General features: G+C 31.7%; 84 protein-coding genes and 1 tRNA gene (1 of these 85 running past the window's edge). 44 read left to right on the top strand and 41 right to left on the bottom strand.

Annotated features, from left to right (window positions below; genetic code table 11):
• Together ACFQ0S_RS10010 and ACFQ0S_RS10005 are read right to left on the bottom strand one after the other, a co-directional pair.
• On the bottom strand, positions 1–236 hold the beginning of the coding sequence (locus tag ACFQ0S_RS10010) for an NAD(P)H-dependent oxidoreductase (RefSeq protein ID WP_379756943.1). It extends 397 nt beyond the left edge of the window; only the first 236 of its 633 coding nucleotides appear in the window; the start codon lies at positions 234–236; its stop codon lies beyond the left edge, outside the window.
• Positions 237–256: 20 nt separating this feature from the next.
• On the bottom strand, positions 257–715 hold the full coding sequence (locus tag ACFQ0S_RS10005; RefSeq protein ID WP_379756946.1) for a MarR family winged helix-turn-helix transcriptional regulator: 459 nt from the start codon (positions 713–715) through the stop codon (positions 257–259).
• Positions 716–868: 153 nt separating this feature from the next.
• Between ACFQ0S_RS10005 and ACFQ0S_RS10000 the strand changes: the two genes are divergently transcribed.
• Positions 869–1183: a rhodanese-like domain-containing protein gene (locus ACFQ0S_RS10000; RefSeq protein WP_379756949.1), complete on the top strand. Its 315-nt coding sequence runs from the start codon at positions 869–871 to the stop codon at positions 1181–1183.
• A gap of 7 nt (positions 1184–1190) precedes the next feature.
• Here the strand turns inward: ACFQ0S_RS10000 and mnmE are convergent, their stop codons facing one another.
• From mnmE to ACFQ0S_RS09970, 6 genes are all read right to left on the bottom strand, one after another.
• Complete coding sequence (gene mnmE / locus ACFQ0S_RS09995) at positions 1191–2597, bottom strand: tRNA uridine-5-carboxymethylaminomethyl(34) synthesis GTPase MnmE (RefSeq protein ID WP_379756952.1); 1407 nt, start codon at positions 2595–2597, stop codon at positions 1191–1193.
• Between the two features lie 157 nt (positions 2598–2754).
• Positions 2755–3873: a DNA polymerase III subunit beta gene (dnaN, locus tag ACFQ0S_RS09990; RefSeq protein WP_379756955.1), complete on the bottom strand. Its 1119-nt coding sequence runs from the start codon at positions 3871–3873 to the stop codon at positions 2755–2757.
• 105 nt (positions 3874–3978) lie between these two features.
• Entirely contained in the window at positions 3979–5664 is a 1686-nt protein-coding gene (gene gldG, locus ACFQ0S_RS09985; protein ID WP_379756958.1) for a gliding motility-associated ABC transporter substrate-binding protein GldG, read from the bottom strand.
• The gene (gene gldF, locus ACFQ0S_RS09980) at positions 5664–6389 is read right to left on the bottom strand and encodes a gliding motility-associated ABC transporter permease subunit GldF (protein WP_379756961.1); all 726 of its coding nucleotides are present in this window, start codon (positions 6387–6389) and stop codon (positions 5664–5666) included. Before gldF ends, gldG begins: the two co-directional genes overlap by 1 nt.
• A gap of 49 nt (positions 6390–6438) precedes the next feature.
• Entirely contained in the window at positions 6439–6735 is a 297-nt protein-coding gene (locus ACFQ0S_RS09975; protein ID WP_379756964.1) for a putative quinol monooxygenase, read from the bottom strand.
• A gap of 21 nt (positions 6736–6756) precedes the next feature.
• Positions 6757–7605 (bottom strand): SAM hydrolase/SAM-dependent halogenase family protein, encoded by an 849-nt coding sequence (locus ACFQ0S_RS09970; RefSeq protein ID WP_379756967.1) that lies wholly within the window; start codon positions 7603–7605, stop codon positions 6757–6759.
• Between the two features lie 108 nt (positions 7606–7713).
• On the opposite strand from ACFQ0S_RS09970, the gene ACFQ0S_RS09965 reads away from it, so the two are divergent.
• Positions 7714–8664, top strand: coding sequence for a PhoH family protein (locus ACFQ0S_RS09965; protein WP_379756970.1), 951 nt, complete (start codon positions 7714–7716; stop codon positions 8662–8664).
• 112 nt (positions 8665–8776) lie between these two features.
• On the opposite strand, the gene ACFQ0S_RS09960 is transcribed toward ACFQ0S_RS09965, so the two are convergent.
• Positions 8777–9772: a glucosamine inositolphosphorylceramide transferase family protein gene (locus ACFQ0S_RS09960; protein ID WP_379756973.1), complete on the bottom strand. Its 996-nt coding sequence runs from the start codon at positions 9770–9772 to the stop codon at positions 8777–8779.
• Between the two features lie 224 nt (positions 9773–9996).
• Between ACFQ0S_RS09960 and ACFQ0S_RS09955 the strand changes: the two genes are divergently transcribed.
• The gene (locus tag ACFQ0S_RS09955; RefSeq protein WP_379756976.1) at positions 9997–10950 is read left to right on the top strand and encodes a phosphoribosylaminoimidazolesuccinocarboxamide synthase; all 954 of its coding nucleotides are present in this window, start codon (positions 9997–9999) and stop codon (positions 10948–10950) included.
• Between the two features lie 94 nt (positions 10951–11044).
• Here the strand turns inward: ACFQ0S_RS09955 and nhaA are convergent, their stop codons facing one another.
• The 6 genes from nhaA to ACFQ0S_RS09925 form a co-directional block, all read right to left on the bottom strand.
• Entirely contained in the window at positions 11045–12196 is a 1152-nt protein-coding gene (gene nhaA / locus ACFQ0S_RS09950; protein ID WP_379756979.1) for a Na+/H+ antiporter NhaA, read from the bottom strand.
• A 48-nt stretch (positions 12197–12244) separates the two neighbouring features.
• Positions 12245–13516: an adenylosuccinate synthase gene (locus tag ACFQ0S_RS09945; protein WP_379756982.1), complete on the bottom strand. Its 1272-nt coding sequence runs from the start codon at positions 13514–13516 to the stop codon at positions 12245–12247.
• Between the two features lie 87 nt (positions 13517–13603).
• Positions 13604–14056, bottom strand: a complete 453-nt coding sequence (locus tag ACFQ0S_RS09940) for a Fur family transcriptional regulator (RefSeq protein ID WP_151107852.1) — start codon at positions 14054–14056, stop codon at positions 13604–13606.
• Between the two features lie 54 nt (positions 14057–14110).
• Positions 14111–16330 carry a RelA/SpoT family protein gene (locus ACFQ0S_RS09935; protein ID WP_379756987.1) on the bottom strand — a complete coding sequence of 740 codons (2220 nt, stop codon included), beginning with the start codon at positions 16328–16330 and terminating at the stop codon, positions 14111–14113.
• Between the two features lie 70 nt (positions 16331–16400).
• Positions 16401–17189, bottom strand: coding sequence for a TrmH family RNA methyltransferase (locus ACFQ0S_RS09930; RefSeq protein WP_379756990.1), 789 nt, complete (start codon positions 17187–17189; stop codon positions 16401–16403).
• Between the two features lie 83 nt (positions 17190–17272).
• A complete protein-coding gene (locus ACFQ0S_RS09925; RefSeq protein ID WP_379756993.1) occupies positions 17273–19081 on the bottom strand; it encodes a gliding motility-associated C-terminal domain-containing protein in 1809 nt (602 codons plus the stop codon).
• A gap of 205 nt (positions 19082–19286) precedes the next feature.
• Between ACFQ0S_RS09925 and ACFQ0S_RS09920 the strand changes: the two genes are divergently transcribed.
• Positions 19287–20567 carry an O-antigen translocase gene (locus tag ACFQ0S_RS09920; RefSeq protein ID WP_379756996.1) on the top strand — a complete coding sequence of 427 codons (1281 nt, stop codon included), beginning with the start codon at positions 19287–19289 and terminating at the stop codon, positions 20565–20567.
• Between the two features lie 17 nt (positions 20568–20584).
• On the opposite strand, the gene ACFQ0S_RS09915 is transcribed toward ACFQ0S_RS09920, so the two are convergent.
• A complete protein-coding gene (locus ACFQ0S_RS09915; RefSeq protein ID WP_379756998.1) occupies positions 20585–21388 on the bottom strand; it encodes an NYN domain-containing protein in 804 nt (267 codons plus the stop codon).
• A 263-nt stretch (positions 21389–21651) separates the two neighbouring features.
• Here ACFQ0S_RS09915 and ACFQ0S_RS09910 point away from each other — a divergent pair, with 263 nt between their 5' ends.
• Positions 21652–22914 carry an aminotransferase class I/II-fold pyridoxal phosphate-dependent enzyme gene (locus tag ACFQ0S_RS09910; protein ID WP_379757001.1) on the top strand — a complete coding sequence of 421 codons (1263 nt, stop codon included), beginning with the start codon at positions 21652–21654 and terminating at the stop codon, positions 22912–22914.
• A 131-nt stretch (positions 22915–23045) separates the two neighbouring features.
• On the opposite strand, the gene ACFQ0S_RS09905 is transcribed toward ACFQ0S_RS09910, so the two are convergent.
• Both ACFQ0S_RS09905 and ACFQ0S_RS09900 read right to left on the bottom strand, forming a co-directional pair.
• Entirely contained in the window at positions 23046–24164 is a 1119-nt protein-coding gene (locus tag ACFQ0S_RS09905; RefSeq protein WP_379757004.1) for a GTP cyclohydrolase, read from the bottom strand.
• Positions 24164–25153 (bottom strand): transporter, encoded by a 990-nt coding sequence (locus tag ACFQ0S_RS09900; protein ID WP_379757007.1) that lies wholly within the window; start codon positions 25151–25153, stop codon positions 24164–24166. Before ACFQ0S_RS09900 ends, ACFQ0S_RS09905 begins: the two co-directional genes overlap by 1 nt.
• Positions 25154–25273: 120 nt before the next feature.
• Between ACFQ0S_RS09900 and ACFQ0S_RS09895 the strand changes: the two genes are divergently transcribed.
• The 4 genes from ACFQ0S_RS09895 to ACFQ0S_RS09880 all read left to right on the top strand — a co-directional run bounded on the left by ACFQ0S_RS09895 (position 25274) and on the right by ACFQ0S_RS09880 (position 31022).
• Positions 25274–25552, top strand: coding sequence for a DUF4834 family protein (locus ACFQ0S_RS09895; protein ID WP_379757010.1), 279 nt, complete (start codon positions 25274–25276; stop codon positions 25550–25552).
• 93 nt (positions 25553–25645) lie between these two features.
• Positions 25646–28087 (top strand): YfhO family protein, encoded by a 2442-nt coding sequence (locus ACFQ0S_RS09890; protein ID WP_379757013.1) that lies wholly within the window; start codon positions 25646–25648, stop codon positions 28085–28087.
• A gap of 136 nt (positions 28088–28223) precedes the next feature.
• Positions 28224–29507, top strand: a complete 1284-nt coding sequence (locus tag ACFQ0S_RS09885; RefSeq protein WP_379757017.1) for a glycosyltransferase family 4 protein — start codon at positions 28224–28226, stop codon at positions 29505–29507.
• 48 nt (positions 29508–29555) lie between these two features.
• Entirely contained in the window at positions 29556–31022 is a 1467-nt protein-coding gene (locus ACFQ0S_RS09880) for an oligosaccharide flippase family protein (RefSeq protein ID WP_379757020.1), read from the top strand.
• A gap of 51 nt (positions 31023–31073) precedes the next feature.
• Here the strand turns inward: ACFQ0S_RS09880 and ACFQ0S_RS09875 are convergent, their stop codons facing one another.
• Positions 31074–31691 (bottom strand): hypothetical protein, encoded by a 618-nt coding sequence (locus ACFQ0S_RS09875; RefSeq protein ID WP_379757023.1) that lies wholly within the window; start codon positions 31689–31691, stop codon positions 31074–31076.
• Positions 31692–31997: 306 nt separating this feature from the next.
• Between ACFQ0S_RS09875 and ACFQ0S_RS09870 the strand changes: the two genes are divergently transcribed.
• Positions 31998–32462: a hypothetical protein gene (locus tag ACFQ0S_RS09870; RefSeq protein WP_379757026.1), complete on the top strand. Its 465-nt coding sequence runs from the start codon at positions 31998–32000 to the stop codon at positions 32460–32462.
• 3 nt (positions 32463–32465) lie between these two features.
• On the opposite strand, the gene uvrA (ACFQ0S_RS09865) is transcribed toward ACFQ0S_RS09870, so the two are convergent.
• Positions 32466–35267, bottom strand: coding sequence for an excinuclease ABC subunit UvrA (gene uvrA / locus ACFQ0S_RS09865; RefSeq protein WP_379757030.1), 2802 nt, complete (start codon positions 35265–35267; stop codon positions 32466–32468).
• 425 nt (positions 35268–35692) lie between these two features.
• Between uvrA (ACFQ0S_RS09865) and ACFQ0S_RS09860 the strand changes: the two genes are divergently transcribed.
• From ACFQ0S_RS09860 to ACFQ0S_RS09760, 21 genes are all read left to right on the top strand, one after another.
• Positions 35693–37030: a T9SS type A sorting domain-containing protein gene (locus ACFQ0S_RS09860; RefSeq protein WP_379757033.1), complete on the top strand. Its 1338-nt coding sequence runs from the start codon at positions 35693–35695 to the stop codon at positions 37028–37030.
• Between the two features lie 108 nt (positions 37031–37138).
• Positions 37139–39958, top strand: a complete 2820-nt coding sequence (locus ACFQ0S_RS09855; protein ID WP_379757036.1) for a helix-turn-helix and ligand-binding sensor domain-containing protein — start codon at positions 37139–37141, stop codon at positions 39956–39958.
• A 397-nt stretch (positions 39959–40355) separates the two neighbouring features.
• Positions 40356–43478, top strand: coding sequence for a glycosidase (locus tag ACFQ0S_RS09850; RefSeq protein WP_379757039.1), 3123 nt, complete (start codon positions 40356–40358; stop codon positions 43476–43478).
• An 18-nt stretch (positions 43479–43496) separates the two neighbouring features.
• Positions 43497–44945 (top strand): Ig-like domain-containing protein, encoded by a 1449-nt coding sequence (locus tag ACFQ0S_RS09845; protein ID WP_379757042.1) that lies wholly within the window; start codon positions 43497–43499, stop codon positions 44943–44945.
• Between the two features lie 127 nt (positions 44946–45072).
• A complete protein-coding gene (locus ACFQ0S_RS09840; protein ID WP_379757045.1) occupies positions 45073–46551 on the top strand; it encodes a glycosyl hydrolase family 16 in 1479 nt (492 codons plus the stop codon).
• A gap of 33 nt (positions 46552–46584) precedes the next feature.
• Positions 46585–47478: a glycoside hydrolase family 16 protein gene (locus ACFQ0S_RS09835; protein ID WP_379757048.1), complete on the top strand. Its 894-nt coding sequence runs from the start codon at positions 46585–46587 to the stop codon at positions 47476–47478.
• Positions 47479–47639: 161 nt separating this feature from the next.
• Entirely contained in the window at positions 47640–51038 is a 3399-nt protein-coding gene (locus tag ACFQ0S_RS09830) for a hypothetical protein (protein WP_379757051.1), read from the top strand.
• A gap of 3 nt (positions 51039–51041) precedes the next feature.
• Positions 51042–52301, top strand: a complete 1260-nt coding sequence (locus tag ACFQ0S_RS09825; RefSeq protein ID WP_379757054.1) for a glycosyl hydrolase family 17 — start codon at positions 51042–51044, stop codon at positions 52299–52301.
• Between the two features lie 57 nt (positions 52302–52358).
• Complete coding sequence (locus tag ACFQ0S_RS09820; RefSeq protein WP_379757193.1) at positions 52359–53813, top strand: glycoside hydrolase family 30 protein; 1455 nt, start codon at positions 52359–52361, stop codon at positions 53811–53813.
• Positions 53814–53862: 49 nt separating this feature from the next.
• Positions 53863–56241 carry an MFS transporter gene (locus ACFQ0S_RS09815; RefSeq protein ID WP_379757057.1) on the top strand — a complete coding sequence of 793 codons (2379 nt, stop codon included), beginning with the start codon at positions 53863–53865 and terminating at the stop codon, positions 56239–56241.
• The gene (locus ACFQ0S_RS09810; protein WP_379757059.1) at positions 56231–57157 is read left to right on the top strand and encodes a glycoside hydrolase family 17 protein; all 927 of its coding nucleotides are present in this window, start codon (positions 56231–56233) and stop codon (positions 57155–57157) included. Before ACFQ0S_RS09815 ends, ACFQ0S_RS09810 begins: the two co-directional genes overlap by 11 nt.
• A 63-nt stretch (positions 57158–57220) precedes the next feature.
• Positions 57221–58927 (top strand): family 16 glycosylhydrolase, encoded by a 1707-nt coding sequence (locus ACFQ0S_RS09805; RefSeq protein ID WP_379757062.1) that lies wholly within the window; start codon positions 57221–57223, stop codon positions 58925–58927.
• Positions 58928–59072: 145 nt separating this feature from the next.
• The gene (locus tag ACFQ0S_RS09800; protein ID WP_379757065.1) at positions 59073–62123 is read left to right on the top strand and encodes a SusC/RagA family TonB-linked outer membrane protein; all 3051 of its coding nucleotides are present in this window, start codon (positions 59073–59075) and stop codon (positions 62121–62123) included.
• Positions 62124–62134: 11 nt separating this feature from the next.
• Positions 62135–63655 (top strand): RagB/SusD family nutrient uptake outer membrane protein, encoded by a 1521-nt coding sequence (locus ACFQ0S_RS09795; protein ID WP_379757068.1) that lies wholly within the window; start codon positions 62135–62137, stop codon positions 63653–63655.
• A gap of 12 nt (positions 63656–63667) precedes the next feature.
• The gene (locus ACFQ0S_RS09790; RefSeq protein ID WP_379757071.1) at positions 63668–65278 is read left to right on the top strand and encodes a hypothetical protein; all 1611 of its coding nucleotides are present in this window, start codon (positions 63668–63670) and stop codon (positions 65276–65278) included.
• Between the two features lie 16 nt (positions 65279–65294).
• Positions 65295–66194 carry a glucan endo-1,3-beta-D-glucosidase gene (locus tag ACFQ0S_RS09785; RefSeq protein WP_379757074.1) on the top strand — a complete coding sequence of 300 codons (900 nt, stop codon included), beginning with the start codon at positions 65295–65297 and terminating at the stop codon, positions 66192–66194.
• An 81-nt stretch (positions 66195–66275) separates the two neighbouring features.
• Positions 66276–67355, top strand: a complete 1080-nt coding sequence (locus tag ACFQ0S_RS09780; protein WP_379757077.1) for a family 16 glycosylhydrolase — start codon at positions 66276–66278, stop codon at positions 67353–67355.
• Between the two features lie 154 nt (positions 67356–67509).
• Positions 67510–68970 carry a glycoside hydrolase family 30 protein gene (locus ACFQ0S_RS09775; RefSeq protein ID WP_379757080.1) on the top strand — a complete coding sequence of 487 codons (1461 nt, stop codon included), beginning with the start codon at positions 67510–67512 and terminating at the stop codon, positions 68968–68970.
• 46 nt (positions 68971–69016) lie between these two features.
• Positions 69017–71275, top strand: coding sequence for a beta-glucosidase BglX (bglX, locus tag ACFQ0S_RS09770; protein WP_379757083.1), 2259 nt, complete (start codon positions 69017–69019; stop codon positions 71273–71275).
• Positions 71276–71483: 208 nt separating this feature from the next.
• Positions 71484–72068: an RNA polymerase sigma factor gene (locus ACFQ0S_RS09765; RefSeq protein ID WP_379757086.1), complete on the top strand. Its 585-nt coding sequence runs from the start codon at positions 71484–71486 to the stop codon at positions 72066–72068.
• Between the two features lie 49 nt (positions 72069–72117).
• The gene (locus tag ACFQ0S_RS09760; protein ID WP_379757089.1) at positions 72118–72261 is read left to right on the top strand and encodes a hypothetical protein; all 144 of its coding nucleotides are present in this window, start codon (positions 72118–72120) and stop codon (positions 72259–72261) included.
• A 16-nt stretch (positions 72262–72277) separates the two neighbouring features.
• Here the strand turns inward: ACFQ0S_RS09760 and ACFQ0S_RS09755 are convergent, their stop codons facing one another.
• Positions 72278–72937, bottom strand: a complete 660-nt coding sequence (locus ACFQ0S_RS09755; RefSeq protein WP_379757092.1) for an endonuclease III domain-containing protein — start codon at positions 72935–72937, stop codon at positions 72278–72280.
• 99 nt (positions 72938–73036) lie between these two features.
• Between ACFQ0S_RS09755 and bcp the strand changes: the two genes are divergently transcribed.
• Complete coding sequence (gene bcp / locus ACFQ0S_RS09750; RefSeq protein WP_379757095.1) at positions 73037–73489, top strand: thioredoxin-dependent thiol peroxidase; 453 nt, start codon at positions 73037–73039, stop codon at positions 73487–73489.
• Between the two features lie 56 nt (positions 73490–73545).
• Here bcp and ACFQ0S_RS09745 read toward each other — a convergent pair whose 3' ends face one another.
• Positions 73546–75006 carry a TonB-dependent receptor gene (locus tag ACFQ0S_RS09745; protein ID WP_379757098.1) on the bottom strand — a complete coding sequence of 487 codons (1461 nt, stop codon included), beginning with the start codon at positions 75004–75006 and terminating at the stop codon, positions 73546–73548.
• A gap of 90 nt (positions 75007–75096) precedes the next feature.
• On the opposite strand from ACFQ0S_RS09745, the gene ACFQ0S_RS09740 reads away from it, so the two are divergent.
• A complete protein-coding gene (locus tag ACFQ0S_RS09740) occupies positions 75097–75861 on the top strand; it encodes an MBL fold metallo-hydrolase (RefSeq protein ID WP_379757101.1) in 765 nt (254 codons plus the stop codon).
• Between the two features lie 12 nt (positions 75862–75873).
• Positions 75874–76374, top strand: a complete 501-nt coding sequence (locus tag ACFQ0S_RS09735; RefSeq protein WP_379757104.1) for a hypothetical protein — start codon at positions 75874–75876, stop codon at positions 76372–76374.
• A gap of 25 nt (positions 76375–76399) precedes the next feature.
• On the opposite strand, the gene ACFQ0S_RS09730 is transcribed toward ACFQ0S_RS09735, so the two are convergent.
• From ACFQ0S_RS09730 to ACFQ0S_RS09715, 4 genes are all read right to left on the bottom strand, one after another.
• Entirely contained in the window at positions 76400–77047 is a 648-nt protein-coding gene (locus ACFQ0S_RS09730) for an alpha/beta hydrolase (RefSeq protein ID WP_379757107.1), read from the bottom strand.
• Between the two features lie 2 nt (positions 77048–77049).
• Complete coding sequence (locus tag ACFQ0S_RS09725; protein WP_379757110.1) at positions 77050–77376, bottom strand: hypothetical protein; 327 nt, start codon at positions 77374–77376, stop codon at positions 77050–77052.
• A gap of 375 nt (positions 77377–77751) precedes the next feature.
• Positions 77752–79005: a dihydroorotase gene (locus ACFQ0S_RS09720; RefSeq protein ID WP_379757113.1), complete on the bottom strand. Its 1254-nt coding sequence runs from the start codon at positions 79003–79005 to the stop codon at positions 77752–77754.
• Positions 79002–80945: a BatA domain-containing protein gene (locus ACFQ0S_RS09715; protein ID WP_379757116.1), complete on the bottom strand. Its 1944-nt coding sequence runs from the start codon at positions 80943–80945 to the stop codon at positions 79002–79004. The genes ACFQ0S_RS09720 and ACFQ0S_RS09715 overlap by 4 nt, the downstream gene beginning before the upstream one ends.
• A gap of 227 nt (positions 80946–81172) precedes the next feature.
• Here ACFQ0S_RS09715 and ACFQ0S_RS09710 point away from each other — a divergent pair, with 227 nt between their 5' ends.
• From ACFQ0S_RS09710 to ACFQ0S_RS09690, 5 genes are all read left to right on the top strand, one after another.
• Entirely contained in the window at positions 81173–82234 is a 1062-nt protein-coding gene (locus ACFQ0S_RS09710; protein WP_379757119.1) for a lactonase family protein, read from the top strand.
• A 95-nt stretch (positions 82235–82329) separates the two neighbouring features.
• Positions 82330–83259: a 1,4-dihydroxy-2-naphthoate octaprenyltransferase gene (menA, locus tag ACFQ0S_RS09705; protein ID WP_379757122.1), complete on the top strand. Its 930-nt coding sequence runs from the start codon at positions 82330–82332 to the stop codon at positions 83257–83259.
• A 13-nt stretch (positions 83260–83272) separates the two neighbouring features.
• Entirely contained in the window at positions 83273–83953 is a 681-nt protein-coding gene (locus ACFQ0S_RS09700; RefSeq protein ID WP_379757125.1) for a metal-dependent hydrolase, read from the top strand.
• 9 nt (positions 83954–83962) lie between these two features.
• Entirely contained in the window at positions 83963–85159 is a 1197-nt protein-coding gene (locus tag ACFQ0S_RS09695; RefSeq protein WP_379757128.1) for a tetratricopeptide repeat protein, read from the top strand.
• Positions 85160–85181: 22 nt separating this feature from the next.
• Positions 85182–86216: an o-succinylbenzoate synthase gene (locus tag ACFQ0S_RS09690; protein ID WP_379757131.1), complete on the top strand. Its 1035-nt coding sequence runs from the start codon at positions 85182–85184 to the stop codon at positions 86214–86216.
• Positions 86217–86322: 106 nt separating this feature from the next.
• On the opposite strand, the gene ACFQ0S_RS09685 is transcribed toward ACFQ0S_RS09690, so the two are convergent.
• The 8 genes from ACFQ0S_RS09685 to ACFQ0S_RS09650 form a co-directional block, all read right to left on the bottom strand.
• On the bottom strand, positions 86323–88725 hold the full coding sequence (locus ACFQ0S_RS09685; protein ID WP_379757134.1) for an alpha-ketoacid dehydrogenase subunit alpha/beta: 2403 nt from the start codon (positions 88723–88725) through the stop codon (positions 86323–86325).
• Positions 88726–88909: 184 nt separating this feature from the next.
• Positions 88910–91732, bottom strand: a complete 2823-nt coding sequence (locus tag ACFQ0S_RS09680) for an aminopeptidase (protein ID WP_379757137.1) — start codon at positions 91730–91732, stop codon at positions 88910–88912.
• 131 nt (positions 91733–91863) lie between these two features.
• On the bottom strand, positions 91864–92592 hold the full coding sequence (locus tag ACFQ0S_RS09675) for an LOG family protein (RefSeq protein ID WP_379757140.1): 729 nt from the start codon (positions 92590–92592) through the stop codon (positions 91864–91866).
• Between the two features lie 60 nt (positions 92593–92652).
• Positions 92653–95484 carry an excinuclease ABC subunit UvrA gene (gene uvrA, locus ACFQ0S_RS09670; RefSeq protein ID WP_379757143.1) on the bottom strand — a complete coding sequence of 944 codons (2832 nt, stop codon included), beginning with the start codon at positions 95482–95484 and terminating at the stop codon, positions 92653–92655.
• Between the two features lie 102 nt (positions 95485–95586).
• Positions 95587–96540, bottom strand: coding sequence for a Fic family protein (locus ACFQ0S_RS09665; protein ID WP_379757146.1), 954 nt, complete (start codon positions 96538–96540; stop codon positions 95587–95589).
• 62 nt (positions 96541–96602) lie between these two features.
• Positions 96603–98387, bottom strand: coding sequence for a chloride channel protein (locus ACFQ0S_RS09660; RefSeq protein WP_379757149.1), 1785 nt, complete (start codon positions 98385–98387; stop codon positions 96603–96605).
• A gap of 39 nt (positions 98388–98426) precedes the next feature.
• The gene (locus ACFQ0S_RS09655) at positions 98427–99095 is read right to left on the bottom strand and encodes a DNA alkylation repair protein (protein WP_379757152.1); all 669 of its coding nucleotides are present in this window, start codon (positions 99093–99095) and stop codon (positions 98427–98429) included.
• Positions 99092–99676 (bottom strand): acyl carrier protein phosphodiesterase, encoded by a 585-nt coding sequence (locus ACFQ0S_RS09650; protein ID WP_379757154.1) that lies wholly within the window; start codon positions 99674–99676, stop codon positions 99092–99094. Before ACFQ0S_RS09650 ends, ACFQ0S_RS09655 begins: the two co-directional genes overlap by 4 nt.
• A 105-nt stretch (positions 99677–99781) precedes the next feature.
• On the opposite strand from ACFQ0S_RS09650, the gene glmM reads away from it, so the two are divergent.
• Positions 99782–101170, top strand: a complete 1389-nt coding sequence (glmM, locus tag ACFQ0S_RS09645) for a phosphoglucosamine mutase (protein ID WP_379757157.1) — start codon at positions 99782–99784, stop codon at positions 101168–101170.
• A 62-nt stretch (positions 101171–101232) separates the two neighbouring features.
• On the opposite strand, the gene ACFQ0S_RS09640 is transcribed toward glmM, so the two are convergent.
• Complete coding sequence (locus ACFQ0S_RS09640) at positions 101233–102102, bottom strand: lysophospholipid acyltransferase family protein (protein ID WP_379757160.1); 870 nt, start codon at positions 102100–102102, stop codon at positions 101233–101235.
• Positions 102103–102209: 107 nt separating this feature from the next.
• Here ACFQ0S_RS09640 and ACFQ0S_RS09635 point away from each other — a divergent pair, with 107 nt between their 5' ends.
• Positions 102210–102851 carry a rhomboid family intramembrane serine protease gene (locus ACFQ0S_RS09635; RefSeq protein WP_379757163.1) on the top strand — a complete coding sequence of 214 codons (642 nt, stop codon included), beginning with the start codon at positions 102210–102212 and terminating at the stop codon, positions 102849–102851.
• A 50-nt stretch (positions 102852–102901) separates the two neighbouring features.
• A complete protein-coding gene (locus tag ACFQ0S_RS09630; RefSeq protein WP_379757166.1) occupies positions 102902–103594 on the top strand; it encodes an SIMPL domain-containing protein in 693 nt (230 codons plus the stop codon).
• A 272-nt stretch (positions 103595–103866) separates the two neighbouring features.
• Here the strand turns inward: ACFQ0S_RS09630 and ACFQ0S_RS09625 are convergent.
• Positions 103867–103947: transfer RNA gene (locus ACFQ0S_RS09625), tRNA-Tyr, on the bottom strand.
• A 170-nt stretch (positions 103948–104117) separates the two neighbouring features.
• On the bottom strand, positions 104118–105302 hold the full coding sequence (locus tag ACFQ0S_RS09620; RefSeq protein WP_379757169.1) for a DUF4369 domain-containing protein: 1185 nt from the start codon (positions 105300–105302) through the stop codon (positions 104118–104120).
• Positions 105303–105551: 249 nt separating this feature from the next.
• Here ACFQ0S_RS09620 and ACFQ0S_RS09615 point away from each other — a divergent pair, with 249 nt between their 5' ends.
• Both ACFQ0S_RS09615 and ACFQ0S_RS09610 read left to right on the top strand, forming a co-directional pair.
• Positions 105552–106670, top strand: coding sequence for a vWA domain-containing protein (locus ACFQ0S_RS09615; protein ID WP_379757172.1), 1119 nt, complete (start codon positions 105552–105554; stop codon positions 106668–106670).
• Positions 106671–106715: 45 nt separating this feature from the next.
• On the top strand, positions 106716–108173 hold the full coding sequence (locus ACFQ0S_RS09610) for a magnesium chelatase (protein WP_379757175.1): 1458 nt from the start codon (positions 106716–106718) through the stop codon (positions 108171–108173).
• A 20-nt stretch (positions 108174–108193) separates the two neighbouring features.
• On the opposite strand, the gene ACFQ0S_RS09605 is transcribed toward ACFQ0S_RS09610, so the two are convergent.
• From ACFQ0S_RS09605 to ACFQ0S_RS09590, 4 genes are all read right to left on the bottom strand, one after another.
• Positions 108194–111733: a PAS domain-containing hybrid sensor histidine kinase/response regulator gene (locus ACFQ0S_RS09605; protein ID WP_379757178.1), complete on the bottom strand. Its 3540-nt coding sequence runs from the start codon at positions 111731–111733 to the stop codon at positions 108194–108196.
• A gap of 95 nt (positions 111734–111828) precedes the next feature.
• Positions 111829–113178, bottom strand: coding sequence for a DEAD/DEAH box helicase (locus ACFQ0S_RS09600; RefSeq protein ID WP_379757181.1), 1350 nt, complete (start codon positions 113176–113178; stop codon positions 111829–111831).
• A gap of 75 nt (positions 113179–113253) precedes the next feature.
• On the bottom strand, positions 113254–114480 hold the full coding sequence (gene glgA, locus ACFQ0S_RS09595; protein ID WP_379757184.1) for a glycogen synthase: 1227 nt from the start codon (positions 114478–114480) through the stop codon (positions 113254–113256).
• Between the two features lie 134 nt (positions 114481–114614).
• On the bottom strand, positions 114615–115214 hold the full coding sequence (locus tag ACFQ0S_RS09590; protein ID WP_379757187.1) for an NUMOD4 domain-containing protein: 600 nt from the start codon (positions 115212–115214) through the stop codon (positions 114615–114617).
• Positions 115215–115343 lie beyond the last annotated feature (129 nt).

Below are 115343 nucleotides of genomic sequence, written 5' to 3'. Positions count from 1 at the left end.
ACTAGGAGATGGGAAGCATCTACAATTTGACTCTGACCCCAAGCAGCTGGTTGTAATTGAGCTCTTACTTCGGGATTTTCTACCATAATAATTTTATAGGGTTGCATTCCATAGGAAGAGGAGGAAAGCCTGATTGCTTCTTTTAATGTATTAAAATCTTCAGTTGAAATCTTTTTTGTTGAATCAAATTTTTTTGTTGCATAACGCCAATTTTGATTTTCGAGAAATGTATTCATAGTGTATTTTTATTTTAAAATTAATTTTTGGTTCTAAATTTTTCTAGCAATTCGTTCAGTTGTTCAAGTTCTGTATTTGATAAGTTATTAGAGAATTTATTTTCATTTTCAGTTATTTTAGGATCTAATTCAGATAAAACATTTAACCCTTTTTGGGTTATCAGAACTTCAATTTTTCTTCTATTTTCTGGACATACTTCTCTTGTAACTAATTCTTTCAAAAGCAATTTATCTACAAGTCGAGTAGTGTTACTGGTTTTGGCAAGCATTCTCTCTTGAATCAAACACATATTTGCAGGACACCCTTTTTGACCTCTTAAAATACGCAAAACATTATATTGTTCTCCAGACAAATCATAAGGTTTCAAAATTTCATTGAAGTGTTCATTAATTACATTTTGAGTATAAATAATATTTAACACTGCTTTTTTTGAAATCTCCATTTCGATATTTGTTTTTATGACATCTTCAATTTTCATTATGAAAGTATTAAATTTGTATATACAAATGTAGTAGTTATTATATTTGTATATACAAATGTTAAGTTATTTTTTTGTTAAAAATGATAATAAATAAATTTCACAAAATTCAGTAAGTAAAAAAAATACTATTTTTGATTAAAAATAAAAATTATGAATTTGACACAACAAGATTGGACTGAGCAATTAGAAAATGATGAAAATGCAGTTGTATTAGACGTAAGAACTGAAGACGAATGCAGTGATGGAATCATTACTAATGCTTTTATGATAGATATTAATAAAGGTCAGTTTTTTATAAATGAAATAGAAACTTTAGATAAATCAAAAAATTATTATGTTTACTGCAGATCAGGAGTAAGAAGCGCTAAAGCCTGTGACATTATGAATGAATTGGGTTTCGAAAACACCTACAATTTATTAGGTGGTTTTATGCAGTGGGATGGTGAAGTAGTGTATCCTGAATAAAAGGTAATTACTTTCCGATACAGAAATTTGCAAAAATATTTCCTAATAGTTCGTCATTAGTAACTTCTCCCGTAATTTCGCCAAAATAGTACAAGGCTTGTTTGATATCTATTGCCATTAAATCAGAAGACAAATTTGATTGGAGTCCAAATTTTACTTTTTGTATTTCGTCCAATGCCCTCAAAAGTGAATCATAATGGCGTGTGTTGGTTACAATAGTTTCATTATTGCGAAGCGCTCCTGTATTTACAAAAGATAGCAATTGATTTTTAAGGTCATCTATTCCTTTTTTTTCTTTTGCTGAAATTTCAATTAATATAGGATAATTGATTATTGATAATTGGGTATCGAATAGGATTCGTTGTTCTAAATTTAATTTATCAATCTTATTTATAACAACAATTAAAGGCTTTTGTGGAAATTGATTTTTTATCTTTTCAATTTCAATTTTAACAGTATTCTTATTGTCAATAATCAATTGTAAGCTATCTATTAAAAACAAAACTACTTGAGCTTGTTCAATTTTTTCAAAAGTTTTCTTGATTCCAATACTTTCTATAATATCTGTGGTTTCTCGAATTCCTGCGGTGTCAATAAATCGGAACCCAATTCCTTCAATAACCAATTCGTCTTCAATAGTATCTCGTGTAGTACCAGCAATTTCAGATACAATGGCTCTTTCTTCATTTAATAAAGCGTTGAGTAAGGTTGATTTGCCTACATTAGGTTCACCTACTATGGCAACTGGAATTCCATTTTTAATCACGTTACCTAAAGCAAAGGAATCGATTAGTCGTTTTAAAATAAATTCAATTCTGTTCAATAATGCTTCAAATTGTGTGCGATCAGCAAATTCTACATCTTCTTCGGCAAAATCTAATTCCAGTTCAATAAGCGAAGCAAAATTGAGCAGTTCCTCACGCAATTTTGAAATTTCATTACTAAAACCGCCACGCATTTGCTGCATAGCAATTTGGTGGGACGCTTCGTTATCGGATGAAATTAAATCGGCTACCGCTTCAGCTTGCGACAAGTCCATTTTCCCATTTAAGAAAGAGCGCAAGGTAAATTCTCCAGCTTGTGCCATTCTACATCCTTTTCTAAGCAATAATTGAATAATTTGCTGTTGGATGTAAGTTGACCCGTGACAAGAAATTTCAATTGTATTTTCACCTGTATAGGATTGCGTACCTTTAAAAATAGAAACTAAAACTTGGTCGATAACTTTGTTTCCATCAACTATATGTCCTAGATGCAGAGTATGTGTTTTTTGTTTGTTTAAGTCTTTACCAGAAATAGACTGAAATATTAAAGAACCAATAGTTATAGCCTGAACTCCCGAAACTCTAATTACGGCAATTGCTCCAGCACCAGAGGGAGAGGCTAAGGCAACAATAGTATCTTGTGGAATCATAAATTGTATATAAAACGGTAAAGTTACAAAGATTTACTTTTTAAAATTTATACAATTTAATTGTAATATTTGAAGTATTGTAAAGTATTTTCAAATATAAAAAATGCCTTGATTTTTATTCTAGGCATTTTTTATGATTTATGGTTTATAATGCATTTTAGTTATTAAGCATTACAGGCATCACTAACATAGTTACTGTTTCGCCATCTTCTAATCCATCTACTGGAGTAAGAATACCAGCACGGTTTGGTAATGACATTTCTAGCATTATCATGTCTGATTGTAAGTTGGTTAACATTTCTGTTAAGAAACGAGAGTTAAAACCAATTTGCATATCATCTCCTTGGTAATCACAAGTCAATCGCTCTTCAGCTTTATTAGAGTAATCAATATCTTCAGCAGAAATGTTTAACTCAGCTCCTGCAATTTTTAATCGAATTTGGTGTGTGGTTTTATTAGAAAAAATTGCAACTCGACGAACAGAACTTAAAAACTGAGTTCTATCTATCATTAATTTATTTGGATTTTCTTTAGGAATTACCGCTTCGTAATTAGGATATTTACCATCTATTAAACGACACATTAATATGTAATTGTCAAAAGAGAAAGTAGCATTCGAATCGTTATATTCTATTTTTATTTCTGCATTTGAAGTTCCAAGAATACTTTTTAAAATATTTAATGGTTTTTTAGGCATAATAAAATCGGCTACTTGCGATGCTTTTACATCAGTTCGAGCATATTTTACCAATTTATGGGCATCAGTTGCAACAAAAGTCAAACCTTCTGGTGAAAATTGAAAAAATACTCCGGACATTACTGGGCGTAAATCGTCATTTCCAGCAGCAAAAATGGTTTTGCTTACAGCTGTAGCTAATACATCTGCAGGAACAAGTGTTGTAGAAGGATCTTCTAGATTTACTGATTTCGGAAATTCTTCACCTGGAGCATACGCCAAAGCATATTTCCCAGAATTTGAACTTATTTCAATAGTGCTGTTCTCCTCAACAGTAAAAGTTAATGGTTGTTCAGGAAATGTTTTTAATATTTCTAAAACTAACTTAGCAGGAACTGCTACACTACCTTTACTCGAAGAATCTATATCTAAAGTGGCAGACATGGTTGTCTCTAAATCAGAAGCAGAAACGGTTAATGTGTTATTGTCTAATTCAAACAAAAAATTATCTAAAATAGGTAGGGTATTGCTGCTATTAATAACACTTCCTAATACTTGTAGTTGTTTTAATAAGTACGAACTTGATACTATAAATTTCATTTTATTTTTTTTAATTTTAGTGTAAACTTACTTAAAATTTAAAATTAGCCTACGTTTTACAAATATATCTTAAACTCCCATAAATCAAAAAGAAATTTATTAACATTACTTGCTGTATTTTCTTTTGCGAATATAAGTAAATGTCAAACCAAAAAACACCAATATAATTATTGGAAGTCCGACAGTTATGAGTTGCGACTTGGTGTAACTGCTGTATACTTTTTCTTTATCGAGCAAAGGTAAGCTTACTTCTTTACTTCTAATGTTAATAAGTCCGTTATCATCCAACAAATAATTCACGCAATTCATCATAAATTCTTTGTTTCCGTATAATTTATTGGTCCATTTATCATAACCTAATTCTAGAGGTTGAAAGTTTTTATCCAATTGATTTTTTACAATATCTCCATCAGAAACGACTATCATTTTATTAATTTTTCCTTGCGACTCAAATGTATTATCTGGAAAAGGTAATACTCTATTTTCATATACTGAATGAAATTTTCCTTCCATCAAGACTGCAACAGGTATATTGCCAGTATTTTTAAATTCAGATTGTTCAGGTCGTTCGGTTACCATATTTAAATTGACTTCTACAGGAGTACCAATCAGTTTTGAGTAGGGAGACGATTGTAATAAAACCGTTTTTTTAATATCATTTTTCAGAATGTCAATACCATTTACAAATTCGAATTTCAATGCATCTAGATTACTAACAATTGGATTTTTTGCATACGGATAAATCAAAGGTGAATAAAACCAGGGGTATTGTGTGTATTGTGTTGCACTTCCTTTTTCACCAGTGGCTAAGGCAATTGGAGTAGCCATAATATCTTTTACTATTGTGGGAGTTATACGAATTCCATATTTAAAAAATAGATCATTTAAATTCAAATCAAGAGGATAGGCGAGTGATGCTCCAGAATCGTTATATAAACTATCCATTTCCATATTTACTTGATCGACTAACCACATTGTTTTTCCTCCATTGATAATGAATTGGTCTAAAACTTGTTTTTCTTCGTCCGAAAATTTCTCGGTAGGTTTTGCAATAATTACTAAATCATATTTTTTTAAGTAGGCTAGACTTTCGTTTGGTTTTTTGGTAACTGAATCTAGTGTAAATGTTCCTATGTAATAATTTTCGCGAACTTGCTTAATAAAATCGGCCATAAAAATATCTCGAAGCTCCCCATTTCCTTTAATAATAGCTACTTTCTTTCCCTTATTTTTAGAAATAGTATTAAAAGCATTAGCAAAAGCATATTCTAAATGCTGGACCGAGCTTACTACTTTTTCAGCTGTTGATGCTCCCATTATATTTTTTAATAAAGGTACTTTTACACTTCTACCATTATAAGTCGCAATTGCCCACGGAAAAATGACTTCCTGAGTTTGTTTTCCTTTATCCTCAATAGTAACATTTATAGGGGTTAAGCCTCTTTCTATAAACGATTGCATAATAGTATCTCTTTCCTCATCGTTCTCTATTGGGTTTATGAACTGAAAAGTGATATTTTTATTATAGGCTTTGTATTCCTCGAGTATTTGTTGGGTTTCGGTTTGTAATTTCTTGAATTCGCTAGGAAATTGCCCTTTTAAAAAAACATCAATGATTAGAGGTTCTTTTACTTCTTTAAGAATGTTTAAAGAAGTTTGAGAAAGCGTATATCTTTTGTCCTGTGTTAAGTCGAAACGATGAAAAAACTGACTGCCTATAATGTTTACAATTAGTAAAATACATAAAGTAAACAATAGATTTTTTAGATTATTTTTATTAATTGCTGTCATTACGATTTCAAAGATTTTAATTTAAAAACAGTAAACAAAAGAAACAAAATCGTTAAACTAACAAAATACAAAATATCTCTAGTATCAATAACACCGCGGCTCATACTTTTGAAATGATTGTTCATGCCTAAAGCTGCAATAAAATTTTCCATACTTGGTAAATAAACCGCTAAACTATCAAAAGCAAAGTAAAAAATAAAACATAAAAAAACAGATAATATGAATGCAACGATTTGATTTTCAGAAAGTGTAGAGGTAAAAATTCCAATTGCGGAGTAAGCACTAATTAAAAAAAGTAACCCAAAATAAGAACCCATTGTACTTCCTAAATCGATGTTGCCTTCTGGCATTCCTAAACTAGAAATAACGTAAACGTATAAAAATGTTGGAATGATTGCGATAATAATTAGTAATAATGCTCCAAGAAATTTTCCGTTTACAATTTCCCAAATGCTTAAGGGTTTAGTTAACAATAATTCTAATGTTCCTTGTTTTTTTTCATCCGAAAAACTACGCATCGTCACGGCAGGAATCAAGAAAATCAGAATCCATGGGGCAAGGGTAAAAAACGGACTCAAATCAGCAAAACCGCTGTTTAATATGTTATAATCTCCCTCAAAAACCCAAAGAAACAATCCGTTGAGCAATAGGAAAATAGCAATCACCAAGTAGCCTATCGGTGAGCCAAAAAAAGATTTTAATTCTCGAAATATGATGGCGTTCATTATATTTTAATTCGTTTAATTTATTTATTGGTGTATTTGAGTTCTAAATTTATTTCAAACTTACTAATTTATCTACACTCCAAGCTTCAGGCTTAGCATTAAATAATTTCTTTGTAAAAGTCCAAACGTCATAAAAAAGTTCTGATTTTCTATAATTTTCTAAATCATCTTCGGTTTCCCAATAGCTATAAGTAAAGAAAATGCATTTGTCATTTTTGTCCTGATACAGTTCAAGAAAACGGTTTCCTGGGGCATTTCGTATCTTACTTTTCATAATATCGAAGTTTTCCAAAAAAGCTGGAATATTTTCTTCATGAAAGGACATTTTTACTATTCGTATGAACATTTTGATTTCAGATTTTTGATTTTACAAAAAATTAATAACAATAGTATCTCTATAGCCCAATCCTAGTAGGCTAGAAGCACTTCCAACAGTCATAGGATTACTTCTAAAAATGGCAATCTCAAGAAAACCTGCTTCGTTAAAAATGGCTAATTTATCACCTTCATAATTCTTAACCTCATAGTTTCTAGTATTTGCAATATCCGAATATTTGGCCCAAATATTTTTTATAGGACTTGATACTTTTTGATTCCGTCTTTGTATCATCGGAATTTCATAAGGTCTCCCTTTCGCAATTTCTAAGAATAATTTTTTAGAAATATTGGTTACTACATTTCCAAAATGGTCAATATATATTACATAACCTTTTATAGAGTTTCGGTCATCGGCAACAATAGCCTGCAATTCGGTAGCTTGTTTTATGGCTGTGATTTCTTTTCCAATTACGTTTAATAAACCACCCCGAGCAATATGAGCCGCAACTGTAACAAATACGTCCAAATCAGTTGCATCAACAGGCAATCTATCGTGAATATTAATAGCAACCATTTTTTTAGGAATACTATTTTGAGTGAGCATGCCAAGAATTCCGTTATCGGCACAAATAAAAAAATGATCGTTCCATTCGATAGCTATATGCTGATTTTCTTTGTTTAACTCAGCGTCAACGCCAATGAGATGAACGGTTCCCTTAGGAAAGCTTTTATATGCTGCACCAATAATGTAACTGGCTTCTGCTGCGTTAAATGGGTCTATGTTGTTTGAAATATCTATAATTGTTGCCTCCGGAAATTCTGATAAAATTTTCCCTTTCAATGCACCAACAAAGTGGTCCTTTAATCCATAATCGGTCGTAAGGGTAATTATTGACATCATTTTGTTTATAACTATTGGTGCAACGTAAACTTAAATTTTACTAAATTTGAGAAATGCAAAGCTAATAATTATCAGTGATTATTTTTTAATTAAATACTATTCCATTTGAACGAAAGAACCATCGAGCTCATAGACATCGCCCCAAATGATTTTTGGGGTGCTCAAGACACTCATCTTGAAACCATTAAAAAATACTATCCAAAGTTAAAGATTGTTGCTCGTGGTACAACTATAAAGGCTTTTGGAGAAAAAGAAGTCTTAGATGAATTCGAAAACCGTTTTAACAGACTGATGCTTCATTTTACACGATATAATAATATAGATGATAACGTAATTGAACGTGTTATACAAAGTGATTTACAAGAAGATCGTAAAGCTTTTGATCATGATAAAATTTTAGTTCACGGTGTTGGCGGAAAAATCATTAAAGCCATGACGCCTAACCAACAATTGTTGGTAGACATGATGAACAAAAACGATATGCTTTTTGCAGTAGGCCCAGCAGGAACAGGAAAAACCTATACTGGAGTGGCTATGGCAGTAAAAGCCCTAAAAGAGAAACAAGTTAAAAGAATCATCTTAACTCGTCCGGCTGTTGAAGCTGGAGAAAATCTTGGTTTTCTTCCTGGTGATATGAAAGAAAAACTGGATCCCTACATGCAGCCTTTATATGATGCCTTGCGAGATATGTTACCTAATGAGAAATTAGAGGATTATATTTTAAAGGGAATTATTCAAATTGCACCTTTAGCCTTTATGCGAGGTCGAACTTTGGATCATGCTTTTGTGATCTTAGATGAAGCTCAAAACACAACCCACTCGCAAATGAAAATGTTTTTGACTCGTATGGGAAAAAGCGCTAAGTTTATGATTACAGGCGACCCTGGTCAAGTCGATTTGCCTAGAAGAACCATCTCGGGACTTAAAGAAGCGATTTTGGTTTTAAAAGATGTTGAAGGTATAGGTGTTGTCTATCTCGACGACAAAGATATAGTGCGCCACCGGTTGGTTAAAAAAGTAATTGATGCCTACAAACAGATTGAAAATCATGATTAGTGAGTACTCTAAATCAATGAAAAATGAATTGTTAAATGAATTCAAAAAGTAGATTTAAAGTTATTATCATTGATTTAGACGGAACTCCTATAAGTAATTTAGTTTATTTGCATTAATTTAAATTTTGATAAAACCAATTTTTTGCATCATAATAATTCATTTTTAAAGAACCTTTAATATTCCAAAGGTTTTTTTTATCTCCTAATCTATTTCCGTCATAGACATAATAATAGCATTTGTTTATTTTTTGAATATCAAAGTGATGCATTCCAGCATTATATTCTTTTATGTATTCATGCCTTTTCAGAAAGAAAGGTTTTACTCTTTTTATAGTGTAATCACCGTTTTTAAATGTCAAATTATATAAAGACACTCCAAATCCATAACCATTGGTGGCATTTTGAATCGGTACTATTAATCCGTTTTTATCTACAAATATTCTTCCTCCACATCTTGATTCACTTCCCATAATGACTTTTGGTTTCTTATGTAATTTCCATTTTCCAAAAAGAGAATCTGATTGATACATATACATTGTTAACTTGTTATCTGTTGCTAATAAAATATTTAAAGTATCTGATAAATATATAGTTGGGTCTTTTAACTTAATGTTTTTTAGTAAAGTATCGCAAACTTTCCATCCAAAAGGGAAGCAACTGGCTTTATACAATAAAACATGATTAGAACCCTGACTTTCAGGAATCATATAATAACTCTCTTTGTATTTAAAAACTTGTGGATATGATAAATGAAACTTTTCTTTCAAAACGGTACCTCTGTACATATAATTTCTTCCATCTGTTGAAGTTAATAAACCAATTTCGGCGTTAGGTTCTATTTTTTTATGTTCAAAAAAAAGATAGAATGTGTCCTTCACTTTAAGGAAAAAAGGGTCAGCTAAAAAATGAGTACTATCATTAATACTTTTAAGTTGCTCTAATGGATATTTTGTATTTTTTTGGACAAAAATATCCTCAGGAATAGAATTGGAATTGGCAAAACCTATTGACCAAGGTCCTCCTTTCTGTTTTAAAAAAGGGATTCTGTAGTTGAAGACAACTAAAACAAGAAATATTAAAAAAAAGATAGTTATAAGGATTTTTTTCATTTGTTTGTGAATGGCGGTAATGCAAAACAACAAATATATTTTAAAATAGTAATAATTCATCCAGTTTTTATTGAATTCATTTTTTGGTTTAAAATAGATTACTAATAATAAAATGAATGACTTCTAAAATTTGATGTCTTCATAGTTTCATTTTTTTTGTCTAAAAAAACTCGTGGATTTTTAATTATATTTGCGGACTTAAACTACAACACACAACTACAATAATGAGTAACACAATTACTACTACAAATTTTAATTTTCCAGGTCAAAAAGCTGTTTATCGAGGCAAAGTAAGAGAAGTTTATACAATCAATGATGATTTATTAGTTATGATTGCAACTGATAGACTCTCTGCATTTGATGTTGTTTTGCCAAAAGGAATTCCTTACAAAGGACAAATATTGAATCAAATTGCCACAAAATTCATGGAACTTACTAAAGATGTTGTTCCAAATTGGCTAATAGCTACTCCTGATCCAAATGTGGCTGTTGGCTATTTATGTCAACCATTTAAAGTTGAAATGGTAATTCGCGGCTATCTTTCTGGTCATGCGGCTCGAGAATATGCACTCGGGAAAAGACAGATTTGTGGAGTAATTATGCCTGAAGGATTAAAAGAAAACGACAAATTTCCAGAGCCAATTATTACTCCAACTACAAAAGCGGATAATGGCGAACACGATGCCGATATTTCACGAGAGGCTATTTTATCTAAAGGAATTGTTGCCGATGAAGATTATTTGGTATTAGAACAATATACAAGAGTTTTGTTTCAAAGAGGAACTGAAATTGCGGCTAGTCGAGGATTGATTTTAGTGGATACAAAATACGAGTTTGGAAAAACTAAAGAAGGTAAAATAGTATTAATTGACGAAATTCACACACCAGATTCATCACGTTATTTTTATGCTGAGGGCTATCAAGAAAAGCAAGATAAAGGAGAAGAGCAAAAACAATTGTCTAAAGAATTCGTTAGACGCTGGTTAATTGAAAACGGTTTTCAAGGAAAAGAAGGACAACATATACCGAATATGACTGGTGATTATATAGAAACGGTTTCAGATAGATATATTGAATTGTATGAAAATATTCTAGGAGAAAAATTTGTCAAAGCAGATATTTCTAATATCAATGAACGAATTGAAAAAAATGTATTGGATTATTTGAAAAATAAATGAAATGAAGATAACAATTTTTAAATTTAAATTGATTTTATAATTTTACAAAAACCAATCTTTATTATGATATGCCTTCTTTGGTATAAGCAAAATTTTAAAGATTTTTTTTAATATTTATATTAAAGCTCAATTTCAATATCATAAAACCAATAAGTCCTGCAATTAAAGAAGCTACTAAAATTGCAATTTTAGAATTGTCAATAACTTCGGTACTATCAAAAGCTAATAGTGTGATAAAAATAGACATTGTAAAACCAATGCCTCCTAAAAATCCAGCACCAATAATATTTTTCCATTTTAGGTCATTAGGTAAGGTACAAAGACCTAATCCTACGCCAATAAAGGAGAAAAGCCATATCCCTAAAGGTTTACCTATTACTAATCCGGTTATAATTCCTAAACTATTTACTTGTGTTAACCCGTTTTGCCAGTTTGTTGCTATAGGAATACAAGTGTTAGCCAATGCAAATAAAGGCAAAATGAAAAAAGCCACTGGAATATGTAAAAAATCTTGTATCAGATAAGAAGTCGATTTTTTTGACCCATTTCCAAAAGGAATTGCGAAAGCAACCAGAACACCAGTAATTGTAGCATGTATTCCAGAATTTAGCATAAAGTACCACATTACTATTCCACCTAAAATATATGGAATTAGATTTCGTACTTTAATGCGGTTAAGAACAAGTAAAATAACCCAAATTCCCAAAGCAATACCTAAATTAGTAAATGCAATGGTTTTAGTATAAAAAATGGCAATAACGAAAATAGCTCCCAAATCATCTATTACCGCTAAAGCGGTCAAGAATATTTTTAACGAAGTGGGAACACGCTTTCCTAAAAGTGATAATATACCAATAGCAAAAGCAATATCGGTTGCCATTGGAATTCCTGATCCTGACTGAGTAGCTGTACCAAAATTAAATAACATATAAATTCCAGCAGGAACTAGCATTCCGCCGAGTGCGGCTATTGCAGGTAAAGTAGCGTTTTTTATACTTGAAAGTTCGCCTATATATATTTCACGTTCTAATTCTAACCCTATGAGTAAAAAAAAGATTGCCATTAACCCATCATTAATCCAATCAACAATACTATGCGAACCAACTGATTGATGCCAAAACTCGATATATTCCTTTTGCCAAACAGAATTAGCTAACAAAATAGAAATAATAGTTACAGCAACTAAAATTAAGCCACCTGCTTTTTCACTCTCGAAAAATTTAGTAAATAGTTTGGTACTTTTCATTTTATTGAGGTTAAAAAAAACGCTTTGATTTCTCAAAGCGTTCTCTATTTATTTGGTTATAGTTTGCTTTCTATCTGGACCCACAGAAACTATTTTTATTGGAACTTCAACTGCGGATTCAATATATTCTATGTATTGTTTCAATTCAATTGGCAATTCGTCATAAGTTGTCATTTCTGTCAAATCGGCTTTCCATCCTTTGAATTCTTTATAAATTGGTGTAACATTTTCCGGTTCTATATTGTAAGGCAAATGAGAGATGATTTCACCTTTGTAATTGTATGCAGTACATACTTTTAAGGTTTCAAATCCTGACAAAACATCCCCTTTCATCATCATTAATTGGGTAACACCATTTATTTGAACCGCATATTTTAAAGCCACTAAATCTAGCCAGCCACAACGTCTTTTTCTTCCAGTAACCGAACCGAATTCGTTACCAACACTTGCCATACTATCTCCAGCCTCTTCAAAATCTTCAGTAGGAAATGGTCCGCTTCCTACACGAGTAGTATAAGCTTTAAAAATACCATAAACTTCTTTAATTTTGTTTGGTGCAATTCCTAAACCAGTACAAGCTCCGGCAGCTGTTGTATTTGAAGAAGTTACAAAAGGATAGGTTCCGAAATCAACATCTAGTAAAGAGCCTTGGGCACCCTCGCATAAAATAGACTTTCCTGCTTTTTGTGCCTTAGCTAAATATTCTTCACTATCAATAAAGGTCAACTTTTTTAAGTCTTCAATAGCTTCAAAAAACTCTTTTTCTAATTCAATTAAATTGTATTGAATGTCTACATTATAAAAGGCTATCATCGCTTCGTGTTTATCGGCAAGGGCTCTATAACGGTCTTTAAAATCTTCTAGTTCAATATCGCCAACACGCAAACCGTTTCTACCCGTTTTGTCCATATAAGTTGGTCCAATTCCTTTTAGCGTAGAACCAATTTTGGCTTTTCCTTTAGCGATTTCTGATGCTGCATCTAATAAACGATGCGTTGGTAAGATCAAATGAGCTTTTCTAGATATAATTAATTTGTTTTTAATATCTAAATTAAATTTGGCAAGACCATCTATTTCTCCTTTAAAAACTACAGGATCGATAACAACTCCGTTTCCAATAATATTAATTGAATTTTGATGAAAGATTCCAGAAGGAATGGTTCTTAATACGTGTTTTATTCCGTCAAATTCTAGAGTGTGTCCGGCATTTGGACCTCCTTGAAAACGAGCAATAATATCATATTTTGAGGTTAAAACGTCAACAATTTTTCCTTTGCCTTCGTCTCCCCATTGCAATCCTAATAATAAATCTACGGTCATTCTGTTTGTTGTTTGTAGTTAGTTGTTAAATTGGTTATTTGTTAACTTGGTATTTTGATTAATCGCTTGGACGAAAAAAAATGCAAATTAAACTTTTTTATTTCCATAAAAATAGAGGGAATGATTGTGAATTTCTATATCAAAAATTTCTTCTATTGTTTTTTTGATCATTTGAATTCTGGGGTCACAAAACTCAATTACTTCTCCAGTATCCGTCATGATAATGTGATCGTGTTGTTTGTCGAAATAGGACTTTTCGTAATGAGCCTGATTTTGCCCAAACTGATGTTTTCGAACCAGAGCGCAGTCTAATAACAATTCAATAGTATTGTATAAAGTTGCTCTACTAACACGATAGTTTTTGTTTTTCATTTTGATATAAAGATTTTCTATATCAAAGTGTTCTTCATTATCGTAAATTTCTTGAAGAATAGCGTAACGTTCAGGAGTTTTTCGATGTCCTTTATTTTCAAGATACAGTGTAAAAACATTTTTTACAATTTCTTGGTTTTTGCTGTTATCAACAGATAGTAGTGTCATGTTGCAAAGATAAATTTTTATTTTAAAAGATTAAACCTTTAAAGTCAGAAACGTTTAATTTTTATACACTCGGGTTACTTTATCTACCCCATCAATTTTCTTAATGTTGTCAATCATCTTATTCAAAATAGTATTGTTTTGAACAATTACGGCTACTCTTCCTTTAAAAAGACCGGCTTCTCCGCTTAAAGAAATACTTTGAATATTTACATTCATATTGTTGGAAATTACTTTTGTCAATTTGTTTGTTAAGCCAATGGTGTCCATGCCAGTTATATTTAAAATGGCTTTAAATTCCTGCTGGGTTGAGTCTATCCATTTTGCAGAAATGACTCGATATGCATAATTAGATTGCATACTTATGGAGTTTGGACAATCTTTTTTATGTACTTTTATACCTTCATTTATAGTTACAAATCCAAAAACTTCATCTCCAGGAATAGGATTACAACAGGATGAAAGTTTATAATCTAATTTGTCTTGGTCCACACCAAATACAAGTAAGTCATAATTTTTACTTAATATTTGTTTGTGAATGTCTTTATCAGCAGTATTGGGTGTTCGCTTGATTTTATTTTTAAAGAAATTCATCAAGGTGTTGCTTTTTTGCGAAGCATAATCTTTTAGCTGTTGATTCTCGATAGATCCAATTCCAACTCTATAAAATAAATCTAAACTCGTTTTTAAGTTAAAAAAGTTTACCAGTTCATTAATTACTTGTTCGTTAATGGTAACTTTTAGGTGTCTTAATTTTCTAGTTAATAATTCTTTTCCTTCTTCGGCTGTTTTTTTAATATTTTCATTAAGAACGTTTCTAATTTTATTTTTGGCTCTTGCAGTTGTAACATAATCTAGCCAATGAGTTGTAGGCTTTTGGCTTTGAGAAGTTATTACTTCTATTTGATCACCACTTTTGAGTTCAGTGTTCAAAGGAACTAATTTTCCGTTTACTCGTGTTCCTCTGGTACGAATTCCTATTTCAGAGTGAATGCTAAATGCAAAATCTAGAGAAGTTGCTCCTTTAGGTAAGGATTTGATTTCTCCTTTTGGCGTAAATACAAAAATTTCTTTGGAGTAAAGATTCATTTTAAAATCTTCTACAAAATCTACTGCATTGGTTTCAGCATTTTCTAAAGCTTCTTTTAATAAATTAAGCCAAATATCTAAACCACTTTCTTCAGTGGCCCCGTTTTTATATTTGTAATGTGCAGCATAGCCTTTTTCTGCAATTTCATCCATTCGTTCGCTTCTTACTTGTATTTCGACCCATCTTCCTTTAGGTCCCATTACGGTAATATGCAGTGCTTCATATCCTGTAGATTTTGGCGAAGAAATCCAATCGCGTAATCGGCTTGGGCTAGGTCTGTAATGATCGGTTACTATTGAATAAATTTTCCAGGCAAGAAATTTTTCTTCGTGAGCATTTGATTTGTATATAATTCGCAAAGCAAATTTATCATAGACTTCATCAAAGCTTACGTTTTGTGCCAACATTTTTCTGCGTATAGAGTAGATAGATTTTGGGCGACCTTTTATGATGTAATCTATTTTTTCTTCATCGAGTGATTTTTTTAGTACTTCAGAAATGGTCTTTATATATTCGTCTTGTTCTTCTTTAGTTTCTTTTATTTTACTTACAATATCATTATAGACTTTAGGTTCAGTATACTTTAATCCTAAATCTTCTAATTTTGTTTTGATATTGTATAAACCCAATCTGTGTGCCAATGGTGCATAAATATACAAGGTCTCAGATGCAATTTTAGTTTGTTTGTTTTCTTGCATTGAATCCATGGTTTGCATATTGTGCAAGCGATCGGCCAATTTGATAAGAATTACACGTACATCATCGTTTAGTGTTAGAATCATTTTTCGGAAGTTCTCAGCCTGTACTGAAGCATTCAAATCCTTTTGAACCATTGATATTTTTGTTAATCCTTCTACAAGTTGTGCAACTTTAGGATTAAATAGTTTTTCAATGTCTTGAATAGTAATAGGAGTGTCTTCTACAACATCATGAAGTAAAGCAGCAGCAATAGATGTGGCTCCTAAACCTATTTCGGATGCTACAATTTTTGCTACAGCAATAGGGTGGAAGATATAGGCTTCCCCAGATTTGCGGCGTTGATCTTGATGTGCATCTACAGCTACATCAAATGCTTTTCGAATTAGTTTTTTATCTTCTGGAGTTAAAGTTTGATAACTGATTCGAAGTAATTCTTTGTATTCTTTAGCAATTGCTTTATTTTCTTTTTCTAAATCAATTTCAAGCATAATAAATTATTCTAATTTTTAAAAATAGAAATAAGAATCCATATATGCAAGAATAAGTTTTATTACCATTCTAAAAACCTCTTTGCCTTTTAGCTTCAAAAATTAATATGGCTGCGGCTACTGAAACATTCATACTATCAATTTCACCTTGCATAGGTATTATAATGTTTTGTGTAGCTTCATCTCGCCATTCTTCTGTTAATCCAGTTGCTTCTGTTCCCACGACCAATGCTGTTGGGGTTGTATAATCTTGAGTATGATAGGAAGTCGAATTTTGCAAGGTAGCGCAGTAGAAATTAATTTTTCGTTCTTTTAGAAAAGTAATGATTTCAGAAGTTGTTCCTGTTGCTATTTGATTGGTAAATATGCACCCAACGCTAGAGCGAACTATATTTGGGTTGTATAAATCACTTTTTGGGTTGGCAATAATCACAGCATCTAGATGAGCGGCATCGGCAGTGCGAAGTAAAGCACCAATATTTCCTGGCTTTTCAGGTGCTTCTGCAATTAGAATTAGTGGGTTTTTAGATAATTTTAAATCTGACAATTGTAACGATTTTGTTTTTGCAATTGCTAAGATACCTTCGGTAGTATCTCGATAAGCTAATTTTTGATAGACTTCTTTTGAGATTTCAATTAACTCAATTTGGTTGTTCGTTAATTTGACAATTTGAGTTTGAGAAATTAATTCGGGCAGGAATAGGATAGTTTCAATCGTATATCCTACTTTAATAGCTAATGTAATTTCGCGTTGACCTTCAATTAAAAATGTTCCAGTTTGTTTTCTAGACTTAGCTTTTTCTTGCAATAAGACTAGTGATTTTATAAATGGATTTTGTAAAGATGTGATTTGTTTCATTTTTAACTAGTAAAAGAACTAAGCTTCAAAGTTACAAAGGTTTTATAAATCAACACTAAATAAATCAAACTTAAACGTTAAGATTATCTGGTTAAAAATAAATAGCCAACAATTGGTTTTGAGTAATCTGGATCATTCAATTCGAGTATATAGTAATAAGTTCCTGCTGCAATTTGTAAAGAGTTAATTAAAAAACCTTGATTTGCGAATCCGTCCCAATCGGGAGTATTATTGTTCCCATTCCAAACTAAAGTTCCCCAACGATTGTATATTGATAATTTAAAATTCAGAAAAATATTTCGCAATCCGTCAATAAAAAAGGTATCATTTTTAGTATCATTATTTGCAGATATAAAGTTATAAACTATTGGTGGACAATTTCTTGAGTTTAATAAAAAGGAAGTAGTGTTAAAACAAGTTCCGTTATCTACCTTAACAAAAATAGTTTTAGGAGTACTCGCAGCACTGTAATTTGAAATTCCCGATATTGGATTGATTTCATTCTCTAAATCGGTAGTTGATTCATAAAACTGGACTATATCTGTAGCATTAACTTTTATTAAATCTTCATATTTTGAAAAATTAAAGATAGCTCTTCCTAACCCTAAATTACAAGAAATCTGATCCTCTAAAGTTTCTAAAATATCCGAAACCAACAAGGTAACTTCTTCAGAAAAAGTATTGTTTATTTCATTTATCTCATTTACTATTCCTTGTCCTGTGCCGTTATCATCTATAACAAATTTTAGTTCAAAATTGTTAGGAATATTTTCAGGAATATTAATTGAGATTGTAGCGGTTTCGCTTTCGTCAATAGGGAGAGTTGTATTCGTTTTAGTTTGTTGTATCAGTTTTTCGTTTGCATAAATTGCAATTGGAGTTCCCGCAGAAAGGGGATTGGTACTATTAGAGTTGAATACAGTATAATCGACGACTATTTTTTTAGAATTACAGGTTTTATTTATCTTATTTATTCTAATTGTTGCATCCGGCAATTGACTATTTAGTTTAGTAACTATTGCATTTATCATTACAAAATCCTGATTTGATGTCAATCGTATAGAAGCATTGGTATCACCAATTTTAATATTGTTTTGTATGTTGTACACATCAAGATCCATGTTGTACAAATTACTGGTTCCAAAAAAACTATTGGTTCCGTTAAATGCATTATTACCCGGATTAAGTGGCGGATTAGCAATTAAATTTCCATTAATAAGCAGGGATTCGTTATTAGCAATGTTTTTATCTCCTTCCCAAGCAACAAATCCTATTTTAGCATCATTATTGTCAATTACATTTAAACTGTTTAGTGTAATGTTAATTTCATTTGGAACAGATTGTAAACCATCATAAACGGTGAGTTGATTTAGCGGAAGATCTTTGTTTTTATAGATTATGACAATCGCCCAACCAGCAAAATTGCCCCCAAATGGACAATAATCTGCAATAATGTCTGTTAAATCTAAGTCAGAAAAATTATAAACTCCATTTCCTGTGGATTGAATTAGTGAAGTTACATCTGCGAAAGCACTAAAAAACGGAAAGCCTCTTGAATTTTCATTGCTGAAAGTGCGAACGGCCGATATAGTTTGATTGTTTAATTTAACCTCAAAATCTCCAGTTCCTGAACCCGCCCAATACAAATAGGCGTTTTCTATGCTGTTGTCTTGATTTAGATTTAATTGTGCGGAAGAATTTGTAAGAATAGTGCAGGGCGGACTTGGTAGACCATCAATATTATTATTTTCAATGGTATTTAAAGTATTTCCAATAAAAACAAAATCATATCTTCCGTTGTACTGTTTAAATAATGATATATCTTGTCCGTAAAATGAAAAAGAAATAAAGCTAATTATTATAAAGATGTATGAATTTTGTTTTATTTTCACGAAAACAAGTTTTTAATTGCCTAAAAATACAATTTTAGTTTATACAATTCTAGATATTTAAAGAACAAATTTTAAGGAATTACTAAATAATAAACTAAATTTCGGGACTTTTATATAATACAATAAAGTACATTTTGAAAATTAATGATTTCTAAGCATGGTTAACCTAATTAAGGAACAATAAAATTAGAAACAATGAATTACTATGAAAGTTAAGTTTATTAAATCCATTTCACGAACCCCATTATTTAAAGTGTCCTCTTTAAATAGCATTAGTGTTTTATTAAAAATTGGAATAGGATTAATTACGTCTAAAGTGATTGCAATTTTTATTGGGCCTAGTGGTATGGCTCTGGCAGGAAATTTAAGAAATTTTATGACTTCAATAGAAAGTGTTGCAACTTTAGGATTTCAGAACGGAATTGTAAAGTATATAGTAAACAATAAAGATAATGAAATAGAGCTGAAAAAAATTATCTCAACTGTGTTTTTAAGTCTACTAACAGTTTCTTTAGTATTGAGTTTAGGTTTGGCTACTTTTTCAGTGTATTGGAGTGATGTCGTTTTTGGGATTAATTTTGAGTATTCCGATATCTTTTTAATTCTTGCTTTAGCTTTACCATGGTACATAGTAACGATTTTATTATTAGCAATAATAAACGGATTGGGTAAATTTCGAAATGTTATTTTTAGCAATATTATTGGAAACTTAATTGGATTACTATTTTCTGTTATAGTGGTTTGGCACTATAAAACCTTCGGAGCATTACTTGCTATAATTATACCTCCAGCATTATTGTTTTTTGTGGCTTTTTATTATATCAATAAAGACTTACATTTTATAAGTACCATTTCTTTTCGACTTTTCGATTTTCAGATTTTGAAAAACTTATCATCCTATTCATTGATGGCATTTGTTTCGTCGGTTTTAGGCCCCTTAGTTTTTTTATCAATTAGGCATTCAATTATTCGAAATTTGGGAATAGAATCAGCGGGTTATTGGGAAGCTATGAATAGGATTTCAAGTTATTACCTTATGTTTATTTCGTCAATTCTTACCTTATACTTTTTTCCTCGGTTGGCTTTCGCTGAAACAAAAAAAGCGACAAGAAGTATATTTTGGAGTTATTACAAAACGATTCTACCAATTTTTACTTTTGGTTTGCTTCTTATATATTTTTTTAGGTACATCATTGTAAAATTGCTTTTTACAGATGCATTTCTTCCTGTTACAGCTTTGTTTTTTTGGCAACTTATGGGTGACACTTTAAAGGCAGCCTCACTTATATTAGGATATCAGTTTTTCGCGAAAAAACTAACTGTCGCTTTTATCATTGCGGAGTTAATCTCATTGTCAGTAATGTTTGTATCTAGTAATTATTTAATTGGACTATTTCAAATAGAAGGTATAGTTATGGCTCATACAATTACTTACTTTATTTATTTAACTGTTTTAGTTTTATATTTCAGGAAAACTTTGTTTTAGTTTATATTATAAACTTACTAACTAAATCGCAAGCGTACATACACGTGTTTGATTCCTTTTTTGTCAGAATCGCGTTCGTCAATTTCAAGGATGTCAGTTAATGATTTTAACATTGGAGTAAGTTTTGTAAAGCCATAATTTCGAGGGTCGAATTCTGGTTTTTTCTTTACAATGAGGTTGCCTACATCTCCTAAAAAAGCCCAGCCATCATCATCACCAATGGCTTCAATTGTAGCTTCGATGAGTTCTATGGTTTGTAAATCGACTTTAGAAGTGGTTTCTTTTTCGGTTGGTTTTTTAGTATCGGTTGAGTTAGCAGATGATTTTGGATTTTTAGCTCCGCTCTGTTCAGCTCTTTGTAGTGTCTTTTTGATAGCACCTTCTAAAACCTCGATATAAATAAACCGATCACAAGCTACAATAAAAGAATTGGGTGTTTTCTTTTCTCCTATTCCAATAACTTTCATGCCAGATTCTCGAAGTCGGATGGCAAGACGCGTAAAATCGGAATCGCTAGACACAATACAAAAACCGTCAACTTTGTCAGAATAGAGTAAATCCATAGCATCGATAATCATAGCAGAATCGGAAGAGTTTTTTCCGACAGTATAACTGTATTGCTGTATAGGAGTAATAGCATGTTCTAAGAGTACCGATTTCCAACCGTTAGCATTGGGTTTGGTCCAATCGGCATAAATTCGTTTGGTTGTTGGCGTGCCATATTTGGCAATTTCTTCCATCATTCCTTTTACATTGCTGTAAGGAACGTTATCGGCATCTATGAGTACGGCTAGTTTTAATTCTTTGGTATTTTGTGACATTGTTGTATTGTGGTTGTTATAGTTGCTATGCTGTCAAAGATACAACGTTTATTGTAAAAATGTATTTTTAGCCCTGATCGAAACGGCATTCCATGGTATTGCAAGGTACGAAGCACTATCTTGGTTATCCTGTAGAGCAGGAAATAGCTCCTGAAGAATGGAATGACTGCTCTAAAAAATATTTGTAAATTAGATACTTTATTACCGTATAAATAATTATTTTTGCAACTTGAAAAAAAGACAATTTAGTACGATACACTATCATGGTAAAAGATTTATTTGAAAGAATTCAGAACAATAAAGGACCCCTAGGAAAATGGGCCTCGCAGGCTGAAGGTTATTTTGTTTTTCCTAAATTAGAAGGTGAATTGGGACCAAGAATGCAATTTGCAGGGAAAGATGTTTTGAACTGGAGCTTGAATGATTATTTAGGTTTAGCCAATCATCCCGAAGTTCGAAAAGCAGATGCAGATGCGGCTTTGCAATACGGTGCGGCTTACCCTATGGGAGCTCGAATGTTGAGTGGACATACCAAATACCATGAGCAATTGGAGCAGGAATTGGCAGCTTTTGTAATGAAAGAGTCGGCCTATTTATTGAATTTTGGGTACCAAGGAATCATGTCGACCATTGATGCATTAGTTACTAAAAATGACGTAATTGTATATGATGTAGATGCACATGCTTGTATTATTGACGGGGTTCGTTTGCATATGGGAAAACGATTTACCTACCGACATAACGATATTGAAAGCATGGAGAAAAACCTGCAACGTGCTACTAAAATGGCGGAAGAGAATGGTGGTGGCATTCTTTTTATTACTGAGGGTGTTTTTGGTATGAGAGGACAACAAGGTAAGTTGAAAGAGATTGTTGCTATGAAAGAGCGCTATAATTTCCGTTTGTTAGTAGATGATGCACATGGTTTTGGAACATTGGGAAAAACGGGAGCAGGAGCAGGAGAGGAGCAAGGTTGCCAAGATGGTATTGATATTTATTTTTCGACTTTTGCAAAATCGATGGCTAATATTGGTGCTTTTGTAGCTGCTGACAAAGAGATTATAGATTACTTAAAATACAATTTGCGTTCACAAATGTTTGCTAAAGCTTTACCAATGATTCAAACTATTGGGTCATTAAAGCGTTTAGAGTTGTTGCGAAATTCGCCAGCATTAAAAGACAAACTATGGGTGATAGTAAATGCTTTACAAAGCGGATTGCGCGCTAGAAATTTCAATATTGGGGATACCAATACCTGTGTGACACCTGTTTATCTTGAAGGTAGCGTGCCAGAAGCTATGGTTATGGTAAATGACTTGAGAGAGAATTACGGCATTTTCCTTTCTATTGTAATCTATCCTGTAATTCCAAAAGGAATTATTTTGTTGCGAATGACTCCTACCGCATCCCACACCTTAGCGGATATTGAGGAAACACTTAGTGCTTTTGAAGCGATTCGTGAGAAATTAGAAAACGGTACCTATAAAGAAATTGCTAGTAGAACTAAAGTTGATTTAGATGCTTAATATATAATAGTTAGTATAAAAGGCTCTGACTAGAGTTTTTATGTTAACGTGTTATCACTATAGAAATCCATTCCAAATATTTTTTTGGAATGGATTTTTTTATGGTTTGACATTGCATATAGAATACTTTTTTACAGTTCTATTCGAAATGTTTTTCTTCGACAATGGGTTGTAGGATTGAAATTTTTCCAAAGAAGATGTATGGCATTATTATCGGCTAACTCGGGAGTTCTAATGCAGTTTTGAATGCCTTTCTGCGTAAAAGTGGTGTGCATTTCTTTGAAAAGTATGGCATGAACCCCTTTATTTTGATAGTCTGGGTGAACACCTATAAGGTAAAAAGTAACGTCTTTACTGTTTTTACGTGCATTTAATAAATGTAAAAAGCCAAAAGGGAACAATTTTCCATTGGCTTTTTGTAACGCTCTAGAAAAACTAGGCATCACGATTGCAAAAGCGACTAAGTTTTTACCTTTGTCTTCTACAAATTTGATGTACTCAGGATTAATAAAACTGATGTATTTTTTCTTGAAATATTCTTTTTGAATATCAGTTATTGCTACAAAAGAGGATAAGCTTGCATAGGAAGCATTAAACAAATCGAACATTTTATCGACATATGGCAACACGTCTGCTGTTTTTTTGAAGTTCAGTGCATTAAGTTGGTAGCGCTTTTTAATTAATTCTTGAGCTTTGTCAAAAAATTCTAATTTTACGTTTTCGAATGGAAATTTACTTTCTAGATATTCTTTTTCAGTTACATAACCCAATTGCTCAAAATGAGTAGCATAATAGGGATAATTGTACCAAGTAATCATGGTGCCTAATTCCTCGAAACCTTCAGTTAGGACACCTACTTTATCTAGATTTGAAAATCCCATTGGTCCTTCGACATGCTCTAAATTATTTTTACGACCGAGTTCATAGACTTTTTCTAGTAATGCTTTGGTAACATCTAAGTCGTCAATAACGTCGAACCAACCAAAACGGACTTTCTTTTTGTTCTGGTTGTTTACTTCGCTCCAGTTAATGATAGCTGCAATTCTGCCCACTATTTTATTGCTTTTATAAGCCAAATAAAAGTAGGCTTCTGCATTTTCGAAAGCGGGGTTCTTTGTTTTATCAAAAGTTTCCAATTCATCAACAATGATTGGCGGTACCCAGAATGCATTGTTTTTATATAAGGAAAAAGGGAATTTGATAAAATGAGTCAACTCCTTTTTTGTTTTAACTTCTAATACTGTAATCATTATGGTTGTAATGGTGTAGATTCAATTTCGTCTAATCGTTTTTTGTCTTTTGCTTTTTTCTTATCTTTTTTCTTGTCAGCTTTGCTTTTCTTTTTGTCTTTTTCTTTCGGAATTCTATACAGCACTTCGCTGTAGTTTTTGTCAAAACGCCACGATAGTCCAACACCACCAGCTAATATAGAGGGAGTGTCTTTATAATTAGCTCCTATTGAAGCATCTATTTGAACGTTTTGTTTTACTAAAAAGGCTGCTCCAGTTCTAAAAATAGCATCTGAATAATACTTACCGTTGAAACCCTGGTTTTCTAGAAAACCTGACCATCTAGAGTTAAAACCTCTGGTTAAGGTAACCACATAATCTATAGATTGTTTTTCAGAATAGAATTTGTCTAAAATGATATTAGTACACAAAACAAATTTCCCAAACTGGTTTTGTGTTAAAACCATAAATCTAGGACTTATATTTGGGTCATTCGGAATTTGTGGTCGAATAAAAATATTGTCAGAAAGATTGATGTTTAAACCGGCATATACTCCTATTGCAGGAATAAATTGTCTGTAACTGAATTTATGATTGGCTTTCCAACTGTATAAATTGGGTTTTTCGATGTATTTTTTAATAGGATCGTAAACCAGAAATTTTGCTCCAATTATAGTTTTTTTTAAGCCACTTTGGTTGCCATTGAGAAGCGGAGCACTATAATTTTCAAATTGGTATTGTAAATTGACGATAAACTCTAATTGTTCTAAAATAGCACCGTAACGAAAATCTAAATTGTTGCCAAAACCATTGGCTTCATAGTCAAGCAATTCGTGTTTTTCTTTAAAGCCATACATCCCTAATTCTGCTTGAATAACTGTTTTTCCTACAGAAAAAGCTGCCATTGACTCGCCTGGACGATTTGAATTGATTACATCAGTAAACTGACCAAAATGAGCGGTGGAGTATAATAAAAGAGATACTAAGAGTAAAGATTTGATTTTAAACATGTTTTCTTTTTTAAGAATAAAATAATAACGATTTCAAATGTACTATATTTTATTATTTATTTAAGAATGCTTTTTTAATTTTGAACTTTTGATTTATTAAATTTGTGAAAATTTTTGTTTATGCAAACAGCCTCTTTTAACGGAATAATAAAAACCATTTTTTATTTAATGCTATTTTATTATGTTATCAAATTTTTAGCGCGCCTTTTTTTACCTATAGTAGTTAAGAAAGTAGTTGAAAAAGCGGGACAAAACTTTCAACATCACTACCAATCGAATGCTTCAAACCATCAAAAGAATTCTAATACTGATGAAATTATTTATGATGCGACTAAAAGTACCAAGCCACGCGAAACGAAAAAAGTGGGCGAGTATGTAGATTATGAAGAAATAGATTAAAATAGTAGTTACAAATGAGTGTTCAGTTTGCACTTTTTAACTATTTTTGGCTTAAATTTTTGCCATAATTACAGATACTGACTACTTCTTACTATGAAAATCCTTGCTAAATTTTACCCTCATGCATTAGCTATTATTGGCTTTGTGTTCATTGCTACACTTTATTTTTATCCTGTTTTGCAAGGAAAAAAAATATTTCAATCGGATATTGTTCAATATACAGGAATGGCTAAGGAGCAAATTGATTTTCGAGCTTCTGAAAATGCTGAGCCGTATTGGACCAATGCTGCTTTTGGTGGGATGCCAACGTATCAATTAGGAGCGAAATATCCTTATGATTATGTTGGTAGTTTAGATGATTTAATTCGGTTTTTGCCTCGACCAGCCGATTATTTGTTTCTTTATTTTATAGGATTTTATATTTTGCTATTGGTTTTAAAAATAGATCCCTTACAAGCATTTGTGGGCGCATTGGCTTTTGGTTTTTCTACTTATTTGATAGTAATTCTTGGAGTGGGTCATAATGCAAAAGCACACGCTATTGGTTATATGCCTATGGTACTTGCGGGCATTATTCTTGTTTATAAAAAACGATTTATACTTGGTGGACTTTTAACAATGATTGCCTCGGCTTTAGAAATTAATACGAATCACTTTCAAATGACCTATTATTTATTGATTTTGATTTTGGTGCTCTCCATTTTCTTTATTTATGAATACAGTAAGCAAAAAGATTTTAAAACACTGCTTAATGCTTTAGGCGTTTTTTTTGTAGCAGGAATTTTTGCAATTGGTGCAAATGCGACAAATTTATTGGCTACTGCTGAATATGCAAAATTTAGTACCAGAGATAAAAGTGAGTTGCTGTATAATGCTGATGGCACCAAAAATGAGACTAATAATGCGATGACGAATGACTATATAACAGAATACAGTTATGGTATTGCTGAAAGTTTTAATTTGATTGCTCCCAGACTTTTTGGTGGATCAAATAATGAAAACATTGGCACCGATAGCAAGATGTATGAATTTATGATTGGTCAGAGTGTTTCAGAAGAGCAAGCTAAGGATTTTGTTTCGGGAATGCCATTATACTGGGGCGATCAGCCTATAGTTGCTGCTCCAGCCTATATTGGCTCTGTGGTATTTTTGTTGGCCATACTTGCCTTATTTTATGATAAACGAAAAATAAAATATGCTTTTTTAGCGGGTGCTATACTATCATTAATTTTGTCATGGGGCAAAAATTTTTCTATATTGACTGATTTCTGTATTGATTTTGTGCCCATGTATAATAAGTTCAGAGCAGTATCTTCTATACAAGTGCTATTAGAATTGTGTGTTCCTGTTTTGGCCATTATGGGATTGCATTCTTTTATTAAATCGGATGAATCATCAGTTTTAAAATCAAAAGAGAAAGCATTGTTACAATCGACAGCTGTTGGTTTTGGAATCCTTGTTTTTCTGTTTTTGATCAAGAGTTGGTTTAGTTTTTCAGGATCTAGCGACAGTTATTTTATGGAAAATTATGGTCCTGATTTTGTTGATGCCCTAAAATCGGATAGGAAAAGTTTATACTCAGCTGATTTATTGCGTTCTAGTTTTTTTATCCTAGTGTCTTCAGGGATTTTATGGTTGTTTATTAAAAATAAATTGTCGCAAAACAAGGCTATTATTTTTGTAGGATTACTAATGGTTTCTGATTTGTTTTTTATTGATAAAAATTATGTGAGCGCCAAAGATTTTGTAAATGTTAGTGAAGTTGAAATTCCTTTTCAAGAAACCGAATCAGACGCTCAAATATTGCAAGACACTACCAATTACCGCGTTTTTGAAGTAAGCGGCAATTTATCCAGTTCTCGAACTTCATTTTTTCATCAATCTATTGGGGGGTATCATGCCGCAAAGCCAAGAAGAATGCAACAATTGTTTGATTATCAAATTGCCAAAAACAATATGGCAGTCCTAGATATGCTGAATGTAAAGTACATCATCCAAACCGATTCAGTTGGTAAAGATTATCCAATCATAAACCCTGATGCTAACGGAAACGCTTGGTTTGTAAAGCGTATTAAGTTAGTAAATACTCCTGATCAGGAGATGAAAGCGTTGAGTGGTTTAGATACTAAAAATGAAGCTGTTGTTAATGAAACAGAATTCAAATCGTTTATTTCTAAAACTTCTTTTACTAAAGATAGTTTAGCAACCATACAGTTGCAATCTTACAAACCCAATCACCTAAAATACCTATCTAATAATTCCAATACTGGTTTGGCTGTATTTTCAGAAATGTATTATAAAGACGGTTGGAATGCTTTTATAGATGGTAAAAGCGCCTCTCATTTTAGAGCAAATTATGCATTACGTGCCTTGACTATTCCAGCGGGTAAGCATACGATTGAATTTAAGTTTGAGCCACAAGTTGTTCAAACAGGAAGCACTATTACTTTAGCGAGTTCTATTGGAATGTTGTTTTTAATTGTTGGTGGACTTTATTTTGAAAGAAAGAAAAGTTGGTATGGGGTTAAGAAATAACTTGGACTTTAAATAAATTTACAACCATTAAGGTATTTAAGATAATTAAGTTTTGCATTTTTCTTAAAAATTTTAATGGTAAAAAAATGAATATTCACCATATTTCCATTAGAACCAGATTTTTAAACTTTAAACTTTGGAATTAAAAAAAATCTTAATTATAACTTATTATTTTCCGCCAGCTGGAGGTCCGGGTGTGCAGCGATGGTTGAAATTTGTTAAGTATTTGCCCGATTTTGGTATTCAGCCCATTGTTTATATTCCTGAAAATCCAACATATCCAATTATTGATGAAGGTTTGATGAATGAGGTATCTGATAAGGCAATTATCATTAAGAAGAAGATTTTAGAACCTTATGGCTTAGCATCTGTATTTTCAAAAAATAAGACTAAGAAAATAAGTTCAGGAATAATTCCAAACGCTAGAAAGCAAACTCGTTTAGAGCAGCTGTTGATTTGGATTAGAGGCAATCTTTTTATTCCAGATGCAAGAGTTTTATGGGTAAAACCATCTGTTCGCTTTTTGGAAAAATACATTCAGGAGAACAATATTGAAACAATTATTACTTCGGGTCCGCCACACAGTTTACATCTTATAGGTTTACATCTTAAAAAAAATCTAACAATTAAATGGATTGCTGATTTTAGAGATCCTTGGACCACTATAGGGTATCATAAAGCACTTCGATTATCTGATTATTCAAAAAAGAAACATAAAACGTTAGAGAAAATAGTTTTAAACACAGCTGATACTATCATTGTAACCAGTAATACTACTAAAATAGAGTTTCAAGCAATTACAAATAAACCAATTGAAGTAATAACAAACGGTTTTGATGTTGAAAAAGTGGAACCTCAATCTTTAGATGAAAAATTTACTTTAGCACATATTGGTTCCCTATTATCAGAAAGAAATCCTATCATTCTTTGGCAAGTTCTTTCTGAGTTGGTAAAGGAGGTTTCTGATTTTTCTAATCATTTTCAGCTAAAACTTATAGGAACAGTTAGCCAAGAGATTTTAGATACCTTACAGCGTTACAACTTAAATGAATTTATAAATTATTTAGGGTATGTTTCTCACCAAGAAGCTATTGCACATCAAAGAAAGTCCCAGGTTTTATTATTAATAGAAATCAATTCAAAGGATACCATGAGTATTATTCCTGGAAAATTATTCGAGTATATGGTTTCAGAAAGACCAATACTTGCCATTGGACCAAGAGGTTCTGATTTTGCCGAAATCATGACAACAACCAATACTGGAGTTTTCTTTGATTATGGGGAGAAAGACAAACTAAAAAGTGTAATTTTGAATTATTACCATCAATTTTTAGAAGGGAAATTAAAATCGAATGCTGTTGGTTTACAGCAGTATTCTAGAAAAAATTTAACCGAAAAATTAGCTAAATTGATTCAATAATTTTTTACGAGTTAACTCATAACTCATAACTTATAACTCATAACAAAATTGGGAATAGTTTTAAACCAGTCAATTAAGAATACCGTTATTACCTATTTTGGTTTTGGAATAGGAGCTATAAACGCTCTTTTTTTGTATACTAATTTCTTGGGAAAAACCCATTATGGTATGGTTGCTTTTTTGTTATCGGCCTCTAATATTATGATGCCTTTAATGGCTTTTGGCGTTCAGAACACGATGATTCGTTTTTATTCTAAATACACTTCAGAAGTAGATCGAGAACACTTTTTGAGTTTTATGTTAGTAATGCCACTTTTTTTGATTATTCCTATTTCAACAATCACCTATTTTTTTTACGATCAGATTGCTTTTTTTATTTTAAGAGAAAATCCTGAAATTAAGCCTTTTCTTTGGCTTATTCCAGTCATAGGAATATGTATGGGCTATTTTGAAGTTTATTATGCTTGGGTTAAAGTGCATATGCAATCGGTTGTGGGAAATTTTATCAGTGAAGTTTTTGTTCGTGTAACGATATTGATTTTGTTGTTTTCGGTTTACTGGAATTGGCTTACTAAAGATGCGTTTATTTATGCCCTTTTAGGTGCTTATTTGCTCCAATTCTTAGCTATGAAAAGTTATGCATGGTATGTGAAAATGCCAGTTTTAACCTTTAAAATGCCCCATAATGTTAAAGAAATTTTCGGGTATTCTTTTTTCATTATTTTATCAGGAAGTGTAGCGGTTTTGTTGATGGATTTTGATAAAGTAATGATTCCTTCCTATAGAAATATTAGTGATAATGCTTTGTATTCTGTAGCCATTTTTATAGCTACAGTTATTGCAGTGCCAAGTAGAGCGATGCTTCAAATTATTTATCCCATTACCGCTCGGCTAATGAACGAAAACAAGCATGACGAATTGAATGAGTTGTATAAGAAAAGCGCTTTGAATTTACAAGTCTTTGGAGGTTTGGTTATGCTGGGTATTTTTTTAAACATTAAAGAGTTGTATGAGTTAATTCCAGGCGAATATGAAGGCGGAATTGGAGTAGTTTTTATTATTGGTCTGACCAAATTCTATGATGTAATTTTAGGGAATAACAATGCAATTATTTTAAATACAAAATACTATCGAACAGTTCTTTTATTTGGATTATTGTTGGTATTTATGATGATTGGATTGAATATGCTATTAATTCCTCCTTATGGTATTTTAGGAGCTGCTTGGGCTACTTTAATTTCTGTGATGGTTTACAATACCATAAAACTATTGTTTGTAGTCAAGAAAATGAATTTGTTTCCTTTTACAGTAAATACTTTAAAATCTTTCGGAACCATTAGTATTGTTTTTTTAGTTTTTTATTTTTGGGATTTCACTTTTCATCCTTTAATTAATATTATTTTAAAGTCAGTTTTAATAACACTCTTATATGTATTTATTAATTATAAACTTGTTATTTCAGTTGAAATCAATGATTTTATAGATAAATATTTAGAGAAGTTAAAAAGTAAATAAAAATCCCGTCTATAATTTTATAAACGGGAGGAATAAATAGTGATTTTTAAGCTATTCTCCTTTGGAATCACTATTTGAATTTCTTTTTCTATAATACATTTGATCATTATTTTCATTTTCAGAAAAAGTATCACTATTGTATTCATTTTGATAATGACTATTGTAATAGTAGTTAGATTGACACCCATTTACACTACCAAATGTATTTATAATTTGACCTCTTTTGTTGTAAATGATTCTTAAACCGCCAACTTGATCTAACGCAAAACGATTGTACGACATATATATAGTTCCGATTCTTTTAATTCTGTTTAGATAGTCATAATTCACAAATACATTACCTATTCTGCGAATTCTTCCCATGGCATCATGCTCAATTCGAACAACATTGTTTGGTGAAGCATAAAAATTTCTAACTCCAGGAGCTCCTATATCAATATTTCTACCACGTCTATAATAGGAAGCGTTTCCTTGGCTTTGCACAGTATTAAAATCGAATTCTCCGTTAGGAAATACATAAAAAGTAATTCCTCTTTCTGTAAACTCAATAGGGTCATTCAGATTAAAAATGCTATTTGTTCTTTCATCAGAATAATTGATTATTTCTGATGCTTTCGCTGCATTTCCAAAAAGTAAAATGGCAGCTACTAAAAGGGTAATTTTTGTCATATGTAGATATTTTTTGTTTTTCTATGGTCATATGTAATTCGCATATCTTCATTGGTGTTTGTGGCCAATTTTAGGTTATGCTCATTTCATAATCAATAGTATTAAAAATTAAAAGCTGAATTCGTTTCGGCTTGTTTATATACTATTTTCAAGTAGTATGCCAAAATCTTGAATTATATGTATTATTTTAATAATTTAATTAAAAATAATTTTAATTATTTGAAAATCAATTATTTGATAAATTTTAATTTAGGCTATTTTTTTTTAAAGTCAATTTTGTATTTTTGAAAAATAACCTGAGGAATTATGAAGAATTTAATTAGTCAAGTAGTATTGCTTTTCTTTTTTGGAAACACTTTTGCACAACAACAAGTTCCAGTAAAGATAAATACGCAGTCAAAGTACAACTCTAGTAGTAGGGTTTTTTATACTTGGAATGAAGAAAAGCAAGTGTATGACCCGAAAGATTCTGAATTTGAAAACTCAGTTATTGTAATTCGGGAGTTAAATTCAAAAGGGAATGGTTATATTTCAATTAGTTTAAACGATGACTCTATAGTACGTGTTTTTCATGGCTCTATAATCTCAGTTAGTGTTGATGAAAACGACATTTCTACATGGGTCATTCGTTCTAAAGATGCAAGAGGAAAAGTTGTTTTAGATCCTCGTAAAAACATCATTACCTATTCTTATGAAAGCAATGATACCCGTTATTTAAAAGTATTTGTGTTTAATATTGTATACGAACAAGAAGAACAGGAAGAAAATTAATACTTATAATTTTTCTTTCAGAAACGAACCCGTAATTGAATTTTTATTTGCAATTATATCTTCAGGAGTTCCTACAGCTAAAATATTTCCACCATTTTCTCCACCCTCAGGTCCAATGTCAATAATCCAGTCGGCACTTTTAATCAAATCTAAATTGTGTTCAATTACAACAATAGAGTGGCCTTTGTCAATTAATGCATCAAATGAAGTGAGTAATTTTTTTATATCATGAAAATGCAATCCTGTTGTTGGTTCGTCAAAAACAAATAAGGCTTTCTCTTTGATGCTACCTTTTAGAAGAAATGAAGCCAGTTTTATTCGCTGTGCTTCGCCACCAGATAACGTTGATGATGATTGTCCTAACTGCACATAACCCAAACCTACATCTTGCAATGGTTGTAGTTTTTGAGAAATCTTGGTTTGTTTGGAGTTTGTAAAAAAGGTAATAGCATCGTCAATGGTCATTGTTAAAATATCATCGATGTTTTTGCCCTCGAAATAAATTTCGAGAACTTCTTTTTTAAAGCGCTTTCCATTACAAGTATCGCATGGCAAAGAAACATCGGCCATAAAAACCATTTCAACATTTATTGAACCTTCTCCGTTGCAGGTTTCGCAACGACCTCCATCGACATTAAAGGAAAAATGTTTGGGTTGGTAGCCTCTAATTTTTGATAATTTTTCTTTTGAAAACAGCTCTCTGATATCGTCATAAGCCTTGATATAAGTTACTGGATTAGAACGAGAACTTCTTCCTATTGGATTTTGGTCTACGTATTCTATATGCTGAATTTTGTGGTAGTAACCTCTCATTTCGGTAAACTGACCTGCTTTTTCAGCAACTCCATCTAACTTTTTTTGCATAGCAGGAAATAGAATTTTCTTTACTAAAGTGCTTTTTCCGCTTCCAGAAACACCCGTAATTACTGTTAGCACTTCTAAAGGAAATTTAACGTCTACATTTTGCAAATTGTTTTCTCTAGCCCCTAGAATTTCTATGTAAGCTCCCCATTTTCTTCTAGTTCTTGGTACATCAATTTTTAAATCGCCATTTAAATACTGAGCTGTCAAGGATTTTGATTGTAATATCTCAGAAAATGTTCCTTGCGCTACTAAATTTCCGCCAAGAGTTCCCGCTTCAGGACCAATGTCAATTATCATATCGGCCGCTTTCATGATGTCTTCATCGTGCTCTACTACTATTACCGTATTGCCCAAATCTCTTAAAGATAATAATACTTTTATAAGACGTTCGGTATCTTTTGGATGCAAACCTATACTGGGTTCGTCTAAAATATACATCGATCCTACCAAACTGCTTCCCAATGAAGTTGCTAAATTAATACGTTGCGATTCGCCTCCAGAAAGTGTAGCTGAATTTCTGTTTAATGTAAGATAATCTAATCCTACTTCGACTAAGAAATTCAATCGGTTATTGATTTCAATTAATAGGCGCTTGGCTACTTTTTGATCGAATTCGTTTAATTTCAATTCCTTAAAAAAGACGACTAGTTTTTTTATAGGTAAATCGACCAAGTCAGAAACCGTTTTTCCTCCAATTTTAACATAAGAAGCCTCAACACGAAGGCGTTTTCCTTTGCAGGAATAGCATTTCGTTTTTCCTCTATATCTAGAAAGCATGACTCTATTTTGGATTTTATAATTTTTTTCTTCTAATTCTTTAAAAAAATCATTCAATCCTGTAAAATAGCTATTTCCTTTCCAAAGAATCTCTTTTTGCTCTTCGGTAAATTGAAAATAAGGTTTATGAATAGGAAAATCAAACTTGTACGCGTTATTAATCAACTCATCTCTGTACCATCCTACACTATCGCCTCGCCAGGCATAAATAGCGTTCTCATAAATAGATAATGCAGTATTAGGAATCACTAATTCTTCATCAATTCCAATAATGTTTCCGTATCCTTCGCAAATAGGACAGGCACCATACGGATTATTAAAACTAAAAAGATGTACATTGGGTTCTAAAAAAGTGATGCCATCTAATTCGAAATTAGTATTGAAAGCGATTTTTTTTTCTGAATCTAATTGCTGAAGATAACAAATGCCTTTTCCTTCAAAATAAGCAGTTTGAACTGCATCTGACAAACGGTTATAAAATTCTTCTTCTCCCGATGTTTCGGGATTTATTACGATTCTATCAATGATTAACAAAACATCTTTATTGTCCAGAATGTGTTGATCAATTTGGTCTAAACGAACCATTTCACCATTCACTAATATTCTAGCAAATCCTTGTTGTAGGAGTACTTTTAGTTTGTCTTCTAATTTTCTGCCTTCTTCTAAATGAATAGGAGATAGGAGTAACCATTTGCTGTCTATTTCTAATGATTTTACAACATTTACAACATCAGTTACGGTATTTTTTTTTACTTCCTGACTCGATACAGGAGAATAGGTTTTACCAATTCTAGCAAAAAGTAATTTTAAATAGTCGTAAATTTCTGTAGATGTTCCTACAGTAGAACGGGCATTTGTCGTGTTTACTTTTTGTTCAATTGCAATTGCAGGGGCAATCCCTTTAATGTATTCAACTTTAGGCTTGTCTAATCGTCCTAAAAATTGTCGTGCATATGAGGATAAACTTTCTACATAACGACGTTGTCCTTCAGCATATAAAGTGTCAAATGCTAAGCTTGATTTCCCAGAGCCAGAAAGTCCGGTTATTACTACTAATTTGTTTCGAGGTATCGCTACATCAAGATTCTTCAAGTTATGCACTTGAGCGCCTTTAATAATAATATTTTTTTTGGGTTCTAAAGTAGAAATGTCTTTTGTAATCATTGGTAAAATGGAATGTATGCAAAGATAATTAATTATAAAATGAGAATCGATATTATATGCCTCTCTATTGTATATTATGTTATAAGTATTTCCTTTTTTTATTTTTGTATTGGATACAATTAATTGGTACTATTTTTATTGATTTCAGATTAAAATATTAATTTTTTTATCGAATTCTAGATTTATTTGGGAGTTAATGACTATACAATTTAAGTAATTCACCTATACATTACCACATCATTTTTGATTTATTTGCTTATTTTTGCTAACTATTACGTTTTAGTAAAGCATTATAAGTATTGTAAACAGAGGGTTTTTGAAGTGTAGAAAGTTTAATTTGTAATGTATAGTTTTTGTATAGTAGTTTTTTATGGATTTACTAGTAATCAATCATAACTTTGGTATTCACATTAAATCAAAATATTATGAAAAAAATTACAATTTTAATTGCTCTAATGATAACTTCATTAGGATTCGCACAACAAGTGGTCATTGAGAATTTTGAAGACCCAACCAATTACAAATTAGAAAATGGCTTTGGAGGGTTAAAGAGTTCTATAACAACAGACCCAGCGTCTGGAGGTACTAATTTGAATGTTTTAAAACTAGAAGTAAGTGCAGCAGGAGGTTCACAAGTGTGGCAAGGTGAATCACTTCTGCCACAAAATAGTAAAATTAAAGTAACAACTGATAAAACCGTTAAAGTTGATGTTTACTCTTCAGTTGCTTTTACTTTGATGTGTAAAGTTGAGCAAGGAACTGGTCCAAATGCTGGAGCATCAAAAGCTTATACAACTCCTGGCCAATGGCAAACATTAACTTTCACATTCACTGAGGGTAGAGACTTTACTGGTACTGCAAACGGAGAATATTCTAAATTTGTATTTTTCCCTAATTGGAAAGATGATAATACTAACTTCAAAAGTCCACCTGTTGCACTTACTTTATATGTAGATAATATCACTGCTGAAAAAGCGGTTATTGTTCCAGTTATAGATCCAGTTCCAGCAACAGCAGCTCCAAAACCTCAATTACAAAATGCAAGTGGTGTAGCATCAATTTTCAGTAATTTATACACTAATATAGCCATCAATGAATGGCCTACAGGTTGGAGTTCGGGAACTTCATCTGATGTTCAAATAGCTGGTGATGACACAAAAAAACTAAAATTAGCCGATTTTATTGGTATAGATTTTCAAGGTAGTCCTATTAATGCTACTAACATGGATCGTTGGCATATGGATTTTTGGGTTGAAGAGGCTAATTTAGATGGTAAAGTGTTTAATGTAAAATTAATTGATTTTGCTGGAACTGCAGCAGAAGTTACTCCTACTCATGTTTATAACTTTCAAAGTGTTGGTACAAATCCAGTTATTGAATCTGGAAGATGGGTTACAATTGACATCCCTCTTAAAGCAGGATTTGGTAAATCTGATATTAAACAAGCGGTTATTATTTCCAATTTAAAAGGTCCTATTTATATTGATAATTTTTATTTATACAATTCTACCTTAGGAACAAAAAGTTTCGCAACTGTAGGTGTTAAAATGCATCCTAATCCAACTACTGGTAGAGTAACGATTGAAGCAAAAAATATCATCGAAAGAGTATCACTTCACAATGTTTTAGGACAAGAAATTTTAGTAAGAAATCCTAATACACAAGCTACAACATTAGATATATCTAGTTTACAAGCTGGAGTTTATGTTGTAAAAACTACTGTAGATGGTAAAGTTGCCTCTTCAAGAGTTGTGAAAAAATAATTTTATTTGATTTTTTATAAAAGCACGTTTTAAAAGAACGTGCTTTTTTTGTTAATACTTTTTTTTGTAATACTTTTATATATTAATGTAAATAATATTCTTTTAAAAATGTTGAAAATTAAAATACCACACTTTTTAGCTATAGTTTTTTTATTATTCCCAATTTTGTGTTTTTCGCAAGAGCTTCCGCCAATTTTAAAATACAGTCCAGTTACTTACGGGGCTGGTAATCAGAATTGGATGATTTCTCAAGATAAAAATAATTTTGTTTATTTTGCTAATAATGATGGCTTGCTGGAATTTAATGGTTCTAGTTGGACTTTGTTTCCATCTCCTAACGAAACTATTTTGCGATCTGTAAAAGTTATAGATAAAAAAATATATACTGGTTGTTACATGGAGTTTGGTTTTTGGACCAAACAAGTAAACGGGTTACTAAAATACACTTCATTGAGTTCTAAAATTAAAAGTCAAATTCTTGATGATGAACAGTTTTGGAATATATTAAATTATGATCAATGGGTAGTTTTTCAGTCTTTAAATAGAATTTATATTTATGATACCAAAACAGGTAGTTTTAATATAATTTCTCCAAAAAACAGTATTTTTAAGTCTTATAGTACCATCAGTTCTATTTATTTTCAAACTTATAATGAAGGTCTTTTTGAAATTGAAAATGGTAAATCTAAATTGGTTTCTAATAATCCAATTTTACTAAATAATCGAATTGTAAATGTTTTTTCTATAGAGGACGGTCTTATAATTCAAACCGAATGGAATGGTTTTTATAAACTTATTAATGGTACTTTATCTAAATTTACTACTGATGCAGATTCAGAATTTTCGACTAGTAATATTTACAGTAGCCAAATTTTAACAGATGGTAGTTTTGTGCTTGGTACTGTTTCTAATGGTATAATTATTTTAAATAGTAACGGAAAATTAAAATACCATATCACTCAGAGTAACGGATTAAGTAACAATACTGTTTTGTCATTGTTTGAAGATACCGATAAAAATCTTTGGATTGGTTTAGATAACGGAATAAATTGTGTCAATTTAAAATCACCAGTTAAAAGTTTTGTTGATAATACAGGAATATTTGGAACAGTGTATGCTTCGCTTTTGCACCAAAACAAATTATATATAGGCACTAATCAAGGCTTGTTCTATAAAACCTATGATACAAATGAATATTTTAAATTTATTGCTGGAACCAAAGGACAAGTTTGGTCTTTATCAGAACATGGTGGAAATGTTTTTTGTAATCATGATTCAGGAGCTTTTGTGGTTGAAAATGGAGTTGCTACTAAGATTTTTTCACAAATAGGTACTTGGAAATCTGAAACTGTTCCTCATAATAAAAATCTTTTGTTAATGGGTTGTTATAATGGTTTAATTGTTTTACAGAAAAGAAATAACCAATGGGTTTATCGAAACAAAATCTTTGGGTTTGATTATTCTACTAAATATTTTGAAATTCTAAAAAACAACGAAGTCTATGTAAGTCATGAGTATAAAGGAATTTTCCGTTTACAATTAGACAATAATTTACTAAAAGTAAGGAAAACAAAATCCTATTCTAGTCCTAAAAAAGGAAAAAATTCTAGTTTAGTTAAATTTAATAACATTATTTATTATGCCTATAAGGATGGAATTTTTAAGCTGAATAATAAAACCAACCAATTTCAGAAAGATAATACTTTAAGTACTGTTTTTGAAAATGATGAATATACTTCTGGTAAATTAATTAGTGATAATGCTTCAAAAATTTGGTTGTTCTCTAAACATTATATTTATTATTTTTCTCTAAATAAGTTAGTTACTGATTTGAAAAAAAATTCAATACCTATTCCTTCTAAGTTAACAAATTCGATGTTAGGCTATGAAAATATCACTCGCCTTTCTAATTCAGTATATTTAATTGGCACTTCTGACGGATACTATACTTTAAATATTAACGACTTAAGTTTTAAAAATTATAGTGTTTCCATTTCAAATATTTCAATTAATAAATTAAACGAACAATTTACTAATTGTTCGATTCTAGAAGAAGGGAGCTTTAGTCATGATGAAAATAATATTACAATTAGTTATACCGTTCCTCAATACAATAAATATATTAATTCAGAATACCAGTATTTATTAGAAGGATTTCAAAATGAATGGAGCGAATGGAATGCTAAATCAAATGTTAATTTTAAGAACCTTCCTTACGGAACTTACACTTTTAAAGTTAGAGCAAAAATTGCGAATTCAATTCCTGAGAATATTGCGACTTATACTTTCACGATTCTTAAGCCATGGTATTTAACTAATTTAGCTATTATTATTTATTTATTACTTTTATTAATTCTAGCGCATTATATTAATAAGTCATACAAGGTATATTACCAAAAACAAGAAGAAAAATTAATTGAAGAAAATAATCTTTTATTAGAGATTAAAGAACTTGAAAATGATCAACAATTAATGAAAATGCGAAATGAACAATTGGCTAATGATGTTGATATAAAAAACAGAGAATTGGCGGTTACTAACATGAGTTTAATAAATAAAAACGAATTGTTGTCATTAATAAAAGAGGATTTAAAAAATTCATCTTCCGAGAATTCTAGTAGAAGTATTAAATCTGTAATTACAAATATTACAAAAAACATTTCAGAGGAAGATTCTTGGAAAGTTTTTAAAGAAGCTTTTGATAATGCTGATAAAGACTTTTTGAAGAAGGTTAAGGACGCACATACTAACTTAACGCCTAATGATTTAAGACTTTGTGCGTATCTTAGAGTGAATCTTTCGTCTAAGGAAATTGCTCCTTTATTGGGTATTTCAGTACGAAGTGTTGAAATAAAAAGATATCGTTTGCGTAAAAAGATGGATTTACCGCATGAAAAAGGTCTTGTTGAGTATATCCTATCTATATAGTACTATACATAAACATTTAATTTAACTATACATTACCTCAACAATAACCTTGTAGTGAACCATTTATTTTGCTTTTTTTTTACAAAATACTCTTTTTAAAATTCCTAAATCGATAGTGTTTACAGTCTTTTTTTGTGATATGTAAAATTATTTTAGCTTTTTTTGTTGTTGTATGCTTTTTGTAGAGGCGGTTTTTATTTAATTATCATTTGTAATATATAATTTTGAAATTCAAACAAAAATATTTAATCAAACCAAAGAATTATGAATTTAAAATTAGTATTCCAATGAAATAAGCAATCTAAGTTACGGATTTTACATCCAAATAAATTACAAACAACTATTTTTAAATCAAAAAAAAGAATTTTTGATTTTAATTTTTAACTAATTATTTAATATGAAAAAAAATATTTTTTTACTAATCTTTTCTTTTTGTGCATTTTCAATCTATTCTCAAGCCGATAAGGTTGCTGTAGATAAAAATGCAGAAGGAATAAAACTAAAAGTTAATGGAAATGACTTAATGATAAACGGTATGAACTGGGATTACTTTCCTATTGGTACAAATTATTCTTACAGTTTATGGAATCAATCAGAGAGTGTTATAAAACAAGCTTTAGATGATGAAATGTCATTGCTTAAAAATATGGGTGTAAATGTTATAAGAGTATACAGTGGTATGCCAAAAAAATGGATTGAATATGTTTATGCTAATTATGGTATTTACACTATGTTAAATCATTCTTTTGGTCGTTACGGTTTAACCATTGATGGTGCTTGGGTGCCAACTACCGAATATGCAGATGCTAAAACCCGTCAATTACTTTTAAAAGAAGTAAAACAAATGGCTCAAGAATATAAAGACACAAAAGGTTTGTTATTGTTTTTGTTAGGAAACGAAAATAACTATGGTTTGTTTTGGGACGGGGCTGAAACTGAGAATATCCCTGTAAAAGATAGAAAGTCTACAAAACGTGCTGAATACATGTATAAATTGTTTAATGAAGGTGCAGTTGCAATGAAGTCTATCGATAAGTCACATCCTGTAGCAATTTGTAATGGAGATTTATTGTTTTTAGATATTATAGCAAAAGATTGCCCAGATGTTGATATTTTGGGTGTGAATGTATATAGAGGAATTTCTTTTGGAGATCTTTTCGAGAGGGTAAAAAAGGAATACGGAAAACCAGTATTATTTTCTGAATTTGGTTCAGATGCTTTTAACGCAGTTTCTAGCCAAGAAGATCAAAACGGGCAAGCAGCAATTTTAAAAGGGAATTGGAAAGAGATATATGAAAATGCCGCAGGTCTAGGAAAAGCAGGAAATTCATTAGGAGGTTTTACATTTCAATTTAGCGATGGATGGTGGAAATTTGGACAAACAAAATATTTAGATCTTCACGACACTAATGCTTCTTGGTCTAATGGAGGATATGCATTTGACTTTGTAGAAGGGGAAAACAATATGAATGAAGAGTGGTTTGGTATTTGTGCAAAAGGAACAACAAATGCAAATGGTAATTATCAGTTATATCCAAGAACTGCTTATTATATTTTAAAAGACGTTCATCAGTTTAATCCTTATACCAATGGAAAATCAGTAGCTGATGTAGATAATTTCTTCAATAAAATTCAAATCATGGATGCCTCTCTAAAAGCTAGAGGTGATAAATCGGCATTAGACAGTCAAAAAGGTGGGAAAATTAAATTCTCTAGATTAGCGGCAGAGTTTACCACTTTTAATACTGGTGGTAATCTTATAACAACTCCTTCTAATGCAGAACCAAATAGTACAGCAACACCAAATCAACTTGGTTTCGATCACATGCAATCCTATTTTATTGGCGTTGAAGGAAGTCCCGCTTCTAACATGACAGCTAATGTTGATTTTAATATTTTAGGTAACGTTGCACTCAATCCAATTGATCAAATATTCTATGAAAACAGAGGCGGTCCAGTACTTTTAAAAGGTAATGACAATAGTACCGTAAATTTAAGCGATAATAACCGTGTACAAGTATATAGAGCGAATGTTAAATGGGATGAAAAATTATTCAATTTAAATGCATTTTATAGAACGGGACACTACCATTGGGGGTATGAAGGGGATTTCTTTGGCTTATATCCTGAGGCTAATTATGGTCCTAACATTGACACATATAATGGTTTAGCTCCTTTTGGCATGGAAGTAGAAGGTAAAAAAGAATTTAATGGATTAAAATTGGCTTTTGGACCTCAATTATGGTGGGGAGCCAACCCTGCATTGTTACTTAAATACACTAAAAAAATCAAAAATATTGATTTAACTGGAGTTTTTCATGAAGATTTAGAACAACAGGGATTTGCAAATACATCTATCGCTATACCTCAACCAAAAACAAGACGATTTACTTTACATGCCAACAGAAAAATAGGCAAGTTTAGTTTTGATTTAGGAGGTATTTGGGCTGGACAGCCCCTTAACGGTAGAGAATATGATGTTGTACGAGGCAATCAAGCTTTTACCAAAAAGATTGAATCTAAAGACAATTTTGGGGGAAAGACAAAAATCACTTATACTGGTGGAAAATTTAATTGGTATGCACAAGCTGCAGCACAAGGATTGGTTGCAGGTGGTGCAACTGGAGATCAAACACAAACGTTTACCGGTTGGAGATTAAAAGACAGTGGAAGCGGTAATCAATACAACTTTTTAACTGGAGCAACGTATACTATTGGTAAACTACAAATCGCACCTAATTTTTTATGGCAAGAACCTATCGAAGGACCTGTTACAACTGACGCTGTGGGTGGTAGAGCAAGAAATATTGTGACTGATCCATTTATCGTTAGAGGTAATAGAAAACAAATAGCAGCGGAATTATTATTAACATTTGATACTACTCCAGGAACTTGGATGTATGAGTGGGACAATGACCGTTCAGAAGATGCTAAGTTAGCTATTAGTGCAGGTTTTGTTTTCCGTCATTTTTCTACCACACAAGATGCTTCAATTGGTTTTTTAGCTAATAGAACTGCTTTTGCTTTTGAAGGAGCCGCTCCTGCAAAAGATTTATGGGAAGCTAATTTAAGAGTTGTGTCTAAGCTTAGTCCTGATTTAGGAATAATTACCACAGTCTATGGTGGACCATCACAAGGAAACGGAAGCGATGCAAGAACAATTAAACGTTTTGGAACTGACGTTCGATTGAATTATAAAAAGGTTAAAGTTAATCATTCATTAAAACTAAATGACTGGGGTCCATTTGATTACCATAGAGATTTTAATTTAACTTTCCCACTTCAATTAATGACTGATATTTCTTTTGGTATTGGTAAGCAAGATTGGTTTGTGCTACCGGGAACTAGAATTGGTTTCAGAGGAACTTGGCGTTCTTTAGATCAATATTCACCAAGATATTCACCAACTTTCGTGCCGGCAAATACGTATCCTGCAGTGCCTACATTGAGTCCAGTTGGGTTTGGCAATGGTCAAGAATGGGAAATCAGAACCTATCTTCAAATAAACATTGGTAATTAATATACATCTAATAAAAAAATGAAAACATATTCAATTTTTAGTTCAAAAAAAGTGAGTTTTGCCCTTATGGGTTTACTACTTATTTTAGGATGTCAAACAGACGATTCCGATTTGAAAGGAGTTAAAAACTCAAATTTAGCAGAAATTTTTACGGATAGCCCAGTTGGTATGGGAACCAATTTTTATTTTCCTTACGGACCAGGTCCGGATAATTCTATAGGTTCTAAATTTACGGCTTGGACAGTTGACCAAAGCGAAAGTTACAAAGGGAATGCATCTATGCGTTTTGACGTTCCTAATGCAAATGACCCTGATGGTAATTATGCTGGAGGAATTTTTAAGATAGATGGGGGTGGTCGTGATTTATCAGGCTATGATGCGCTTACTTTTTGGGCAAAAGCTTCACAAGGTGTTACTAACGCAGAATTTGGTTTTGGTGAAGATTTTTACCCAAACAAATACATTACTACATTGACAAATGTTAGCCTAGAAACGTCATGGACAAAATATATTATACCAATACCGGATGCTTCAAAGTTAGTAAATGAAAAAGGTATGTTTAGATACGCTGCTGGTTCTGAAGGAACTAATAAGAAAGGGTATACGTTTTGGATTGATGAGCTTAAATTTGAAAAATTAGGAACAATTGGAAACCCAAGATCTAAAATAATGGGGGGAGTTGATGATGTTCAGCTTAGTTATATCGGCTCAAAAATAACGATAACAGGTTTAACTCAAACATATAATTTAGCTTCTGGTCTAAATCAAACAGTAAATGTAGCACCATCTTACTTTACATTTATATCATCTGATAATAAAATAGCTACAGTTGATGAATTAGGAGTTGTAACGGTCGTTGGTATTGGTACTGCAACAATTACTGCAAGTTTAAATAATATAGTAGCAATTGGTTCTCTTAAAATTAATGCAGGTGCTGCATTTGTAAATGCGACAAACCCTTCACTACCTCAACCTAGTGTAAATTCCATATATAGTGATTTTTACACAGGAGTAACTGAATTTGATCCTGGATTTTTTGCTGGTCCAAAAACAAGTAAAATTTCTTCTCAGACATTTAGTGATAATCAACATTTGAGTTATCAGTCTATAGATTATGTTGGTTTAGCTTGGAAGGGAACAGTTAATGTATCTAGTAAGACTATGTTACATTTAGATATTCAACTAAAAAACGCTGCTGCATCTAACCTAATACTAGAGTTAAAAGACTTTGGTTCTGATAATATTGATAATAATCCCTCATGGAGCAATGATTCGGCTGGTGGCTATAATTTATCTAACAAATTAGTTCAAGATAAATGGGTTAGTTTAGATATACCTTTAAATGAATTTACGTTAGGAACTGGTGGTGGTGGTAAGGGTTTATTAAATCGAAATAATATAGGCTTTGTTATTTTTGTTTCAAGTAATGGAGCATCTTTTTTAGTCGATAACATCTATTTTTATTAATAGGTAAATTCAAAATTTATAAATAATTTAAGATGAATAACAATATAGTCCTAAAATGTTACCTTTTTGTAGGTGTGTTTTATACTGCTTGGTTGCTCTAGCGATAATGAATTTAAAATAAAGAAACATGAAAAAATACTCAATAATTAAATTTAATAAGATAGGTTTGTGTCTTTTGAGTTTTCTATTCGTTTTTGGCTGTCAAACCGACGATGAGAATTTACAAGGAGTTAAAAACTCAAATTTAGCAGAAATTTTTACGGATAGCCCAGTTGGTATGGGAACTGATTTTTACTTTCCTTACGGGCCAGGGCCAGATAATCCTCCAGGTTCTAAATTTACAGCTTGGTCAGTTGACCAAAAAGTTAGCTACAAAGGAAATGCTTCTATGCGTTTTGATGTTCCTAATGCAATTAATCCAGATGGTAATTATGCTGGAGGAATTTTTAGGATAGATGGTGGTGGTCGTGATTTATCAGGCTATGATGCACTTACTTTTTGGGCAAAAGCTTCACCACATGGTGTTACTAATTTAGAATTTGGTTTTGGTGAGGATTTTTATCCAAATAAGCATATTACCACTATAAAAAATGTCAGTCTTGGAACAGCTTGGGTAAAATATATTATCCCTATCCCGGATGCTTCAAAATTAAAAAATGAAACGGGGATGTTTAGATACGCTGCTGGTACATCAGATACAAATAATAAGGCTTATACATTTTGGATTGACGAACTTAAGTTTGAAAAATTAGGAACAATTGCAAATGCAAGACCAAAAATTTCAGATGGTCAAGACAAAGTAGTAACCAAATTCTTAAAAGATAGTTTTAGTATGGCTGATTATTCGTTATCAACAACATTTAACATGGCCTCTGGGGCAGATCAAAAAGTAACAACCGCACCATCCTATTTTTCTTTTGTTTCATCTGATACTAATGTTGCTACAGTAAGTGATTCAGGTATTGTAAACATTGTTGGTGTGGGTGAATCAAAAATAACAGGTTCTGTTGCGGGGGTTAGTGCAGTTGGTTCTCTAACGGTTAAAGTTCCTGGAATATTTCCTGTTGCTTCGGACCCTATTTTACCTCAAAGTAAAGTGATTTCAGTATTTAGTGACAAATATACTAATATACCCATAAATTTTTATAACGGATATTGGCAGCCATACCAAACAACGGAAGGCGGTTTAACAGTTATAAACAGCCAGAATGTATTAAATTATACCGAATTTAATTTTGTTGGTACTAGCCTAAAGAATCCTATAGATATTTCGGAGATGACACATTTTAGTGTTGATATCTTAATGCTTGAGTTGCCTACTGATATTGATCTTCTTCTAACATTTAAGAATGAAAGTACCTTGCCTAATACTTTTCAACAAAATCGCATTGGTCAAAGTTATCAATTAGATGCAAGAGCTCCAGTTGTATTTAAAGATACTGAATTTAAAGCAGGAGTATGGGCAACAATAAAAGTTCCAATTAGACCAAGATCAGATATAGCAAATCTAGATAAGACAGGTGTAAGTGTAATAATCATTGAAAATATAAAATCATCTAAAGTAAAAACTCTTTATATGGATAATATGTATTTCTATAAAGAATAAAAATAAAATATAATTAATTTAAAATAATATAATATGTATAAAAATAATAATATAGTTATGAAGTCCTTCTTCCTTATTCCAGGTGTGTTTTTTGTAATGTTTAGTTGTTCAACCGATGAAAAGCAAAAAGTTGTTACCAAAACACAATTAGTAATGAGTGAAGATTTTAATACAAATGGTGCTCCAGATCCGTTAATTTGGAGTTTTGATGAGGGTAGAGGTCCATTAAATGATGGTTGGGGTAACAGGGAAATGCAATTTTATACAAAAAGACCAGAAAATGCTGTAGTTAAAGATGGTTATTTGATAATTACAGCTGTTAAAGAAGATTATGAAGGTGCTAGTTACACCTCTGCCAGACTTAAAACCCGAAATTTATTTGAGAAAAAATATGGTCGCTTTGAAGCTAGAATTAAAATGCCTCTAGGTAAAGGATTGTTTCCCGCATTTTGGATGTTAGGAAGCAATTTTTGCGAAGCTCAATCACTTGACAACAATAAAAACGTTTTTTGTGATAGTACAAAACCTAATTATGAAGAAGGTAATGTGCTTTGGCCAAATTGCGGTGAGATTGATATTATGGAGTACATAGGTAGTAAACCAACCCAAGTGTTTGGTACTGTTCACGGACCAGGTTATTCAGCTGGTGAAGGAATATCAAAAAAGTACACCTTGCCTAATGATAGATTTGATAACGATTTCCACATTTTCGGAATTGAATGGGGGGAAAATTATATCAACTGGTATGTTGATGATGTTTTGTATAACCAAATTACCCCAAAAGATGTTAAAGGAGAATGGGTTTTTAATAAGCCTTTTTATATGCTACTGAATCTTGCTGTTGGTGGTAATCTGCCAGGTGAGCCAAACAATGAAACCGTTTTCCCACAAAAAATGATTATTGATTACGTAAGAGTTTATCAATAATAAATTGTTTATTCCATTTTAATTTAAAAACCAATTTGAACTTTAAATTAGTAAAGTTTAGATTGGTTTTGATTTCAAAAAATAAATATTGACAGCCAACAAATATTTAAAAAAGCTGTTATAGATAAAAAGCAATTTTAGTTCAAATTAATATAAAAACGATGAAAATAGTTGAATTAGAGGGAGAAAAATATTATAAAATAGAAAATCACGATACCATGCGACCTTTTTTTATGAGCATTGTTAGTGATTCTAATCATTGGTTGTTTATTTCTAGTAATGGCGGACTTACTGCTGGTAGAAAAAACGCTGAGTTTGCTCTTTTTCCCTATTATACAGATGATAAAATAACCGAATTTGCTGATATAACAGGAAGTAAAACTATTTTCCAAATTCGATTTGATGACAAAATAGTGCTGTGGGAACCTTTTTCTGAACGTTTTAACGATCATTATAATCTTACCAGAAATTTATATAAAAACTTCTATGGAAATAAAATTATTTTCGAAGAGATTAATAATGATTTACAACTGACATTTAGATATCAATGGAGTTCAAGTAACATTTTCGGATTTATAAAAAAATCTGAAATTATAAATAACGCTAACAAAGCTTATACTATCAATTTATTAGATGGTATTCAAAACATAATGCCGCAAGGTGTCAGTAGCGATTTGCAATCCAGTACGAGTAATTTAGTAGACGCCTACAAACGTAACGAATTGCATGCTGAAAGCGGATTAGGAATTTTTGCCCTTAGTGCCATTATTGTAGATAAAGCAGAACCAAGCGAAGCATTAAAAGCAAATATTGTTTGGTCATTGGGTATAGATAATCCTACCTATTTACTTTCTTCGAAACAACTTCCTGCTTTTAGAAAACTAAAAAAATTAACTGGCGAATCAGATATTAAAGGTGAAAAAGGAGCCTATTTTATTGCTACCGAATTGAATTTAGCACCCAATGATTCTAAAAACTGGAAAATTATTGCTAATGTAAACCAAGATCAATCTCAAGTAGTGCAGCTTTGTAATGCTATTGTTACTGATAAAACAATAGATAATCAAATTATTGAAGATGTGGCATTAGGAATGCAAAATCTTATTGCTCTTAACGCTTCTGCCGATGGGTTACAATTTACCGCTGATAAACTAATTGACACCAGACATTTCTCAAATGTGCTATTCAATATCATGCGTGGTGGAATTTTTGATGAAAATTATCAAATTGGCAAAAAAGATTTTATCCAGTATTTTGAAAAAGCAAACCGTGAAATTTTTCAAAAGAAACAAGATTTTCTTCACAATTTAAAAGACACATTTTCTTACGTTGAATTACTTAATTTAATTGAAAATCAAGATGATGAAGACTTAGAAAGGCTTTGTACAGAATATTTACCATTAAAATTTAGCCGTCGTCACGGAGACCCTAGCCGTCCTTGGAATAAATTTTCTATTAATACTAGAAGTGAAATAGACGGTTCTAAAATATTAGATTATGAAGGAAATTGGAGAGATATCTTTCAGAATTGGGAAGCTTTAGCTCATGCTTATCCTAATTTTATTGAAGGTATGATTCATAAGTTTCTAAATGCAACAACATTTGACGGATATAACCCATACAGAGTAACAAAATCTGGATTTGATTGGGAAGCTATAGAGCCAGACAATCCATGGTCTTATATTGGCTATTGGGGCGATCATCAAATTATTTATTTATTAAAATTTTTAGAGTTTATAGAAAAATACTATCCAGGGAAACTAAATTATTATTTTGAAAAAGAATGTTTTGTTTATGCGGCAGTACCATATATTATTAAACCTTATGATGACATCTTAAAAAATCCAAAAGACACTATAGAATACAGTCATGATTGGGAGAAAAAGATTATCGATCGTAGAGAGAAAATAGGTGCAGACGGTGCTTTAATTTGTGATAATAACAATGAAATTTACCATGTAAATTTTATAGAAAAAATATTAGCTACCGTTTTGGCTAAGATGTCCAACTTTATTCCAGAAGGCGGAATTTGGATGAATACACAACGACCTGAGTGGAACGACGCCAACAATGCTTTGGTAGGAAACGGAGTTTCGATGGTAACACTTTGTTATTTACGCCGATTTTTAAAAACTTTTGAAAAATTATTAGAAGCATCTGAATTAGAAACTATCAAAATTTCTAATGAAATGGTCGAATTTTATCATGAAGTTAGAGAATGTTTAGTAGAAAATCAACACTTGCTTTCTGGAAAAATTGATGATAAATCGCGTAAAAATATTTTAGACCGATTAGGTAAAGCAGCTTCAGAATATCGTTTTCAGGTATACAATAGCGGATTTTGGGGTAAGAAAAGAACCCATTCTATGTCGGGATTAAAGACCTTTACAAAAGTTGCTTTAGATTTTATTGAGCATTCAATCAATGCCAATCAAAGACCTGATAAATTGTTTCATGCCTATAATTTGATGTCAATTAATAATGACAAGGTTGTAGTATATAATTTAAGCGAAATGCTAGAAGGACAAGTAGCGGTTTTAAGTGCTGGCTATCTTAACGGTACTCAATCTTTACAAATCATAGATGCTTTAAGAAAAAGTGCTTTATATCGTCCAGATCAAAATAGCTATATTTTGTATCCTAATAAAGATTTGCCTAAGTTTTTAGAAAAAAACAATATTCCTAAAGAAAGAGTTGAAGGGTCTCAATTGTTGCATAAATTATTATCTGTTCAAAATAATGCAATTGTAAATAAAGATGTAAAAGGCAATTACCATTTTAATGGAAACTTTCATAATGACAATGACCTAAAAGCAGCCTTGGCAAAACTAAAAGAAAATGAAGAATATAAAACTTTAGTTGAAAAAGAAACAGAAAGTATTCTCCAAATTTTTGAAGAAGTCTTCAATCATAAAGCCTTTACAGGTCGATCTGGAACATTCTTCGCCTTCGAAGGCTTGGGTTCTATTTATTGGCACATGGTTTCTAAATTGCATTTAGCGGTACTAGAAGTAATTGAAAAAGCCCATTTAGACCAAGAAGATAGTTCAGTTATTAAAGCTTTATCATTACATTATGATGAAATTGGTAAAGGAATTGGTGTTCATAAAACTCCAGAAGTTTACGGCGCATTTCCTACCGATCCGTACTCGCATACTCCTATGCATAGAGGTGCGCAACAGCCGGGAATGACAGGACAGGTTAAAGAAGACGTGCTTACTAGAAAAGGAGAATTAGGAATAAAGGTAAAACAGGGTGAACTTAATTTTCAACCTACACTATTAAATAAAAACCAGTTTTTGCAACAAGATGAAACTGGAACCTTTTTCGATTTTGAAAACAAACCTTACTCTTTAGCATTGCAAAAAGGAAGTTTGGCATTTACTGTTTGCCAAGTGCCAATTATATATAAAATAGCTGAAAACAATCAAATTGAAGTGAAGTATAAAAACAGTTCAGTTGAAACTTTTTCAACTTTGGCCTTAAACCATGAGGTGAGCCAAAAAATATTTCAACGAACAGGAGAAATTGCACAAGTTACAGTAGGTATTAATATTTAAGAAATGAATAAAATAATAGTTATAGCACTTTTATCAGTAGTAACATTATTTTCTTGTAGTAAAAAATATATGGGTTCAAATAAAACTGTAGCAATTACAGCAAAAGATATATTAGGAAATTCAAACTATCAAGCCATAAGTTACGGCGGTTATAGAACTAAAACGAGAGATGTTGTGCCAACTATTTCTCAAATCAAAGAAGATTTGAGGATTTTATCGGCAATGAATATTAAAGTGCTGAGAACTTATAATGTGCATAATGAAGAAGTAGCTAATTTATTAGAAGCGATAAGAGCATTAAAAAGGGAAGACTCTAACTTTGAAATGTATGTCATGTTAGGCGCTTGGATAGATTGTAAAAATGCATGGACAGTATATGAGCCAATCCACGATGAAGAAAGCGAACGAAATGCTGTTGAGATTACAGAAGCTGTTCGATTAACAAATGAATATCCAGACATTATTAAGATTATTTCAGTTGGAAATGAAGCTATGGTGAAATGGGCTGCTAGTTATTATGTAACTCCCAATATCATTTTAAAGTGGGTCAATCATTTGCAAAATCTTAAGAAAGAAGAAAAATTACCTAAAGAATTATGGATAACAAGTTCTGATAATTTTGCTTCTTGGGGAGGTGGTGATGCCGAGTATCATGTTGAAGATTTAAATCAATTGATTAAAGCTATTGATTACATTTCGATGCATACTTATCCAATGCACGATACACATTATAATCCTGTATTTTGGGGAACAAAGTCAAATGAAGATCATTTAACTGAGCGCGAAAAAATAGACGCAGCAATGATTCGGTCAAGAGATTATGCTATTTCACAATATAGAAGTGTGGCTATTTACATGAAATCGTTAGGTGTTAATAAGCCATTGCATATAGGAGAATCGGGTTGGGCTACTATGTGTAATAATTTGTATGGTAATTCAGGATCGAGAGCTACAGATGAGTATAAATCGGCTTCATTTTATAAATTGATGAGAGAATGGACAAATAAAGAAGGAATATCTCTTTTTTATTTTGAAGCTTTTGATGAGCAGTGGAAAGATAGTGGGAATGCAATGGGGTCAGAAAATCATTTCGGATTAATAAACCTACAATCTCAAGCAAAATATGCTTTATGGGATTTAGTTGATAAAGGAGTTTTTAAAGGTTTAACTCGTGATGGTAAGCCCATTACAAAAACCTATAATGGTAATTTAGAAGCCTTATGGCTAGATGTGAAAACACCTGCTGTATTGATTAAAAATTAATTAAAAATGAAAAAATTTACTATAGTTCGATTAAAATTTTTTATAATAATTTTTATTATGGCATTCGTATTGAATAGTTGTAAGGTAGCCAAAGATTTAAATGTTGCAGTCTATGAAACTTCAGCTCAAGGTAATTCATTAACAAAAATAACTGCCTTTTCTGCAAACGAAAACGCAGTGTTAATCAACATAAACCCTGAAGAGAAATTTCAAACGATTACTGGTTTTGGTGGCTCATTTACCGAAGCTTCGGCCTCTTTACTCAATCGATTGAGTCAAACTAATCGTAAAAAAATACTTGATGCCTATTTTGGCGAAGAAGGTGCCAATTATTCATTGACAAGAACACATATTGCTTCTTGTGATTTTTCGTTAAGCAATTACACTTATGCTAAAGTTGAAAATGATGTATCACTAGAAAATTTTACTATTGAAGATGATAAATCAGATTTAATTCCAATGATTTTAGAAGCGAAAGCTATTTCTAAAGAAGGGTTTAATATTATTGCTTCTCCATGGACTGCACCACCTTGGATGAAAGACAACAAAAAATATGTTGGAGGAAAATTATTACCCGAATTTAATGATTCGTTTGCTTTATACTTTTCTAAATATTTGAATGCTTACAAAAAAGAAGGAATCAATATATGGGGTGTAACCGTTATAAATGAACCACATGGCAACGGGAATAACTGGGAAAGTACGCTTTTTTCTCCAAAAGAAATGACCAATTTTGTTCAGAACCATCTAGGACCAAAATTAGAAAAAGAGGGTTGGGGCGATGTAAATATTTTAGGTTACGATCAAAACAGAGCTGGAATAAAAGAATGGGTAGATGTTATGTATGAAGATGAAAAATCGTCTAAATATTATGATGGTTTAGCGGTACATTGGTATGAAAGTACTTATGAAGTTTTCCCTGAAGATTTACAATATGCTCACAAAAAAGCACCAAATAAATATTTAATCCAAACGGAGGCTTGTGTAGATTCTGAAATACCACATTGGAATGACGATGCTTGGTATTGGAAAAAAGAAGCTACCGATTGGGGTTGGGATTGGGCTAGTGAAAAGGATAAATATTTGCATCCTAAATATGCTCCTGTTAACCGCTATGCTAATGACATCATTGGTTGTTTGAACAACTGGGTCGATGGCTGGGTCGATTGGAATATGGTTTTAGATACTGGTGGAGGCCCAAACTGGTTTAAAAATTGGTGCATTGCTCCTGTAATTGTAGATGTCAATAAAGATGAAGTCTATTTTACTCCATTATACTATACCATGGCTCATTTTAGCAAATATATGAGACCTGGTGCAGTAAAAATTGGATGTACCATAAATCATAAAGAGATTGTTACTACAGCTGTAAAAAATCCTGATGGTACAATAGCAGTCGTAGTTTTTAATCCAACATCAGAAAAACAAAATATTACTTTACAATTAGATAAGAAAACTAAAAGTATTTCAATTAATGCGCAAGCTTTACAAACAATAATAATCTATCCATAAACCAATTTAATTTCATTAATAAAAATAACCATCAAATAACCAATATATTATGTCAAGTCAAAATTCAAACACAATTACAAAGGTTCCTATGGGGCAAAAGATAGCCTTTGGACTAGGAATGTTAGCCAACCAAATGTTTCCGGCAATGATTGGAATTTTCACTGTTGTATTAGTAGAACAACTAGGTTTTAGTGGGTTGTTACTTGGTTTAACCTACTTTATTCCTAAATTTTATGATGCTTTATTTGATCTTATAATGGGATATGTAAGTGATAATACAAAATCAAAATGGGGCAGACGAAGACAATATGTTTTAGCAGGTGCCATTATTTTAGGAATTTCATTTGCATTAATGTGGCAATTGTATGTTGAAAATGGTGTTACTTACAATTTTATTTACTTTTTAGTTATTTCTTTGATTTTTTATTCAGGTCTTACCATATTTAGCATTCCTTACGTTGCTATGGGGTATGAAATGAGCGACGATTTTCATGAGCGAACTAATATTATGGCAACTTCTCAACTAATTGGTCAATTAGCTTGGGTTGTTGCGCCTTGGTTTTGGGTATTGATGGCTGATAAATCATTGTTTTCATCTAGTGATGTAGCGGTTAGAACTTTGTCTGTTTATGTGGCTATTGGTTGCTCCATTTTAGCGGCTATTCCAGCATTTTTTATTCCAAGTAAATCTACTCTAAACGAAAACTATAGCCCAATTGATTTTAAAGGAATCCTAGGTAGTTTTGGAGAAATTAAAGAAGGATTAAAAGCTTCGATAGAAATCAAGCCTTTCAGAAAAATTTGTATAGCAACTTTCTTAATTTTTAACGCTTTTCAAACAACAGCTGGCTTTTCATACTTCATTATCAAATATTACTTGTTCAAAGGAAACGAAGAAGGGTTTGGTTTATGGCCAACATTATTTGGGTGTGTAGGAGCAATTAGTACCACTATTATGGTAATTCCTATAGTTGCAAGGATGTCTAAGGTAATGGGAAAAAAGAAAGCATTTTTACTTTCTCAAGGCATTTCAATAGTGGGTTATATTTTACTTTTTTTACTTTTTGTTCCTGGTAAACCTTATTTATTTCTTTTTGCACTTCCATTCTTTTCATTTGGTATAGGTAGTCTGTTTACCTTAATGATGTCAATGACATCTGATGTTATAGATATAGATGAATTAAATTCTGGCAAAAGAAGAGAGGGAAGTTTGGGAGCTATTTATTGGTGGATGGTTAAATTTGGAACTGCAGTGGCTGGATTATTAAGTGGTTTAATTCTTTCGTTGGTTAGTTTTCAATCGAATGCAGCTTCACAAACAGATGAAACCATGTTTTGGTTAAGAATTTTCTTTGTAGGAATTCCAATTCTTGGTACTTTAACTGCTATTTGGGTAATGAAAAATTATGATATTGATGAAGTGAAAGCTTTAGAAGTAAGAGATTTAATAGACAAGAGAAAAGGTCAAGGTCAAAAACAATCGTCAGCATATCTTTCTGGTAAATTACTATCATTAGGGAAAAGCGGAAGTGCAATAAATACTGTTAAAGGTACAGATTTAAGATCAAAAAACGAAACTGAAATTAGAACACAATTTTCCGAAATTTTAAATAGTGGTTTACATGGTTTGTGTTTTAGTCCTTATGTTGAAGGTCAAAAAGCAGGTGATATTTTATCAGAAAGTCAAATTAATAAAAGACTCGATATCATTAGTCCTTATACGCAATGGATTAGAACTTTTTCTTGTTCTGAAGGTAACGAACTTATTCCAGAAATTGCGCATCAAAAAGGATTAAAGACCATTGTTGGAGCATGGATTAGTGAAGATAAAGAACGCAATGAAAGAGAAATAAATTCCTTGATTTCACTAGCAAATGCTGGTTTAGTAGATATTGCTGCTATAGGTAATGAAGTGTTACATCGAGGAGAAATTGCGGAGCAAGAGTTATTACAATATATCAAAAGAGTAAGACAAGCGCTACCTGTTTCTATTCCTGTCGGATATGTAGATGCCTATTATCAGTTCCTTGATCGACCTGCTTTGGTTGAGGCTTGTGATGTTGTTTTAGCCAACTGTTATCCATTCTGGGAAGGCGCAGACAATCAATATGCAATCTCATATTTAGATGAAATGATAGAATTAACTCAACGCGTTTCCAAAGGTAAAAAAGTAATCATTACTGAAACAGGATGGCCAAGTACCGGGGAATCTGTTGAAGCTGCAAAACCATCCAATGTAAATGCAATGAAATATTTTATTGCTGTTCAAGAATGGGCTATTCATAAGAATATTGAACTTTTCTATTTTTCATCATTTGATGAATCTTGGAAAGTAAATCAAGAGGGCGAATTAGGAACAGCTTGGGGAATTTGGGATAAAAATGAAAAATTAAAGTTTGATACTAAATTAAGAACAAATGTCATTTAGAAGAAAAGAAGATTCGCTTTATCAAATTAATTTTGATGAAACTAAACAAGTTGATTCTTTTAAAGGTGTTGATTATTCAACCCAATCGTCTGAGCAATTAATTAACCTTTTTAGTCAAGTGTTAAAAACTGGAATGCATGGGCTTTGTTTTAGCCTTTATGAAGACGGACAAAAACCTGGCGATATTATAACTGAAGAACAAGTTCGCCGTAGAATGAAAATTATTGCTCCTTATACCAAATGGGTGCGTTCTTTTTCATGTACTGAAGGGAACGAATTTATTCCAATGATTGCTAAAGAATATGGAATTAAAACATTAGTAGGAGCATGGTTGGGCGATGATCCAGAAATTAATGAAAGAGAAATTGAAGGGCTTGTAAAATTGGCTAACGAAGGTTTTGTCGATATTGCTGCTGTGGGAAATGAAGTTATGTATCGCAAAGATTTATCTGAAGATGAACTTATAGAATTTATCAGCAGAGTAAAGGCTACTATTCCTGATTTGATTCCTGTAGGTTATGTAGATGCGTATTATGAGTTTTCTATAAAACCAAGAATAACGGCAGCTTGTGATCTTATTTTAACCAATTGTTATCCGTACTGGGAAGGCTGTGATCTCGAATATTCATTAGGACACATGAATCAAATGTACCATCAAGCTTTACATGCTGCAAATGGGAAAAAAGTAATTATTACTGAAACGGGATGGCCAAGTAAAGGCGAAAGTTTTAAAGGCTCTCATCCATCTACAGAAAACGCTATAAAATATTTTATAAATACGCAACTCTGGTCTCAAAAAGAGAATATTGATATTTTTTACTTTTCTTCTTTTGACGAATCATGGAAAGTAGGAGCCGAAGGTGAGGTTGGAGCCTACTGGGGTATTTGGGACAAAAATGAAAAATTAAAATACTAATAAATAAAATTAAATTAATACTAATCAAGTTCATTTGAAACACGGAATGAACAAAAAAACATCATGAAAAAAAATACTACTTTACAATTATTATTTGTACTTATATTAATAGGTCAATTCTGTTTTGCACAAGTCGATATCGTTTATAAAGACCTTGTTTGGTCAGATGAATTTGATAACAACGGAGCCGTCAATGCTAACAATTGGTTTCATCAAACGCAAATACCATCAGGCGGAAGCTGGTTTAATAACGAGGTACAACATTACACCAATCGCTTGAGTAATTCTTTTGTAGAAGCAGGAAATTTAAATATAATTGCAATAAAGGAGGATTTTAGAGATCAGAACGTTACTAAACAGTATACATCTGCTCGATTAAACTCTAAGTTTGCTTTTACCTACGGTCGAGTAGATATTAGAGCTAAAGCACCAAATGATGCTGGAACTTGGCCTGCATTATGGTTGTTAGGAAAAAATGTAAATGAAGATGGTGGCTATTTCGATTCAAATTTCGGAACAACGAGTTGGCCTGCTTGTGGTGAACTAGATATTATGGAGCATGGAATTTTCCCTGACAAGCCTAAAAACTATATTGGTGCTGCCATACACACACCATCATCTAATGGTAATACCGTGAACAAAGGCGGAATACAAGCTAATGACATAGCACAAAATTACCATATTTATTCTATGAACTGGTCACCCAACCAAATTTCATTTCTTTTAGATGATGTGGTTTATTACACCTACAATCCCACTGTAAAAAACGCAAGTACTTGGCCATTTGATAAGGATCAATATATATTATTAAACATCGCTATGGGTGGTTTTGCAGGAGCAATTCCATCTAATTTTGTTCAAGCTTCTATGATAATCGATTATGTAAGAATATATCAAAATACTGCTATTGATACTCAAGCACCAACTAATTTTACAGCTACAGTAGGGCAAGTTACAGGTTCTTCTGTTGAATTAATTTTGAATGCATCAGATGATTCAGGAAATATGGTTTACACCATAGAGTACGGGAATGGTTTAAAAACCATATATAGTCCAGCTGGAGTTCAAAAATCGGTAATTATTCCTAACTTAACCCAAAATACCAATTATACTTTCACAGTAACAGCTAGCGATTTGTCAGGAAAACCAGCAGAAAACAATCCAATTGTACTCAATGCAAAAACTTCTTTAAGGTTGGAATGTACAGGAAATGATACTCAGGCTTTAGCCGGTCAAGGTTCATTTACAACGGGTTATAAATATGCTTTCGAAACCATAGGGACAGATGTTAAGATTACTTTCGAACTTTTAGATACTAATAAAGTAGGAGTTGTTGCTTTTTTATGGAAAGAATCTCCTTTCTCTGAAGTGCAAATGGCAACTGTTTCAGGTAATATTTTTACCTCAACCATATCTGGACAAACTATTGGTTCAACCATTAGTTATGGTGTTAAATTTGCTTTTGCTGGGGGTCAATCAGCAACTAAATATTTTCAATATGTGGTGGGCAAAAGTTGTTCGTTAGGAGTTGAAACTGTTTCTAAAGTAAAGCAATCTTATTTTCCGAACCCTGTAGAAAACATTTTGAGCTTGAGGTTAACTGACGATCAAAACGAAATTTCAATAACGGATGTTTTAGGAAAAAAACAGTTAGAAGTTATAGTAAAAGCCTCTCATGATTTAGACATGAGTGCTTTTAAGTCAGGAATTTACTTTCTAAAAGTGAAAAATTCTCAAGGAATAGAAAATATAAAAATTATAAAAAAATGATAACCAACTAAAACTGAATTTTATAAGAGTAAAAAAAGCATTTTATCTGATGAATGTCTATTAAAACCGATATCTTCTTTTCAAAAAAAGAGATATTTATTAACATAAAAACCACTATTAATTACTAACCAAAAATTTTAGAAAAATGAAAAAAACAAGAATGTTTATTTTTTATGTTTTCGCACTTTTATTTTCAATTTACGGTCAAGCTCAAACGCTTACCATTAAAGGAAAGGTGCTAGACGAAAATGGATTGCCCACACCAGGTGCAACAATTTTAGTGAAAGGAACCACTACTTCGACGGTTTCTGATTTTGACGGTAATTATCAGATTAATGCTGATTCAAATGGAACTTTACTAATCAGTTATGTTGGTTATACTCAGAGTCAGGAAGCAATAAGCGGAAGGACACAAATAGATGTTAAACTTAAGCCGGAAACGCAATCTTTACAAGAAGTGGTTGTAATTGGGTATGGTTCTCAGAAAAAGCGAGAAGTAACAGGAGCTGTCTCTGTTGTAGATAGTAAAACTCTAGATATTTTAAAACCAGTTAGGATAGAGCAAGCGCTTCAAGGAACTGTTTCTGGTGTGAATGTAACCTCGACTTCAGGTTCTCCGGGTGCCAAATTAGACATTCGTATTCGAGGGATTGCTACCAATGGCGATGCAGAACCACTTACTATTATTGATGGTTATATAGGAGAACTCGGATTGTTAAACCCGAACGATATAGAATCTATTACAGTTTTAAAAGATGCCCAAGCTGCAATTTATGGTTCTGCTGCAGCAAATGGGGTTATTTTAGTAATTACCAAAACAGGGAAGAAAAATGCTAAAGGAAAGTTGGCCTATAACACTTACACTGGTTTTCAAGAAACAGCGAAAACGTTGTCAACTTTAAATGCTACTCAATATGCTGCATTACTCAACGAAAGTTATGCTAATGGTGGAAAACCGCTACCTTATCCTAACTTATCTTCTAGTATAGGACAAGGAACTGATTGGCAAAAAGAAGTTTTTGGTAGAAATGTACCTATCATTAGTCATGATTTGACTTTTTCTGGTGGATCTGAAAAAATTACGTATGCAGTAAGTGGTTCTCATTTAGACCAAGAAGGAATTGTAGGAGGAGATAAATCGGGTTTTTTAAGAAATACAGCAAGATTATCATTAAATGCTGATGTTTCGGATAGATTAAAACTAAAATCGAACGTTATTTATACCTATTTCAATAGAAAAACTTTACTTGAAAACGGAAACGCCTCAGTGCTTTTAAATTCAGTAAATGCTCCTACTGTGCTTAAACCGTATGATGCAAATGGAAATTTCACCGTTTTTCCTGGAGGAACTTTAGGCAATGAAATGATTAATCCATTAGCCCAAATAGACAATACCTACAACAGATATAATTTTAAACAAATCAGTGGTAATTTCGGATTGGACTATAAATTATTTAAAGATTTTGTTATTTCTAGTAATTTAGGGTTTAAATCGGCAAATAGTGAGGGTAAATCTTTCGCCAAAATTGTAGATTATGGAGGCGGAAAGGTATTTAATGTAGATAGAAGTTCAGTATCTCAAAACGCTATTAACGATAATAATTATTCTTTTGATATTTTTGGAACGTATACCAAAACAATAGCCGAAAACCATAAAGTAGTTGCCATGGTTGGTAACACCATTTATAAAGAATATGGTAATGGTTTGTTTGCAACTGGTTTCGACGTTCCTAATAATTCATGGGAATTTGCAGATATTGATTTGGCTGATGGTCCAACAGAAGGAAATATTAATCCTGCTGGGTCTTACATTTATGACGAAAGAAGACTTTCTTATTTTACGAGACTACAATATGACTTTAAAGGAAAATACCTTTTGTCTGGAATGTTACGTAGAGATTCTTCTACCAAATTTGGACCTGGAAATAAAGTAGGTTATTTCCCATCACTTACAGCTGGTTGGTTAATATCTGATGAGGCATTCTTTGGCGAAAAAAACATAGTAAACTTCATGAAGTTGAGAGGAAGTTATGGTATAGTAGGAAATGATAGAATTCCTAATAATGGTTATATATCTCAGTTAACCGGAGAAGCTACTTACCTTTTTGATGGAGGTTTAGTTAACGGTCGAGCGACAGGACAAATCCCAAACCCAAATTTAAAATGGGAACAAGCTAAGAAATTTGATGTGGGTTTGGATATCAATTTATATAATAACAAGGTTAATATTGTAGCTGATTATTTTATAGATACCAGAGCCGATTTGTTAATTCCATTGATTCCTGTTTCAGGTATTCTAGGAGGAGCTGCCCCTGGAGCATCTAATCCAACCATTAATGCAGGAACGGTTAGAAACTCAGGATTAGAATTTGCTGTAAATTATAAAAATGAATTCTCTGATGAATTTAGTATAAATCTTGGATATAATGTTACACTCCTTAAAAATAATGTTACTCAAATAAATGGCGCTCCATATGTTGAAGGTGGTGTGTTTGGAGTTGGTCAACAATTTCCTTCCCGAATGCAAGTAGGACATTCAATGGGGTATTTTTATGGTTTAAAAACAAATGGATTGTATCAAAATCAAGCTGATGTAGATGCTCAACCAATTCAAAATGGGGTTAGAGCTAACGCTGGTGATATTCGTTATGTAGATGTTAATGGAGATGGAAAAATTACTTTAGAGGATGACAGAACCGATATTGGAGATCCGATTCCTGAGGCGACTATGGGTTTCAATGTTCAGTTAAATTATAAAGGGATTGATTTTTCAATGTACACTTTTGCTTCTATAGGGAACGATATGGTTCGAAATTACGAAAGCATTGCTGATGATGCCAACCGTTTGACTTATGTTTTAGACCGATGGACTGGGGAAGGAACAAGCAATACAGTACCAAGAGTTACTACAGGTGCCAATACTAACAGATTATTTTCAGATTATTTTGTAGAGGATGCATCTTTCTTTAGAATTCAAAACATACAGTTAGGGTACACTTTAAATTCTAGTTTTGTTTCGAAAGCAGGTATTTCAAAATTAAGATTATATGCCGGAGTGAACAATTTATACACCTTTACTAAATACAAAGGGTATGATCCTGGCGCTTCAAATGGAGCTCCAATTGGCGGCGGAATTGATGATGGTTTTTATCCTATTCCAAGAACCTATTTATTGGGTTTAAATATTAATTTTTAATTTAAATAAAGATGAAAAAGTATATAAATATAGCAATAGCAAGCGTTGCGATTTTATCGACAATAGTTGTTTCGTGTAACGATGATTTTGTTGAAAGACCTGTTCAGTATTCCATTGATGCAGAGAATTATTTCAATTCTAAAACCGATTACGAGGCTGCCTTGATTGCAGCTTACGATTTATTACATTCCACTTTTATCAATGTCTTGATGGGAGAGATTGCTTCTGACAACACTTTTGCAGGGGGTAATGGTCCAAACGACGTACCTGGCTATCAATCAGTTGATGATATGATTCATTCACCAGTAAATGCTCAAATTAAACAATTGTGGGATTGGATGTTTGCAGGAGTTCAGAGAGCCAATTACATACTAGAATTTAAAGACAAAACTGATTTCGAAGGCAAGAATCAAATTATTGCTCAAGCACGGTTTCTTAGAGCCTATTATCATTTTGAATTGGTAAAATGGTTTGGAGGAATCCCAATGAATGGAGACAAACGATTTCTTTCTGGCGATGAAAAAACCGTTCCGCGTTCTTCAGTGAATGAGGTGTATGCCTCTATCGAAGCTGATTTAATTTATGCTACTCAAAATTTGAGTGTAGCTGCGGCACAACAAGGAAGAGCCACTAGCGGAGCAGCATTCGCGCTGCTAGGAAAAGCCTATTTGTATCAAGGAAAATACACCGAAGCTGCAGCTACTCTTGAAATCCTGATTACTAAAGGAAATTATCGTTTGGTAAGCACTTCAGATTTGACACCGCAACAAATTTCAGATGGTCTAACTCCTTTTGGAAGCATTTTTGAAGAAGCTGGAGAAAACGGACCAGAGTCTGTTTTTGAAATACAGTATACCGATGTTGAAGGTGGTCGTTACGAGGGCTTACAAAACATTGAAGGGAATGTAGCAGTAGGTTTTGCTGGTCCTTTTGGTTATGAAGGCCCTGTATTCGCTGATGGTAATAACTTTAATTTGCCTACTCCAAAAATAGTAAGTGCTTTTGAAGCGGGAGACACCAGAAAAGAGGTGACCATTTTAGATATGGCTACTTGGATTCCTGCAAATCCTGGAACTAAATATACCAAACAAAATGAGGATACTGGTTTTTTTAACAGAAAATACATACCTAGAACAAGAAGAATTGGGGCTGCAAATGATCAAAAACTAACGAGTCCAAATAATTACAGAGCTATTCGTTATGCTGATGTGCTTTTGATGGCAGCAGAAGCAAGCAGTAAAAGTGGTAATGATGTTAAGGCAAGAGAATATTTAAATCTTGTTAGAGACAGAGCATTTGGAGATGAAAATCACCGAATTTCTGAATCAGGTTCAGCATTATACGATGCTATTTTAGCAGAAAGAAGAGTAGAACTAGCTGGTGAAGGGCACCGTTTCTTCGATTTAGTTAGAACTGGTAAAGCAGCACAAGAAATCGATGGATTTGTTGCTGGAAAAAATGAATTATTCCCTATTCCATTTGAAGAGATTCAATTCTCAGGAGGAAATTGGGCACAAAACCCTAAATATTAAAAAAGTATAGCTATGAAAAATATAAAATTTATTTTTGGTTTCGTAATCTTATTGGCTCTAGCCATAAGTTGTACGGTTGATGGTATCGATGATGATACTTCGCTTTTCAATTCACTTGGAGCACCAACGAATGTTACTGCATTTTATAATATTACTCAGGATAATTCGGGTCTTGTAACCATTACCCCAAATGGTGAAAGTGTTGTATCTTTTGATATATATTATGGTGATGGAACTCTCACGCCAGCTACTGTTGTTCCTGGAAAAAGTACTTCGCATATTTATGCAGAAGGCACCTATACTGTAAAAATAATTGCTACGAGTGTTAAAGGATTAAAAACAGAAGTTACTCAAAGCTTAGTAGTGTCGTTAAAAGCACCTGAAAATTTAGTGGTTACTATTTCTAATGATTTGTTAATTTCAAAAAAAGTGAATGTTAAAGCAACAGCAGATTTTGCAACTATGTTTGATGTGTATTTTGGAGAACCCGGTAATGATACACCGGTATCTGCAAATATTGGAGGAACAGCTTCCTACACTTATATAAATTCAGGAACTTATACTATAAGAATAGTTGTGAAAAGTGGAGCCATTAAAACAACCGAATATTCAGAGAGTTTTGTTGTAACAGCTATCCTTCAGCCTACAACTTCGGCTCCAGCCCCTCCTTTACGACAAGAAGCTAATGTTATTTCTATCTACGGTTCAAAATATACCAATGTTGCGGGTTCAAATTACTTCCCAGATTGGGGACAAGGAGGACAAGGCAGCAGTTGGAGTGAATTCGATTTGAATGGAGACAAGATGTTAAATTATATTAAATTGAGCTACCAAGGAATCGACATAGGGTCGGCTATTGATGCCTCTTCTATGGAGTTTCTTCATATTGATATTTGGTCAGCTTCAAATATATCAGTCGATATTTTTCCACTTCCAGACGGAGTTATACCAGCAAATGAAAGATTTGTAACTAAAACTTTGGTAGCCAATCAATGGAATAGTTTTGATATACCTTTAACGGATTTTACAAGTCAAGGTTTACCTATTAACAATTTAAAACAATTTAAATTTGTTGGAGCGCCTTGGGCAACAGGAACCATTTTTATAGATAATCTTTATTTCTATAAAACAGCAGCTCCTTCAACTGGATTAGCAGGAACATGGAAAATGGCTCCAGAAGCAGGTTCTTTAAAAGTAGGTCCCAGCTCAGGAAGTGGTGCTTGGTTTTCAATTAGCGATCAAGCCGTAATTGATAGGGCATGTTATTTTGATGACACTTATGTTTTTTCTTCAAACGGAACTTTTAGTAATGTTTTAGGCACAGAGACTTGGCTTGAGAAATGGCAAGGTGTTGCTGTGGATGCATGCGGAGCACCAGTAGCTCCTCATGATGGTTCGGCAGCTAGCTATGTTTATGACGAAGTTGCAGGAACAATTAAGATTACAGGTGCGGGTGCTTACCTTGGTCTTCCAAAAGCAAATAATGCTGGAGAGTTACCTAATGTTGCTGTTCCCAATTCAATAACGTATAATGTAACGCTTTCAGAGGATAAGAATACAATGAATGTAGTTATTGAAGCCGGAAATGGAGTGTTTTGGTCCTACAAATTGGTAAGAATTTAATTTAAAAAGATAAAAAATGAAAAATATAAAATATTTTATTAGTTTTCTTTCATTGGTTTTACTATTAAGTAGCTGTGAAAAAGAAGATTATGAGTTTGGAGACATTGTTGCTCCAACCAATTTGACAATTACTCCTGAAATTGTAGGTAAAGATGCGAGTAATCCATACGGTGATGGCTCTGGTGTAGTAAATATTACCGCCAAAGCAGATAATGCAGTTTCTTATAAATTTATTCATAATGGTACTGAAGAAATGCGTTCATCCGGATTTAAAAATTATAATTTTGCAAAAACGGGTACTAATAAATATATTGTAACTGTAGTTGCCACCGGAAAAGGGGGCATAAGTTCAAGTGCAACTATTGAGTTTGAAGTATTGGTAGTATATGTTCCACCTGCAGAATTGGTAACGATGCTAAATGCCAATAGCTCTAGAACATGGAGAATAAAAGCAGAAGGAAATAATCATTTTGGATTAGGACCAGTGGGCGGTTCCGTTATAACAGAATGGTATGGAGCTCCTGCAAATGCAAAAGCCAATACGGGTATGTATGATGACCGTTTTACGTTCAATTCGGATTTAAGTTTTACTCACGATACAGGAGCTGATGGTACGGTTTTTGGTCGTAAAACATTAATAGAAGAGTTAAACGGTCCTGGAGGAACTGGTGAAGGGGATGATATTATTCAGTATCCTTATGCTAGTAATACTGGTCAGTATAGTTTTTCAGCTCCTAATGGTGTTGAAACTATAACCCTTTCTGGTCTTGGTTTTATTGGTTATTATACTGGCGGAAGTCATCAGTACCGAATTTTTGATAGAGAAAAAAGAAATAATCCAAACGAATTGGTTTTAAGTACTGTTGACGGTAATAATGGGTTTGAATGGTGGTTTGTACTAGTACCAGCTGAATAAAGTATAGATTTTAAAGATATAGGAGCTAAATTATTTAGCTCCTATTTTTATATAGTAAATAATCAATTAAATATTTAATAAATGCTAAATTCGTTTTTTAAAAATAGAAAACATCTTGCAGTATTAATAGCGCTAATTCTATTAATTTCTTGTAGCTCTTCAGACGGAGGTTCTAATAATGATGCTGGAACTATGCCTTCTAATCTTACAGTAACAACTGAAATTACTGGTAAAAGTACAGAAAATCCAAATGGTGATGGTAGTGGTAACGTTAAATTCAATATTAATGCAACAAATGCGACATCCTATAAAATATCATTTGGTGATGGAAATGTACAAAATTTTACTAATGGTATAATTAATTATACTTATAAAACAGCTGGGACTTACAGCTATTTAGTCACTATAACCGCTTTAAATGGGTCAAATGCTATTAGTACTTCTGTTACTATAACTTTAAGTGTTTCTACAGCGCCAATATGGTCTGATGAATTCAATGTAAACGGTGCGCCAAACTCTTCTAAATGGGGATTTGATATAGGAACGGGTAATAATGGATGGGGAAATAATGAATCTCAATACTATACCAACCGAAGGGATAATGTGATTGTTGAAAATGGTGTTCTAAAAATTATAACAAAAAAAGAAGATTTTCAAGGCAGTAATTATACATCTGCTAGACTGTTAACTAAAGGTAAATTTTCAATTAAATACGGAAAAATTGAATTTAGAGCAAAACTACCTGCGGGAGGAGGAACTTGGCCTGCTTTATGGATGTTGGGAAATAATATAGATGCTGTAGGATGGCCAGCATGCGGCGAAATAGACATCATGGAGCATACAGGAAATCAGCTCAATAAAATATTAGGAACACTTCATTATTCGGGACGTTCAGGAGGCAACGCTGATTCTTCAAGTAAGATTATTTCTAATGCGACTACAGAGTTTCATATATACTCCATAGAGTGGAGAGCTGATTTTATTAATTTTTATATTGATAATCAATTGTTTAAAAATTTTAAAAATAGTACTACTTTGCCATTTAATCAGAATTTTTTCTTGATAATGAATTGTGCAATGGGAGGTGGATTAGGAGGAGCAATTGACCCAAATTTCGCATCTTCTACTTTCGAAATAGATTACGTTAGAGTATATAATTAGTACAGTTTTATTTACCCATTGCGTGAAATTTAAAACTAGGTTTTACGTGATGAGTTTATTTTATTTAGCTTAATTAAATATTCAAAAATGTTTCTTGACAACTTTAGTGAAATAAAAAGTGGACTAATAAAACTATTGAAAATAGTAAAATTTTATGAAAGTAGTAATAATACCAATAATAGTACTTGTAGTATCAAGTGTTTTTTCGCAACAAAAAAAAGAATCTTTCTCAAGTATGTTCTCAATAGAAAACAAATCAGTTACGGTATTCACTTCTGCTGATAGCACTAGTTTAAAACTATCTAGAGCTAATTCAAATTTGACATTTAGAGCGTTCAATCAGCCACTAGAAACAGATATATGTATTTTCGTAAATCCAAATAAACAATTTCAAACTTTTATTGGAATTGGTGGAGCTATTACTGACGCTAGTGCAGAAGTATTTGCAAAACTTTCAAAAGAAAAACAACTAGAGTTTTTAAACGCCTATTTTTCTAGCGACAAAGGCATAGGGTATTCGGTTATTCGAACAAATATGAACAGCTGTGATTTTAGTTCAAAAAGTTATACTTACATAACTGAAGGTGATAATGAACTTCAATCTTTTTCAATTGATATTGATAAAGAATACAAACTACCATTACTTAAAAAAGCAATGGCAATGATTGGCAAAAAGGCTTCTTTGTATATCAGTCCATGGTCTCCGCCTGCATTTATGAAAGATAATAATAATGTACTTCAAGGCGGAAAACTTTTACCAGAGTATTATCAACCTTGGGCTAATTATTATGTAAAATATATAAATGAACTCGAAAAAGAAGGGATTCCCGTTTGGGGATTGACAATACAAAATGAGCCAATGGCGAAACAACGTTGGGAATCGTGTATTTATTCTGCCGAAGAAGAGAGAGATTTTCTTAAAAAATTCTTAGGGCCTACACTCAAAAAAGCAGGACTTGGAAATAAAAAAATAATTGTTTGGGATCATAATCGAGATTTAATCACACAAAGAGTGAATGTAATTCTTGATGATAAAGATGCTAGTAAATACGTTTGGGGTATTGGTTTTCATTGGTATGAAAACTGGAGTGGAGGCAATCAAATGTATGAAAATATAGATGCGGTCAACGAAATGTATCCAACAAAAAATCTTTTATTTACCGAGGGCTGTGTAGAGAAATTTGACTCTAAAAAATATCAACTTTGGGCAAACGGAGAACGTTATGGAAAATCTATGATTAACGATTTTAATAATGGAACAGTAGGTTGGACTGATTGGAATATTCTTTTAGATCAATACGGAGGTCCAAACCATGTTCAAAATTTTTGCTTTTCACCTATTCATGCAGATGTAACTAAAGATGAACTTATTTATACACCTTCTTATTTTTTTATAGGTCATTTTTCTAAATTTATTCAAAAAGGAGCCAAAAGAATTAGTAGTGTAGCAAGTAGAAGTAAATTGTTAACCACTTCATTTCTTAATCCGGACGGAAAAATAGTCACTATTGTAATGAATCAGGACAGTAAAAAAGTAAAATACAATCTTTGTATTGGAATGGTAGCTACCGAAATTGAAATCCCATCTCATGCCATTCAAACATTAATATATTAAATGAATAAATATATTTAAAGTCACATTAACAGATATAAAAAAGGATATGAAAATATATATTAGAGTGATTTTTTTGCTCACTATTTTATCGGGGTATTCCCAAGAAAAGAATACTGACAAGAAAGTTGATGATCTTCTAAAAAAAATGACTCTAAATGAAAAAATAGGGCAGCTTAATCAGTACAGTGGTTTTTGGGATTTTACGGGTCCAGTTCCAAAGGATGGGGATGCAGCAAAAAAGTATCAGGATATTAAATCGGGACTTGTAGGCGCAATGCTTAATGTAAAAGGGGTTAAAAACATCTACAAATTACAAAAAATTGCTGTTGAAGAAACGCGTTTAGGAATCCCGCTTTTATTTGGATATGATATAATTCACGGGTACAAAACCATTAGTCCTATTCCATTAGCTGAATCAGCGAGTTGGGATTTACTAGCCATTCAAAAATCGGCCGAAATTGCAGCAGAAGAAGCTGCAGCGGCAGGAATTAATTGGACATTTGCTCCAATGATTGATGTTACGCGTGATGCACGTTGGGGAAGAGTTATGGAAGGCGCAGGTGAAGATACTTTTTTAGGAATTAAAATTGCTGAGGCTCGAATCAAGGGTTTTCAAGGAAATCTTTCATCAAACAAAAATATAATTGCCTGTGCAAAACACTTTGCGGGCTATGGATTTGCAGAAGCCGGTAAAGAATACAATACCGTTGACGTAAGTAATGAAACACTTCAAAATATAATTTTCCCTCCATTTAAAGCTGCTGTAGCTGCTGGTGTACGTTCTTTCATGAACTCATTTAACCAATTAAACGGTATTCCAGCTACTGGAAATAAATATTTACAAAGAGATATTCTAAAAGGAGCATGGGATTTTCAAGGATTTGTTGTTTCCGATTGGGGGTCAATAAAAGAATTGGTAACTCATGGTTATGCAAAAGATAATATACACGCAGCAGAAATTGCTATAAATGCAGGTTCTGATATGGATATGGAATCAAATGTTTATATAAAATATTTAAACGATTTGGTAAAAAACGGAAAAGTAAATGAATCAACTATAGATGACGCCGTAAGACGCGTTTTAAAAGTAAAATTTGAATTAGGTTTATTTGAAAATCCTTATAAATATTGCGACGAAGCCTATGAAAAAGCAACTATCGGAAAACCAGAGTTTCAGGAAGGTGTTTTAGATATGGCAAAAAAATCTATTGTATTATTAAAAAATGAAATTAATTTACTGCCTTTAAAAAAGTCAGGCCAAAAAATTGCACTTATTGGTGCTTTAGCCAATGATAAAAATAGTCCTTTAGGAAATTGGAGATTAGCTGCTGATGATCATTCTGCTATTTCTGTTTTAGAAGGATTGCAAAAATACAAAGGAAACCAATTGACTTATGCAAAAGGGGCTGATGTAATAGTAGGAGAAACACGTTTTGCTAAAGAAGTTAAAGTCAATACAACAGATAAAACAGGATTTGAAGAAGCTATAGCAACCGCAAAAAATGCAAATGTTGTCATCATGGTTTTAGGAGAAAACGGATTTCAATCTGGCGAAGGTAGGAGTAGAACCGATATTGGATTGCCTGGAGTTCAACAAGAATTATTAGAAGCGGTTTATGCTGTTAATAAAAATATTGTATTAGTACTAAATAACGGAAGACCACTAGCTTTTCCGTGGGCTGCAGAGCATGTTCCTGCAATTGTTGAAGCATGGCAGTTAGGAACTCAAAGCGGTAATGCGATAGCAGAAGTATTATATGGTGATTACAATCCGAGTGGAAAATTAACAATGACATTTCCAAGAAACGTAGGACAATTGCCTATTTATTACAATTATAAAAGCACTGGTCGTCCAATGCAAGAGAAAGATCCTGATGTTGTTTTTTGGTCACATTATATTGATGAAAAGGACAATCCTTTATATCCTTTTGGATACGGATTAAGTTATTCTAAATTTGAGTATTCTAACATTCAACTTGACAAGATATCTTTTTCTGAAAACGGCAACATAAAAGTTTCAGTTGATTTAAAAAACAACAGTGAAATTATAGGTAAAGAAGTCGTTCAATTATACATTCGTGATTTAGTGGGAAGTTTTGCAAGACCTGTAAAAGAATTAAAAGGTTTTGAAATGGTCGAATTAAAACCCTTCGAGTCAAAAACAATTACATTTATAATTAATCAAAAAACAATCGAATTTTATACTGCAAATTCAAAATGGGAAGCCGAACCTGGTGATTTTAAAGTTTTTGTTGGAGGAAATTCTGAGGCAACTCTTGAAGCAGACTTTCAATATTTAAAATAAATAAAAGATAGTTTATGAATTAGTATGCCTAAAAAAGATTTTTTTTATTGTATAATAACTGTTAAAGTTTGAGTTAAAACTTGTTTCTTAAGAAAGAATTATAGTATATTTGGTTTAATATTAATTAAACTTTAACATTCAGCCTATACAAAAAACTACTTTTTAGAGAATTTTCTCAAAATTTTTATACAAACTAAAAGGTAATTTTATGGCTAATGTACAAACCCCAGATGCACTATTGGTAAAAAATTATATGGCTGGCGATGAGAACGCTTTGTCAATATTAATAAATAGGCACCAATCAAAAATATACGGTTTTATCTATTCCAAAATTCCGGATAGAGATATATCTGACGATATTTTTCAAGATACTTTTGTTAAAGTAATAAAAACTTTAAAATCAAATTCCTATAATGAAGAAGGTAAATTTTTACCATGGGTAATGCGAATTGCTCATAATCTCATCATTGATCATTTTAGAAGAAATAAAAAAATGCCCATGTTTAGAGAAACTGAAGAGTTTTCTATTTTTTCGATTATGACAGATCATTCTTTAACGGTTGAAAACCAAATAATTGCAGATCAAGTGCAAGAAGATTTAAAAAAAATCATTGAAGAGTTGCCCGAAGATCAAAAAGAGGTATTGGTTATGCGCATCTATCAAGACCTTAGTTTTAAAGAAATTTCTGAATTGACAGGAGTTAGTATCAACACTGCCTTAGGAAGAATGCGGTACGCATTAATGAATTTAAGAAAGGTAATTGATAAACATCAAATTATTTTAACGAACTAACAATATTTAAAGAAAAACCTCGTTGTAGTACTAACAAACAAACTACAATATGGCAAAAATTTACTCTAAAAAAGCATTAGTTACCAATTCGATGAAACCTAAAAAAGAAACAATATCTTTTTTATTAAGTTACTCTAAAGCGTTACGCATTATTAAAGTGGGTAAAATGAACATTGAAACGATAGCTAATTAGGAAAATGTCTCGGTAATTACCGAGACATTTTTTTTTGATAATCTTCTAAAATCGTTTTTCTACCAATTGTTTTAGTGATAATGTCTTTCTCTAAATCCCATCCTCTAGCAGGTGAATATTCTCTGCCATACCAAATAATTTGAAGATGTAAATCATTCCAAATAGATTCAGGAAAAATTCGTTTTGCATCTTTTTCAGTTTGTACCACGTTTTTACCATTTGTCAAGTTCCAACGAAACATCAATCGATGAATATGGGTATCAACAGGAAATGCAGGAACCCCAAAAGCTTGTGACATAACCACACTTGCGGTTTTATGACCAACTGCTGGTAACGATTCTAAAGCTTCAAAACTTTGAGGCACTTTTCCGTCGTATTTTTCAATAAGAATTTCAGACAAACCGTGAATCCCCTTTGATTTCATTGGAGATAAACCACAAGGGCGAATAATTTCTTTGATTTCTTCGATGCTCATTTTTACCATATCGTAAGGATTGTCTGCTTTAGCAAAAAGTAATGGTGTAATTTTATTTACACGAACATCTGTACATTGCGCTGAGAGTAAAACAGCAATCAACAAAGTATAAGGATCCTTATGATCTAAAGGAATAGGAATAGATGGATATAAATCATTTAACGTATTTATAACAAATGTTACACGTTCTTGTTTGGTCATTTTAGTTTATTTTTGAAATGTAAAATAAGTCAATTGCAATGTCAATTGCAAAAAATCACTACCAATTATAAGAAATTTAATAATTCAAAAATACAAATAATGATGCCACTTAAAAAAGGAGATAAAGCGCCAAATTTTTCTGCGAAAGATCAGGATGGAATGCTACATTCATTAGCAGATTATAAAGGAAAAAAATTAGTAGTTTTCTTTTATCCTAAAGCAAATACGCCAGGTTGCACAGCAGAAGCTTGTGATTTAAGAGATAATTTCGATAGATTTACAGCCAATAATTATGCATTACTTGGTGTAAGTGCAGATAATGCTAAAGCGCAATTGAATTTTAAAAATAAATATGATTTCCCTTTTCCGTTACTTGCCGATGAAGATAAATCAGTAATTGAAGCGTTTGGAGTTTGGGGGCCTAAAAAATTTATGGGCAAGGAATATGATGGAATAAATAGAACCACATTTATAATTGATGAAAACGGAATTATAGAAGAAGTAATTTCAGATGTAAAAACAAAAGCACATGCGTCTCAAATATTAGGATAAGATTCAAAAAAGACCTCCATTAAGAAATTCTTAATGGAGGTCTAAAATAAAAGCAATTACTTACTTTTTTCTAAAACTTTATCAGGATCATAACCAAACAAGTGATCTTTTTTAATAAGTTCAGCAACACCTTGAGGCAACATATTTTCCCAGCCTAATTTACCTTGGTTTATCATTTTCAATACTTCACGTGAAAACACTTTAAGAAACTTAGGGTTGTAATCAACAATATCAATAACTTTTCCGTTAAACTTAAAGAATTTGTACAACTCTTTCATTCGTGGATGTACTTTTAAATTTTCAGATGTAATGATATCTCCATTTTCATCAATCATTGGATACAAGAATACTTTTAAATCTCGGTAGAATAATTTACCAAAAGCTTCTAAAATTCCTCCGCTAAGGTGACGATAATATTTTTCGTCAAAAATATCAATCAAGTTATTTACTCCCATTGCCAATCCCATTCTTGCTTTGGTGTAATTAGAGAAATATTCTACTACTTTATAATACTCCTGAAAGTTTGAAATCATTACCGTTTGACCTAAGGAACAAAGCAATTCCGCTCTATCCATAAAATCTCTCTCATCAATTTCTCCTTCTGAACGTAAATTGGATAATGTGATTTCAAAAATCACTAAAGTATTTTCTTTTACTACCTTACTTTCCTCGAGAAACATTTTTAAGGATCGCTCATACATATCCATATTAACGCTCGTAACAGGACGGAAACTCCCTCTTAAAGCTAATATGTTTTTTTTGTAGAGAATAGCCGCAGGTAGTATATTTTTTCCTTCAGGATTAAACATAACCGCATCAGTCATCCCATTTTTTACCAATTGTAAACTCATCAAACGATTATCAACATCTGCAAAACGAGGTCCAGAGAAATTTATAGTATCAATCTCTAATTGATCTTTGTCTAAATGATCATATAAATAACGCAATAATTTTTTTGGATTGTCATGTTTATAATAGGCACCATAAATTAAGTTTACACCAAGAATTCCTAAAGTTTCTTGTTGCAGTCTAGCATCAGTTTCCTTAAATCGAATGTGAATAATGATATCATTATAATCTTCTCCTGGTTCAATTTGATAACGAATTCCTACCCAGCCATGACCTTTAAATTGTTTTGCAAAATCAATAGTGGCAACAGTATTTGCATAACTAAAAAACATTTTATGCGGGTGTTTATCTCTTTTTAAGCGCTTTTCAATCAAATTAACTTCTAGAGTCAGCATTTTTTTTAGTCGACTTTCTGTAACATACCTACCATCTTCTTCAATACCATAAATAGAATCACTAAAATCTTTATCATAGGCCGACATTGCTTTTGCAATTGTTCCAGAAGATCCACCCGATCTAAAAAAATGACGAACTGTTTCTTGCCCGGCACCAATCTCGGCAAAGGTTCCGTAGATGTTTTCATTCAAATTAATCCGTAGGGCTTTGTCTTTTATAGAAGGGATTTGCTCAATTACTTTGTCACCTTTTAATTTTATTGCTTTTTCCATTTGTTTTTATAGAGGATATATGACAAAGTTAACAAAATTGAATTTTAACAAACGGTAAATAATGCTATTTTTGTATAAAAATTAACGAACTTGAAAATCTATTTTTTAGGAACAGGAACTTCTCAAGGTATTCCAGTAATTGGAAGCAGTCATTCTGTTTGCAAAAGCCTAGACACCAAAGATAAAAGACTTCGGGTTTCAGTTTGGATTTCTTGGGATCATTTTTCTTTTATAATCGATTGTGGTCCTGATTTTAGACAACAAATGTTGGTTTCAAATTGTCAAAAAATTGATGGAATCTTGTATACTCATGAACATTCTGATCATACAGCAGGATTAGACGATATTCGACCATTTAATTTCAGGCAAGGTGAAATTCCAATTTATGCACATAAAAGGGTTATCGAAAATCTAAAAAGAAGATTCGACTATGTTTTTGAAACCGAAAATAGATACCCAGGTTCACCAAGTGTAAGTTGCCATGAAGTGATAAATAATTACCCTTTTCCATTAGGTAATAAAGTGGCAATCCCGATTAATGTTTATCACGGAAGTCTTCAGGTTTTTGGGTATAGAATTGATGATTTTGCCTATTTAACAGATGTGAAAACCATTGAAGATTCTGAAATTCATAAATTAAAAGGATTAAAAATTTTAGTGGTAAATGCATTGCGAGAAGAACCACATAAAACGCATTTTAATTTAGAAGAAGCTTTACAATTTATAGCATTAATACAACCCGAAAAAGCTTATTTAACTCATATTAGCCATCTTTTCGGATTTCATGAAGACATACAAAAGCAATTGCCTGAAAATGTTTTCTTAGCTTATGATAATTTAGAAATTAATATTTAAACTATTGATACAATGAAAAAATCCTTTTTTCTTTACCTTTTAATTTTAGCTGTTTTAATGAATATATTCACTTATATGTATTACAGCAAGAAAGCTACTTCTGAGGAAACTAGATTTAAAGTATCGAATGCTAAATTAAGAGATAGCCTAAATACAGTTACATCAAAATTAAATGATGCCAATTATTTTTCTTTAGAAAATAATGAAAATGCGCAAAACTATTTTGACAATGCTAATGCTGAAAAGTTTATTGCATATGAGAAATTAATCCCATTTGTGAAAGAAAAATTGATGGATGCAAACGAAAACCCCGCTGGGAACCCTTATATAGGTATGGATAAAATAGGAGAACAAAAATTCATCATTAATAAAGTTAAAATTCTAAACCACCGTTGGATTATAGCGGATTATAGCGATGGTGATTATTGGGGCGAAGCATTAATTAAATACTTCATTAATGATGATGAAACAGTTTCGTTTGAGAATTTTCAAACACTATTGTATCAAAAATAGCTCACAGAAAAGTAAACACTGAAAATTATTTTTCAAGCAGCCAATTTTTAAAATCATAAAAATTTTGAGGCGAAACCCCATGACCTATAGGATACTCTTTATATACACATTTAATCCCTAAATGCTCTAAAATTGGTTTTGCTTTTCTGGCCCATTCTACGGGAATCACTTGATCTACCGTGCCATGTGAAACAAATATCTTAAGATTAGAAAAGTTATTGTTTTTATAATTTTCAGTTACAATATCTAAATTTAAATAGCCACTCATTGCTACCACTCGTTGTATTTTTTCTGGACAAGATAAGGCTACAGCATAACTTAAAATACTTCCTTGGCTAAACCCAATAAGTGTTACGTTATTCGGGTCAATAGGATAATTAGTGATTAGCTCATCAATAAAAGTACTAATTATATCTCGTGAAGTTCGAGCTTGGTCATGGTCTGAAAATTTATTTTCATCAGCATCAAAATTTATGGCATACCAAGCATAGCTTCCATATTGAAGGCTGTATGGCGCTCGAGCTGAAATGACATAATAATGATCGGGTAATTCAGCTGCAAATGAAAACAAATCTTCTTCGTTACTGCCATATCCGTGAAGCAATAGCAATAAAGGATTCTTATCTAATTTTACTTTAGGTGCTCTAACAAGATGATGCAAAGATAAATTCATAATTAAATACTTTTAAAAGCTTTCTGAAATAAATTACCCAACAAAGGCAACGGTTTAGTTTCACCTTTTATAGCGCTAAAGATACCATAAGTCCATAAAACCGAAACGAAAATCCACATCGTTGCAGATATCATTATACTATCAAAATTACTAATTATAAGTCCGAGTGAAATAAACGTTATAGACAACCCTAATGCTTGCCTGATATGAAAAGAAGCAAAAGGACTTTTATTTTCGGAATTCATAGACATAGCTATCAGTACGCCAATAATTAGTATGTAACTGGTTATGGCAGCAGTTTTTCCTTCTTCAATTTTATTGTTTTCCATTTTTATTTGTTTAACCACAAAGTCCGCAAAGGTTTTACGCTAAGCTCACAAAGTGTTTATTTAGATTATAATTATTAGTGTTCTTGGTGCCTTCTTCGTGTGCTTTGTGTTTAAATTTTTGTTTTTTTAACCACAAAGTCCGCAAAGGTTTTACGCTAAGCTCACAAAGTGTATATTTAGATTATAATTATTAGTGTTCTTGGTGCCTTCTTCGTGTGCTTTGTGTTTAAATTTTTATTTTTTTACCACAAAGTTTGCAAAGGTTTTACGCTAAGCTAACAAAGTGTTTAGTTGGTAATAATTAGTGCTCTTTGTGTCTTCTTTGTGCTCTTTGTGTTTAAAGTTTTTTTACCAAAAAGCTCACAAAGTGTTTATTTATGCTAGTATTAATTTTCCTTTATTGTAAATTCCATATGCTTTTCCTTTCATTTTTGCACCTAAAAAAGCGGAATTTTTAGATTTCGATAAGATGTTTTCCTTTTCAAATGTCCAATTTTCTTCAGGAGAAAAAAGCGTAATGTTTGCAATATTTCCTTTGTCAATGGTATGGCTTTCTATGCCAAATCTTGATTTTTTCTCGGTCAATTTTTGTATGATTGTTTCTAAAGGCAAGACGGTGCTTAAAGCTCCAAAAGTGCTTTCTAATCCAATAGTGCCGTTTTTTGCCAAATCAAATTCCATTTTCTTATGCTCAACGTCAATCGGGTTATGATCGGATGTTATTATGTCTATTGTTCCGTCTTGAATTCCTTTTAGTAAGGCTTGTCTGTCTAGTTCTGTTCGCAATGGTGGGTTAACTTTGTATCTTGAATCAAATTCTTCTAAAGCTTCATCTGTTAAAACCAATTGATGCACTGATACGCTACAAGTTACATCCAATCCTTTTGCTTTTGCTTCTTTAATAAGTTGTACTGATTTTGTAGAGGAAATAGTAGGAATATGTAATTTGCCTCCGGTATATTCTAATAAAAATAGGTTTCGGGCTATTTCTATCTCTTCTGCCATTGCAGGAATACCTTTTAATCCTAATCGTGTCGAAACTATACCTTCATTAACAACTCCGTTTCCTTTTATTTCTGTATTTTGAGAAAATGCAATTACTAATCCATTAAAATCTTGAGTGTATTGTAGCGCAATTTTTAATAAATTCGGATTGTTTGTATTTTTATTATAATCTCCAAAAGCGATTGCACCTGCGTTTTTCATATCAAACAATTCAGCTAAATCTTTTCCTAAACTTGCTGAAGTTAAAGCACCTATTGGATATAATTCTGTAGCAAATTCTTGAGCTTTTGCCTTTACAAAATTTACTTGAGATTGATTGTCAATAATCGGGTAGGAGTTGGGTTGTAGGGCAATTGCAGTGAATCCACTTTTTGCAGCAACATTCAACCCGTTTGCAATGGTTTCTCGTTCTTCAAATCCTGGCTCTCCTAAAGAAACACTAGAATCAAACCAACCTTCAGAAACATGAAGATTATCTAATTTTATTTCTTGAAAATCGGATGTTTGTTCCAGCTTCTCTCCAATTTCAGTTATCGTTTCTCCATCAATTTTTATATCGACAACTTTGTTGTGATAGGTGCTTTTAGGATTTATAATTTTAGCGGCTCTAATTATAATTTTCATTTTACGAATTTTTGTATGAATACTTCGGTAACTAAAAACAATAAAGTTAAAATAACAAACCATTTCCATATTTCGGTATTGGTGCGATCTTGTTGTATGGTTTCGAAAACAGTTTCTATAGAATTAATAATTTTATAATCAGACAATAAATTTTCATTTGCTGTGGCTAAATTACTTTCGGTACGGTTGTAATTAAAGCTTATATTTTTAACTAATTCTTCCTTTTTATAAACTCCAAAATTACCTGCTATTTCAGGATAATCATTACACGTAATTTTTACTTTATTATTTAAGATTTGTTGAATAGGAATAAATTTTTCTTCAGTAGATGTTTTTGTATTGCTTTTTACATTTACAATTTCATCTTTAGCCAATGAAGCATCAACTAAAATTGGATTTTTTTCTCCTATAATTAAAGAAGAAACTCCTGTTGTAGAAGTACTTTGTGCCATGTTGTAAAATGTAGGCACAATTAAAGGAGAATTCTGAAAATTAGAGTTCGATTTATTTATTGCTGCTGTAAAAATATAAACTGACGATAACTGATTGGGCAATGCCGTCAGGAAAACACTTTGATCTTCAAAACTTAAAATGGCTGGGTTTGAACCATCAATCTGAAAAGAAAATTTTGTGTTTGGATATTGAAAATTGGCAATTTGCTTCTCAAAAACCGATTGGTATAACGGATTGTTAAAAGCAATTTTTGTAACCAGTTTTTCTGAGTTTTGTAATGATTTGAATTGTATTTTTCCAAAATTAGATAGGACAGTATTTACATTTGAGGTTGAACTTTCGTTTGATGGAATAAATATCAAGTTGCCTCCTTTTTCAACAAATGATTTTAATGTAGTTTGTAATGCTTGCGGAATTTCTTTGAGTTCGTTAAGAACTATAGCATCTTGATTTTCTAGAATATTATAATCTAAACTTTCTAAAGTAAAGTTGTTATAGTTAAATTCGTCTTTAGTGTAAATTCGTGATAAGAAATTACTTTTTTCATAGTCTCCTATACTTAAAACAGCTATTTTTTTAGGCTTTGAAATACTGAAAAACAATTTGTTGTCATATTGCAAAGCATTATCAGTAATAGCAACATAACCGTGAAAATCTTCCTTTGGAATCGTGAAATTGATGGTTTTTTGTTTCGATTCAAATGGAACTAAAGTTTTTGCAATGAGTTTTTCTTTGTTGAATAGCGCTATTGGAATTGATTCAAAATCTTCTCCGTAGCCTGATAATTTTATAGCAATTTCATAAAAATCATCTAAAGTTTGTTTGATATAAAAGCTATCAACTGCAATATTGTTTTTTTGTTCTGCTTTAGGAACAATAAATAAAGCATTCAAATCTTTATTAATGCTTTTTAGTTGCTTTTGTTCTAAACCAACAACATCTGAAATGATAATAACGTCTTTATTAAAGGCAGATTTATGCGACTTTATTTTTGCCATCGCACTTTCTAATTGAAAAGGTAACGGACTGTATTTTAAGTTTTGCAACTCAGTTCGCATCGATTTGATATCTGTATTCCAAAAGGTTTCTGAATTGGTTATCAATGAAAAATTTTGATTTTCTGGAGCGTGTTCTAGTAAATCTTCGACTGCTCTTTTTAATAATTCTCCTTTTTGTCCTTTGGCCTGCATACTGAATGAATTGTCTAAAACAATATACATTTCATTTGTACTGCTGTTGCTGTCTTTAGCTTTAAAAAAGGGTTGGGCAAAAGCTAAAATAATACACGTTAATAATAACAAACGTGTTGCTAATAGTAGCCATTTTTTTATTTGAGAACTTTTTCGGGTTTGTATAGAAAGTTCTTTTAGTATTCGAACATTTGTAAAGTATTCTTTTTTAAAACGGCGCAACTGAAACAAATGAACCAAAATTGGTATTACCAGTAAAAATAGGAAATAGAGAATTTCAGGGTGTTTGAATTGCATTCTAAATTTAGTTTACTTCACAAATTAAAATTTCTTAGAAGTTTATTGAATTACATTTGCCAAAAATACTACTTTTTATGATTTAGATGGAGTAATTTTAGAGAATAAATTCAATACTTGTTTTCTCAGTAAACTTCGGTTTTAAAAGCTATTTTTGTTGTTCATATAAAGTGAAAAAAATGAAAATATTTTCTTTAATTCTGTTAACCGTCTTTATAGTCCCCAAAATGATTGCACAAGATAAAAACCGCAATTTAATTATTGGGACTTATACCAATTCCTGCGAAAGTCAAGGAATTTATGTATATGATTTTAATACTAAAACGGCTGATTTTAAAGAGAAATTCTTTTCTGAAAAAACTATAAATCCAAGTTACCTAACGGTTTCTAATGATGCTAAATTTATCTATAGCGTCAATGAGAACGGATCAAAAAGTACGGTAAGTGCTTATACTTTTAATTCAAAATCTGGCGCATTACAATTAGTAAACCAGCAAGACTCTAAAGGAGCCGATCCTTGCCATATTATAAATGATGCTAAAAATCTAATTGTGGCAACTTATTCTGGCGGTTCGATTTCGGTTTTTAAGAAATTATTAGATGGTAGTATTTCTGAAGCAAAGCAAGTTGTTCAGCATAAAGGAAAAAGCATAAATGCACAAAGGCAAGAAAGTACTCATGTGCACATGGTACAATTTACGCCTGATAAAAAGTTTGTATTAGCTAATGATTTGGGAACCGATAAAATTTACATTTACAAATACAATCAAAACTCAAAAAATAAAATTCTAGAAATTAAAGACAGTGTTGCTGTGAAAGCCGGAAGTGGGCCAAGACATTTAACGTTTAGTAACGATGGCAAATTTGTTTATTTATTACAAGAGTTAAACGGAGGTTTAACAGTTTATAGTTGCAAAAAGGGAACGTTAAAAATGATTCAGGAAACCAGTGTGGTTGTTCCAGATTTTAAAGGACAAATAGGAGCTGCTGATATTCATGTTTCGCCAAACGGAAAATTTCTATATGCAACAAATAGAGGTTCTGCCAATACTATTTCGTGTTTTCGGATACAAAATAACGGTCAGTTAGAGCTAGTTGAAACTGTTTCAACTGATGGAATTGGAGCAAGAAATTTTGTTATAGATCCTACTGGGAACTATCTTTTAGTAGCTCATCAATATTCAAATAGTATAATCATTTTTAGCATCAATTCATCTACTGGAAAGCTCTCTAATTCAGGAAAAAGAATCGATTTATGTGCTCCTGTTTGTTTGGTTTTTGACAAATAAAAGTAGGAATTTAAGAACCAATTATTTTTAAAAGAATCATAAAGATTATTTTTATAAACTAATTAATGATTAATTTTGATGAAAAATATTTTTAAATGAAACATTGGATTCAAGCTGCACGATTACGAACATTACCATTATCAGTTTCAGGAATACTATTAGGAAGTTTTTATGCCATGTCACAATCGATGTTTAATTGGAAAATTGTGATTTTTGCACTTTCAACTACATTAGGATTACAGATACTTTCTAATTTTGCCAATGATTATGGAGACGGAATAAAAGGAACCGATAACCAAGACAGGATTGGACCCAAAAGAGCCATTCAAAGCGGAGTGATTTCTCCAAAGGAAATGAAGTGTGCTATCATAATTACCTCAGTTTTGACATTAATGTCGTCAATAGTACTTATTTATTGCTCGTTTAAAGATCATAATTTAGCATTTTCGTTATTTTTTCTAGTACTTGGTGTTATAGCAATCGCTTCTGCCATAAGATATACAGTGGGTTCAAGCGCTTATGGATATAGAGGTTATGGCGATATTTTTGTTTTTATTTTTTTTGGATTAGTTAGCACTTTAGGCATTTACTTTATGTTTGCTAAAACTTTCGAAAACGGATATTTACTTTTTCTACCTGCAATAGCTATTGGTTTTTTAAGTGTTGCGGTATTAAATTTAAACAATATGCGTGATGAAATTTCAGATAGAAAGTCTGGAAAAAATACTATTGTTGTAAAAATTGGAGTAGAGAAGGCCAAGCTTTATCATTATTTTTTAATCATTTCTGCAATGGTTTTGGTGTTGCTTTTTGGAATTCTAAACGATTTTAATTTTGATCAATATATTTTTATAGTTGCTTACTTCCCTTTAATTAAGCATTTAATTGTTGTTTATAAAGCAAAGGATACTAGGTTATTAGACCCTGAATTAAAGAAAGTAGCCTTAAGTACTTTTTTTCTAGCGGTATTACTTTCTTTGTGTCTTATTTTCTTTTTGTCGGATATAGTCGTTAATAATTCTTAAAAAAATGTAGAACATGAAAATTACTTTTTACGGTCATTCTTCATTTGGCATTTATGTGGGTGGCAAATTTATTTTGGTAGACCCTTATATTTCTGCAAACCCTAAAGCAAGTCCTATTAACATCAATGAGTTAAAGCCAAACTATATTTTACTTACTCACGCTCATCAAGATCACATTTTAGATGTTGATTATATAGCAGAAAATAATCCAGATGCTCTTATTGTTTCAAACTATGAAATAGCGACTTATTTTAGTAATAAAGGGTTTAAAAGCCACCCTATGAATCACGGAGGAACTTGGAAATTTGATTTTGGAACTGTAAAAATGGTAAATGCAGTTCATTCTAGTTCTTTTACTGATGGCTCTTACGGAGGTAATCCCGCTGGATTTGTTATAGAAGGCGAACATAAAAATATTTATATTGCAGGAGATACGGCGTTAACAATGGATATGAAATTGATACCAATGCGAACCAAACTCGATTTGGCGATTTTACCTATAGGAAGTAATTTTACTATGGATGTTGAAGATGCAATTCTAGCCTCTGATTTTATTGAATGTGATAAAATTTTAGGATGTCATTATGATACTTTTGGCTTTATCGAGATTAATCATGAAGAAGCCATTCGTAAGTTTTTTAATAAAGGAAAAGACTTGATGTTGTTAGAAATTGGTCAAAGTATTGAATTGTAACATCATTTTATGCGAAATAAACTTTTAATTTTTATATTTTCAATTTTTATTCACTTTCAAAGTTTTGCTCAACAAGACGGCTATTGGGATAAAGAACGCGCTACTACAAAAGAAGAAGTTCTTAGTGCAAGAAAACGAATAGTTATAAATACCGAAGATTTGCCAATAGGCACTACAGAAGTCGTTTTTAGAATTACGCTTCTTGACGAAAATCAGCAAATGGCAAATAGTCTCGTTTCAGTTTTAAAAGCCATTCCAGATCCTACAGGAATTAGTCAGGGTTCGGCAGGTGCTATACTTTTATTATCGAAAATTTCGGGAGATGATACATGCAAATATGCTGTTTTTTCAGATGAAAAATTTAAAACTTCTTATTTAGAAAACGCAACGATCACCAATGCTTGTTATGTTCAGGAAAAGCCAATAAATAAGGATGCGAAACGACTTTCTATTTCCTCCTCAGCTTGTTTAAAATCAAAATCATTATGGTTTGGTTTTGAAAACAAAAACTGGATTATGAATCAAAAAATTGTGCTAGAAGTTGTGCCATGGGTAGATAATAAACTCAGCAGAGGTTGGACTGTTGAAAACAGGAAATCAATCTTAAGTTTATGTAAATCAACTGATTTGGCAAAAAAAATTAAAGATTCTGATGATTATTGTGTTTGTATATTAGAAAAATTACAAAAACAGTATCGTCATCAGGAGTATCAAAGCTTACTTGCTGTTGAAAAAACCAAAGTGATTAAAGATATTGGGAAAAGTTGTTTTAAAGAAACTGGAAGTTCTGATTTGATTTATACTTCTATACGAAATCAATCAGATGAATTCATCAAAAAAGGTAAATACGGCGAGGCAATTGATAAATTGCTGACCATTATTGAAAGTAAAAATGCAACCGCGGTAGATTATAATTCAATAGGAAATTGTTATCTTACAACAAAGCAATACGGCAAAGCGATTAAATTTTTAAAAGAAGGAGAGCGGTTTGATAATACAGAGCTGTTAATAAAACTCAATTTAGCTCACGCTTATTTATTAAATGATAATTACAGTCAAGCCAAGTCAATTTATAAAAAATACCAATCACAAAATGTTACAGACAGCTTAAGTTGGTCTCAAAAAATAAAACTTGATTTTGAAAATTTTAAAAAATTAGGAATTTCAAACGAAGATTTTGATAGAGTTTTAAAGCTAGTAGAATAGTAATCCAAATATAAAAGATTAATTGAAAGCGACTTATTCTAAATATATTCTAAATTTCAAAAAACCGTCAGGAACTTCTCGTGGAGTTATTTTAGAAAAAGAAACGTGGTTTATACTTCTTGACGATAAAGATAAAAAAGGAGTAGGTGAGTGTGGTATTTTAAGAGGTTTAAGTATTGATGACCGACCTGATTATGAAGAAAAATTACAATGGACTTGTGCTAACATTCATTTAGGAAAAGACAAGCTTTGGGAAAGCTTAATTGAGTTTCCTTCTATACAATTTGGAGTTGAAATGGCGTTTCAGTCTTTAGCAAGTGAAACTCCATTTTTATTGTTTCCTTCTGATTTTACGAATGGCTCAAAATCGATACCTATTAACGGTTTGGTTTGGATGGGCAACGAGTCATTTATGAAGGAGCAAATACAAGAAAAATTAGCTGATGGTTTTCATTGCATTAAACTCAAAATTGGAGCAATAGATTTTGAGAAAGAACTACAATTGTTGCAATTTATTCGGCAACATTTTACTGATGAACAAGTCGAAATTCGAGTAGATGCTAACGGTGCATTTAATACAAGTGAAGCATTAGGTAAAATAATTCAATTATCTGAATTTAAATTACATAGCATAGAACAGCCTATTTCAAAAAACAATACTGACAGTATGGCAGATTTGTGTAAAATCACTCCAATTCCTATCGCTTTAGATGAAGAACTTATAGGTGTGTTTTCAATGCAAGACAAAGAGGAATTATTACAAAAAGTAAAGCCGCAATACATCATTTTGAAGCCCAGTTTTATTGGTGGTTTTAGAGGAACTCAAGAATGGATTGCATTGGCAAATAAATACCAAATAGGATGGTGGATTACTTCTGCATTAGAAAGTAATGTTGGACTAAATGCTATTGCTCAATGGACATTTTTACAAGACAATACAATGCCACAAGGTTTAGGGACAGGTGCATTATATACCAATAATTTTGATTGTCCATTACGTGTTTCTGAAGGGCAATTGTGGTATAAAAATGCTGAGAAATGGAATTATAATTTCTAACAATGAATTTTTTTGAATCCCTTAATTTTTAAATTATTAGAAATATTTCAAAATAAAAAATCCCAACCTTTATCGATTGGGATTTTTTAGAATTTTTTTATAGTGTTTAATACAAACTCGGAAATTGGCTAGGATTTACCTCGTTCATCATAGCGTATACTTTTTCATAAATATCTTCAATAGACGGTTTAGAAAAATAATCGCCATCAGTTCCATAAGCTGGTCGATGCGGTTTTGCAGTTAAGGTTTGCGGTTTACTATCTAAATAATCGTAACCATTTTGAACTTCTAAAATTTGTTGTAAAATATAAGCGGAAGCTCCGCCAGGAACATCTTCGTCAATGACTAATAAACGATTCGTTTTCATTAGACTTTTCACAATGTCTGCATTAATGTCGAAAGGCAATAATGATTGAACGTCTATAATTTCGCAATCAATACCAATATCTAAAAGTTCTCTAGCGGCTAACTCTACTAAACGTAAGGTTGAGCCATAAGACACTAAAGTTATTGATGAACCTTCTTTAATAGTTTCAACAACACCAATAGGGGTTTTAAATTCCCCTAAATTTGTTGGCATTTTCTCTTTAAATCGATAGCCGTTTAAGCATTCTACAACTAATGCGGGTTCATCTGCTTCTAACAAAGTGTTGTAAAAACCTGCGGCTTTAGTCATATTTCTTGGAACAAGAACGTGAATACCTCTTATGGCATTAATAATCATCCCCATAGGAGAACCAGAATGCCAAATTCCTTCCAATCGATGGCCTCTAGTTCGAATGATTAATGGTGCTTTTTGCTTGCCGTGCGATCGGTATTGTAAAGTTGCTAAATCATCACTCATGATTTGAATAGCATAAAGAAGATAATCTAAATATTGAATTTCAGCAATTGGTCGCAACCCTCTCATTGCCATTCCAATTCCTTGACCAATAATGGATGCTTCTCTAATGCCAACGTCAGTAACACGCATGACGCCATATTTTTTTTGCATGCCTTCTAATCCTTGATTCACATCGCCTATATTTCCGGCATCCTCACCAAATATTAAGGTGTTAGGATATTTTGTAAAAATTACATCAAAATTGTCTCGCAATACCACTCGAGCATCAGCTTCCTCTGCGTTTTCATCGTATACCGGTAAAACTTCATTTATAGAGAAAGCGGTTTTGTTAGATTCAGAAAATAAATGCGAACTAAATTTAGGCTGTATTTTTTGTATGTAACTTGTAATCCATTCAGAAAGTTCTACTTTGTTATTTTCTTTCACAATCATTCTTAACACTTTACGAGCAGTAGTAAGAATGTCTTTTCTAATAGGTTCTTTGATTGAATTTAAATCGGAAGCATATTTCTGAATAAAAACCTTATTTACAGATGAGGTTGCTATTTTCTCTAATAAAGCAACTAGTTCCTCTTTTTCAGTTTTGAATGGAGTTATAAAGGCTTCCCATGCTGCTTTTTTGCCTTCAAGAACTTCCTTTTTAGCCTTTTCAACAATTTGATCAAGCTCTTCCTCAGTGGCTATATGATGCTCTAATAGCCATGATTTCATTTTTTTATTACAATCAAATTCGCGCTCCCAGCTTAATCGTTCTTCATTTTTGTATCGTTCATGTGATCCAGAAGTTGAATGACCTTGAGGTTGTGTTAACTCGTCAACGTGAATTAAAACTGGGACATGCTCTTCACGAGCAATTTGAGCAGCTTTCTCATAAGTTGTTATTAATTCGGCATAATCCCATCCTTTTACGTTTAAAATTTCAAAGCCCTTATACTCTTCATTTCTTTGAAAACCACTTAAAATTTCAGATATGCTTTCTTTTGTTGTTTGGTATTTGGCATGAACCGAAATACCATATTCATCATCCCAAACACTTAAAACTATTGGAACTTGTAAAACTCCAGCAGCATTCATAGATTCAAAAAATAACCCTTCTGAAGTACTGGCGTTGCCAATTGTTCCCCAAGCTATTTCGTTTCCATGTACTGAAAAATTAGTACTGTCAATTCCTTCTACGTTTCTATAAATTTTTGATGCTTGTGCTAAGCCTAATAGTCTGGGCATTTGCGCAGCTGTTGGCGAAATATCTGTGCTCGAATTTTTTTGTTTTGTTAAATCTTTCCAAGAGCCATCTTCGTTTAAGTTATGACTTTGAAAGTGACCTCCCATTTGTCGACCTGCCGACATTGGGTCGTGATTTACGTCAGGATGACCGTATAAACCTGCAAAAAATTGTTGTATTGTCAATTGACCAATCGCCATCATAAACGTTTGATCTCTATAATATCCAGAACGAAAATCGCCATTTTTGAAGAATTTTGCCATTGCCAATTGCGGAACTTCTTTTCCATCACCAAAAATCCCGAATTTTGCTTTCCCGGTCAAGACTTCTCTTCTTCCTAAAAGGCTACATTCTCTACTAGTAACAGCAATTTTGTAATCATTCAACACCTCTGTTTTGAAATCTTCAAAAGTTAATACTGCTTTAGTCTCTGCTTGTATCATAAATAGAATGTATAGCTTTAAGGAACAAATTTAATTAAAAAGTAACGATATTCATAATGCAATGTAAAATATCTATTTTTAAATATAATCATAATAAATCATAAAAGTTACTTTTTTTAATCAAAAAATATTTATTAAAATTTGACTATAAGTAAATAAATAATTATTTTTTATTTGCTTTCATTTAAAACCACTTTCTAGTAAAAAGAGTCATCAAAGTTTTAGGACTTAAAGTAATTACAAATCTAATTTTATCGGAATAATTTTTATCTGAAATTTCCCAACCTCTATTGGAGTAAACCGGAAAATAAAGTTCGAAATAATCGGCTACAAGATTCAAACGAATACCATTATCAAAAAGAAATTTTTCGTTGCTATTTCTGTTTTTTACTAATCCCAAATCATTATATATTTCTATCCAATTCCAAACATTAAAACTTATATTAGAGGTAATTATCCATTGGTTTATTAAAGAAGGAGCTAATTTTGATTTAAATCCGCCTTCAGCAAGAAAAAATTGTTGGCTTAATAGTCCTGCAGTTTCTGATCTTCCTAAATAATTATATTCGAAAAGATAATCGTTTGGGTTGCTGAGTCCAAAATCATAATCGTTACTTTCATCATTGTTGAACATAAATGCACCTGCAAAAAGGCGTAAATTGATTTGGCGATTGTCATTAAATAGTTTTCGGTATTGCATTTCTCCGGCTATTTTTCCAAAATTGCTTGACAATTGTATATCAGAATTATAATTTAAGTGATTGGTAACTTCGGTTTTAAAATTGAAGTATTTAGCACTAAAAATCCTGTAGTTTTCATTAAGATCATTAGTTATTAAAGAGGCTTCTTTGTTTACAATATTATATCTAAAAACAAATCCTTGTTTTTTATTGTTTCTAAAATCGGGTTCTCTAATTAGCATAGAAACCGTAGGATTTATCTTTAGGTAGGTGGCGTCTGGTGCATAATGAAAGAAGGAAGCATTCATGGAGTATCTAACATTATATAACCTTCCTTCTCTGTAGTTTTGATTAATTCCAAACGAGTATATGCCTGAAAGTGTACTTGTTTTTGTTGAGTAAATCGGATTTACATCAAAAGTAAACGGTTTGTCAAGAATTGTTTTATTGTGCAACCGCATTCCTAAACTAATTCCGTCATAGAAATTATAGGAAATTGTGGGTACGAATAAAATCTGATTGTAATAGGGGTCTTCTAAGTCTTTCATGAAGACAAATTTTACAGGACGATTTGTTGGAGAAAACCCTTTCAAGGATTTCCAATTGTTTCTTAAATTAAATTCGGGAACTTCGTTTTTGTAATTCAAAACAATTTTGTCAGCATCCTTTCTACTTAAAGTAAATGTACTATCGGTTTGAATGTTTTCGAACCATTTTTTGAAAACAATTCCCCCTTTTTTTACTCCATATACAGGAATCGGAACTGTTGTTCCTGTTTTGTTTTTGATTGTGAAAGTCACGCTGTCTTTAGTTTTTGAGAAATCAGAAAACTTATAGTCAATAATGTCTCGTGAATCGATAATGGTTTTAAAAAACCAATCAATTTTTTTATTTGAATTGGCTTTAAGAATTTCTTCGAAAGTATTTCGAGAGGTTTGTTTTTCTTTATTTACGGCATAAAATTGCTTAATAGCATTCGGAACAATATTTTCGTCTAAATAATTATCTAAATATTTCAAACTCAATCCTGCTCTGTATTTTGAGGCAATTTTTTCATTAAATCGTATTAAGTTTTCCTTTGATTCACCTAAGGGTTGGTCTAAATTTTTTCGAGCCATCAGCATATAATAATAGCTGTATTGTTCATTAAAATCTAGATTGATTAAATTAAAGCTTTTTAATAATTTTAATTTTGCTAAACTCCCCATCATCTTGCTTTCAGGGTGATTTTGCTCTATATATTTCATCATGGTATAGACCTGAATACCATCAAAAATCCAATTGTCTTTTCTATTATCTAAATTTAAAGTGTTTTTTAAATAATTGTTGAGATAGGTTTTTAAAAACTTAAGCTCAAATAAAAATTCATCAGAAAATGGACTTATGAATGCAGGAAGTTGATTTAAACCATAAAAAGGATTTCGTTCATAATCTTCTTGAGTAACTGTAATTTTTTCGTGTGGATATTGACCAATTTCAGAATTAACAAATTTTACAATTCCGTCAATAACAATTGCTTTCTGAACGTCATTAAGCTTATTGTCTTTTAGGTTAGAAACTACATTTAATATTTCATTAGTATAACTACTAAAACTAGTTTTAGGTTCTAAAATTAGATTAAAATCAAGTCGATTTTTTCCTGAAAAAGTATAGATATTGTCGTCTTTAGCATTTGTTTTTTTAATTTGATTGAGATCAGAAGTTAACTCAAAATTTGAAGGAATTTTAACTTCTAAATCATAATCGGAAATACCATTTGCAATATCATCTAAATTGGCATTACTGTATTTTATAAAGGAGTGATTTTCATATCGCGCTGGAGTTAGAAACCAATTTTTTAAACTCATTTTATCATTTGAACCATACCCAAATTTTGTAAATTCGTCACTCGGTATTTTTACAGTATAGGTTAAATATAGTTTTACTTTTTGGTTGGGAGCCAATTTCGAATTCAAACACAATTCAATTAAATCTAAATTTTCTTCAACTCTATTCCATAACAAAAAGAGTTTACTTTCATCAAAAACTGTAATGTTTTTGGTAAATCCTTTTTGCTTTTCGCTCGAAAGATGAAAATTCCGAATAAATTCATCTGAAAACCTTTTTGCTAAAAGTGAATTTTTAGAGGAATACGCATTGTTCCAATCGTTTAAAATAATGGTGTTTAATGAATCTGGTGTTTGGTTGAAAAAGGTTAATTCTTGAAAAATGGTGAGTGTTTTATTTTCAGGATTTATGGCAACAGTCATCTTAGAATGATGTTGGCCATATTGTTTCATTGAAGTAAACAAAACAATTAGAAAATAAATAGAATAAATATTTTTCAAGACTTTTAGGAATGATTGTAATACTATTAAAACGAAAATAAATGCGTAAAATTATCTCTTTGGTTTTGCTAATTTAATTAAAAATAAGAGTAATCTTAAAAAAAATGCTTCCAATTTCGGAAGCATTTTTTTTAGAAATTAGGACTCAAATTGTATTTTTTATAAAAACTATTTAAGACTTCAACAACTTCGTCTTCTGTGTCAACGATTTTAAATAAGTCTAAATCTTCGACTTTTACTGTTTTTTCTTTCTCTATTAAAACCGTTTTAATCCATTCGATTAGACCTGACCAGAATTCAGAACCTACAAGAATGATAGGAAATTTTCCAATTTTTTTAGTCTGAATTAATGTTAGTGCTTCAAACATTTCGTCTAATGTTCCAAAACCACCAGGCATGACCACAAAACCTTGAGAATATTTTACGAAAATAACTTTACGAACAAAGAAATAATCGAAGTTTAAGTTTTTATCTTTATCAATATAAGGATTAAAGTGTTGTTCAAAAGGCAATTCAATATTTAGTCCTACCGAAGTTCCTCCTCCAAGATTGGCTCCTTTATTACCCGCTTCCATAATTCCCGGTCCTCCACCCGTAATAATACCGTAGCCGGCTTTACTAATTTTATAAGCAATTTTTTCAGCTAATTGATAATAAGCATGTTCTGGTTTTATCCTAGCCGAACCAAATATAGTAACACATGGGCCAATTCGAGACATGGTTTCATAGCCATTTACAAACTCTGACATTATTTTAAAAATGGCCCAACTATCGTTTGTTCGTATCTCATTCCAAGTTTTTCGCTTCAATTTATCTTGGATTACTTTCTCTTCGTCATGATCAAAATCTTGTAACTTCATATTATTTGTACTAAAAATTCTATTAATTTTAATGTTTCAAAATAATTATAAAACAGCCTGCTAAAGTAATTCTTTTTTCAGAAACTGTGCAGTATAGCTTTTCTTATTTTTTATTAGTTCCTCAGGAGTTCCTTTTGCAACAACTTCGCCTCCTCCTTTTCCGCCTTCAGGACCTATGTCTATGATGTAATCAGCTAATTTAATCACATCCATATTATGTTCAATAATCAAAATTGTATTGCCTTTATCTACTAATTTATTGATGACTTCCATCAATACTCGAATGTCTTCGAAATGCAAGCCGGTTGTGGGCTCATCTAAAATATAAAATGTATTTCCTGTATCTTTTTTAGATAGTTCTCCAGCCAATTTAATTCGTTGTGCTTCGCCTCCAGAAAGTGTTGTGCTTTGCTGTCCTAGAGTAATATAGCCTAAACCAACATCTTGAATAGTTTTAACTTTACGGTATATTTTAGGAATATTTTCAAAAAACGGTACAGCTTCATCAACAGTCATATTCAAAACATCTGAAATTGATTTTCCTTTATATCTAATCTCTAAGGTTTCTCTGTTAAAACGTTTGCCTTGACACGTTTCGCATTCTACATAAACGTCAGGTAAAAAATTCATTTCAATAGTTCGAACACCAGCGCCTTCACAGGTTTCGCAACGCCCTCCTTTTACATTAAAACTAAATCGTCCAGCTTTATAGCCACGAATCATACTTTCGGAAGTCATTGTAAATAGGTTTCTAATTTCAGTAAAAACTTCAGTATATGTTGCTGGATTTGAGCGTGGAGTTCTGCCAATAGGACTTTGATCGATATCAATAACTTTATCAATATGTTCTAAACCTTCAATTTTTTTATATGGTTGCGGTTTTTTTACGCCATTAAAATAAAATTCATTTAAAATAGGGTAGAGTGTTTCATTAATTAATGTCGATTTTCCACTTCCAGAAACTCCTGTAATGCAAATCATTTTTCCAAGAGGTAATTCTATCGAAACATTTTTAAGATTATTACCAGTTGCTCCAGTTAGTTTTAGAAATTTTCCATTTCCAGAGCGTCTTTTTTTAGGGATTTCAATTTTCATTTCGCCATTCAGATACATTGCCGTCATGGTATGTTCTTTCAGGATTTCGGCGGGAGTCCCTTTGCTTATGATTTCACCTCCATGTTTTCCCGCTTTCGGACCAATATCAATAACATAATCAGCGCGTTCAATCATATCTTTGTCATGCTCTACAACAATTACTGAATTTCCAATGTCACGCAATTGTTCTAAAGAATGAATCAATTTTTCATTGTCTCTTTGATGCAAACCAATACTTGGCTCATCTAAAATATATAAAACGCCAACCAATTGTGAGCCAATTTGTGTAGCCAGTCGAATGCGTTGTGCTTCTCCACCAGAAAGTGATTTTGAGCTTCGGCTTAAAGCCAAATAATCTAAACCTACATTCATTAGAAAGTTTAATCTGTCTTTAATTTCTTTTATTACTTCAGTTGCTATAATTTTTTGCTTATCAGACAAATGATTATTTAATTCATTAAACCAAATTGTTAAATCTGAAATATCTAAATTGCATAATTCAGTAATATTTTTTTCATTAATTTTAAAAAATAAAGCTTCTTTTTTTAATCGGGAACCTTCACAAACAGGACATTTTATTTCATCCATGAATTCCTTTGCCCAACGTTTTATAGTTGCTGAACCACTTTCGTCATGTTGATTTTTGATGAAATGTGAAATACCTTCAAATTCAATTTTGTATTCTTTAGTTACTCCTAGTATTTTAGACTCGATAGTAAATTTTTCTTTGCCACCGTTCAAAATCATTTCCATTGCTTCCTCAGAGATGGTTTCGATAGCATCAGTCAATTTAAAATTATATTTTTCGCCAATAATTTCCAATTGCTTAAAAATCCAAGACGATTTATATTCGCCCAAAGGCACAAAGCCACCAACTTTAATTGATAATTTAGGATTTGGAATTATCTTTTTTATATTAATTTCATTTACAGTTCCTAATCCGTTACAATGTCCGCAAGCTCCTTTTGGAGAATTAAAAGAAAACAAATTTGGCTCTGGATTTTGGTAGGAGATTCCAGTTGTAGGACACATTAAATTTCTACTAAAAAAGCGTACTTTATTGCTATCTTGATCTAAAATCATCAATACGTTTTCGCCATGATACATAGCTGTTTTGATGCTTTCGGTCAGTCTTTTTTCATTGTCAATAGTATCTTCAATTACCATTCTATCAATTACAATTTCAATATCATGAGTTTTGTAACGATCGAGTTTCATACCAGCAGTAATATCTTTGATTTCATCATTAATTCTTACTTTCAAGAATCCTTGCTTCGCAATTTGCTGAAATAATTCACCATAATGTCCTTTTCGAGCTTTAATTACTGGGGCTAAAATGTTGATGCGCTTGCCTATGAAATCTTTTGTGATAAGTTCTTTAATTTGGTCATCGCTATAAGAAACCATTTTTTCACCAGTATTATAACTGTAAGCGTCACCAGCACGAGCAAAAAGTAACCTAAGAAAATCATAAATCTCAGTAATAGTTCCTACTGTAGAACGTGGACTTTTACTTGTCGTTTTTTGCTCGATAGCTATAACAGGCGAAAGGCCATCAATTTTATCAACATCTGGACGTTCTAATCCGCCAAGGAATTGTCTTGCATAAGCTGAAAAAGTTTCTACATAACGACGTTGTCCTTCTGCATAAATGGTATCGAACGCCAAAGAGGATTTACCAGAACCTGAAAGTCCTGTAATGACAACTAATTTTTCTCTTGGAATAGAGATGTCAATATTTTTTAGATTATGAACTCGCGCTCCTAATACCTCAATAGTATTATTATTTTCTAGCATAATTTTGGTAAAAACGCAAAGTTAACATTTTGATTTGTTCTTTTGATGTAACGATTAACAAGATTTTGTTAAAGGGTAAGACAATAAAGACGCCAACTTTTGTCAGCGTTTTCTTTTTCTTGTTAAAATATAATCCTCAATGGCTTCTTTAGTTGTATACCAATTTCTACCTTCTTTATAAGCATCTATTTTTCCGGTTCTAGCCAATAAACTTATATATTCCTGACCATAAGGACTTTTAGGTTCACTAACGATATCTGAAATTTTTTGAAAATCAGTATCGTTGTCAGGCATTGCATTGATATATATGTTTAAGCTGCGTTCTAATGCTTGACACATCAAAAGTATTAGTTTTTGATAATTGCCATTATTAGCTTGATAGAGTGCATCATAGTATTTTTTTCTGTCATTTTTAAGAATAATTGCTGGTGGAAAACCACAACGCATTAATAATAAATTCATTGCCAGTCTAACAGTTCTGCCATTTCCATCAAAAAAAGGATGAATCCAAACTAATTTATGATGGAATATAGTTGCTAGTTCTATAGCGTTAAGTTGTAAAGGATTTGTATTTATAAATGAGATTAATTCATCAAGGTAATTTGAAACTTTATTCGCATTTGGTGGGGTAAAATTTGCTCCAGAAATACGAACACCTCCGTTTCTTAAACGACCAGCGAAATCCTCTTCAATTGAACGTAAAACTAAATTATGAATAGAAAGAATATCTATGCTTCTTAAAGCATAATTTTCATTTACAATATTATACAAATAATCTATAGCTTTATCATGATTGTGAGTTTCAAAGTGCTCGCGCAATGATTTTCCTCTTATAGTAATTCCTTCTTGAATTACCATTTGTGTTTCTCTGAGACTTAAAGTGTTTCCTTCTATACTGTTAGAATTATAAGTCCATTCTATTGATAAGCTTTCTTTAATTTTGTGTAAAGCTATGTTTGGCAACGGTCTGCTGGATTGCAAATGTTGTTTTTTTTCAAACAACCTATCAAAGGTTGATTGCATTTCGGTTCTATATTCTAAATTTATTTCCCACATTTCCCAACAAAAATACATATAATATCGGAAATATCAAAAAAATACCTTATCCGATATTAAAATTAATCAATTGTCATTGATTTTAATTTACTTCGATAGGCTTCGAGAGCAATAGATTTTGAAATAAAACCGTAATATTTTCCGTTTTTGAGAACAGGAAGAAAAGCAACTTTAGAAGTCTCAAATTTGTTCATTACAGTCTCCATACTGTCCATTGGATAAATAATTTCCTTTGGTTCACTCAAGACTTCTTTTATTGAAGTATATTTTACTTTAAAATTACTGAAAATAATTTCCCTAACATCATTAAAATGGATAACACCAAGAAGTTGTTTTTCTGTATTTATTACAGCAAAAACTACTTGGTTAGAATGAGAAATTAAGTCTACTAATTTTTCTAAATTTTCTTCGGGTAAAAGGGTTAGATAATCGGTTTGTATGATTTTTTCGGTTTCAATTGTGGATAAAATGTTGCTGTCTTTGTTACTTGTAAAAGCATTTCCTTTTCTAGCCAAATTTTTAACATCTAAAGAATGTTTTTCAAAACGTTTAGAAATAGCAAAGCTAATTGATGAAACTATCATTAATGGAATCATCAAATCATATCCACCAGTAATCTCAGCAATAAGAAAAATTGCAGTTAATGGAGCGTGAAATAATCCGCTCAAAATGCCAGCCATTCCTACCATTGTAAAATTACTTACGGGAAGTTTTGTTAAGCCAACTAGGTTTAAAAGTTTTGAAAAGAAAAAGCCAACATAAGAACCTAAAAATAGAGCGGGAGCAAAGTTACCACCGTTTCCTCCGCTACCAATTGTGATTCCAGTAGCAAAAACTTTTAGCATCATGGCGCAACCCACAAAAAGGAGTAGTGCCCAACTATTATTTCTAAAATCGCTAAATAAAGTGTTCTCTAATAATTTTCCTGGATCGCTTTCGGATAATGTTTTAATGCTTTCATATCCTTCGCCAAAAAGTGTTGGAAAAATAAAAATTATAACTGCTAGAATTGAAGCGCCAAACAAAGCTTTTTTATAGAAGCCAAATCTTATTCTTGCAAAAAAATGTTCTACTCTTTGAAAATTTCTAGAATAATATACAGAAATTAATCCAGTAAAAATGCCTAGTAGAATATAATACGGAACGTTATGATAATTAAAAGTTTCTTGTTGTTTAAAAGACAATAAAATGGTTTCGTCTAATGCTAGTGCAGAAACTAATGCACCTGTAGCAGCAGCAATCATAATTGGTGTAAAGGCTGAAATACTTACATCTACCAACAATACTTCAATGGCAAATAAAACTCCAGCAATTGGCGCATTAAAAGCTGCAGCAATACCTGCCGCAACGCCGCATCCTATAAGAAGTGTCCTATCTTTGTATCTTAATTTATATTTTTGAGCATAATTAGAACCAAACGCTGCACCAGTAATTACAATTGGACTTTCTAAACCAGCCGAACCCCCAAGTCCAACCGTTAATGAACTGGTTACAATTTGAGCATACATTTGTTTTTTTGGAATAATACTCGCTTTTTTGGCTACAGCATATAAAATTTGAGAGGTTCCTTTTTCTATCGTTCCACCTAAAACTCTTTTTACAACAAAAACAGTCAGTAAAATTCCAATTATGGGTAAAATACTATTTATAAAACTCAATTTTAGAATTCCGTTTACTGATGTAGCAAATAGGAAAACCCAATGCGCAAATGTTTTTAGCACAATTACAGCCAGAGCAGCAGAAATACCAACTAAAACACTAGATAAAAATATAAATTGTTTATTGGTGAGTTTGCTTTGTGCCCAAACAACAAGTTGTTCAAATTTATTTAATATTTTTCTAAACATTGATGGTTGTAAAAATGCTAATTTACTACTAAATTAACTTTAACAAATATTTTTTAACGCTTCTTTTTCGCTCAATCGTTTTAATTTTGTTTTACTAAAAAAGGTTTTTATGGCTTGGGGATTTGTTTTGCCATATTCTCTAAGCGACCAGCCAATGGCTTTTTGTATAAAAAATTCATTTGAGTTTGAATGTTTGGTACATTCAGAAAATAAGATGTCGGCATTTGTTTTTATCTTATAACCTAACTGAAATAATAGAGCACTTCTATTAAGCCACATGTTATCAGAATTAGAAAATTGATCTACGACAGTATTACTTTCTTCTGAGAATTGTAATAAATATTCTCCAAGAATATATTTAGAGATGGTATCTACACTATCCCACCATGAATTTGTGATTAAAAGTTTTTTAATCAGTTGAATATCGTTTTTTATATAGTTTTTTTTAAGGCTTTTTATAAGAATTTCTATGGCACAATAATGAAACTCTCTCTCTTTTTTCGAAAATAATTCTAAAGCAATTTTTCGAGAATTATCCTTAATTTCCTCTTTATTTTTCAATAAAATTGTTTTCAAAATTGTTCTTCTTTCTTCCGTTTTTATTCCCAAAAAAACAAAATGATTTTTCATATATTTTTCCATAGGAATAGCATTTTCAACATTCTTTTTTTCAAGAAAAGCTGCTTCTAATTCTTTTATAAAAGTCATAAGGAAAGTAATTTTTGATTTGAAAATTCTCGTAATTCTTCAAAAAACAACGTAAATTCATTTTCAAATTGGAAATAAAACTCTTGTAATTCAACAATTGCTTCATGCATATTGGCTCTATGCTTTGTTCTACAATCCATCTGATATAAAATCTTTTCTATTCCAGCAAGCGATGCATAACTTACTAACCAGTTTTGGTCAATCATATATGGTACAATCGATTTTGTTTTGTCTGAAAGGATTACTTTATTATTTTCTAAAGATTTATAAAAACGTTTCACATAATCTTCGAGTTTTTCATCGGAATACTCGTTCCAGTTTTTTGCTAAAAAATGATCGTACAAAATATCCATAATTACTCCTGAATAATGACCGTATTTTACATGTAATCGATGCTTACTCTTTCTATATATTGGATGCAAATCTGTGAATGTATCGATTTGACGATGCAATAAAATTCCTTTAATTACTTCGTCAGGAAATTTCAAATAATCGTTTCCTCGTATTCCATCGGCCATAAAATTCCCGATTTTGATGATATCATTTTCACCAGAAAGATAAATATGTGCTAGAAAGTTCATTCGACTAATTTAATAATTTTATATATCAAAATATATTTTTCATACTTCAATTATTATATTTGTGAGCGATTTAAAATTTAAAATCCAAAATTTAAACCAATTACGATGACTTTAATAAAATCAATATCTGGAATTCGAGGAACAATAGGCGGAAAAGTAGGCGATAATCTAACTCCAGTTGATGCAGTAAAATTTGCTTCGGCTTACGGAACATGGTTGAAAAGCTATTCCAAAAAAGAAAAGTTAACCGTAGTTATTGGTCGTGATGCCCGTATTTCTGGACCAATGATTCATAATTTAGTGGTAAATACATTAATTGGTTTAGGTATTGATGTAATTGATTTAGGGCTATCTACAACCCCAACAGTGGAAGTTGCTGTTCCTCTAGAAAATGCCGATGGAGGAATTATTCTTACAGCTTCACACAACCCAAAACAATGGAATGCTTTGAAATTATTGAATGAAAAAGGAGAATTTCTAAGCGGAGAAAATGGAGAAAGAATTCTTGAAATTGCTGAAGCAGAAGCTTTTGATTTTTCAGATGTTGATAGTTTAGGCGAAATTACCATAAACGATGCCTATATGGATATTCATATAGATGAGGTTTTAAACCTTTCATTGGTTGATGTTGAAGCAGTGAAAGCAGCAAAATTTAAAGTTGTAGTTGATGGTGTAAACTCTTCTGGCGGAATTATTATTCCAAAATTGTTAGAATTAATGGGAGTGGAAGTCGTGAAATTATACTGCGAACCTAACGGACATTTTCCGCATAATCCAGAACCTTTAAAAGAGCATTTAACCGATATTTCAGAATTAGTGGTTAGAGAAAAAGCTCATTTGGGAATTGTAGTAGATCCTGATGTAGATCGTTTGGCTTTTATTTGCGAAGACGGAGAAATGTTTGGAGAAGAATATACTTTAGTAGCTTGCGCCGATTATGTTTTGAGTAGAACACCAGGTAATACAGTTTCTAATATGTCATCTTCACGTGCTTTGCGAGATGTAACCAATAATCATAAAGGAAATTATGAAGCAAGTGCAGTAGGCGAGGTAAACGTGGTTGAATTAATGAAAAAGAATAATGCTATTATAGGTGGCGAAGGTAATGGCGGAATAATTTATCCTGAATTGCATTACGGTCGTGATAGTTTAGTAGGAGTAGCTTTATTCTTAACACATTTGGCATACAAAAAAATGAGTGTTTCTGCATTGCGAGCTTCGTATCCAGAATATTATATGAGTAAAAATAAAATTGAATTAACTCCACAAATTGATGTTGACGCTATTCTTGTTGCTATGACTGACAAATATAAGAACGAAGATATCACTACAATTGATGGAGTAAAAATAGATTTTGCTGAGAATTGGGTGCATTTACGAAAATCAAATACGGAACCCATTATCCGAATATATACAGAAGCCGCTACGCAACAAAAAGCAGATGATTTAGCTTTTAAAATTATTGATGAGATAAAAGCTATAGCTGGAATTTAGAAATCAAAACAAAATAAAAAAAACCTTTCAAAAATGTAAAAATTGAAAGGTTTTTTTATGATTTACCGTCTGTGTTTCCAGCGTTTATGAGTCCATAAGTAATACTCTGGGGCTTCATAAATTTGTTGTTCTACTAATTTTAGAAATTGATTTGTAATTTCATAATTAGGCACTTTTTTTACATCTTCAGAAAGAATTTCAAAACTGGCTTCATAATAACCTCGTTTTACTTTCTTTGTTCTTAAGAAAATCACGTTCATATCGTATTTTTTTGAGAGCATTTCAGCGCCAGTGTGAACGGGAACTTCTATTCCCATAAAACTATTCCAATGAAAGACGGAGTAAATTTTAGGAGATTGATCACTAGCAAATCCATAAATACTCATTACATTATTTCTGTAATTATTTGCAATAACGGGAATTGTTTCTTTAGTAGTAATAAGATACGCTTTAAATCGGGATCGAATATCATGAACTAGTTTGTCAAAATAGGGATTGTTTATTTTTTTATAAATACCGTAACCTTTAAAATCAATATGTCTATTCAGTGTTACTGCCCATTCATAGCTTGCGTAATGCGCACACATAACGGCAATACTTTTTTGTTTTTTTTCAAGCTCTTTATATACTTCCATATTTGTAAAGACGTAACGCTTATCAATTTCTTTCTCAGGGATAGTCATTGTTTTTATCATTTCAAGAAACATATCACACATGTGATGAAAGAATTTTTTTTCAATAATCAATCGCTCTTTATTTGATAAGTGGGGTAGGGCTAATGCTAAATTTTCTCTAACTGTTTTTTTTCGGTAACCAATAATGTTATAGACTAAAACATAAACAAAATCAGAAAATAGATATAATATTCGAAAAGGCAGTATAGATATTATCCAAAGAAATGGATATAAAATAAGATAAATTAAAAATTGCATTAAGTTAAATTTTTTACAAATATACATTTAAAACCCTATTTATATATTCTAGTTTAACAAAAGCTAAACAAACAATGACTATTTTTACAACAAATAGCAACTGTAATATGAATACAATATTAATAACAATTATAGCATTAAATCTAATCGTTAGTTTTAAAGGATTTGGAGATTTATCTTTTTTTAGAAAATACGAATTCCACATCGGAAGTATCCGATCCGGCGAACAAATTAGAATGTTTTCTTCTGCTTTTTTGCATGCAGACCTTGGACATTTGTTTTTTAATATGTTTACATTATACATGTTTGCTCCTGTAGTCATTAATCATTTAGAGAGTTTTTCGTTTCTGACCGTTTATTTAGGAAGTTTAATTTTTGGAAGTTTACTGACACTTTATTTTCACAAAGACGATTACAGTTATAGAGCCATTGGCGCTTCAGGTGCTGTTACTGGAGTTTTGTATTCAGCAATATTATTGCAGCCAGACATGAGTTTGTATTTGTTTTTTGTGCCAATTCCGATACCGGCTTACTTATTTGGGATTGGCTATTTGTTATATTCTATTTACGGAATGAAAGCTAAGAATGATAATATAGGACATACGGCTCATTTTGGTGGTGCTATTGGTGGTTTTCTAATTACCATTCTAAAACAACCACAAATGCTAACAGAAAATACTTTTATGGTTATTCTATTGGCTATTCCAATAGTAATTCTTTTTGTTATGGCAAAAACTGGAAAATTATAATTGGCATAACATTTGAATAGTATGTATAAAATTTATTAAACTATAAAAAAATGAAAAAAACAGCACTAATTTTTATTTTAGCATTTACAACACTTTTAGAAGCACAAGAATTGAAGCAAGTACCAATGATTAATGTATCGGGCGAAGGAAAAATAAAAGTGGTTCCAGATCAAGCCTTAGTTTCAATTTCGTTAGAAACTAAAGGAACCAACGCAGCTGATGTGAAAAAAGAAAACGACATCAAAATGGATGCTGTTTTGAAATACATCAAAAAAGCAAATATTGCTAAAGAAGATTTTCAAACGCAACGTGTTTCTTTGAATCCAAATTACGATTATGAAAAAAAGAAACACAATTATTTAGCAACACAAACTGTACAAATTTTATTAAAAGATTTGTCTAAATATGATGCTCTTGTAGATGGTTTAGTAGAAATAGGAATCAATAGAATAGATAATGTTGAATTTAAATCTTCTAAATTTGCTTTATTGCAATCGGATGCCAGAAAGTTAGCGATTAAAGATGCCAAAGTAAAAGCTGAAGATTTTGTATCTGTTTTAGGACAAAAAGTTGGAAAAGCGATTACAATATCTGATAATTCCCAAAATTACAATCCTCAGCCCATTCGTTACGCTATGAAAACTATGTCAATGGCTGGTGATGCTGCAGAATCAAGAGAAACTTTAGCAACAGGTGAAATAGAAATTATTGTAAACGTAAGTGTAAGTTTTATTTTAGAATAAATAAGCGGTAATTTTTTATACTAAAAAGTCCCAAAATATTATGGGACTTTTTTTTGTGGGGATTGCAGGATTGCTTTGCCATCCTTAGAAAGGTGTCCTTGCTCAATATTTTAAAACAAAAAAACCATCAAGCGAGCTTGTGGTTTTTTCTTCTTGAAAACATTGTGGGGATAGCAGGATTATTATAAATAATACTAAAAGGAGCCCTTTGCACAAAAATAAAGACACATTTTATCGAAGCGAGCTTCATAAAATGTGTCTTATTATTTTTGTGGGGAGAGCAGGATTCGAACCTGCGAAGTTCACACAGCAGATTTACAGTCTGCCCTCGTTGGCCGCTTGAGTATCTCCCCAATTGAAGAAACGAAATTTGTTCTTCTTAGCGGTTGCAAATATAAAAACTGTTTCGATGTTTACAAACAAATTTGAAATTAAATCTCATACTATTTGTAATCATTTGGTATTGAGTTAAAAAAAAATCTCCACTAAGGAGATTTTTTTTTAAACTCGATAATAAAATGAATTATTTACCTAAAAGTTCTACAACTTTAGCTTTTAATTCAGCCCCTCTTAAATCTTTTGCAACGATTTTTCCTGAAGCGTCCAATACTAATGTTGAAGGAATTTGTTTTATATTGTATGTTAAAGCAATAGGATCATCAAACTCTTTCAAGTTTGAAATTTGATTCCATGTCAACTTATCTTTAGCAATGGCTTCTTTCCATTTTGTAGCATCTTTATCAAGTGAAACTCCAATAATGTTTAATCCTTTTGCATGCAATTCATTATACATAGCCACATTTGCAGGGTTTTCTGCTCTACAAGGTGCGCACCATGAAGCCCAAAAATCGATTATAGTTACTTTTCCTAAGCTTTCTTTTAAAGAAATAGATTTTCCGTTAGGACTTGGAGCTATAAAGTCGGGAGCAATACTTCCAACTTCAGTAGCACCAACTGCTGCAACCGGTTTAGTAAGTTGATCTAATTTGGTTTTTATGTTTTTACCGTGTTTGGTATCTTTTATAGATTTGTCTAAAGCTGTATAGTATTTTTTAATTTTTGAAACATCAGGAATCATTTGATTAAACATTCCTTCTATAATTAATGCCGATATAAATGCTTTTGGATGCGTATTTAAATATTCTTCAGATTGTTTCGCAAACTCTTCTTGAAATTTACTGTATTCTTTTCTTAAACTATTCATGACAACCGTATCGTTTTTTTGTTGCGCTTCGGTCATTTTAGCCATATTGACATTCTGAAACTTCATCATTTTCTTCTGAATTTTCATACCGTTCTCTTTATAGCTAGTCAGTTCTTCATTGTTATAAGTTCCAGTAACTTTTGTAATAGAAATACTGTCTTTATTTATAACCATATCAATATCACCATTTTCTAAAATAAACGGAATTTTACCCTCCACTTTTTCAACTTGAATTAAATGCATTTCAGGCTCTTTTGCAGATCCTGTAAAAGTAAATTTGCCATTTTCAATTTTTACGGTATCAATTGGCTTTAGTTGACCTGTTAATTGATCTTGAACTTCAAGAGTAACGGTTTTACCATTATCAATACCTTTAATAGTACCTGTAACTATATATTCGTTATCTCCGGCTTTATTACATGAAAGTATTACTGCAACAACTGCAAGTACTAATACAATTTTTTTACTCATGGTTAAAACATTTTTTTGGTATTCGTGAATCATCGATTTCATTTTAAATTTAGAATTTGAATTTAAGTTTGCAAAAGTATTTAAATTTATAAGTAATTTATAATTTTATCACTTAATTTTATGTTATAGTTTCTATACTATGGTTTTATAATAGAGAAGACTATATTTTACAAGCAGTTTAGTTAAAAGCCTAGTTTTAAATTATTTCTGTTTTAATACTTTAACTAAAAATTAATAAGTGTTTTTCCGTGTGCCTTTCTAAATAAATTAATTTTATGGTCTATGAATGACAATACTAAAAAAGGGTTCCGCTTCAAGCAATATGAAGCACCATTTTTATCGCCTTTTGATAAACTTTTTGAAATTTTCAAAGAATTAATTACACACACTTCTGGCGATTTTGATGAAGCTATAGATTGGTTACGTGCTTTAGATAAGGAATACAAACTCACAGATTCAGCCTATACTATTGATGATTTTATTGAAGATTTAAAGAGAAAAGGCTATATACGTGATGAATTGAAAGATGATGGCACTACCGGAACTGGCATTACTGCAAAAACAGAACGAGCCATTCGCCAGCAGGCATTAGATCAAATTTTCGGGAATTTAAAACGCAGCGGTAGTGGCAATCACAAATCAAAACATTCCGGAAATGGTGACGAGCATATAGGAGAATTTAGAGAATTTCATTTCGGTGACGGTTTAGAACGAATTTCTTTAACAGAAAGTTTGCGAAATGCTCAAATTAATAATGGCGTAGAAAGTTTTCAACTTACCGAAAATGATTTGATTGTTGAAGAAACGCAATTCAAGTCGCAAATGAGTACCGTTTTAATGATAGACATTAGTCATAGTATGATATTATATGGCGAAGATCGCATAACGCCAGCAAAGAAGGTAGCTATGGCTCTAGCCGAATTAATAACTACTCGTTATCCTAAAGACACTCTAGATATTCTGGTTTTTGGAAATGATGCTTGGACAATACCTTTTCGGGATTTACCTTATTTAAAAGTTGGTCCTTATCATACCAATACTGTTGCTGGTTTGCAACTTGCTATGGATTTATTGCGAAGAAAAAGGAATACCAATAAGCAAATTTTTATGATTACCGACGGAAAACCAAGTTGTGTTCGTGAGCGTGACGGTTCCTATTACATGAATAGCAACGGATTGGATGAATACATTGTAGATAAATGTTACAATCAGGCACAACAAGCCCGTAAACTGCATATTCCCATTACCACTTTTATGATTGCCAACGATCCGTACCTACAAAAATTCGTCAATCGGTTTACTGAAGCCAATCAAGGGAAAGCTTTTTACACCGGATTAAAAGGTTTGGGTGAAATGATTTTTGAAGATTATGAAGCCAATAGGAAGAAGAGAGTAAAATAGAATCGATTTCAATTACAATAATCAATTACAATTTAAAATATAATAATGAACAATATAAACACATTAGGTGAATTAATTCAATCAGGATATCAAAGCAAAAGCATTAAAGACGAGTTAAGAAATAATCTTCGTGAAAAAATCAAGTCAGGGAAACCCGTTTTTGAAGGCGTTCATGGGTTTGAGAATACTGTCATTCCAGAATTAGAACGAGCAATTTTATCAAGACATAATATTAATTTATTAGGGCTTCGAGGTCAGGCAAAAACGCGATTGGCTCGAAAAATGATAGAACTGTTAGATGAATATATGCCAATTGTTGATGGCTCTGAAATAAACGATGATCCGTTACAGCCTATTTCACGATTTGCCAAAGATTTGATTGCCGAAAGAGGAAATTCGACACCCATAAAATGGATTCATAGAAGTGAACGTTTTTTTGAAAAACTAGCCACTCCAGATGTCACCGTTGCTGATTTAATTGGCGATGTAGATCCTATAAAAGCGGCTAATTTAAAATTATCGTATGCTGATGATCGTGTGATACACTTTGGAATGATTCCAAGAGCCAATCGTTGTATTTTTGTTATAAACGAATTACCCGATTTGCAAGCTAGAATTCAGGTGGCATTGTTCAATATTTTACAAGAAGGCGACATACAAATTCGCGGTTTCAAATTAAGAATGCCTTTAGATATGCAATTTGTTTTTACTGCCAATCCCGAAGATTATACCAATCGTGGTAGTATTGTAACTCCTTTAAAAGATAGAATTGGGTCTCAAATACTTACTCATTATCCAGATACTATTAAAATTGCCAGAACAATAACTGAGCAAGAAGCTAAAATCGATGCAACTCAAAGTGATTTGGTTTTCATTCCTTCATTAGCTAGAGATTTATTGGAACAAATTAGTTTTGAAGCACGTGAAAGCGAATATATTGACCATAAAAGTGGCGTTAGTGCTAGAATGAGTATAACTGCTTTAGAAAATTTAGTCAGTACTGCCGAGCGACGTGCACTAAAATCTGGAGCTGACACCACTACAATACGATTATCTGATTTTATGGGAATCATACCATCAATAACTGGAAAAGTAGAATTGGTTTATGAAGGCGAACAAGAAGGAGCAGCCGAGGTGGCACAACATTTAATAGGTGATGCCATACATACTTTTTTTCCTGCTTATTTTCCTAAAATTGAAAAGCTAGAAAAACAAGAAGAAAGAAACGCCTATTCTGATATTATAGATTGGTTTTTTACTGAAAGTGGATTCGAATTGCTCGACGATTGTTCTGATGAAGAGTATAAGAAAATTTTAGACGCCATAATTCCTTTAGAAATTTTAATTAAAAAGTATCAGCCAAATGTTGATGCCCACGAAAAAAATTTCATGAAAGAATTTATTCTTTGGGGATTAGTAGAATACAATAAACTGAGTAAAGATAGACTTTCAGACGGTTACCAATTTAAAGATATGTATGGAAGTTATATTAGTAAGTTGTAAGATTTATTTGAATTGTTTTTTTATTTATTTAACCACTGAATTATTTTTTTCTCTAACTCACATTCAATAATGGGTTTAGTGATATAATCGTTCATACCAGCTTTAATGCATTTTTCTCTATCATCTAACATGATTCCTGCTGTTAATGCAATGATTATAATTGTAGTATTATTCTTTAATCGTCTAATTTCGGTAGTTGTTTCATAGCCGTTTTTTTCGGGCATTTGTATGTCCATTAATATTAAATCTAAAGCTTCACTTTTAAAAATTTTAATAGCATCATCTCCTGTATATGCTTCAAAAATAATACAATTTGGAAGTATTCTTTTTAGTAATGTTTTAGTTAAAAACATGTTTATTTTATTATCTTCAACAACCAAAATTTTTATTGTGTCGTTAATAACTATAGTATCATTTTTTGTATTTAATTTAATTTTTGGTACTGAAATTCCTTTCGCTTTCTTGACTTGTAAAGTAAAGTTAAAATCACTTCCTTTTCCAAATTCACTAACGAGTTGCAGTTTACTATTCATTAAACCTAATAACTGATTCGAAATAGCCAAACCCAATCCAGTGCCACCAAATTTTCTGGTGGTGGTATTGTCTTCTTGTACAAAAGAAAAGAATATTTTTTCTTGATTTTGCTGTTTTATACCAATTCCGGTATCTTTTACTGAAAAATAAAGTGTCGATAATTTCTCGTTTAACAATTGGAGTTGTTTAATAGTTATAGTAATAGACCCCAATGGAGTAAACTTTAAAGCGTTACTAATTAAATTCACTATTATTTGTTTTAAACGTAATGGGTCAACAAAAATATATTCGGGAACTTCCTTTTCAATAGATAAAATTAAATCAATATTTTTTATAATGGCTTGATGTTTAAACAAATCGACTACTTGATTTAACAACTCAAAAAGATTAATTTCTTCGATATTGAGTTCTAGTTTTCCTGATTCTATTTTCGAAAAATCTAAAATATCGTTAATAATCTCCATTAAAGTATTAGCAGATTCTTTAACAGTATGCATGTATTCTGATTGGTTTTTTTCAAGATTTGTTTTTAATAATAAATCACTAAAACCTATAATTCCGTTTAATGGGGTTCGAATTTCATGACTCATATTAGCAAGAAAATCGGATTTAGATTTGTTTGCCGATTCTGCTATTTCTTTTGCTTTAATTAATTCTATTTCAGTCACTTTTCTTGAAGTAATGTCAATAAAGCTAATTACAATTTCATTTACTTTATGTTCATTGTCAATAACTGGAAATCCATTTACAATGAGCCAAATCAAATCATTAACATCAGGACGTATTACACCAATAATTAAGTTTTTTATATCTTTTTTACTGTTAAGTATATAATTAACAGGATACTCTTCAAATTGTAGCGCAGTATTATCTTCATTTATAAATTTCCAAACTGGATTAATGGCTTGCTTACCTTTTAATTGTTCTTCACTCAAGCCTAGTAGTTCAGATGCTTTAGAATTACTCATCATAATTGAAGTATCTGCATTGTGAATTACAACACCTGCATCAAGATTATTTAATAATCCGCGATACCAATTTTCACTTTCCTGAAGTTTTTTTTCATTTTGCTTTCGTTCTGATATATCTCGAATTGTTCCTACAACAGAAATAAGTTTGTCATTTTCCCACTTCATATTTCCTTTACCAAGTACCCAGCGTTCTGATTTGTCACTTACTCGAATAATTTTATACTCTTTGTCGAATGATTTTTTTTTATCTATAATTTCATTGGTAAGATAATCAATCATTGGTTTTTGCCAATCGGTATGAACAATGGTATTCATCCAATTTTCAGAATTTAAATTATAATTTGAATCAATACCAAAAATTGAATCTAAAACCTCTGATCTCGTCCATTTTCCAGTAATTACATCAATACTATACGTTCCGAGACTTGCAATTATCTGAGTTTCTTTTAAAAATTGTTCACTTTCTATTAATTTATTTTCAATTTTTTTTCGTCTCGAAATATCTCTTGCAAAAACAAGAAGTCTTCCGTCATATAATAATTTAGAAGTAAGTTCAACATGAAATAAGATGCCATTTTTGCCCTTCATAATCCTTTCTGTAATAACGACTTTTCCCATTTTTAAATCACTAAAATGAAAAGGATTTTTTTCTATGTCTTCTGGAATTGTAAAATCATAAATCGACATATTTAGCAATTCTTTTTCAGAATAGTGGGTTAATTTACTTAGGCTTGCGTTTACATTAATTAATTTACCAGCTTCATCAGCAATTAATATTCCGTCGGATGCCTGTTCGACTAAAACTCTGTATTTTTCCTCGCTTTCTAATAAATCATTTTCAGCTTTCTTTCTTTCAGTAATATCTCTAGCGATACAGGCAATTCCTATTATATTTTCTTCATTATATATTGGATTTAAATTGATTTCGAGCAAGTTACTTTCTAATTGCTCGGTTTTTGGCACTAAAACCTCTATTTTTGTTGGCTCACCCCACAATCCTTTACTATAAAGTTCTTTCCAAAATTTTAAATAATCATCTTCGAAATACTTTGGATTTAATAAATTGCTGCCTCTTTCTAAAATCATTCCATATTTTTCACTCATTTGGTTAATAAAGGTTTTATTGCCCACAATAAGTTTAAAATCGCTATCAACGCTCCACATCAAATCGTCAGTACTATTTATAAGTGCTTCATGATTTTTTTGTTCTTTTTCTTTAAGAGTCTCGGCAATATGCTTTTTTTCAGTTATATCTTGACAAATTCCTCTCAATCCATAAACATTTCCTTTTATATCTTGAATAGGAATTCCAGTTCCATAAACCCATTTTACCTTATTATTTGGCAGCATCACACGATGCTCAATTTCATAAGGTTTTTTGTGTTCTACTGTTTGTTCTATTTTTTCTTGTAAATGTGTAATGTCTTCGTTAGGAAGTCTTGATAAATAGTCTAAGTATAGTTTTGGATTGGGTTCTTTTTTTAATTCGTATATCTCATATAATTCATTAGTCCAGTGCAACTCATTTGTAATTAAATTGAATTCCCAGCTCCCAATTTTTGCAATTTTTTGAGCCTCATTTAATAATTTTTCACTGGCAATTAGTTTGCCTTCTGAATTTCTGATTTCGGTTATATCTCTGGCAATTGCATAAATTAAATTGTTTACAGAATTTAAACTCGCTCTCCATTGAAAAAAAACTATTTCTCCGTTTTTTTTAAGATATCTGTTTTCAAAATCTACCGATGGATTTCTTGGGGTAATTTTGCTTATTTCTAAATATGTTTTTGCTTTATCTTCTGGATGGATAAAATCAGTAAAGGGATTTTTCGAGTTGATTTCTTTTTTTGAATATCCTAAAACTTTTTGAAAAGAGGAATTAATTTCTTTGAAAACACCGTCTTTACTCGCAACACAAATTAAATCGAGCGATTCATTAATGAAGAATTCAAAGTTGGTTATTGATTTATCAATTTCTTTTAATTGATTATTTTCAAGCTCTAGTTTTTTAACTTTTTTGAGTAATTCTTCATATGTCGAGTTAGTTTCTTTCATATTCAAAAGTCATTCAAAAAATTTATACTAATGTGAATATTAAAAATACAAAAAAATTAACATTAAACAGATACTTAAGTAGTATTTTTTTGAAGTTATTTTTTGTCTTTCCTTTTCTTGTCTCTAGTTTTTAGCATATTTCTATTAACTGAACCATGAGTTTTCTTTTTGGTTTTTGATGGTCCGCCTAGATTCACCTTTTTGTTCTTTTTAGCTTTATCATGAAAAGCACCATCGCCATCTAACTTTGGTTTTTTCATTAAAAATTTAATGGGCTGTTTGTCTTTCTCGGGGCCAATAAGTTTAAGAGAAATAGGTACTTCTTCAGGAAAAGGTTCAATCACTAATTCTTTATTCATAAGTACCTCAGCTTCCATTTTAAACTCCTCTTCTCTTGGCGTAAAGAAACTTATGGCGGTACCTGTAGCATCGGCACGACCTGTTCTACCTATTCGATGCATATATAATTCAGGATATTCGGGAATTTCAAAATTAATAACATGAGTAATATCTGAAATATCCAAACCTCTTGCCATAATATCGGTAGTTATAATACCACGCAAATTTCCTTCTTGAAAAGATGCCATCGTACTCAATCGATAATTTTGAGATTTATTAGAATGGATAACGCCAAATTGTCCTTCAAAATCTTCATCGATACTTTCATGAAGCATGTCTGATATTTTTTTGTTATTTACAAAAATAAGCACACGACTCATGTCTGCATTTGTAGACAATAAATGTTTGAGTAGATTTATTTTGGTATTAAAATTCGGAACTTCGTAAGTAATTTGTTTGATGTTCTCTAATGGTGTTCCCGATGCCGCTAAACTAACTTCTTCAGGAAAATCGAAAAAGTCATTCAAAACGGCATCAACTTCATCAGTCATTGTTGCCGAAAATAATATATTTTGACGTTTTGGTTTCATCATGGCTAATATAGCTGTGAGTTGCACTCTGAAACCTAAGTTTAGCATTTCGTCAAATTCGTCAATAACTAATTTCGAGGTTTCGTCAAATCGAATTACATTGTCTAAGGCCAAATCCATGGTTCTTCCCGGAGTACCTACTAAAATATCGATTCCTTGATATACCGCTGTTTTTTGGGTATTAATATTTACACCGCCATAAATCCCTAAGGTTCTAACTGACATGTATTTGGTTAATTTCTCAATTTCTTCAACTACTTGAACCACTAATTCTCGAGTAGGTACTAGAATGACAATTTTGGGAGTATGGGTTGGAACAAATTTATACAATTTCAACAACGGCAATAAATAAGCAAAAGTTTTACCTGTACCAGTTTGCGCAATACCCATCATGTCTCGACCTGACATAATCACGGCAAATGATTTCTCCTGAATTGGAGTAGGTGTGGTAAACCCTAATTCATCAATTGCTTTTTGTACTGATTTAGGTAGATTGAATTGCTCGAAAGTGCTCATTTATTTCTATTTTCGGCAAAGGTACGTTATTTCAAATTAATGAAAGAATCCGTTTAAATTCAGAAAAATTAAATCCTAAGCTTGTTCTTTTTTGAATTTTGAAATTACTTCTTGATAATAGTTAAAAGTTATTTTTGCAATAGATTCCCAACTGAATATTTGTAAAACTCTAATTCGACCCGCTTTTCCCATAGCAGTTGCCAAGGCTTCATCATCTAAAAGTAAATTAACTTTTGAGGCAAAATCTTTTTGAAATGCTTCAGGATTCAAAGGATTAAAGTCGGTTCTAGAAACACTTTGTAAAGGAACTAAGTATCCTGTTGTTCCTTCAACAATAATTTCTGGAATTCCCCCTACATGACTACCTACAACAGGAGTTTCACAGGCCATCGCTTCTAAATTTATGATGCCAAAAGGTTCGTATAATGATGGGCAAGCAAATACTCTTGCGTGGCTGTATAATACTTTTATTTTTTCTCTAGGAAGCATTTCAGAAATTAATATGACTCCATCTCTTTCTTTACGTAAATCGGCAATTAAAGCTTCGGTTTCGAGCTCAATTTCTTTAGTATCAGGAGCTCCAGCACATAAAACTATTTGCGAATTTTTGTTGAAGTGTTTTGCAGCAGCAATAAGTTGTGAAATTCCTTTTTGACGTGTAATTCGTCCCACAAAAAGTACAAACGGAATATTTGGATCAATTCCGTATTTTTCAAGCAAAGAGTTGTCAAAAGTGGGTTTATAAAATTCTGGGTCTATTCCGTTATGAATTACAGTTACTTTTTCTTTAGCAACACCATAAGCTTCAATTACATCCTCTTTCATTTGTTCGCTCACGGCAATAATTCCATCTGCTAACTTGTAGGCGCTTTGCTCTATCCATCTGGATAAAAAATAACCATTACCTAATTGTTCTACTTTCCAAGGGCGGTGTGTTTCTAAACTATGGGTAGTTAATATTAAAGGTACTTGTAAAAGTTCTCTAGTAAAAATTCCAGCGAGATGACTATACCATGTATGACAATGAATAATGTCAGTATCTGGAGTGGCTTGAGCCATTTCTACATTTTTACTTAAATTATGAAACATTTTAATATGAGCATTATTAGGGTCTTCCATTTTTGTCAGAGAAGAAGTAATTCCAACCACATTCATGTTTTCTAATGCAACCTTTTGGTCACCAAAACATCGCACTTCTATTTGTCCCAATTTTGCTAATTCTTGACTCAGAAAATCAATATGAACGCCAGCTCCACCATATATATTAGGCGGGAATTCATTGGTAAAAAGTGCTATTTTCATGTTTATTACGTTTAGTAGTGTTGATTGTATTGTTAAGAGTATAAATTTAGAAATTTAATTTATAAAACGAAGTACTTTTTTTAATTTAAAATAAATCTCATCCTGAATTAAATTTAATGTAATCTTTTTAAGAATTAGACATTAATATGCCCCCAATTCTCACCACTTTTTATACGTCGAATCTGCATTTCGCTAACACCAAATTGTTTGGCAATCATTTTAAGTCTTGTTTTTTGCTCTGGTTTTGCAAGTAATTTTTTTATGAGCATTACTTTTGTAACGGTCAATTTTGCGCCATTAGATTTTAAATTGTGTTCTAATAAATTTTTTCTCGCTTCAAGAACATGTGGGCTTTTATTGCTGTGTTCTATCATTTCTTCTCTAGTAGCCCATTTTAGATTTCTGTAATCGTCATTATCCCGTTTTCGGTCTAAATGTAGAACATAAGTTTGGTCTTCAGCCGTCTTAGGGATAAAATATTCGGCAATAAGTTTACAAAAAAAGAAATGTTTGTTGGTAACTTTACCGTTGTTAAATTTTTTGTATTTAAACACTTTATAGCCATCTACAGTACTTCCTTTAAGCAAACGTCCAAATTTTATTTCTTTTTTAAAACTTATTATTCGTCCTTTGTTTGAAATAGCATATCGAAGTTTTAAATTATCTTCAAAAAATAGTTCTTTAAATTCTTCATTAGGAAAAACCCTAATGGGCTCCATAGGTTTTAGTTTCATTTGGATTAATTTTTGTGGTATTTTATTAATTGAGTTTATTAATTACAAACCCGTTGGGTGTAATTAAATTATTTGATTTTTAATATTGTTTATAGGTCTGTCAAAAATGAATTTATTGATATACTGAAC

Origin of the sequence: Flavobacterium myungsuense (assembly GCF_042677265.1) — a bacterium.
Taxonomy (GTDB): domain Bacteria; phylum Bacteroidota; class Bacteroidia; order Flavobacteriales; family Flavobacteriaceae; genus Flavobacterium; species Flavobacterium myungsuense.
Note: the sequence above shows the minus strand (reverse complement) of the source record. Positions and strands in the feature narration are given on the sequence as shown.

What these genes read in the sequence shown, in the direction of transcription:
- ACFQ0S_RS09825 (WP_379757054.1), top strand. Translation starts at nt 51,042, where the DNA reads ATGAATAAAATAATAGTTATAGCACTTTTATCAGTAGTAACATTATTT.
- bglX (WP_379757083.1), top strand. Translation starts at nt 69,017, where the DNA reads ATGAAAATATATATTAGAGTGATTTTTTTGCTCACTATTTTATCGGGG.
- ACFQ0S_RS09875 (WP_379757023.1), bottom strand. Translation starts at nt 31,691, where the DNA reads ATGACAAAAATTACCCTTTTAGTAGCTGCCATTTTACTTTTTGGAAAT.
- ACFQ0S_RS09935 (WP_379756987.1), bottom strand. Translation starts at nt 16,330, where the DNA reads ATGCTTGAAATTGATTTAGAAAAAGAAAATAAAGCAATTGCTAAAGAA.
- ACFQ0S_RS09620 (WP_379757169.1), bottom strand. Translation starts at nt 105,302, where the DNA reads ATGATTCACGAATACCAAAAAAATGTTTTAACCATGAGTAAAAAAATT.
- ACFQ0S_RS09755 (WP_379757092.1), bottom strand. Translation starts at nt 72,937, where the DNA reads ATGACCAAACAAGAACGTGTAACATTTGTTATAAATACGTTAAATGAT.
- dnaN (WP_379756955.1), bottom strand. Translation starts at nt 3,873, where the DNA reads ATGAAATTTATAGTATCAAGTTCGTACTTATTAAAACAACTACAAGTA.
- ACFQ0S_RS09650 (WP_379757154.1), bottom strand. Translation starts at nt 99,676, where the DNA reads ATGAACTTTCTAGCACATATTTATCTTTCTGGTGAAAATGATATCATC.
- ACFQ0S_RS09745 (WP_379757098.1), bottom strand. Translation starts at nt 75,006, where the DNA reads ATGGAAAAAGCAATAAAATTAAAAGGTGACAAAGTAATTGAGCAAATC.
- ACFQ0S_RS09820 (WP_379757193.1), top strand. Translation starts at nt 52,359, where the DNA reads ATGGCATTCGTATTGAATAGTTGTAAGGTAGCCAAAGATTTAAATGTT.
- ACFQ0S_RS09840 (WP_379757045.1), top strand. Translation starts at nt 45,073, where the DNA reads ATGAAAAAATACTCAATAATTAAATTTAATAAGATAGGTTTGTGTCTT.
- glmM (WP_379757157.1), top strand. Translation starts at nt 99,782, where the DNA reads ATGACTTTAATAAAATCAATATCTGGAATTCGAGGAACAATAGGCGGA.
- ACFQ0S_RS09870 (WP_379757026.1), top strand. Translation starts at nt 31,998, where the DNA reads ATGAAGAATTTAATTAGTCAAGTAGTATTGCTTTTCTTTTTTGGAAAC.
- ACFQ0S_RS09860 (WP_379757033.1), top strand. Translation starts at nt 35,693, where the DNA reads ATGAAAAAAATTACAATTTTAATTGCTCTAATGATAACTTCATTAGGA.
- ACFQ0S_RS09685 (WP_379757134.1), bottom strand. Translation starts at nt 88,725, where the DNA reads ATGATACAAGCAGAGACTAAAGCAGTATTAACTTTTGAAGATTTCAAA.
- ACFQ0S_RS09850 (WP_379757039.1), top strand. Translation starts at nt 40,356, where the DNA reads ATGAAAAAAAATATTTTTTTACTAATCTTTTCTTTTTGTGCATTTTCA.
- ACFQ0S_RS09640 (WP_379757160.1), bottom strand. Translation starts at nt 102,102, where the DNA reads ATGCAATTTTTAATTTATCTTATTTTATATCCATTTCTTTGGATAATA.
- ACFQ0S_RS09835 (WP_379757048.1), top strand. Translation starts at nt 46,585, where the DNA reads ATGTATAAAAATAATAATATAGTTATGAAGTCCTTCTTCCTTATTCCA.
- ACFQ0S_RS09895 (WP_379757010.1), top strand. Translation starts at nt 25,274, where the DNA reads ATGCAAACAGCCTCTTTTAACGGAATAATAAAAACCATTTTTTATTTA.
- ACFQ0S_RS09605 (WP_379757178.1), bottom strand. Translation starts at nt 111,733, where the DNA reads ATGAAAGAAACTAACTCGACATATGAAGAATTACTCAAAAAAGTTAAA.
- ACFQ0S_RS09855 (WP_379757036.1), top strand. Translation starts at nt 37,139, where the DNA reads ATGTTGAAAATTAAAATACCACACTTTTTAGCTATAGTTTTTTTATTA.
- ACFQ0S_RS09700 (WP_379757125.1), top strand. Translation starts at nt 83,273, where the DNA reads ATGAAAATTACTTTTTACGGTCATTCTTCATTTGGCATTTATGTGGGT.
- ACFQ0S_RS09960 (WP_379756973.1), bottom strand. Translation starts at nt 9,772, where the DNA reads ATGAAAAAAATCCTTATAACTATCTTTTTTTTAATATTTCTTGTTTTA.
- ACFQ0S_RS09815 (WP_379757057.1), top strand. Translation starts at nt 53,863, where the DNA reads ATGTCAAGTCAAAATTCAAACACAATTACAAAGGTTCCTATGGGGCAA.
- ACFQ0S_RS09900 (WP_379757007.1), bottom strand. Translation starts at nt 25,153, where the DNA reads ATGTTTAAAATCAAATCTTTACTCTTAGTATCTCTTTTATTATACTCC.
- nhaA (WP_379756979.1), bottom strand. Translation starts at nt 12,196, where the DNA reads ATGAAAAGTACCAAACTATTTACTAAATTTTTCGAGAGTGAAAAAGCA.
- ACFQ0S_RS09930 (WP_379756990.1), bottom strand. Translation starts at nt 17,189, where the DNA reads ATGAAACAAATCACATCTTTACAAAATCCATTTATAAAATCACTAGTC.
- ACFQ0S_RS09780 (WP_379757077.1), top strand. Translation starts at nt 66,276, where the DNA reads ATGCTAAATTCGTTTTTTAAAAATAGAAAACATCTTGCAGTATTAATA.
- ACFQ0S_RS09945 (WP_379756982.1), bottom strand. Translation starts at nt 13,516, where the DNA reads ATGACCGTAGATTTATTATTAGGATTGCAATGGGGAGACGAAGGCAAA.
- ACFQ0S_RS09830 (WP_379757051.1), top strand. Translation starts at nt 47,640, where the DNA reads ATGAAAATAGTTGAATTAGAGGGAGAAAAATATTATAAAATAGAAAAT.
- ACFQ0S_RS09785 (WP_379757074.1), top strand. Translation starts at nt 65,295, where the DNA reads ATGAAAAATATAAAATATTTTATTAGTTTTCTTTCATTGGTTTTACTA.
- ACFQ0S_RS09660 (WP_379757149.1), bottom strand. Translation starts at nt 98,387, where the DNA reads ATGTTTAGAAAAATATTAAATAAATTTGAACAACTTGTTGTTTGGGCA.
- ACFQ0S_RS09810 (WP_379757059.1), top strand. Translation starts at nt 56,231, where the DNA reads ATGTCATTTAGAAGAAAAGAAGATTCGCTTTATCAAATTAATTTTGAT.
- ACFQ0S_RS09600 (WP_379757181.1), bottom strand. Translation starts at nt 113,178, where the DNA reads ATGAGCACTTTCGAGCAATTCAATCTACCTAAATCAGTACAAAAAGCA.
- glgA (WP_379757184.1), bottom strand. Translation starts at nt 114,480, where the DNA reads ATGAAAATAGCACTTTTTACCAATGAATTCCCGCCTAATATATATGGT.
- ACFQ0S_RS09730 (WP_379757107.1), bottom strand. Translation starts at nt 77,047, where the DNA reads ATGAATTTATCTTTGCATCATCTTGTTAGAGCACCTAAAGTAAAATTA.
- ACFQ0S_RS09795 (WP_379757068.1), top strand. Translation starts at nt 62,135, where the DNA reads ATGAAAAAGTATATAAATATAGCAATAGCAAGCGTTGCGATTTTATCG.
- ACFQ0S_RS09800 (WP_379757065.1), top strand. Translation starts at nt 59,073, where the DNA reads ATGAAAAAAACAAGAATGTTTATTTTTTATGTTTTCGCACTTTTATTT.
- ACFQ0S_RS09765 (WP_379757086.1), top strand. Translation starts at nt 71,484, where the DNA reads ATGGCTAATGTACAAACCCCAGATGCACTATTGGTAAAAAATTATATG.
- ACFQ0S_RS09635 (WP_379757163.1), top strand. Translation starts at nt 102,210, where the DNA reads ATGAATACAATATTAATAACAATTATAGCATTAAATCTAATCGTTAGT.
- menA (WP_379757122.1), top strand. Translation starts at nt 82,330, where the DNA reads ATGAAACATTGGATTCAAGCTGCACGATTACGAACATTACCATTATCA.
- ACFQ0S_RS09735 (WP_379757104.1), top strand. Translation starts at nt 75,874, where the DNA reads ATGAAAAAATCCTTTTTTCTTTACCTTTTAATTTTAGCTGTTTTAATG.
- ACFQ0S_RS09630 (WP_379757166.1), top strand. Translation starts at nt 102,902, where the DNA reads ATGAAAAAAACAGCACTAATTTTTATTTTAGCATTTACAACACTTTTA.
- ACFQ0S_RS09675 (WP_379757140.1), bottom strand. Translation starts at nt 92,592, where the DNA reads ATGAAGTTACAAGATTTTGATCATGACGAAGAGAAAGTAATCCAAGAT.
- uvrA (WP_379757143.1), bottom strand. Translation starts at nt 95,484, where the DNA reads ATGCTAGAAAATAATAATACTATTGAGGTATTAGGAGCGCGAGTTCAT.
- ACFQ0S_RS09920 (WP_379756996.1), top strand. Translation starts at nt 19,287, where the DNA reads ATGAAAGTTAAGTTTATTAAATCCATTTCACGAACCCCATTATTTAAA.
- ACFQ0S_RS09725 (WP_379757110.1), bottom strand. Translation starts at nt 77,376, where the DNA reads ATGGAAAACAATAAAATTGAAGAAGGAAAAACTGCTGCCATAACCAGT.
- ACFQ0S_RS09710 (WP_379757119.1), top strand. Translation starts at nt 81,173, where the DNA reads ATGATTGCACAAGATAAAAACCGCAATTTAATTATTGGGACTTATACC.
- ACFQ0S_RS09955 (WP_379756976.1), top strand. Translation starts at nt 9,997, where the DNA reads ATGAGTAACACAATTACTACTACAAATTTTAATTTTCCAGGTCAAAAA.
- ACFQ0S_RS09970 (WP_379756967.1), bottom strand. Translation starts at nt 7,605, where the DNA reads ATGTCAATAATTACCCTTACGACCGATTATGGATTAAAGGACCACTTT.
- ACFQ0S_RS09760 (WP_379757089.1), top strand. Translation starts at nt 72,118, where the DNA reads ATGGCAAAAATTTACTCTAAAAAAGCATTAGTTACCAATTCGATGAAA.
- ACFQ0S_RS09720 (WP_379757113.1), bottom strand. Translation starts at nt 79,005, where the DNA reads ATGAAAATTATAATTAGAGCCGCTAAAATTATAAATCCTAAAAGCACC.
- ACFQ0S_RS09775 (WP_379757080.1), top strand. Translation starts at nt 67,510, where the DNA reads ATGAAAGTAGTAATAATACCAATAATAGTACTTGTAGTATCAAGTGTT.
- gldG (WP_379756958.1), bottom strand. Translation starts at nt 5,664, where the DNA reads ATGACAGCAATTAATAAAAATAATCTAAAAAATCTATTGTTTACTTTA.
- ACFQ0S_RS09790 (WP_379757071.1), top strand. Translation starts at nt 63,668, where the DNA reads ATGAAAAATATAAAATTTATTTTTGGTTTCGTAATCTTATTGGCTCTA.
- mnmE (WP_379756952.1), bottom strand. Translation starts at nt 2,597, where the DNA reads ATGATTCCACAAGATACTATTGTTGCCTTAGCCTCTCCCTCTGGTGCT.
- uvrA (WP_379757030.1), bottom strand. Translation starts at nt 35,267, where the DNA reads ATGATTACAAAAGACATTTCTACTTTAGAACCCAAAAAAAATATTATT.
- bcp (WP_379757095.1), top strand. Translation starts at nt 73,037, where the DNA reads ATGATGCCACTTAAAAAAGGAGATAAAGCGCCAAATTTTTCTGCGAAA.
- ACFQ0S_RS09715 (WP_379757116.1), bottom strand. Translation starts at nt 80,945, where the DNA reads ATGCAATTCAAACACCCTGAAATTCTCTATTTCCTATTTTTACTGGTA.
- ACFQ0S_RS09610 (WP_379757175.1), top strand. Translation starts at nt 106,716, where the DNA reads ATGAACAATATAAACACATTAGGTGAATTAATTCAATCAGGATATCAA.
- ACFQ0S_RS09590 (WP_379757187.1), bottom strand. Translation starts at nt 115,214, where the DNA reads ATGAAACTAAAACCTATGGAGCCCATTAGGGTTTTTCCTAATGAAGAA.
- ACFQ0S_RS09845 (WP_379757042.1), top strand. Translation starts at nt 43,497, where the DNA reads ATGAAAACATATTCAATTTTTAGTTCAAAAAAAGTGAGTTTTGCCCTT.
- ACFQ0S_RS09915 (WP_379756998.1), bottom strand. Translation starts at nt 21,388, where the DNA reads ATGTCACAAAATACCAAAGAATTAAAACTAGCCGTACTCATAGATGCC.
- ACFQ0S_RS09805 (WP_379757062.1), top strand. Translation starts at nt 57,221, where the DNA reads ATGAAAAAAAATACTACTTTACAATTATTATTTGTACTTATATTAATA.
- ACFQ0S_RS09665 (WP_379757146.1), bottom strand. Translation starts at nt 96,540, where the DNA reads ATGTGGGAAATAAATTTAGAATATAGAACCGAAATGCAATCAACCTTT.
- ACFQ0S_RS10000 (WP_379756949.1), top strand. Translation starts at nt 869, where the DNA reads ATGAATTTGACACAACAAGATTGGACTGAGCAATTAGAAAATGATGAA.
- ACFQ0S_RS10005 (WP_379756946.1), bottom strand. Translation starts at nt 715, where the DNA reads ATGAAAATTGAAGATGTCATAAAAACAAATATCGAAATGGAGATTTCA.
- ACFQ0S_RS09615 (WP_379757172.1), top strand. Translation starts at nt 105,552, where the DNA reads ATGAATGACAATACTAAAAAAGGGTTCCGCTTCAAGCAATATGAAGCA.
- ACFQ0S_RS09905 (WP_379757004.1), bottom strand. Translation starts at nt 24,164, where the DNA reads ATGATTACAGTATTAGAAGTTAAAACAAAAAAGGAGTTGACTCATTTT.
- ACFQ0S_RS09890 (WP_379757013.1), top strand. Translation starts at nt 25,646, where the DNA reads ATGAAAATCCTTGCTAAATTTTACCCTCATGCATTAGCTATTATTGGC.
- gldF (WP_379756961.1), bottom strand. Translation starts at nt 6,389, where the DNA reads ATGAACGCCATCATATTTCGAGAATTAAAATCTTTTTTTGGCTCACCG.
- ACFQ0S_RS09655 (WP_379757152.1), bottom strand. Translation starts at nt 99,095, where the DNA reads ATGACTTTTATAAAAGAATTAGAAGCAGCTTTTCTTGAAAAAAAGAAT.
- ACFQ0S_RS09695 (WP_379757128.1), top strand. Translation starts at nt 83,963, where the DNA reads ATGCGAAATAAACTTTTAATTTTTATATTTTCAATTTTTATTCACTTT.
- ACFQ0S_RS09910 (WP_379757001.1), top strand. Translation starts at nt 21,652, where the DNA reads ATGGTAAAAGATTTATTTGAAAGAATTCAGAACAATAAAGGACCCCTA.
- ACFQ0S_RS09940 (WP_151107852.1), bottom strand. Translation starts at nt 14,056, where the DNA reads ATGACACTACTATCTGTTGATAACAGCAAAAACCAAGAAATTGTAAAA.
- ACFQ0S_RS09975 (WP_379756964.1), bottom strand. Translation starts at nt 6,735, where the DNA reads ATGTTCATACGAATAGTAAAAATGTCCTTTCATGAAGAAAATATTCCA.